This window comes from Armatimonadota bacterium (assembly GCA_016125185.1).
In the GTDB taxonomy this organism is placed as follows: Bacteria; Armatimonadota; Fimbriimonadia; order Fimbriimonadales; family Fimbriimonadaceae; genus Fimbriimonas.
Window position 1 is genome coordinate 1,826,471 of the sequence record WGMG01000006.1, and the last position, 115,343, is coordinate 1,941,813.

Sequence of the window (115,343 nt, forward strand, 5' to 3'; positions counted from 1 at the left end):
TCCCACATGTTCTCGCTTCCCCTCCGCACTCCCCAGATGGTCCTTATCCCGATGGCTCTCGGGTCGCTGACCTTGCTTACGTCCGGGCTCTTCCTCACCACGGCAACCAAGGTCGGTGGCATGAACGTCGCCATCTGGTGGCCCCCCTGCCTCGCCGTGGCCGTCCTTGCCGTCCTTCAAACCATCTTCTGGTACCCAATCGGAATCCCCTACGCCAAGTTCGTACTCACCTTGGTCTTGCTTCCCGGAATCTGCATCGCCTGCGGCTCGATGCTAACCAACGGAACCTCCGAAGCCACTATCGCGGGAAGTCTCATTGCCGTCACGGCCCTCTGCTATGCCATCACCTGCATCGGTGTTGGTCAGGCGCGTCGGGGCGACATCATCATCTGGAACCCCGACCGCCCTCGCACCGCAACCCCGGCGAAGAAACAAAAGCCCCCATTTGCCAGCCCCCAGGCCGCCCAGCGATGGTATGAATGGCGACAGCACGGCATCATCCTTCCCGCCCTCGTCCTCTTCGTCTTCATTGCGTTCTGCATTCCCCTGGCTTGGAACGACACCTTCACGCCAATCGGACTCGCCCTCGACCAGTCTAGATCGACCTTCATGATGGTTCCGACCTACATCGAGGTCTATCTGCCCGTCGCTGTTGGCCTCATCCTCATCGTGGCCGTCTTGGTGGGCTACGGCGTGCGCCGGTCAGACATGAATCGTGGTGACCGCACCTTTCACCTCTTCTTCGGCGTCCGCCCCCTCACCGACTCCGACCTGGTCGCCCAAAAGCTTTGGAGCGCTCTCAAGAGCACGCTCTGGGCGTGGGGCCTATTCTTGGCCTGCGGCGCTTACCTGCTGACGATGCCCGCCCGAACCTTCCAGATGTCCTCGCAGTTCATCGACAACACGCCGCACACCATCTTCGAGCTCCTGCTTTTGGGGCTATCGGGCGAGACCATTCGGTTCATTTGCGCCGGATTGTTCCTTCTTGCTGGACTCACGTACCGAAACTACATCGTTGGCTTTTGGGCCGAGATGAGCGACCGACTTTGGGTTCGCCACGGTTGCCCCGTCGCTCTCGGGCTCATCGCCACCAATCTCTACGTCTTTGCCCTCACCCACCCTCAAAGCGTCGACAGCCTGTCCAATATCCCCAATATCTGCGCCATCGTGTGGACCCTCGTCATCGTCAAACTCGTCCTGAGCGGGCTCCTCGCCTCGCGCCATTTCGAAAACGGTTTGCTGACATCTCGCACTATCTGGCGTTCGCTCGCCACCTACGCCGTCATCGGCGCTGTCTTCACCTGGGTCGCCTTGTTCTTCACTGCGCCGTGGCGAAACGCCTTCGTCGAGCAAAAAAGGGCATCCCCCGAAATGGCCACCGCCCTCGTGGTCGGATTAACCCTCCTCTGGATTCCGATCACGCGAGTCCTGCTGGCCATCTCGATGTTGAACCGGAACCGCCACCGCGCGAAATAAGAAGTCAGAGAGCACAGATTGCTCTGAAAGGAGATTCCTCGCTCTGTGCTCTGTGCTCTGTGCTCTGTGCTCTGTGCTCTGTGCTCTGTGCTCTGTGCTCTGTGCTCTGTGCTCTGTGCTCTGCACTCTGTGCTCTGTGCTCTGCACTTAGCACTTGGCACTTGGCACTCCGCAAACAAAGATATCCCTTGGCGAAAGAGGGCATCCCAACGCAAGCGAAGCGCAACTAATTCAGCGTCATATCGTACGTGTTGGTCGCACCAATAACTCCGTTATGCGAAATGGTCACATTTCCACCCAGATGCCCATTGTTGATCGCCCAATTGCCATTTAGGGTGCCCGTCGCGCCTCCTTCGGAGATCGTACCGGTCACCACGCCGCTCGACGTGATCGCCCCCTGCACCGTGTAGTTCAGTTGAGTGGTGTTGTCGAATCCGCTTCCCGTGTACGATCCGGACGAGTTGATGGTGACATTGGCAGTTCCCGATTCGCCAGTCGACGCATAGGTACCCGACCAACTGCCCAAAAACGGCGAAGCGGTGACGGCCGTTCCGCTCCCTCCACAACCGGCAAGCCCGAAAAGAACGAGAGCCGCCGTTGCGATCGACCTGGCGTGACTCGACGACGAACGGATAGAGCGAAGATTTGTTTTGCAAAGGGAGAATCGTGACTTTTTCATGGTGAACACTCACGGACCGCTCATTGCGATCCAGCTCTGTTCATAGTGAAGGTAGGGCGTCAAACGCCGTCAATTCTCGGCTCCCGCTCGGTCGAACAAAGACTCGAAACACAACTCCCAACGCTGGAAGAAAAGGAGAGCCCCGATCTATCGAGGCCGACTCCAAACTCAAAACTTCAAACTCCAAGCTAAATCAAACCTGCCCCAATCCTCCATCCACAAACAGCTCAACACCGTTCACATAACTGCTGTCGCCCGAGGCAAGAAACACCGCCGCACGACCAATCTCGACCGGCTCGCCAACGCGACCCAACGGAACCATCGTCGTCACCTGCTCCTTGAACTGGTCGGCACCTTCCTTGCTGCCCGTGATGCCCTCGATGATCGGAGTATCGATCGGGCCGGGGCTGATCGAATTCACGCGAATCTTTCGATCCTTCAGATCGTTCGCCCAGCTTCGCGCAAAGGATCGAACCGCCGCCTTCGTCGCACTGTAAACGCTGAACGCCGGCATGCCCTTGATGCTCGCCACCGATGCGTTCAAGATGATCGATCCGCCATCGTTGAAGATCGGAAGCGCCTTCTGTACGCTGAACAGCAAGCCCTTGACGTTGATGTCGAACATCTTGTCGAACTGCTCTTCCGTAATCGATCCCAGCGGGGCCAATTCGCCGCCGCCCGCATTCGCAAACAGGACATCGATCTTGTGGCCGTCCTGAGCAATCGTCTCGTAGAGCGAATCGAGGTCGCCAAGGTTAGAAACGTCGCTCCGAACTGCCTTCACGTTGCCGCCGATGAGCTTGACCGCTTCATCCAGTTGATTCTGGCGTCGTCCCGTGATGTAGACGGTCGCACCCTCGTTGACGAACTCCTGGGCCGTAGCCAAACCGATGCCTGTGCTTCCGCCGGTGACGACTGCGACTTTTCCTTCAAGTTTCTTTGACATTGTGTTTTTCCTTGATGAGACAGTTTTGTACTGATCGGTAAATAATGTATCTCGCCTTGAAATTCGATGTCAAGGGCTTTTATACTAATTGGTATGAAAAGTGAAAAAACTTTGGGGGTGACGGGTCGACCGCGCTGTTTTTGCGTTCATGACGCTCTCGACAAAGCCCTTGAGGTTTTTTGGGAAAAGGGCTACGAGGGCGCATCCCTGACCGATCTGACCGAAGCGATGGGCATCAATCGCCCCAGTCTTTACGCCGCCTACGGCAACAAGGAACAGCTATTTGCTAAGGTTCTTGACCGCTATGCCGAGCTCTACGGTTCGTTCATTTCCGAAGCTCTGGCGCGTGAGTCGATCGACGACGCTGTTCACCGTCTCCTGTACGGAAGCGCCCACACGCTCACCCAACCCGACAAGCCGCATGGTTGCTTGGGCGTTCAAGGTGCCCTCTCGTGTGGCGAGGCGGGCGACTTCGCCAAACAAGAACTGATTCGGCGTCGAGAATTAGTGCAAGGCATGGTCCTTAACCGCTTGCGCCGCGCCGTCATCGAAGGTGAAATCCCCGAAGGCGTCGACCTCGAATCGATTACTGGTTTCCTCATGGCCACCAACAACGGAATGTCTGTCCAGGCAACCGGCGGCGCGACCCGCGAAGACCTGGAGAAGATTGCCGAAATCGCCCACCAAGCGTTCCGAACCGTAGCCCGGTTACAAGTCACCCAATCCTAGTCCGAACCCGTTTGGGAGTTGTGAGCGTCCCGCTCACAAAAAGGGCGTACTTTCTTCGGGTGCAAAAGCCCCATGGATGTTACTGATCCCTGTGAGGGTGGGCTTTACGAAGTTCCCGCCAAAGGGAAATGAGCAAAGCGAATCGGGACAGCCCATCAAGCATTGGTTGAAGGTGAGGCCGTGTAGGAGTTGTAAGCATCCCGCTCACAAAATGCGTTCCTCTTTCGAGAACGAAAGCCCGATGGATGTTACTGATCCCTGGGAGGGTGGGCTTCACGAAGTTCCCGCCAAAGGGAAATGAGCAAAGCGAATCGGGACAGCCCACCAAAGCTCCCAAGTAGGGTGAACGCAAATGGGGGCACAGGCGTCCCGCCTGTGAAGGAAGTCGAAAACTTCCAGTAAGACGTTTAAGCGACAAAAGTACGCGAACCGATTGGCTGATCCCAATGAATTCCCCACTTCCCAAAACCCCGGACTCCCGCATAATAAAGTCATGGTTGGAAAGGCGACGATCGCCTTCGGATTGGCTTGCGTCACGACATCGGCTTTCGCCCAAAACGTCGTCAAATTTGAACCATTCCCCTTGCGAAGCGTCACATTGCGATCTGGGTGCGTCGCCGACGTTCAGAACTCCGCCATCGAATTGCTCAAGTCAATCGACCCCAATCGACTCCTTAATGGATTCTATGCTGCCGCCGGGCTCAAGCCAAAAGCCGCCCCCTATCAAGCTCTACAAGACAACGACCTCGAAGCCGCCATGCTCGGCACCTACCTCACCGCTGCCAGCCAAGTCGTTGCTACCAACGGCGATCCAAAACTGAAAGCCAACATCGAGACCGTCATCGCTGGTCTGGCCGATTGCCAGAAGAACCTGTCCAGCGGCTACCTAGGAACGACACCCGACGCCGACAAAGCCTGGACCGAAATCCGAAGCGGAGACATCGACGCCTCTCCCCAAGCCCTCAACGGGATGTATGTGCCCTGGAAGGTCAACGCCAAAATCCTCTCTGGCCTCATCGATTGCTACAATCTGGCCGACAATGACAAAGCCTTAGCTGTCGCTACTAAGTTCGGCGATTGGACACTGGAGCAAACTCGTCGCCTAACCGACGATCTTTGGCAATCCATGCTCGTCTGCGACTACGGCAACATGGCCGAAGCCCTCGAAAACCTCACAAAGACTGTTAGGAATACGAAGTATCGAGACTTAGCCAAGAAGTTCTACGACCGAACATCTTTCGATCCTCTCGCGAACGCGACGGACCGTCTAGACGGTCTCGACGTCTATGCCATGACCCAAAAAGCGACGGCTCTCTCCGTTCTTTTCGAGTCGACCTCCAACCCCCAAAACGCCAAGACCGCCAAATACTATTGGTACTCAGTCGTCAAGCACCACGCTTACGCAACTGGAGGCTTCGGATACGAAGGACTCTTCAGCGCACCCGACCAGCTCTCCAATCACCTCTCCACCGAAACCTGCGATCTCGCCGCCGCATCCGAGATGTTTCGCCTCACCAGCCACCTGTTCCAATGGGACTCCCGCTCGGAATTCATCGACTACGAAGAGCGCCTTCTCTTCAACCAATTCCTGCCCAGTTGGAACACGCAAAACAGTTCGGTATCCGACCTAATACCCATGCGAAGCGGCCACTATCGCTCTTACCAATCGATCCTCGATCAGCCGTCCTGGGGACGCCTCGCCGCCCTCGAAACCGCCACCAATCTGGCCAGCAACATCTACTACCACCTCGCCAATCAACGCCTCTACGTGTGCCATTTTGTGCCAAATGATCTCACGTGGCTCGGGCAAACCGTCCGCCTAGACACCAATTTCCCTAAGGACGAGAAAGCAACTTTAACCATCGCAAAAGGCCTCCCCCACACCTACGAAATAGCCTTTCGGAAACCCAAATGGCTCGCGGCACCAATGACGATCTTGGTCAATGGCAAGGCCGTCACCACGACCTCATCCAACGGCTTTGCGATCGTCAAACGGCAATGGCGGACCGGCGATAAAGTTCAAATCACGATGCCAATAGGCATCGCACCTCTCCCAACTCCCGGTGATCCCAATCGCATCGCATACACCTATGGTCCTCTCGTCCTTGCAGGCGATCTTGGACCAATAACGAGCCCGCGCCCGCGTACTCCCGTCATGCTCGATGGAGACCCGCCCATCGTAAAAGCCGACAGTCTCCTAACCTTCAAAACCAACGGAGCCCAACCTCAAGACGTCACTCTGCACCCCCTGATAGACCTCGGGGATCGCCGCGTCGCGACCTACTTCGAGCACCTAACCGCTCAAGAGTGGGCTCAGGCCGACCAAGCCTATCAAACGGATGCGAACCAGCAGAAGGAACTCGACTCACGCACCCTCGACCGAGTCACACTAGGCGACGAAAAGTCCGAGCAAGCCCACAAGGTGGGTGGTCAGCAAACCGACACCGCCACCATCAACGAACGATCATTTCGCCGCGTTCTCACCGAAGGTTTCCTCGACCTTGAACTCAAATCGGACCCCAAGCTGCCCCTCCAAATCGTCGTAACCTACTGGGGCGACGAACGCGCTCATCCCGATTTCACGGTCATTGCCAACGGTCAGCAACTCGCCGTCGAACGCCTCGCCGGATATCCCCTCAACCGCTACTACCAGGTCACCTACAAGGTCCCCGAGGAAACCTCGGCCACCACGCAGATCATCAAAGTCCAGTTCCTCGCCGCCCCAACCAAGATCGGCCCCTGCGTTGCCGAGGTTCGTTCCGTCTACGCCCGCGGCTAAGACGGCGCCCGACCATATCGCCACAGCAAGATCACTCCAGAAATAAATAGCGTAAGAACGGCAAAGGACATCGGATAGTTGAAACTCACGTTAAACCCGATGCTGGAAGGGCCCTTGAAGAGGACATAGATTCCAAAACCGACCATCAAAACGCAGCTCACGGCGAAGGGTGCCATCATCAGGACTGCGACCGCGAAGATGGCCGTTCGCTTCATTTCAATGTCGACGTGAACTGATATCGGCCCGATCCAACCTCGAACACGCCGTCGCTCCCGACATGAACTCCAGTTTGGTCACTGGTCTTCGCATCCTGGCCCGGCATGATCACCGTCGCAACCGTATTCCCCGGAACATCCACGTCTAGCGTCAAGGCACTTCCCTTTCGATGCCACGAGACCGCAATTCGTCCATAAGGGCAGTCGTGATGCCCTTTTGCATAGGTCAGATCGCCGACAACCGAAGGCCGGATCAGAATCTTCTTGAAGCCCGGCGCCGCTGGACGGATTCCAAGAAGCGAACGGTAGAACCATTCGCTGACCGAGCCAAACATCGGATGGTTGTGAGAAAACGTGTTGTCGCTGTAGTCCCAATGCTCCCAAAGCGTGGTCGCGCCTTTCTCCAACATATAGCCCCAGCCGGGAAACGTTTTTTGGTTGGCGATGCGGTAAGCAACGTCGTCGTGGCCGTTGTCGCTCAGCGCTTCGAACAAGTACTTGGTGCCGAAAATACCCGTGGTGAGGTGATCATCGTGGGCTTTGATGTCCTTGAGGAGGACGTCGAGCACCTTAGACTTCATATCCTCGGGAACGAGGCCAAGGGCCAGCGGCATGGCTTGGCAACATTGCGTACCGATGTCGTATTTGCCTCTCTCGCTGTCGAGAAAGTGGTTGTTGAAGATGCGCTTCATCCTGTCGCGGCCGTTGATATCAGGACTTGGGTATCCGGTTCTAAAGGTGTCGAAGTCAAGCCATGCAATATTTGCGTTTAAAAAGGCGGTTCCAGTCAAGGCTCGCGATTTCGGTGCAATACTTTCGTGATCACCAATTCCATTGTCGAGAATCCCATTTTGGGACTTACCTCCAAGAAAATTCATCCACTCCACGATCAGAGATTGAGCTTCATCACTACTTTTGCCTGAGCTGTAATATCGATTCAATTCATGAATTAGGTAAACGTAGGCCGATCCCCACCCTACTGGGCCACTCTGTCCACCCAGCCCTTCGTCGGCGATACCGACATACGGAGCAGTTTCGGTGAATCCACCATTATCTCGCCGAGATTCGGCCAGGAGTCCGATCGTATTCGCGTAAAAGCGCGCCATATCGAACGTGTACATCGCCGTCTCACTGACCGCAACCTGGTCTCCGCCGTAGCCAAACTTCTCGCGATGCGGACAATCCGACTCGACACTAAAAATGTTGCTCAAAAGCGTCCATTCCACCATCGTCTGAATTCGGTTGAACATCGGGTTCGAGCATTCGAACGAGCCGATCTTCTCCACATCCGAATTCAGTCGTTCGCCTTCAAAGTCGGCCAATGCCGGCTTGCCTGGGTAGCCAGTGACCTCGACATAGCGAAAGCCGTGGAAGGTAAATCGAGGTTGAAAAGTCTCGACCCCCTCGCCTCTGCAAACATATTCGTCGATCTGAAAAGCAGTCTTAGGCTCGCCCTTCCCGGGATAGACATAATCTTTCCCGCCGCCCTTCGCCTGACCGGCCACGCTGGTCATTCCGTTCAGCGTTCCATCGTCGTAAAGCAGTTCGCCGCTCCGCAACCGAATTCGCGTCCCCGCCGGACCTTTCACCCTCATCTTCGTCCACCCAGCGAAGTTCTGACCAAAGTCGACAATGTAGGTTCCCGGCTTCGGCTCGGTGATTCGCACAGGTTTGAGCGTCTTCGTGATCCGGATTGGAGGCGTCTGCTGCAAGCTCAAAATCGTTTTGTTAGCGTCGGCCACAACCTTTGCGTGCCCCCAGGACGAATCGTCGAATCCCGGCCCATCCCATCCATCCTGCTCGGCGCGAGCATCATAAACCTCGCCGAGATAGACGCTGTTGCGAATGATCGGCCCATCGCTCGCTCGCCAAGAACCATTGCTCGCCACCGTCTCGGTCGAGCCGTCCTTGTATCGAATCTCAAGCTGAGCGATCAAGCGCGGATTGCCAATCGTGAGGTGCTCACGCAGATTCAAATGCCCCCACATCTTCAGCGGCAACGGGTTGAACCACCCGTTTCCCAGCATCGCTCCAAGGACATTTTCACCTTGCCGCAACTGCTTCGAAACATCGAACATCGAGTAAGAAACCCGCTTCGAAAAGTCCGTCCAGCCCGGATCTAACTGGTGATCGCCAACCTTTTCCCCGTTCAGACGGGGCTCGAAGTACCCTAGCCCACTAATAAACAGCATAGCCGATGCAACCGGCCTCTCAATCCGAAACGATTTTCGCAATAGCGGAGCCGGATCGTCGTCGAAGGGATCGACCGGCGCAAAGGTCTGCTTTACGGGACGCTCGATCCAGTCCGCCTTCCAAGAAGTCAAGCCGGTTCGCCATTCAGCGGGCGAGCTCCAATCGCTCGAAGACCCATTCTGATCCCAAACGCGAACTTTCCAAAAAGCTGACTTGTTGTCCCCGACTGACGCCCCTGCATAAGGAACCTGAATCGACTCGTCCGACTTAACCTTTCCGCTGTCCCACAGATCGCCTTTGCCCTTCTTCAGAGCCTCTGCCGATGAAGCAACCAAGATCTGATAGGCGGTCTGCCGAAGTCCTCGCTCGGCCGACTGCAACTGCCAGGCAAGGCGAGGACGAGCAACATCGACCAAGCTTGGGCTCGTTTGGTACTCGCATCGCAGGTTGAGGACGGAGACGGACTTCATGAGCATCGACGAGACAACGACGGTGAGTAACATAGTCGGCTTGCCTACAGCATGCCACACTCGCGCCGCAATCTACAATTGCGCCAACTCGGCGACTTCCAGCGTGGACTCCAGGGCGAGCGTCTTTTTCACGATCCCCTCCGGGTCCAAACCCGGTCGATGGATCGGCCAACGGGCCGCACTCCGAATCGCCTTCGGAGTCTCCGTTCGGAAATGGTCGAGTTCAACATCGGTCGGCTTTCGAAAGGTCCAATCCATCTTCAAGACCTCATCTACGCCGACAATTTGGGCTCTCCGCTTCAGATCACCCAGAAACTGCCCAAGATTCTCCAGGCCACGACGGTAGGTGTCGTCGTCCACGGGCTCAGACTCTTCTGGCGTTCCGGTCATCCGGCCGTTTGCGAAAGGCACATCCCAAAACTGAACGTGGCAAAAACGGGTTGGATGACCAACAAAGATTCCCAGCCAAGGAGCCTGTAGAATCTGGACCGTCTGTAGAACCGACTCACTTCGAAGTTCAGCTCGCTCATCGTCCAGCCAATCCGCTTCGGAAACGCTGATCGCCTGCGGTAACCCAAGCACACCGTTATAGCGATGGGGCGTGAACCCCGAAACCGCCGTTAGGGCATAGGAATACGCTGGGATTCTCAATTCCCCCAAGGCGTAGGTGATCTCCGGTGCCCAAGTGTTGCCCGCCCCGCCCCAAAAGTCGGGCGTTCGATGAAACGCGGTTCGAAAGGCGTCCAATCCTCGCCCTTCGCTCGCTAATGCTAGCCGACACCCATCCTCGTACGAGACGTCGGCCAGCATCTCCATCGTCGTGGGATGCACCGAGTGCGTGTCCGTGTGTAACCCCAAACTATGAGAGTGAAAAGCTTCAATTAAGTCCTTACGTCCTCGTTGAACCAGCGATCGACATTTCTCGCCGGTCAAACAAAACGAACCCCGAATTCCCAGTTGGGAAAATAGATTGACTAAATCGAGCGCTGCGTCGTCCGATCGAGGATTGATCGGGTCCTCGACATCCATGAAAACCGAGACTTTGCCCATAAACCCGATGGCAAGTATATCGAGAAAAAAACGCCCGCGTCCATGATGACGCGGGCAAGTGTATGGGGTTTTACTCGTGAGTTAAACTTTCTCTTGATCTCTTCATTACCGACGACCAGCCGGCGACAGAGTCGCCGGAAGGCGCGTCGACCGATCGGTCGCAGCTCCTGGGGCTTTCGCCCAAGAATTCCTCTAATCCCCCCACTCTGGAATCCTCCAAGGGTTCAAGCAAAGGACTTCTGCAAGCGCAGAAAAAGGTCTACGCTCACCCGCGACCCAATCAGATGGATCGAAACGTATTCTACACGAGAACGTTCTTGCCCGCAAGAATTGGTACTAGTTTTTCTTGACAACGGTGGAAAAATTCCCCTTAACCAGATGACCTTTCGACTAATTCCATGGGGAAACGAGCCAAACGGGTTTCGATTAACGGGTTTTCAATTCGACTCAACAGCCATTCCCAAGACTGGTCCACCAGGTCTTGAATAGGAATTCGGATCGAGGAGATCGGAACGTTCCAATCTTGCCCTTCCGGCAGATCGCCATATCCCCAAATTCGGCAGTCATCCGGCACTTTCGCGCCTTTCGCCTGAATCGCCTGGATCGCGCCGATCGCAAGGCGGTCGCTAAAGCAGATGATCGCATCGGGAACGGGATTTTCAGCCAAGTACTCGCTCATGGTGATATAGGCCGCATGCCCATCCTCACCCCTAGCTGCTAGGTAGGTTGTTTCCAGTCCGGCGTCGTCCATCGCTTCGGTGTAGCCACGGCGACGCTGTTCGCGCGGATAATCTTGCAGCACCCAGTCGAGGGTTAGATGAGCGATCCGCTTGCAACCCTTCTCGATCAGATTGTTGGTCAAAAGGCGCGAAGCAACGGCCACTTCCCAGCCGATAGAGTCGGAATTTCTAAACTCTTCAAAGCCCAGGACCGAAACCGGAATCGTGTCGTTTCGAGGATCTTCGCGAAACGAAATGATCGACTTACCGGCATCGACAGCGATCACGCCGTCGACCGGCCAAACCTTGGGAGACTCGCCTTGTCCAGCATAGGCGAACTGGGAGTCGAGACCGGAAACCAAAAGCCCATGGTCCGTACAGCGAGCCTTTTCGGAGATCGCCCGAAGAAAGAGGAACATGTTCGGGTTGAACCGCTCCATCGGAATCCAAACCGAGATCAAATCCGTCTTGCCAGACTGAATCGCCTGGGCAAAACGGTTCGCTCGGTAACCCACCTGCGCGGCAGCATCGCGAACTCGCTGTCGCGTCGTGTCTGGCAGGCGAACGGTTGGATTGCCCGATAACACGTGCGAAACCGTCTTGATGGAAACGCCCGCAATTTCGGCAACGTCGGCGAGTGTGACCCGCCGCCGCTTAACATCGTTTTCTGGAGGCATGACTAGTGCCGCCCCCTTGGCCTCTCTACTTTCCAATTTTGTCCCCTTAACATAACTCCCAATGCTGGATTATTACCAATAGTCTATGCGTACATAGTGATTTCCCAACGGAAATCGCGCAACTTGGTACTTTCGCCGCAATGGGTCGCACCCTCTTCGGGGCGCTTCTACAATGAGTATCGGTTTGGTTCTAAATTTCTGTACAGTTAGGCCATTTGAAATTCGGGAATCGCCACCATTAGCTTCATCACATCTCCTAGCATTTTGCTGGCCGAGTCCTTGTCTTTGAGCGCACTCGCTCCACCAAGCTTTGTGCAAGATTCGACCAAAAGCCTTCGCTTTTCGGATGGAATCTGACCATCGAAAATCTCTAGGAGACTATCAACGATCTTGTCTGGCGTATCGGCGTGAAAGTCGGTCGTCAGTTTAGCGGCAAGATACGTTGCGATTGGATGGTTTTTGTCCTCGTTTTGCAGCAGAATCGCCGGTAGCTGGATACGAGCCGTCATGTTGTTGGCCGTGATCCACGAGTTGCCCCACTCCCAACCGCCCACATTTGGCGGGTAAGTCAGCAGAAACCCCTCCCGGCTCATCAAATAGAAGACTCCTCCGGCGGTCCCGGCAACCTCGGGACGCATGGGCTTAAATTTGTCCGTGACCGTCCCACGCAACTGCAGAAGAATGTCTTGCAGGGCTAGCTGACGATAAGTTGCTACGTAGTAGTCCGGCGGACTCTTCGGGCGTCGATAAACCTGCTTTTCGTCCCAGAACTCGTTCGACGTCGCGATCTGTCGCAAAACCGGCTTGATCTCAAAGTTGCTCGACGAAAACGTCGCGGCAAGTTGGTTGACGAGCGAATCCGAAACCTCACCCTCGATGAACCATTGTGCAAGCTTCTTGGTGATGTACTTGGCGCAGGCGGGATGATCGCACAGCAGGTTCAAAACCTGATCGCCGTCGAAACGGCCGGTTTGGTTGAGAATCGTTTTGTCACCCCCGTCGTGCAGAGACGGCACGATGCAGAACGAAAGCGGCGATCTCCCCTTGCGCGCTTCCTCCTGCACGACCTTATCGAACGGACGGTTTCCCCCAATGTCGATGTAGTGCAGGCTCCAACCGGTGAACGCCCGAGCACCCTCTTTAACGTCCTTTTCGGTGTAGCTTCCGATGCCGAGCGTGAAGAGCTCCATCACCTCGCGCGCAAAGTTTTCGTTCGGATGCTCGTTCGTGCTCTGCTGGGTATCCAGATAGAAGATCATCGCTGGCGTCTTGCTAACCTCCTTCAGAAGCGTTCGGAAATTGCCGTTAGCATGTTGTCGAAGTGTCTGCTGATAAAGAAGCATGTTCGGCCCATCGGCCACTTTCTCAGCGCTGACTGCGAAGTGGTCATGCCAGAACAGCGTGAGACGTTCCTGCAGAGGTCTTCGGGTCATCACCATGCGCAATGCCCACCAAGCCCCAAATTTGGTTGGGTCGAATTGGATGAGCCCCTCATCGCCGTACCCGGTCATCTCCCAGGGATCGACGGGAAACTTCTCGTCGACCTTGTCGTAGTCGATCAGTCGATCGATGGTCCCATCCACCCCAAAAGGCATGTATTGGTCCACCTCATACTTGCCCGCTCCCAGCCCAAACCGGCGGAGCAAGTGGGAAATCTTCTCGCGCTCGTTCATATTTGGATTATAAGGCGAGCCGGGTGATTGGTTGCAGCCTGGGCCAAAAGCTAACGAATGGCGGTCTCAAGAAATTTCGGCGCCTTTCGGTGTCCAGTGGCGCGTTCAAACGCGTAGGCGTACGAAAGCAGTTTGCCTTCGCTCCACGCGCGGCCAAAGAACGTGATGCCTACGGGCAATCCTCGAACGTTGCCCGCTGAGAGAGTCACCGCAGGATATCCTGCCACTGCCGACGGGGTCGAACTGCCGCCCGTAAAGTGGTCGCCGTTCAGCAAGTCGGTAGTCCAGGCCGGACCACCCGTGGGAGCGATGATCGCATCCAGCTTAAGCTTATCCATGATGCCGTCGATGCCCTCATCCCGAGAAAGCCGATGGTTTCGCTCCAACGCTTTGATGTACTTCTTGTCCGTCAGCGGCCCTTTTGCCTGAGCTTGATGGAATATCTCCTGACCGAAGAACGGCATTTCGCGATCCTTCATTTCGTCATTCATCTTGATCAGGTCCGCCAGCGTTTTCGCCTTCAGATTTCTCGCCCGCAAGTACGCCTCGATGTCGTGCTTGAAGTCGTACAGCAACACCTCAAGCTCCGTATCGTCGTATTTTCCGTGGCTCGGCAGGTCCGCCGGATCGACCATCACCGCGCCAAGCTCTTTGAGGACGAGGATGGCCTCGTGCATGATATAGTCGACCTTATCGTTGAAACCGAAGAACTTCCGCGCAATGCCGATGCGAGCGCCCTTCAGAGCTCCTGGCTTTAAGAACTTCAGGTAGTCGCTCGCCCCTTTGTAGCCCTTCGAAGCAGAGTCATTCGGGTCTTTGCCCGCCAGAACGCCGAGCAACAGAGCCGCATCGGTCACGGTGCGAGCCATCGGTCCGGCCGTATCTTGGCTGTGCGACAGAGGGATAATGCCCGTTCTCGACACCAAGCCGACGGTCGGCTTCACGCCGACCAACCCATTGTTCGTAGAGGGGCACACAATCGAGCCATCGGTCTCGGTTCCAACCGCGATTGCACAGAAGTTCGCCGACGCCGCCACCCCCGAACCAGAGCTGCTTCCGCAAGGATTGCGGTCCAATGCGTAGGGATTCTTGGTTTGCCCACCGCGGCCGCTCCAGCCGCTCGTCGAGTGAGTCGATCGAAAGTTGGCCCATTCGCTCAAGTTCGTCTTGCCCAAAATGATCGCGCCCGCTGCGACCATCCGCTTCACGATGAACGCATCTTCCTTGGCGACGTTCCCGTCCAAAACCAGCGAACCTGCAGTCGTCATCATCTTGTCGCCGGTCTCGATGTTGTCTTTGATCAAAATCGGAATGCCATGCAAAGGTCCGCGGACCTTGCCCGCCGACCGTTCCTCGTCGAGGCGTTGCGCGATCTCCATCGCGTCTGGGTTCAACTCGATCACCGAGTTAGTTTTGGGCCCGCTCTGGTCGACGGCATGAATGCGCTCTAAATACTGTTGAGTGATGCTCGCGGACGTCTCCGAGCCTTCCTTCATCGCCTTCTGCAGGTCGGCGGTCGTCTTTTCCTCAAGGTCGAAGTCGGGCACGGAATAGGGGTGCCCGTTCTCATTCGCCAATAAATTGCCTGCCATCGCCGAGACACCGGTCGCGAGGCCGGCTTTGAGAAAATCGCGTCGCTTCATGAGCCTTTCCCTATCTTTGCACAAACCGACCTTCGACCCATTCTTTTCGGAGTTCATCGCTCGGTCACGTCGCATTCAGCCTTCATTCAGATTCGCCACGTTTCATGGGGATTGTAGTGCCTTTCCACCAGTCAAAGGCGGAGAACCATCCATGAAGAAATCGTTTGTCCCTATTCTCGCCGTGCTCGGTCTCGTGACCGCTGCGGGCGTGTTGGGCGTTCGCCAGGCTATCGCCTCGGACCACGCCGACACGCCGCAGATCGCTCAGTCGCCTGGCACCGACCTTACCGACGTCTACATCTTTCCTAGCCCAAACAACCCGAACAACGTGGTCCTCGTGATGAACGTCAACCCGCTCATCACCCCAAGCACAAAGAACAGCACGTTCCTGGACCCGAACGTCCTCTACCAGTTCAAAATCGACAACAACCTCGACGGCCGCGAAGATCGCGTCATTCAGGTCTGGGCCGAAGGAACTGGATCTGGACAGAAGATTCGGGTGGCCGGACCGTCCGTTCCCGCCAGCGTGGGCACGAACAACGGCAAGCTGAAGCCCTACGACGTCGCAGGGGACTTCAACAACGCCTTTAGCCCAACGAACGGCATGCAGGTGTTTGCCGGAGTGCGCGAAGACCCGTTCTTCTTCGACCTGGAGCAGTTCTTTACGATCTTCCCAGACCGAGCAACTCCAATCACCGGAGTTCCCGTCGATAACCCCAATGACCCGCAAGCGACCACTTGGCGAGCCCCTGGCACCGCGGTCGACTTCCTTTCTAACGGCAACTACAGCGTCATCTCGATCGTTGTCGAACTGCCCAAAACCATGGTGACCAACTAATGAAATCGATTCGAAATCTTGCTTTTCTGTCGCTAGCCGCCGTTCTCGGACTTGCTGGTTGCGCCGGCTCGAACACGACTCCCGTCACTGGAAACGTGATCGGCCTCTGGGCCACGACCGGCGTCAAGAGCGGGAACGTGTACGCTCAGCGCGACCGCCTCGCCAATCCGGTCGTCAACGAGGTCTTCGCCACCGTCGCCAACGATCGCCATAAGATCAACGACGAAGCTGAGCCCGACCAGGACTTCCACGAACTCAAGAATGACATCAACACATTCATGACTCAGGTCGCGGGACGATCGCAAGCGACCGCCAACGTGGTCACTTCGGTTCTCGTTCCCGACACCATGAAGGCCGACCTCTCGCAAAGCGGCCCGGCTTCGTACCTCGGCCACGAAACCGGTGGCGCGACCGGCGGCACCTTTGGCGGACGAGCGCTGACCGACGATGTCGTCGACATTTCGCTTGGCATCGTGTTTGGCAACACCGTTTCTGCCCTCGGCCTCGCGCCCGATGACGGAAAGGAGATTCCGACTCTCACCAGCGACAACGTGGACGCGAGCGGAAAGCACTTCATCTCGACATTCCCCTACCTTGGCGCACCGCAGTAGAGCTTCACACCCGGACACTCCCTGATCCCACGGGGTCCCGCTAGTCGGGGCCCCACCCAACCGCTATGAAATCTTTTGCTTATCTTGCCCTGATCGCCGTCGGAGTCGGGTCCGTCATCATCGTCTGGCCCCGCCGAACCGAAGCTGCCTCCCCTGCCGCCGTCCCCCATCGACCTTACGATTCCGCCCTCGCCGCTCATGAGGTCGACTTCAACCTCGCGCGGGTTCGCCGCGATCCAGGAGGGGCAATCGGTTGGCGTCAGCTTGCCTCGGCTTACCTAACCGAGGCCCGACAGAAGGAAGATCCAAAGCTGGCCATCAAGGCTCAGCAAGCTGCCGAACGTTCGCTCTCCATCCGTAAAGCGCGGAATGCCGGAGCTGCCATTCTCATCGCCGATGCGTTGCTGGAACAGCACCGCTTTGAAGAAGCCCGCCAAGCCTGTGAAACGGCCCTTGCAATCGAACCCGGTGCCGATGCCGCCGAGCGGACGATGACCGACATCGACTTTGAACTGGGGCGGTACGACGAAGCCGGGCAACGCATCGCCGCTCACCCGGATTGGCGCAAGGACCCAGCGGGCATGGCGCTCATGGCGAGGCAAGCAGAAACGTATGGCCATCCCGATCAGGCCGAAATGTGGCTGACTCGGGCCGTACAGACTGCCGATGCCGACTACGAACTGCCCGCTACAACCGTTAGTTGGTTTCACGTGAAACTTGGCGAATTGCAAACCCGATATGGCCACTACGACCAGGCCGACAAGCAACTCAAGCAGGCCCTCGCCCTCTACCCCGAGAGTTGGAAAGCCCTCGCCGCGATGGCTCGCCTCTGTGCCAAGACACGAGATAAAGACGGTGTCCTGTGGTACGGAAAACAGCTCGACGAAGTCGCTCCCATGACCGATGTGGTCGGCTTGATGGAGGACGCCGCTCGGACCAAAGGAGATGAGTCTGACGCCGATTTATACGCGAAATATGTCTTAAAGCTAAACCAATCGACCATCGATCTTGGCGTCAAGCCCCACACTCCAGCCCAACTGAAGAATGGCCATACCCATGACCGAATGTTCTGCCTCTACCTAGCCGAACACGGCAAAATGCTCGACCTCGCCCAGCACGCCGCCACCCACGAACTGGCCAGCCGAAAGGACATCTACTCGTACGACACGTACGCCTGGGTCACCTTCCTCTGGGGCAAAGCCAAAGGCTCTCGAATCGATGTCGTCGAAGCAAAACAGTCGATCGACAAAGCCCTCGCCACCGGCACCAAAGATCCGCAAATCTTGGCCCACGCCAAAGCCATTGACGACTATTTGCAAAACAATTAACGACATTTGTCGTTTTTAGTGATACAATGCCTTTGCCGACAAATGTCGGTAAAGGCTTATGAGAAAGAAACCGAGCATCGGCCGATCCGAAAGCGAGGTCCTGCGGTTCATCGCCGAACAGGGCACCGCGACCGTGACCGAGGTGGGCGACCACCTCGCCACGACCAAGGGGCAGACCCGCAACACCGCCCTCAACATGATGGAGCGGCTTCGGCAAAAGGGTTTTCTACAGCGGACGAAGGTTGATGGCGTGTTCCGCTACCGCCCCGCCGACCAAGATTCGAACTTGTTCGAAGGCTTTGTGGAGGATTTTGTCGACGGAATCTTGGGCGGTTCGGTGACGCCGCTCGTGGCATACCTGGGCCGCCGGGCCGAGGTCGATGACGAACAGCTTGCGAAGCTGAAAGAACTGGTCCGGCAGTTGGACGAGAGGCGAAATGAACCCTGAATTCCTTCTCTCCGCCGCGTTGCAGACCAGCGTCGTCTTCCTGTTGGTCTGGTTGGTCTTTCGCCTTGTCCCGGCGATTCCGGCTAACACCAAAGCGTGGATCTGGCGTTTGGCATTCCTCAAGCCGCTCATCGTTCTGCTTCCCTTCGCGGTCGTAACGTTGGCCGTGCTTCCCGCAAAAGCTGTGGAACCAACGACGGTCATCACCATCCCAACACAGGAGACAACCTCGATCGTCGCCGCCACAACTACCACTTACCCAGCGCCTAAAAGAACCGTCGATCCGTGGCTGACCACGTGGCTGGTTGGTATTGGAGTTCTGAGCCTCGTGGCCCTTACGGGAGCCTTTCGAGTTCGTCGCTTGATTCATAAGGCCGAACTAGTTCCGGCGAGCATCCAAGCCCTCGCCGAAGAATTCCTCGGCCCCAGAAACCGAATTCCGATCCTCCAGTCGGGAGACATCGCATCTCCACTGCTCGTCGGGCTTCGTCGTCCGACCGTGATCCTGCCCACCAGCCTTTTGGAGTCTGAGGGACTCGCCGATGTCCGCCTGATGCTCGCCCACGAGTTTGCCCACTTGGGACGTCGAGACGCCGTGTGGTTCGTCTACTTTTGGCTGGTCCAAACCCTGCTCTTTTTCAATCCGGTCGTCTGGCTCGCCGCACGGTGCGCCCGTCTCGACCATGAATCGGCAACCGACGAGTACGCCGCGAAGCTGGCGGCCGTACCTGTCCCGACCTACGCAGAAATGCTCTTGCGGGCGACGGTGGTTACGCGCGGCCCCCTCGCACCCGGAGCCCTAACGATGAGCGAATCCTATCGCTCCATCCATCGAAGACTCGAAGCCATGAAGCACTTCAAATCTCAATCGACACCCCTGCGCAAGACGGCGACCGTCGCCCTTGCCCTCGCCGTCGTGGGGCTCCTCCCACTCTATCAACTTGCCCAAGCGACGCCGCAGAGCAAAAACAAGTCTAAATCGACTCCCAAAGTCGTGACCGGAAAGGCTTCCGGCAGCCTCAAACCTGTGGTGGTCCAGGGCAAGCCATCCGGTAAGTCGTCGACCAAACCGGTCCTGGCCAAAGGCAAACGGCTCAAGCCAGTGGTCGTGAAGGGTAAGGCGATTCCACCGGCTCCGGCCGTCGTTCCCGTTAAAGGCGTTCCCGCTCCAGCTCAAGCGCCAAATGCACCCGCTCTCGCCCCGGCCCGCGGAGTCCCTGCCGCCGCCGCACCCAAAGGTGTCCCCGGAATGCCAGGGGAACCTGCGACTCAGCCTGCTCCCGCCGCGCCGAAATCGGTTCCCGGTTTCATCATTCCTGGTGGTGCCACGCCGACTCCGCCCCAAGCAAAGCCTGGAGCGACGGCTCCCGCAATGGCGCCCACTCCCAAGCCCGCGGGTGACCCGATTCGAGGGAAAGCCGCGCCTGCGACCAAGCCAGGAGACAGCGACCCGTTCCATCAGCCCGGCACTCCTGTTTCGACGCCAACACCGAAAGGAAGCGACCCGTTTATTCCCGGTAAGACCGCTCCAACGCCGACCGCAAAACCCGGTTCAGAACCGCCGAAGCCGGTTGGTGGAAAGGGTTGGGCTCACGCCACGCCGGGCTCCGACGCTCCGACGTTGCCGGGCCTCGCTGCACCTGCCGGTTCGAATAATGGTGTTCGCACCTTGGTCTATTTCGACAAAGTCGGATCCTTGGCCCCCAACTCGAAAGCACCTATCAACTCGGTTGTAGTGTCGGATGCCTTGGTTTCCATCGATCTGCACGATGTGGACGTTCGCGAAGCCCTCCGCGTGATCTTTCGGGATACAAAACACCAGTTGAAACTCGAAGACAAGGTCAATGGCCACGTCACCACCAAGTTGGACCGAGTCCCCTTTGATGAATGCCTCACGAACCTCCTCAAAGCCGTCGGAGCGAGCTACGTCATCGAGAACGGCGTCTACAAAATTACTCCGATTAAGGAGTAACCGTATTCAAAATGATCGTCCGCTCGAATAGTTAGCGGGCGATCATCGGTCCAAGCCCAAGAGCAAAGGAGCAAACCTAGCCAGCCACTAGCGCCTCGCGCTCCTCCCCCCGTTCCTTCCACGTCCAGATCAGCACGAATGCCACCATCACCATCATCGACCAACTCACGATCTTGGTCGCGCCCACAAGCTCCCAGCCATCCATCTGATGCGGATAGAGCCACGCCCCGAGGTAAGTACACAGGTTTTCGCCAACCCACACGAAGAATCCGATGAGCCCAAAGGCGACAGGCATCGGCATTCGGAAGCGCCCCTCTCGACACGTAAAGTGTGCTTGGCTGGGCAGAAACATCGCCAATAGCGCGAGGATGATCCAAATGCGATTGTCGCCAAACGTCTTTGCCGTGAAGAAGTTGATGTAGATCAGCCCGACTCCCAGCAACGCCCAAGCCTTGCGCGGCATCCGCGTAAACTCAAGCCCGAACACCCGATACGCCTGGAAGACGTAGCTCGCTACGCTGGCGTACATAAACCCCGAGTAGAGCGGCACGCCCGAAAACTTAGTGTAGGCAAATTCAGGATAAGTCCATGATCCATGCCTTACTTTGTACAGTTCGAGGGCTAGACCAACGCCATGAAAGGCCGTCACCGCCACCAACTCCTTCTTGGTCTCCAGCTTGCTCCACACCATGTAGACCTGCATGGCCAGGCACGCGGCGAGCATGAAGTCGTACCGGGGCATCACGTGTTGCCAATGCGACACCGCGAGCATGCTGAAGATGAATAGCGCGAAAATCGACGCCTGCAATTGTTTGACGAAGAAGGTCAGGAACTCGCGCATTTGATAAGACCTTACCGACTCGAAAGTGCGTCGGTTCCTATAACTTTCGCATCCGCCCGAGACTAGGCTTGCCAAAACTGTTGCTTCGGTTTAGAGTTGTGCCGATGATTGCTCTTTTCGCCGCCGCCTTAGTGTTTTCAAGTGGCGACCGACTTAATACGTTGATCTGGAGAGCTGACAATTTTCACCAGTCTGACGCCAAGGAAATTGCGAAGTACGGCAAAACTGCCTTTAACCGGCTTTACGCTCTCCTGAGCAAGCCGGCTGCTTCGGTCAGTCACGAAGAGTCTTTGCACCGAATCTGGTGGTCCCACTATCTTTGCGAGATGGCAAAACCAAGCGACGGCAAGAAAGTGGTTCAATTGCTGCAAATCTCGCGGAAGGACATCAACTCGCGCTACGAGGCCCATACCTATCTCGACTGGATGGCCCAGCAAAAGAGTCCAAACCAGTTCCGGTCATGCTTCGAGTCATCCATCCTCACGGAACCTGTTCCGTCCGCAAATGGCTTGGTAAAGATTGGCGACGATAAAGCGGTTGAAGCTCTCGTAAAAGCAATCAAAGAGTGCAAAAGTCGTGAACCAGTGATCCAACTCTTTTCGGGTCTCGTATCGATCCGTCGAAAAAGCGTGAAGAGAGCAATCGACGCTTTCTCGTCCGGTAAGCGCGTTCTCTCTCCTATTGCGGGTCGGTCCGCATTGAAATCCGATAACGGTCGGGGTTTTCATATCCTCGATCGAGTTTTGCCTGACGATGGAGAGAAGCTTGCGCTTGTGGCGTGGGACGGCCTTGGTTCACCAGAAGACCTTTGGGTTGTGAGATGGGACGGGAAGCAGTGGAGCGATCCAGTGTTCACCGGAATGACGAACGCGGTGACGCAACGCTACCCAATCAACCCAACGGACGACGAAGAGAAGCGAGCGGCGGAGATCAAGGCGTATGCCAAGGCTCGCGATTGGACTCAGGCATACGGACCCGATTCAAAGCTAAAGAAAGATTCCGATAGCGACGGTTTGACTGACATCGTGGAACAGTGGATTGGCACCGACCCTAACAACCCTGATACGGACGGAGACGGAATTCCAGATGGCATCGACAAAAGCCCGATGGCCAAACCGGCCACGGGCGACAATCTCGCACTTCAGGCAGCCCTCATACCATTTGCCATTTATCGCAGTATGGCAATTCAAAACCTCTGCTTTACCTACCCACCGCTCGTGACTCCCGTGGAACTCAACGCCGCGGCAGGTCCCGTCTACTGGTTCCCAGATGATGACAAGAGGACCTGGCACGCAGAATTCTTGTACGGCCACTGGCTACATATTGAGAGTTCTCAGAAGTTTGGTCTGAATCAGGTTGTATTTGTACTCAATGAGAGTTACGGATACTATGACTTGATCCACACGATTACCGTTAAATGTGTAGAGGGCGACTGGCAGATTGTCAAAATTGACACGAGGTCGGGAGGGATTGCCTAGTCTCGATTGCGTGTCGCTCAGTGACCCAAGTCAGGCTGACCTTCGAAGAACGGTTGGTTCAGTGGAGTGAAACCGAGAATTGACGACGCAATACTGGGATTCTCCCCCGAAGTCTCCACTAGTCCGCTTCGCTACTCGTGAACGGCGACGAATAGTTCGGCGGTTCCTTCGTGATCTGGACATCATGCGGATGGCTCTCGCGCAGACCCGCGCCGGTGATCTTCATAAACTCCGCGTGCTCGTGCAGTTCGGCCAGCGAACCGGCGCCGACATAGCCAAAGCCGCTTCGCATTCCGCCGACGAGCTGAGCCATCGTATCCTTCAGCGCACCTTTGAACGGCACGCGTCCCTCGACGCCTTCCGGCACGATCACCGCGCCCGACTCCTTGATCTGCATGTATCGGTCGCTGGAGCCCGACTTCATCGCGCCCACCGAGCCCATGCCCCGGTAAACCTTGTACGCTCGGTTGCGGTAGATTTCGATCTCGCCTGGGCTTTCTTCGCACCCGGCAAACATGTTGCCCATCATAACCGCGTCGGCCCCGGCGGCCAAGCACTTCACTACATCGCCCGACGAGCGAATTCCACCGTCAGCAATGGTCGGGATGCCCAGCTTCTGAGCCTCCTCGGCGCAGTCTCGCACCGCCGTAAATTGAGGAACGCCAACACCCGCCACCACGCGAGTGGTACAGATCGAACCCGCGCCGATACCGACTCGGAGGGCATCCGCCCCTAGCTCGTGCAGGGCTCGCACACCCGCCGCCGTCGCCACATTTCCTGCGATCACCATGAGGTCGGGCAGTTTTGTTTTCAGCATCTTCAGGCAGTTCATGACGCCCTTCGAATGGCCATGCGCCGCATCGATCACCACGAAGTCCACACCTGCGTCATGTAGAGCCTTCGCTCGCTCATACGGCTCGCGAAGCGCGCCAATCGCGGCTCCGACCACCAGCCGCCCCTTGGCGTCCTTGGTCGAATACGGATGCTGTTGCACCTTCAAAATGTCCTTGATCGTGATCAGTCCTTTCAGGAATCCGCCGGAATCCACGATCGGCAGTTTTTCGATTCGGTTCTCGGCGAGAATCTGCTGAGCCTGGTCCAAGGTCGTGCCCTCAGCGGCCGTAATCAAATCCTGCGAGGTCATGCGAAGGCGGATGGCTTGCGTATAGTCCGTCTCAAATCGGATGTCGCGGTTGGTGAGAATTCCTACCAGCTTTCCTTCGGCGTCGACGATGGGCACGCCGGAGATATGGTAGCGCTCCATCAAGTTGACGGCGTCCTGCAGAGTCTCTTCGGCGGTGAGTTTGAACGGCTTGGTGATAACGCCGCTCTCGGATCGTTTCACGCGGTCGACGGCGGCGGCCTGCTCGTCGATGCTCATGGTGCGGTGAAGCACGCCAACGCCGCCTTCTCGGGCAATGCCGATGGCCAACCGGGCGTCGGTAACGGTGTCCATCGGGGCGGAAATGATCGGCACATTGAGCCGAATTCCAGGTAGTAATTGGGATCCTAAGTCAACTTCGCTGGGCAGAACTTCGGTTTTGGCGGGAATCAAAAGAACGTCGTCAAAACTGAGACCTTCGCGGTATGAAGCCATATAAGAGTATGACATAAGTCAGGGCTTTTCGGCTTCGCTTTGCAGGCTTCAGAAACCGCCAATTTTCAGTCGGCAAACCAAGAAAAAGGTTGCCTCCCCGCGCACAAGGATAAGTCGACAGACCAAGCTACCCCTTTGTTGACAGAGGGGTCGATGACCGAGGAACGAGGGAATCGGGGGAGTACGGCGGGTCCCAGTTGACCCATGCTTCCATTTCTTCGGTCCTACATGTCGTCGCGAAGCTGAAAGTCGGCCACTTCTCCAGCTTCCAGCGAACCCATCAGCCCGTGATCGCCGTTCACCTCGGCCCCCGCCACCGTGTAGCCAAGAATCGCCTCTTCCAACGTGCAGTTCTCCGCCGGATCGAAGCCATCGAGGCGAGACGAAGCCGTCCGAATCCCATCCATCGGATCGCCCGGTACGATCGGGCGATCCGAGTTCAAGCTTAGCTTGAGACCCGCATCCAAAACCGATCGCGTCCGCTCCAGCTTCGACGCGACTGCGTCACCGAGCTGACGTCGGTAAACATGGCCGAATCGTAAAAGAAACTCAGGTTGAAATGTTACAAAACAGTCGAGGCGAGCCAGTCGCTCAATCTGCTCGTCACTCAGAATCATGGCGTGCTCGATGCGGTGTCGAGACGGATCGCCGGTCGCCTCGAAGGCATCCATCACCAGGTCGGACGCATAGTCGCCAATGGCGTGAATCGCCACCTGATACCCGGCGTCCGAAGCCGTCCGCGTCATCGCCGTCAGCTTTTCGGGTGAATAGATCAGTTGTCCGCTGGTCCCCGAGACCTTGGTATCCACCGCATTCCGTGAGATCACCGGGCCCTTGGCGGGTTGCCCTGAATACGAACCGTAGATAGCCGCCGTAGCCGAGCCGATGGCTCCATCGGCGAAGAGCTTGATCCCCGCCACCCTCGTTTGGTCCGGCGATGAGAAGCCCGCCGCCAGTTCGCGGAATCGCTCTAATCCGATGCCCTTCGGCCCGAACACGTCGCGCCACTGAACATATAGCCGCGTCCTCACCCTGCACCCGCGAGAAGCCGCGATTTGATAAGCTTTCAGTTCATTTAGTAGATCAAAACGCCCCGTCATCATATCCGACGCGCAGGTGATGCCGAGGTCGGCCATCTTGTTGCCGGCCTCCAAAATCGCCTCGACCATCTCGTCCAAGTTCGGCTTTGGCGTTGCCGCCCAAACCACCTCATGAGCATCCTCCAGAAGCACCCCGTTCAGCCGCCCCGAATCGTCTCGAACAAATTCGCCACCCGACGGATTGGGCACGTCTTCCGCCACGCCCGCCAGGCGCAGGGCTTCCGAATTGGCGATACTACAGTGCCCGTTATAGTGCCGCAACAGGATCGGCCGAGACGGAGAAATCGCATCCAGGTCGTCCCGGGTTAGGTGCGCACCGTCGAGAAACTTGTTGTTGTCGTATTGCACGGCCAAGAGCCAACCGTCGGGTTGCTCGCGGTGCCGGTCGCGGACGGCGTCGAGAATACTTTCCCGAGTCGAATGGGCGACCAAATCTAATTTCATCAGATCGAGCCCGGTCGGCAAGATGTGGCAGTGCGCATCGATGAATCCGGGCAATAGAATCTTGCCCCCGCAGTCCACTACCTCATCGTCCGGGTGCATGACCTCGTCGATCGTCGGAGCGATCACCACCCGACCGTCTTCGACCACCATTTGGCTTGGCAGCTTGGTCCGCCACCACTCAAAGTTCATGTACCTTGTTCGCATGTTTTAACCTCCGCTACGACGCGCTCCGCGCTCTCTAGCGCACCCTCGATAAAACCTACCCACGTGGCCGTATGCTCGCCCGCGAAGTGGACCCGGTCAAACGGAACGATCATGTTTTGTGAATGTTCGAGCACATATCCTGGTCGATAATGACTGAAAGCTCCACGCGAATAAGGGTCATGAATCCAGTCGTGGAGCCACCCTCCGTCAAAGAAGTCCTTGGCTTCTGGGAAGTACTGGCCCAACTCGTACGCCGCCGCCGAAATCGGGTCAGGAAGCGAGGTCCACTCGACCGCTCGCTCACCGCAAATATAGGCAGTCAACACCGGTGAGCCACCCCTGGTACCATCCCACATCTGCTGTAGCGCGCCGTCGCAATGGAAGCGACCGCAAAATCCTCGCTCTGTCCACCAGGGCTTTTTGAACTGAAGGGCGATTTTGATCGCGCGGCTCATCCCACACGCCTCGACGGCGCATCGCTTAGCCGATGGCAAGGGCGGATCGAACACGACATGCTCCAGGCACGGTGGTGGCAAGGTCAGAACGACGCGATCGAACTCCTCCGACGACTCATCGTCGAACTGAAGGGTGACCTTGCCGTCGCTCTGAGCGACGCGCTGCAAAACGCGACCTAACCGAACCTCGCCCGCCAAAGCCGCTTTCATCGACTCCAATAGAGACGAAAAGCCCAAAGGGGTCCGATAAGCGCTCATTTCGCTCTCGCCCCGATTAAGATTCTCGCGGTCGATATAGTGGACGTAGCCGCTCAACCACCCGAGGAGCCCGATTCGCTCCAGATCCTCGCCTTCGTCGCTCCGAAGGTTTGCGTTCATCCACCAGAAGCCGCGCTCGCTTTGGCAGTTTTGGCGAAGGAACGACGCAAGGTCGAGGTTATCGTACTTTGCGAACTTAGAATTCTTCCAGGCTGGAAGCTCCAGTTCTCGGGCCAAGGCTCGAGCCGACAGTTCGACCGCGGTTTCGTCTTCCACCAAATCTTGCCAGAGGTCGTCCGTTCGCCGCACCTCGCCCTTATAAATAGCGAGCGCCGGTTCGCGAACCGCCTCATCCAACCGACCCTGCAAGGCATTGACCAATCCATGCAGACGCGGCTGATCGGCATCGATCCATTCTCCGCCTGCCTCATAGATGGCTTCCCCCTCTTGCACGGTCTCCAAGCGACCACCGATCCGATCCCTGGCCTCGAAAACCGTGACGTCGCAACCCATCGCTTCCAACAGACGGGCGGATTGCATGCCGGAAATTCCGGCCCCGACCACCGCGACCTTCATCGCTTAAGCTTCCCGGAAAACAGCAGGAAGAGCGAAGTGAGGATCACGCCCGCCGCCACGAGTTTGAACACTCCGCGCGTGTAACCGTAGGCAAGCACGCCAAGCGCCAGGGCAAAGATGATCGATGTCGCCTTCAGGTTGAACGGCTTGGTCATCGCGACAAACCCACCGCCGAAGCAGATGATCAGCACGAGCGGAACCACCATCGCCTTGAAGATCATGCCGGGGCTCCCAAAAACTCGCCCAGGGCCGAAACCTGAGCCTGCGTACTCACGGTAGCGAGGCAGGTTTCTTCGCCGCCCGGGAGGTCGGCGTCTCGCGCCAGCAAGGAAACGACCCCGACGCGCCGCTCGCTCGCCATCGTCCGGAGCGACGACTGATCTTCCGGCAAAAGGACCACCTCAAAGGCGTCGTGGAACTGCCACAGGCTCTGAACCGCCAGCGCCGAGCCCTCGGCAAACAATCCGAGGTGACGGATATGCCCTTCCTGCTTCGCAAACTCCAACGCCGCCAACGCGCCGTTGATCTGAAACTCCTCGACCACCCGCCGCACGCGCAGAAAATAAAAGTCGACCATCTCTCGCCCGACCGCTGACAAAACCTCGATCAGGTGCGCCTGAATCAGGTCCGTGGCGTGGTCCTGGCTGGTCGCCCGCTCGTACTGCGAGGTGCTTCGCTGAACCAAAACGTCAGTCCCGCCGCGCAGAAATCCGCCCCACAGGGCCGGTTGCGACGAGATGTCCATCGGCACGCCCAGATCGCGAGCCGCCACAGCTAAATCCCCTGGCGACGTCTCCGGCGAGACGGCCAACGAGGCCCAAACCCTCGGATAACTGGCATTGGTGCGACCTAATAACATAGCGAAATTTATCGAATCAGTCGGTCGATGAGAACGAAGACAAAGACGCCGACCGAAATGCACCCGTTCAGGGTGAAGAAGGCAAAGTTTACACGCGAAAGGTCGTTCGGCTTCACCAAGGACTGCTCATAAGTCAGCATTACGCCCGCAAAAATCACCCCAAGCCAACCGACCCAGGTGATCGGCTCCATGGCGAACGCCTGGACCAAAAACACGACTGCGAACAAGTGCGACAGTCGGCTGACGATCAGGGCCGTCTTCCGACCGAACCGAGCCGGAATCGACCGCAAGCCATTCTCGCGGTCAAACTCCTCGTCCTGAAGGGCATAAATGATGTCGAATCCGGCCGTCCAGAGCAGCACCGCCAACGTCAGGAAGATCGGCGGCCAACTGAGATCGCCCTTCACGGCGATCCAAGCGGCGGACGGTGCGATGCCCAACGAAAGGCCGAGCCAGTAGTGGCAAAGCCATGTGAACCGCTTCGTCCTTGAATAGAAAATCGTGACGAACAAGGCAATGGGCGAAAGAATAAGCGTGAGCGAGTTCAGCATCGCTGCCGCGCCTAGAAACAAGATGATCGACGCGTAAAAGTATAGGTTTACGGTTCTTAAACTTAATAAACCAGACGGAATCGCCCGCATCTTCGTCCGGTCGTTCTTCGCGTCGATGTCACGATCAGCGATCCGATTGTAGGTCATCGCCGCCGTGCGACAGCTCACCATTGCCACCAGAATCAATAGGAAAACGCGCAAACCGGGCCACCCGCTCGGCGACGCCCAAATCATCGCGATCATGGCGTACGGCAAGGCGAAAATCGAGTGCTCGAATTTGATCATCTCGAGGAAGGCTCGAAACGCCTTCCAACCCGATGCCTGCCCGGAAACCTGCGCCATCACCTTTATTCTACGAGATGCCTCAAAACTCGTAGGCCGCGGGCCCGAACTCGATCTTCCCGCTTGTCGCCCGGCTCTTGTCGGCAGCCTCGACAAACAAGAAATGGTCCCATGTCAGCTTGCCCTGCGGCGCGCCACCACCCGAGATCGACGCTTGCGCGGTCAGGTCCGCCAGCGAAGCGATGTACACCCGCCAGCCGTTCCGGTCGGTTTCGCTTCCCAGCGTGCCTAACGGAATCTGGAAAATCCCCCCCGACGCGTCCTTCACCCGAACAAAGAGAGGATTGTTCGACCCATCCGGCTTCACCCAAATCACAAAGCGCTTCGCTCCGTCGGGAATCTCCATCTCTTTACTGGCCATGAATCCGCAGCCCGCCGACCCCGCTTCCAGGGAGTAGCTCGCTGCCGCTCCGGTCACGCCTGCGGTCATCATGCCCTTCTCAAATTCCGTCCCATTATAGGTTCGAAACTCTAGATCGTCGGTCACCATCTTCACAAGCTGAACCGAATAATCGCCGACCTTTTGACCGCCCACCAATGCGGTAATCATCGTCTGAGCATCGGAGTCGGCCAAGGGTTCCACCGTCCGATCCGCATTCGCCGTGGCAAAACACGTCACCTTGGCGCCGCTGGTCTTGCGGTCATATCGAAACTCCACCTTCGAAGGCGTCGTTCCCGCCGGTTTGGTGATGACGGCACACCAACCTTCGTCGTCGATCGGCGGCGCAAAAGCCAAACTCAATTGCGTCACGGCACTGCCAGGGACGCTCTTCGGAGGATTGGTCGCAAGGCTCGAGTCGCCTCCGCTTCCCGTCTTTGGCGGCGCGACCGTATCATTCGAGGCGATCGACGTCGAATCCTCGATGATCTGGTTATACAGGACCCGGTTGGACTTATCTGCCATGTCGTACGCTTCAAATTTCGGCAAGCCACCCAGCTTCTGATACCAGCGGGCCCGTACCATCTTGCCGTCCCCCGCTCCGACCACGACCCAACTCAGCGGGTCCTTCTTCTCCATGCGTCGAAACACTGAACAGCCCTTGAACGCTTTCAGAACCAATCGAGCCGCATCAAACGCCGGCTTCGGCTTCAGGTTGGAACGCACGATTCCGAACCGATGCTCGGAGTTCCGCGCGTCGTCGCCATCGTCCTTCCAATCGTAGTAAATCGAAACCGGACTGCCCGCCGCCGCACTCAACAGCCACAGTTTGGCCAGGTACATCGCCTGCCGGTCCTCGTTTACATTGCCGCCCTTATAGGTCGAATAGCCCCACTCCGAGCAGACCACCGGCATGTCTTCGCGCCCCTTGGGAGCCACCGAGTGAATCAGGTCCTGAACCTTCTCGTAGTCCTTCACCACCGTTTCGGGTCCGCCGCTGCGATACGGGTGGACCGATACTCCATCGATCAGCCCCAACAGTTCGGGCGTCAAAACCGCCTTCAAGAATGGCATGTCGATGGTCGAAACCCCAGGACCGATGATCCGGCAGTTGGCATCGGCGGTTCGCATCGCTTTTGCCGCCTTCAGCGCCAGCATCGCATAGCTCGACGGGTCCGGTTGCGGTTTCCAAAACTGGCTGATGTTGGGCTCGTTCCAGATTTCCCACACAATCTCCTCGCCCTTGTAATGGGCGATGGCCGCCGCCGCCCAAGCTGCATAGGCATCCTGCGCCTTCACCGTTTTCGGCGCGCCCTGTTCGTAGATCGAATTCCCGTAGTCGAGAATGAAAAGCGGGCGGATGTGGGCGGGCTTTAGCCGCGCCAAGAGTCGGTCATAAGCCGAAAAATCGTATTGACCCGCCGCCTTCTCCGTCGCTTCCCAGGTGAAGTCGGTCCGCACGTAATTGATGCCGGCCGCCTGCATGAGCTCTATCTCTCCAGGGTGGGGCTCGGTGAAGTGAATATTGACGCCGAATCCCTGCCAGATCTTCTGCGGGGCCGCCGATTGCCGAGCAACCGCTAGTCCGCACAGAGCCGCCGTGACGAAACTCATTCCAACAATTATATCGAAATTGACTCTTTCGGGGTTCCAAGTGAACCTGAAGCCGCCGTGCAAATGGCGTACCACATTTGCCAAAAGTGGGACAAATGGTTGAAATTCGGCTAGAAATGCGGGGGTACAAAAGCTGGTCGCGCGGAAAGCGACTTTCAGATGAAGCGACCGTACCTACCACTTTTGACGCGGATAGTCTTATTCGTCGCCTTCATCGCGACCCTGATTGGTTGCGGTGGCGGCGGAGCAGGATCGAGCCTATCAAACTCATTCAATTTGTTCATCACCGACGACGCCTCGACCAACTATTCGGGCGTCTGGGTCAAGCTCTACAAAGCCGAGCTGAAGGGCGATGGCGACACTGGCGTCACCCTCTTCGAAAGCGCCGAAGGGTTGACTGTCAACCTTCGCCAGCTCAACGACGGCGCGAGCAAGTTTCTGCTCCTCGCCCCAGGCCAAGTTCCGGCCGGCACCTACACCAAGATTCAGTTCGAAGTCGACAAGACCGTGAATCTCGTCGCCACCGGATCAGGAGCGCCTTCCACCGCCACCTTCCCCGACTCGCTGGATAACGGCGCGGGCCATTCGAACCTCGCCCTCAACCTTTCACCGGTCGTGACTATGCCAGGTTCGACTAAGGTGGTCGTCGACTTTGACCTCAAAAATTGGGATGTCGTCAATGGAGTCATCACCCCAGTCCTTCGCAACCACGACGGCACCGGCCTGGAAGATAGCTCGCGACACGAGCGATTTGAGTTCAATGGTGTCATCGGCAACCTCGCCGGGACGGCTCCAAACCAAACGTTCGACCTGACTCTCCGAACCGGTGGCACCATCAAGGTCTCCACGGACGACACGACCGACATCGTGGGTGAAGGCGATTCCGCTGGTCTCACAAGCGGCCGAGCCGCGTCCATCTTCGGCGCATTCGACCCTACAACCAACACTCTCAAAGCCAATATCGTTCATTTCATCAGTTCCAACCAGGAGCAGCAGATGGCCAAGGCGATCGGTCTTGCCTCGAACGTGAACGCCGACGCCGGTAGTTTCGACCTCGCGCCGAAGTACACCAAGGGCTTTGCGCCGAAGGGCGATACCGTTTCGGTCACGACCGACGGCACCACCGTCTTCCGCGGTAAGAACGGCATCACGCTGACTAAAGACCAATTCTTCAGCGCTCTTGCCGCCGCCGGATCGCACGCCAACGTTGACCTCGAAGGAACGTACGACGACGGTTCGAACACCATCGCCGCCAAGTCCGCCCACGTGGAGAACGAGGCCGAGTTTGGCTCCGCCGAGGCTGCTGGACGAACGTCCAACCCGAACGCCGACACACAGACCTTCGACCTGGCTATGACTGAAAACGAAGGCATGCACGACCTCACCGGAACCGTACAGGTTCAACTCTCTCCGGATGTTGCGATCAAGGGTCCGAACGGAGTCGTGACCACCGTCGACCAGTTCTTCTCGCTCCTAACTGAGAAAGCCCGAACCGTCACCGTGAAGGGTGCCTTCAACCAGGATACGAACGTCCTCGTCGCTTCCCGAATCGAGTACAAGGTCGATGCTGCGGTGAACTTCACCGCTAAAGGCACCACCTCGAATCCTGATTCGACCGGCGGAGCGTTTGACTTCCTGGCCAGCCAGGTGTCGGGACTCGACCTCTCCAAGAGCACGGCCGTCCACCTGACCGTAACCGCGAACACCGTGTTCCGCGACGAGAACGAGCAAACCATCAGCTACGATGACTTCTTCGCCCTGATCGATCAGAAGTCGAAGACCCTCAACATCGCCGGTAAGGCCAGCCTTCCCGGCCCCGAGTTCACCATCACATCCATCACCGTGATGCCTGATCCCGTGGTTCTCGAAGTCGCCCGCGGCTCGTCGTCCAACCCGAACGCCGAAGCCGGAACCTTCGATATCGCGGTCGCCGAATCCAATGGATTCGATGCTCCTGACACGCTCCACGTTCAACTCGGCGATGGAGCAGCGCTGAAGGGGCCGCAAGGCATCTCGATCAATCGGACGCAACTCTACTCATATCTGAATGAAATGAGCCGAAACGTCCGTGTCACCGGCGATTACCACGACGGCACTTTTGTGGCCAGCAAGGTCGAACTGATCTTCCAGTAACCGACTGCCGGACAAATCACCACTGGCGGCGGGTCGTATTCTTCGGAATCGACCCGCCGCTATCTTTGTGTCAGGCGAAGCGCGGGGACCTATGTCCTAAATTTCCGGTAGAGCACGGCATTCTTGCTGGCATTCGTCTCTACAATGGTATGGGCTCAGGAGCTAGCTATGAAAAATCGAATATGGCGAATTGCATTCGCCTTTTTGTCACTGCTGATCTTAACCGTGTCGCTTGTTAGCTGTGGAGGTTCGAGCGATGGCACGGGATCGGGAAGCGCATTCAATCTTTTCGCGACCGATGACCTCAACGCCGACTACACCGGAGTATGGGTCAAGGTCTATCACGCAGATATGGTCGATTCGACGGGAGCAAAAGTCGACCTCTTAACCAGCACGGATGGGGTGACCGTCAATCTTCGCGCCCTTAACGACGGTGCGGCGAAATTCCTCCTTCTTTGTCCTGGCAAGTTGCCGGCGGGAACGTATACCAAAGTTGAATTTGAACTCGACAAATCGGTAACCCTCGTGGCGACCGGGTCGGGAACCGTATCCACTGCCGACTTTCCAGACTCTTATGATGCAACCGTCGCCGGACATTCTCTGCTCTCGGCCGACATCACACCGAACCTGACAGTGCCGGGTTCATCCAAACTCATCATCGACTTCGACCTGAAGAATTGGACGGTTTCGAGCGGCGTCATTACGCCGGTCCTTACTGTCAGCTCAGGCACCGGCTTCGACGACGGATCTCGACACGAGCCATTCGAGTTCCGCGGAACGGTAGGCGATCTCGCCGGAACGGCGCCGACGCAGACCTTCACCCTTAATCTCAAGAACGGAGGCACCATCTCCGTCACGACGTCCGACACCACCGCGATCGTCGGTGATGGCGGTGTGACCTCGCTGTCGAACGGGATGAACGTCCACGTCTACGGGACGTTCGATCCGACCACCAACACCATCACAGCGACCAGCATTCGCGCCGACTCCGAGTTCTCCTCATTTGCGGCCGCCGTCGGTGCCGCCAGCAACGGCGACGCACTGGCCCAGACCTTCACGCTGACACCGAAGTGCGTGCATGGGTTCGTTCCCCAAGGTGACAGCCTCACCGTCTCGACCTCCGATACGACGAAGTACCGGGGCCACCACGGCTCGATGCTCACCGAGGCTCAGTTCTATGAGGCGCTCGCGGCAGCTGGCGATAACGCCGTCGTTGATGCGGAGGGAACCTACGATTCCGGCTCGAATACGCTGACCGCAAAGAGCGTTCACATCGAGAACGAGACGGAAGTCGATCACGCCGAAGCCCAAGGCACCGTGACGGCCGCAGACCTCACGACGGGAACGTTCACGCTCACCGTGTCGGAGTCCGATGGCTTTGCCAATAACTCGGACACGCTCTCGGTCGTCGTTTCGGTCGATGCGCTGTTCACGAACAACGAAGGTCACATCATGACGGAAGCGGACTTTTTTGCCGCTCTCGCGTCCCCAACCCAACGCATAAAGATCAAGGGATCGTTCGCAAACGGCGTGTTTACCGCAACCCGTCTGCAACTGAAGCACTAAGAACATATCCAACGCCAGGTGGGCACCCACCTGGCGTTTTCATTCATAATCAACGAACGATGGCGTTCAAAATTGCGGTTCTTCCTGGCGACGGGATCGGTCCCGAAGTAATCGCGGAAGCGGTCAAAGTCGTCAAGGCGACTTCCGACAAGTACGAATTCGAAGAGGCGATCATCGGCGGTATCGCCTACGACCAAACCGGTCATCCGCTCCCGCCCGCCACTCTTCAGCTTTGCCGCGACGCCGACGCCGTCCTTATGGGCGCGGTGGGCGGCCCTCAGTGGGAGAACATTCAGCCAGCTTCCCTTCGCCCCGAAATTGGCGCGCTTCTGGCGATTCGTTCCGAATTGAGTCTCTATGCCAACGTCCGCCCGGCGAAGACCCTGAAGGCACTCCTAAACGCGTCTCCGCTGAAAGGCGACCATGGCATGATCGACGTGGTCGTCGTGCGCGAACTCACTGGTGGAATCTATTTCGGCCAGCCGCGCGAGCGACGCGATGGCGGCAACACCGCAGTGGACACCTGCGTCTACACCAAAGCCGAGGTTCGCCGCATCGCTGAGCAAGCGTTTGCCATCGCCCGAACCCGCCGACGCGAAATCGTCAGCGTGGACAAAGCAAATGTCCTCGAAACGTCGCGCCTGTGGCGCGAGGTCGTCACCGAGATGGCCGCCGAGAACACCGACGTCAAGGTCACCCACATGCTCATCGACAACTGCGCCATGCAGTTGATCCGCCACCCGGGCCAGTTCGATGTCATCCTCACCGAGAATATGTTTGGTGACATCCTCAGCGATGAAGCCTCGATGATCACCGGCTCTCTTGGGCTTTTGCCGTCGGCCTCCATCGGCCCGTCCAAGAACGGCCGCGACTTCGGCTTGTACGAGCCCGTGCACGGCAGCGCCCCGGACATCGCGGGTCAGGGCCGCGCGAACCCGATCGCGGCGATTCTCAGCGCGGGCATGATGCTTCGCTACACGTTCGGCGACCTCGAAAGCGCCGACCGTATCGAAACGGCTTGCGAAAAGGTTCTGGAGTCTGGCCTGCGCACGCCGGATATCTTCGAAAAGGATTGCCAACTGGTCAGCACATCCAAGCTTGGCGACGCAATCGCCGAAGCAGTGTCTGGTTAGGAGTTTGTAGTCTGGAGTTAGCAGTCGGCAGTTGGCAGTCGGCAAGAAACATACAACGCAGGGCACCGCGGTTTTTTGGCTACTCTAACCTTAGACAAATCAGCCCCAACGGAGCAGCAATATCTTAGCCAGGGTTGAAGCGAGCTTGCGAGCGCGGTTTCTGGTTAGCAGTCGGCAGTTGGCAGTCGGCAAGAGACATACAGTGTGTGGCACCGAAGTTCTTTGGCTAACTCTGACCTTAGACGAATCAGCCCCAACGGGGCGGCAATATCTTAGCCAGGGTTGAAGCGAGCTTGCGAGCGCAGGCCCTGGAATAGGGTTATTTCGTCCCAAGTCCGAGGAGTCCCGAGAAACGGGACGACCCGGCGATTATCGCCGCGCCGGTTCCGAGGGCCGCGCCAAAATCTCCCAATCAAAAACGCAAAAAGCCTCCCAATCACTTGGGAGGCCCTCAGTGCGCGGAAAGATAACCTTATCGCATTCGATCCGCGATAGAGCGTCGGATCATCGTGTCGACGATTTCTTCCGCCGAAGGATTGTACTCACCGCTCTCGATTCGAGCCTTCAGAGAAGCGATCATGTCTTCTCGGTCCGGCATGTCGAGAACCTGCTTGGTGAGGTCTTTGACAAGTTGGGCATCTCGTTCGGATGCATCTTCTTCGGTCTCAACTCCAAGCACCAGCTTGAGGTTTTCGTCCTGAGTGTCGATGTCGGGAGCGGTGAAACCGCTCAGTGCTTTCTTTACTTCCGCGTCTGAAATCCGCATGTTCTTTTCCTTGCTCGATTCCAGACAGGCAACTCGGCTTTCTTATTTTCGGCTGTCTCCAACCGAATCAAGACCCATAAGCTTTGCGTGATCGAGGTCACCCTCGTCGTGCCATTTTCTGTCAGTGGCTTTCGCCTTACAAGGTTTATCGGCTGCCTTTCCAAAAACCTTTAGAGCAAACCTCACAGAATTCTAGAGAATTTTTCCCCAGAAACCTAGAGTAGCTTCAAAACCCGGCACAAAATCCGGGCTCTGACAAACCTAATGATAGCGGATTTGACAACTTTTTTTGTACTTTCGGCCTATTTGGGCAGTCAAAGTAAAAATGGGAAGTTCCCTTGTAAAATGCAGTCATGACGTTCCCTGAATGGATGACCATGGTCGAACAGGCGGGAGCGTCGATGAACGGCGTGGATATGAACTGGCTTCAGCACCAGTATCAGACCAACCAACAGCCGTCCCTCATCGCCCAAATGATCAACGCCGGGCATGCGCCGCGGCCGATGATGGGCCAACCCATGATGCAGCCGATGTATCAGCCCATGTACCAGCCGGGGTATCAACAGCCGGCCAAGCCCAAAGGAGGTGGCTTCAGCACGTTCATGAACATCTTCATGGGCACTCTCGGCTTTGCCGCCATCGTTGGCATGATCCTTTACGGGCTCATGCTCCTTTCCAAACAGGCCAATCCCGAAACCAAAGGGCGCAAGCTCACCATCGAAGGTGGCGGAACCTCGACCTACGATCCGCCGCCCTACGAAACCCTCAAAGCCAAGGGACTCGATCCCACCGTCGCCTACCCCTACTGGCCGGTGGTCTACGATACGCCGTCGATGAAGGCTGCCCCCGACATCATCATGGGTAAGGTCACCAACTACGGCGACAGCGCCGTCAAAAACGTCACCGTCCACTTCGGCCTCTATCTTCAGAACGGTGACAAGGTCGGCACCGCCGAAGACATGATCGCCGTGCTCGAACCCAACGCCACCTGGGACTACCGCGCCAAGGTGAACCACAACTACGACAAGTGCAGTCTCGACGACATCACGTTCTCGAAATAACATTATAACTGGTCATTAAGACCGGTCATAATGTAAATATGATCGTTATTACCGCAACTGAATTCAAAGCCAAGTGCCTTGAGCTGTTGGATCGCGTTAATCGAACCGGTGAGGTACTCAAAATCACCAAGCGAGGAAAGATCGTCGCTGAGCTTCGAGCGCCGGAACCAGACCTGCCTGCACCTTCAGGGCCTGGCTTCGCGAAAGGCGAATTCAGCATCGTAGGGGACATCATGTCACCGATCGACGTGGAATGGGAAGCTATGAAATGATGGTTTTGGATACCCATTCATTTCTCTGGTATTGCCTGGACGACCCAGCTTTACCTCCAGCCACGAAGCTCCACCTCTCCCAAAACGCCGAAGCTGTCTTTGTGCCCTCCATCGTCATCTGGGAAATTGTGATGCTGGCCCAAAAGGGCCGGCTAAACATTGGAAGCACATCCCCCGACCAATTTGCTCGGGGACTGCTCTCTCGTTCGAGGTTCAAGGAAGTACCCCTCAACTCCGAGATAGCAATCCTCAGCCGGATTCTTCCATTCCATCACGAAGATCCGGCCGACAGATTCATTGCGGCGACGGCACACTTTCTAAGAATGCCCTTAGTAACCGAGGACAAATCCCTGACTGGTCTTTCCTGGCTAAATACGATCTAGTCCTCAAGCCGAATCGTGACTCGCTTCCCTTCGATCACAACCTTCCCCTTGACGTCTTTCAGACTTACTCCCGGCAACTTCAGCTCCTTCGCATTGACCGTTCCGTCCGCTCCAATCCCGTCCATCGTCGGCTGACCGGTCAACTGGATATGGACCGCCTTCACCTTTGTATCGTGCAGAATCGCTCGCGGCGCGTCTTCCGAAAAGTTCAGAGCCCCGACGATCCCTCGAATGGGAATCAGGCGGTAGATCGTTTGGTCCGGATTCACGCTCAGAATGCCGAACGGCGTAAACGCAAAGCCAACCTTCGGCGACTTTAGCTGCGAGTAGTCCAGCACCAATTCGCCCGGCCCATCCGTAAACTTTGCAACCTGCTCCCGCACGTAAACCGCTCCGTCTTCGGCCAACTTTGTCTTCTGCGCCCAGAGCTCCTTGAACCTTGCCGACGCCCGAATCTCGTCGGTCGCTTGCGAAAGCTCGTCAGAGTGTGGCGCCAGTGCCTCGGTTGCCAACGAGGTCAATGTGTCGTCTGTTTTCAAGACTCTGTCGTGCCACTTCATGCCTAACCTGTCCAGCAACGCCCCAATTGCCATGCCCGAATAGTACAGGCGGAACCGCACCGGCGACGCGCCATACAGGTCGTTGTTGACCGTGTTCGTGCCGTCCATAAAGTGTTGCATCGCCGAAATCAGCTTCCCGCGCTCCTTCGTCAAATCGCCGTAACCCGCAAATCCCTGCACCAACCACATGTCCTTGCCGGGCGTCTTCCCTTGCAGGCACTGCAGAGTCCGGTACTCCACATACATCGCCAAACCCTCGCTAAATTCGGTGCCGTCCTCGTACGCGGCTGATTCCTTGCTCAGCAGCTTTCGCCGCGCTTGCCTCGCCGCCAGCCAGCGGACGCCTGCTTTGCGAGCCTCGCCCAGGTTCGGAGCTTCCAACGCCGCCTTCAACGAATCAGCCTCGATTGCGAGCCAAGTATTGTTGTCCACCGATAGCGTTGGGTATCGAGCCAGCGCCATCTCGTTGCCACCCTTCTTCGGTGCCATCTTGCGCTGGTACACGTGAAATGCCTCGTGGGCAAACATCGTCATTGAACTCATCGGGTCGGAAAAGATTCCGCCTTCGACGATCTTGTCCGCCTCGCTCGGCTCCTGGACGATCGAATCGGCGATGCTCTCGATCCACTGACGCTTTGTCGACTGCGTGTCCGCCACCACCAACGTCTCCACCCCGTTCACTTCGGTCGATGTGTTCTGTCCGTCCAAATCGAAGGTGGTTTTGCCAGTCCTCAGGAAGATCGAGCCGATCGGAGAGGTAAACGCCCCGCGATAGCGTTCAAACCCTTCCGGCGGCTTGGGATGGTTGACCAAAACCTCTTGCCGACCGGGAAAGTACACCATGACCGGCGTTTTGCTGGCGTCCCAGCCCGGCCAAACCGGATTGCGGGCGTTGCCAATCACCGACCATATCTCGGCCGCCTCGACGAGTTTGAGAGGGTCGATCAGCAGGGTCTGAGGCTTGGCCTGCGACATCAAGACGAGAGATGCGAAAGTTCCGATCATTTACGAATCGTAAATTACCATTTTTACGATTCGTAAAGTTCCCGTCATAATGAAAAAGAAATATGTCGCTCGACCGCCCGCTTTCAACCTTAGAGCTAACTGCGCTCGGGATCATCCTCAAGCGCGGCCCCTGCCTAGCCCACGCCGTGGTCAACGAATTCGCAGGCTCGCAGACTTTCGCCTATCGAAGCGGGGCCGGTTCAATCTATCCGCTTCTGAAGCGATTGCACGAAGCTGGACTCCTGGAGTGCGACAAGAAACACTACACCATCTCCGAGGCCGGAATCCAAGCCCTTCGCACCTGGATTTTGCCGCCCTTCAATAGCATGGACGTCTCCACCAACCTGGACGCCCTCCGCTCCCGAACCTACTTCCTCCGGCTCCTCGAGCCCTCGGAGATCGATCTCTTCACCTCGACCGCCATCGCCGAACTCGAACAGGTTCTCCTCAGTTGCCAAACTGATCTGGAAACCTACCGAAAGACCGGCGACCGATTCAGCGAATTCGCCATGCTCGGGGCCGTTCGCGAAACCGAAGCGCGGATCGCTTGGATGCGCGAAGTGCAATCCGCCCTCGGCAGGAAGTTATAGGGCGCCCCAAGGCAGAAGGTCGCCTATTCAGGGCCAATATTGACCAGAAACTCTTGGCCGAAAACAATTAAGTTTTTCGGGGTGGCGGCTCGCGCCGCCACCTCGAAGTTCAGTCCTTCTTTCGCCGACGAAGCAATGCCACCACGCCGATGCCAAGAACCGCCAACGCGGTCGGTTCGGGAACCGGAGACGTCGCCACCACGGCTTTCAGCGGCAGATGCCCCCATCCGCCGATGTCGATCGTGTTGTTCACATCGTCGTAACAGGTCAGGCACCAGCGAGACGCGTTCTCCATTGCCTGAGCATTGGTCGTGTCCGCACCTTTCTGATATTTGTCGTCGCGGTAGACCAGATACTTGTTGCTGCCGATCGTCACGAAACCGGCCCCAACCACCCAGTGCTTATCGGTCATGAACATCAGGTCCTGCCCTTTGTTCATCTCCGAAGTGATCCAATTCCAGGTGATTCGCCCGTCGTTCCGGGCTGTTCCATCACCGGTCGTATAGTTTCCGTTCGTCGGCAGGTTGCGCCCGCCAACATAGTGGACCTCGAGCGGAAGGTTATTCTCCTTGATATATTTCAGCTTGGCCTTCACCTGGTCGTCGTCCCAATTACCGTCATGGTTGTTCCCCATATAGCCGGCCAGCTTGGTCTGAAGTGCGGGCAACGTGTCCGGCAACGTAAAGCCGTTCTGCTGAGCCAGCCAAGCCAGGCTGTTCGTCGCCGAGCCTGGACCACAGTAATTCTTCTCCTGAGTGATGTTCGGCATGGTCGGACGGAAGTTGGCCGAAAATCCAGCGCCAGGAATGTAGACCGACGGGTTGCCATACAAGAAGTTGTCGCCCGACGGAACACCGCCGTTCGAGTACCGCCATGTTTGGCCGACACCGACGCCGAAGAACGTTCCAAAATCGGTCTGCCCAAGTGGACTTCCGGTGACGAGCGCGCTGGCGTTCATCCCCGTGACCGGAGTCTCAAACCCGCTTCCGAGATCCCAATAGCTGGAAAACTTCAGCGGCGAACCCGACCCTGCGTCGCTGAGCGAGAGGAGCGGCATGTTTTGTACCGCCCATTCCACTCCATGCGGGGTGTCCACGTAAAGGTTGTAGTACTGGGTACTCGAGGACGGCGCATATTCGACATCGAACTGAAACCGGCTCGAAATGACTTGAGTTTCAGAGGCGTCGCCTGGATCGACGTAGCTCATCTGATTGAATTCAAAGGTCTGCCCCCAACAGGTGACCGCAAATGCGGTGAATGCAGTAAGGAGGGTCGACCGCAAGAGATGTTGTTTCTTCATCTTGGGTTCTCCCACCGCCACCATAGTCCTTTCCCCGTAAAAATGCAAGGAACCGTCATGGATCTTAACGGCTGGCTCTCGAAGGATTGGGTGCCCTTTTGAGCCAACTACGGGACGATTCCAGATCAGGGGTAAGCCGACAAAACTAACTTCACCGTCGCCCTCGCCCATTCCCTGCCGTAGTAAACTTCAGTCAATAACTCGACGGAGAGAATGATGCGATACGTTGCCCTGGGACAACTCCCCAAAAAACACCACATTCAGTTTCGAAAGCCCGACGGCGGACTCTACACCGAACAGCTTTTCAGCACGCATGGATTCAGCAGTACCATGTCCACGCTGTACCATATCCACCAACCCACCGAGGTCCTCGGCTGGGAGGATTACGGCTCCTGCGCACCCCAATATCTCGAAGAACAGCCGCTGCGCCACCTCCACCTCAAAACCAAGAAAATGGAGCCGTTCGGCGATGCCGTCAGCGGCCGAAAATGCCTGATGGGCAACGGCGACCTCGAATGGAACCAGGTGTTCGTCGCCGAGCAAATGTCGACCTATTTCAAGAACACCGACGGCGACGAGTGCCTCTTCATCCACGACGGAAGCGGCACCATGGAGTCCCTTTTTGGAACCATCCACTTCACGCCCGGCGACTACCTCGTCATCCCGCGCGGCACCATTTACAAGCTTCATTTCGACAAGTTGCCCGTCAACATGCTCGCCATTGTTTCGTACGGCAAGATCGAAGTCCCCAAGCGCTACCGCAACGAATACGGCCAGTTGATGGAGCACGCCCCGTTCAAGGAGCGCGACTTCCGACCACCCACCGAGCTTCCCGTCCACGACGAAGAAGGCGAGTTCAAGGTCCTCATCCGAAGCCGCAACCACCTCACGATGTACACCTATCCCCACCACCCGCTCGACGTAGTTGGTTGGGACGGTTACGACTTCCCTTACGCCTTCAACATCAACGATTTTCAGCCGATCACCGGCAAGCTCCACATGCCGCCGCCCATCCACCAGACCTTCCAGGGCAATGGCTTCGTGGTCTGCTCGTTCTGCCCGCGCATGCTCGACTACCATCCCGACGCCATCGTCGTGCCGTACGTCCACAGCAACGTCGACAGCGACGAAGTGCTGTACTACTGCAACGACAAATTCGGCTCTCGTAAGGGCATCGAGGAAGGTTCGATCACCATCCACCCGCTCGGCATTCCCCACGGCCCGCAACCCGGAGCCGTCGAGGCATCGCTGGGTGCGAAGCAGACCGAGGAGCTGGCCGTCATGGTCGATACCCACCGTCCCTTCAAGCTGACCAAAGCCGCCCTCGAGATCGAAGACCCCGATTATTGGAAGAGCTGGCAGGTTCGCAAATAGACTTCGCTGAGCATTTTCGCGACCACATCTTTTCGCGGTGGATTCCGCGCGCCATCGACCCTGTCCACGGCGGATTCCACCAAAACTACAGTGAGGATTGGACCGAGTTGCCGGACCGCACCCGGAGCCTCGTCTACCTCTGTCGGATGATCTGGCTCGCTGCCGTCGGAGGGCATCATGAAGCCGTGGAGCATGGCTGTCAGACGCTTTGGGAACAGTTTTGGGACAACGACTACGGCGGCTTTGTCTGGGAAATCGGGTTGGATGACACAGTGGTTGAATCCGAAAAGCACCTTTACGGACAGGCCTTCGCCGTCTTTGCTCTGGCTCGTGCTGGCAAGCTCGCCGACGCCAATTGGGCCTTCCAATGGTTCGACCTCCATGCCCGCGACCCGCTCTACGGTGGCTATGTCGAAACCCTCTGGTCAAACGGCGACCAAAAGGTCACCGGTGAAGGGACCGACGCACTCGGCACGCCCTACGGACTCAAGTCGATGAACGCCCACCTGCACCTGCTGGAAGCCCTTACGGAGCTTGGACATGCCCTTCCCGACCAACGAGTCATTGGCGCGCTGAACGAGGTCTTCGACGTTTTCCGCAAATGGCTTGTCTTCCCAGACGGGCGGCTCCTCTACTATGCGACCCAAGACTATCGCTCGGCGAGCGAAGTCGACTCCTACGGCCACGCGATGGAAGCCGCGTTTCTTCTTGTCGAAGCCGCCGAGGTCCTGGATCTAGCCGTCGAAGAAACCTGGGCTCAGGCAAAAACGATTGTAGACCGAACCCTCTCGGTCGCGTGGGATCACGACCATGGCGGTCTGTTTTACGAAGGCGAATTCGGCAAACCGCCGCATAACTGCGACAAGATTTGGTGGGCTCAAGCCGAATCTTTCAACGTTCTTCGGCTGATGGCCGAAAGGTTTGGCTCGCCCTACACCGACTTCTGTGATCGCCAGTGGCGCTTCATCAGCGATCATATAATCGACCACGAACACAAAGGCTGGCGTCCGATCGTCCTCGCCGACGGCTCCCCCATCCCTGGCTCTATCAAAAGCGACGCCTGGACCGAAGGGTATCACCAGGGTCGAGCCGTCTCCTTAGCTGGGCCACCGAGTTAAGAAGGAAACCCTGTATAAATACTGGGATTACTCTATGTTTCAGAATACTTTTCCTCGTACCGGTAATATCATCTGAACCCAAACGGAAGCGCCATGAAAGTCAAACTTCTTACTCTCAGCATCTTCACAGTGTGCGCATCGTACGCATGTGCGGATGTAATCATCGATACTTATACTGGCCCCAATGGAGGAGTAGGAGATATTGGTTGGATTCAGTTTCCTAATACCCCGCCTGAGTATTTTGATCGCGCTTTCTCAATCACGTCTTCTTTCACGTTGGACGACATTACCATAAACATGTTTGGAACCGAGGGACTTGGTTTCAAAATGCTCTTAAGAGCAGATAATTCAGGTCACCTTGGCGACACAATCTGCTCGTTCAGCGGAACATTGGTAGGGAACCAGCACGACTTTACATTTTCCACGCCTAGTCACCCCCTAATCATCCCCGGAACCTACCATCTATTGGTCGGTGGGGTCCCGTATGATTCGCATAGTCAGTTATCGGCGTGGACTATTGCATCAGATAACCACATGGCGGATTTCTACTTTGCGGATGATACCGACATCACTGGCGGACCATCGAATATATTAGATACAACTCTGCGGATCACTGGTTCTCCTGTTCCCGAGACTTCTGCAGCTTTTGCGATAACATTTGGGTCCTTAGCATTGGCAATCTCAAAACGCAAGAAGCAGTCTAGGGTGTGACAAATTTTCAGAAACTCCAATTCAGCATGCCTGAAAGCAACGTGTACGGACGGTCAATCGTCCTCGCCGACGGCTCCCCATCTCGGGCTCTATCAAAAGCGACGCCTGGACCGAAGGGTAGCGCCAGGGGCACGCGGTCATGCTAGCTACGCAACATTAGGAGCGCGAGACAAAGATGCCACGCTAGGGCTCCGGTGGTGACGCCTTGCCGACATTCAGCTACAGTCTTTCGCACTTTGGATTAGAATACAAACGTGCAAAAGACGAAGAAAGCCCTCGCTGTAACGGCGATATCCGTTGGGGCAATATTCTTTGTCAAAGTCGTTGGTTATAAAGTAACTCCTGGAAATATCTTGGGCCTACGAGTTGGGCAAGTCATGTTGGCAGACCGCAACACGAACAAGGCATACGATGAATTCGGGAAACCCACCTCCGTTCCCTCTCAACTGATTGAACGGAGCCGCGCGATGCAGTGGGGCAGCGGTAACTCCGACCGCTTACTCGTCTTTCGAGCCCCCTTGGCAAAGGACGTTCAGGTTGTGTTCGACGAAGGTCCGCCCATTCAACCACGTCAGGACGCAGGCTACTACTACGTGCCTTTTCCCGAGTCGACGGGGGACCTCACTCAGCATTACAAGATCTTTGAGACCGCAGATAATTGGCAGACGGTCGGCACCTGGGATTCAAAGCACTCTAACCCAAATGTTCAGGTTCAGGTCACTACTAACGAGAATCAGGCCGAGGTACTCATGAAGTCGTTGCCTTATCTCTCAACTGACAGAGTTCTTGAAGAGTACGAAATCGAGTCGTCGCCAAAACGCGAATACCCATCCGAACAAGTCCACATACCCTATCCAAGTAACCCCACCATCCTGGAGTACATTTGGCCACTGAAAGAACCCATTGAGGCGCTCACAACTCTTCACCGAAGCTTACGAGTTGCCAAGGAAGGCTATATCGCCTTTGGTAAGGCTCCAAATATGAATGATCGGCCAAAGGCTGACAACTCGGTTTCGCTCCAAGCACTCTATGAATTCCCGAAACCGAGCACTAGTGAAGTGCAAAAGTGGAGTCCGGCCGGAAAAGCACTGACAGCTTTGCGGAACGAGGTTACACGAGTTGACATAAATGATCAACGTGAAAAGCGAACACTGTTACTTCAGTTTCTAGTTGGGGCCGAGTCTGTATCGTTTAATCTGCCACCTAAAGAGAACTCAATTTTCCATCTGATCATGGGAGAGGGCGGCACCGTGCGTTCAGAGGGGAAGTACTTTCGAACTTTGGCCGTTCTTGTGAATCCCAATATCCATATTGCCGATTTGGACGTCGAATTGGCGGCCGGTCCATTTATTGAAGTCGCCCGAACGACTAAGATTTTCCAAGGAACAACTGGACTGGTGCCAGAGGGTTCGGCTGTAATCGAGGATGGCCTCGCCGTAAAAAACAAGGAAAGACCGTTCAACTGCCTCATAAAAGTATCAGATCGGTATAACGGCTGGGACTATCAGGCAAGTTACATCGACGCGTCGGGAAAAGAGCGTCCATACTTCTCGACAACAAGAAAAATAGGTGGATACGTCGGAATACCTTCAGACAATTTCCGTCTCAAAAAGTCTGAAATCCATGGCCTTGTACTTCGGGCTCGACCATACGTTCAGACTACGATCAAGGGCGTGCACCTGTACCCACAAAGCTCTACTCCGTAGAACGAAATGGAGTGGCATGTTTAGCGACATCTTCCCGCTCCAAACACATCACCAACCAAACTACCTCTTTGGACAGAGAGGTCGGTGAGCGAGGAACGAGCGAACCGGGTGAGTGCGAACCTCACGACACCTGACCGACAACTAAACTTGCCGTCTACACAATCGTCCGAAAATACTCGACCGTCTGCGCCAGACCATCCGCCAGCGACGTCGTCGGCTCCCAACCCAAAAGGTCCCGCGCCCGAGTCGTGTCGGGTCGACGTTGCTTAGGATCGTCCACCGCCGCCTCCAGATGCACGATCGGTGAGAAGGACCCCGTCACCTGCAGAACCGCCTTCGCAAACTCCAGCATCGTCCGCTCCTCCTGAGACCCGATGTTCACCGGCTCGTGCACATCGCTCATCATCAGCCGGTACACGCAGTCAATGGCGTCCGCGTAGAACCCAAATGACCGCGTATTCGACCCGTCGCCATAAACCGTCAGCGGCTCGCCCCGCAACGCCTGCGACACGAAGTTCGGCACCACACGCCCATCGTCCAGCCGCATCCGCGGTCCGTACGTGTTGAAGAATCGAATGATGCGCGTGTCGACGCCCTTAAAACGATGATAGGCCATGGTCGCCGCTTCGCCGTACCGTTTAGCCTCGTCATAAACCGAGCGCGGACCAATTGGGTTGACATTCCCCCAATACGTTTCGGGCTGAGGCGAAAAAGCCGGATCGCCGTAAACTTCGCTCGTCGAAGCGAAAATGAACTTCGCCCCTTTCTCAACACAAAGCTCTAGACAATTCTCCGTCCCCCGCGAACCAACTCGCAACACGTCGAACGGAATCCGCTTAAAGTCGTCGGGCGACGCCGGAGAAGCAAAGTGCGCCACGAAGTCAACCGGACCATCGACCGAAAACGGCTCGATGCAGTCGATCTCCATCACCGACACCTTGGGATTGCCCGCCAAATGCGCTATATTTCGCGGCGATCCGGTGATGTAATTATCGACGATGACGACCTCGTGCCCTTCGGCTAACAAACGATCGGCGAGGTGGGACCCGAGAAATCCGGCACCACCGGTTAAGACAACCCGCATTATTTCTATTGTGGAACAAAAATGCCGCGCGGTAAATTCTAAGGAATGCAATTGGCGGAAGGCGTGGTGATCAAAAGTCTGAAGTCCTTCAAGGACTCTCGGGGCTACCTCACCGAACTGTTCCGATCCGACGAACTGCCCGAGGGGTTCCTCCCCGAGATGGCATACATCAGCGTCACCCATCCGGGAATCTCCCGCGGGCCGCACGAGCACGTCTACCAAACCGATTTATTCGGTTTTGTGGACGGAACTTATGAACTTCGACTCTGGGAAAACCGCGAAGGCTACGAACCCTGGGAACTCAAGATCGAAATCGGAAAGGACAACCCAACCGCCGTCATCGTGCCCCCCGGCGTGGTGCATGGGTACAAAAACATCGGAGACAAAGACGCCTTCGTTCTGAACTTCCCCAACAAGCTCTATGCGGGCAAAAACCGCGCGGAGATTGTTGACGAGATTCGCCACGAGAACACCGACTCCGTGTTTACAATGGATTAAAAGACCCGCCGACTGAGCACGGGCGAACCTCAAACCGTTAATATTAACCTGGGTCTCTCGAAAAATCTATGAAAGTTGCAGTTGTAGGAACGGGCTATGTCGGCCTCGTAACCGGTCTTGTGTTGGCAGACCTGGGGAATGAAGTCATTTGCGTCGATAAGGACCAGAACAAGCTGGCGATGATCCGAAGTGGGATTCCTCCCATCTACGAACCGGGTCTCGAGGAGATGCTCAAGCGCACGCTGAAGAGCGGCCACTTCAAAGCCTCTGACTCCATTAAAGATGCAGTTAAGGTCAGCGAAGTTGTATTTATCGCCGTCGGGACTCCGCCCGGACCCGATGGTACTCCTGACCTCTCCGCCGTCCGCGCCGTGGCTACGGAGATAGGCAAGAGCATCGACAAGCACACGGTCGTGGTCAACAAATCTACGGTTCCCGTCGGCTCCGGCGACATGGTCGAAATGATCATCCGCGAGCAGGGTGTTGTGCCTACTCTCTACGACGTGGTCAGCAACCCCGAATTCCTGCGCGAAGGATCGGCGATCCAGGACACGCTCCGGCCAGACCGCATCGTCATTGGCTCCAAGCGCCGCGAGGCCGCCCTTAAGCTGATGGACCTCTACGCGCCCCTTCAGTCGCAGATCATCGTCACCGATCTCAACTCCGCCGAGCTCATCAAGTACGGCGCGAACAGCTTCCTGGCGATGAAGATCTCCTTCATCAACGCGCTCAGCCGCGTCTGCGAGATGTGCGACGCCAACATTGTGGACGTCGCCCAAGGCATCGGCTCCGACTCGCGCATCGGCAAGCAGTTCCTCAACGCGGGCCTCGGCTGGGGTGGCTCCTGCTTCCCCAAGGACGTTCAAGGTATGGTCAAAACCGCCGAAGGGCTCGGTTACGATTTCGACCTTCTCAACGAGGTCATTAAGATCAACGACGAGCAGACCATCAACTTCCTCAACCGAATCGAGAGCCACCTGGACGGCTTTAAGGGCAAGACGATCGGCCTCCTCGGCCTGGCGTTCAAGCCGAACACCGACGATATCCGCGACGCCAAGTCGCTCATCATCATCGAAGAGATCGCCAAGCGCGGCGGCACCGTTCGCGCCTACGACCCCGTCGCGACCGACAACGTGCGCGAGCTCTACCCGAACGTCGCCTACTGCGAGTCGGCCTACGACGTCAGCGAAGGTGCCGACGCCGTTGTCGTCGTCACCGAGTGGAACGAGTTCAAAAACCTCGATTTCGACCGCCTCGGAAGCCACACCAAGGGCAAAGTCCTCTACGATGGCCGCCGAATCTACAATCGGCGCCAGGTCGAGGGCGCAGGCTGGACCTACCACACAATCGGAAGCCGATGATCCGCAACGTCGTCACCATCTGCGATGGCGCCGGTATGACCGGCGGCACGGAGAAGGTGGCGATAACCTCCGCCATCGAACTCGCCAAGCGCGACATCCGTAGTCTCTACTTCGCCGGAGAAGGCGAACTCTTTTCCGGCCTTTCCGAGCATGGCGTCGAGACCAGCAACCTCGGCCTCAAGGACGCCTACAATACGGAAAGCAAACGCGAACTGCTTTCGCGATTCTTCTGGAACAAGCCAGCGGGCGAAGCCTTTGCCAAGCTGATCCAAACCGCGAAGCTCGACCCCAAAGAGACCGTCATCCATGTCCATGGCTTCCGGCGCGTTCTCTCCGGTTCGGTCGTCGATATCGCCGCCAGGGCGGGATTCAAGCTCGTCTTCACCCTTCACGACTTCGGCATCGCCTGCCCCAACACCAGCTTCTTCAACTACCCGGAAGAGAAAATCTGCACACTCCAGCCACTCTCGGCCAAGTGCTGTGCCACCCAATGCACCCATAGTGGTTGGCCGATGAAAATGATGCAGACCGGCCGTGCCTACAAGCTCAAACAGGCTCACATCGCCGACCGCTTTCACCACTTCATCTACGTCTCCGAGTTCAGCCGTAAGATTCTCGAACCTCTCGTCCCCGCCAAAACGCCCAAAACGGTGCTCTACAACCCCGTGGGCGACGAAAAGGAAGAGGTGGCCGAGCCTGGCCTTTACGATACGTTTTCGACCATCGGCCGACTCTCGCCCGAGAAAGGCGGAGTCTTGTTCGCCAAGGCCGCTCAAAGGGCCGGTGCCAAGTGCCAGTTCATTGGCAAAGGACCCGAGGAAGAAAAGATTCGTGAGGCCAACCCTAATGCGATCTTCACCGGCTGGCTGTCGCCCGAAGGTGTCATCGAAAAGATTCGCGCCAGTCGCGCCATCGTCATGTCCTCGCTATGGTACGAAACCGCCGGTCTCAGTGTGCTGGAAGCCGTCTCGCGCGGCGTTCCCGTCATCGTGGCCGACACCTGCGCTTCCACCGAGTACGTGCGCCACGAGAGGAGCGGACTGACTTTCTCTGGCGGCAGCATCGATGCCCTCGCCAAGGCCCTCACAGCGATGACCGCCGACCGGGCTAAGGAGTACGGCATCAACGCCTATCAAGATTATTGGAAAAGCCCACTCACGACCGAAAGGTACATGAACGGGCTCTTAAACATTTACGAAAGAACGCTTAGTTCTTGACCGGCGAGTCGGTCGCGCGGTCGTTGTCCGCCTTCGCCATGGCGTCAACCAGGCCTTCGAAGCTCATCTGGCGCTTCCATCCCAGCTTGCTCTGCGCCTTCTCCGGGTTGCCGATCAAGAGATCGACTTCCGCCGGGCGATAGAACTGCGGGTTGATCTTCACGACCTGCTTGCCTGTCTTCATGTCGGTTCCGATTTCGTCGACTTCCGAACCGCTCCACTCGATCGACATTCCGAGCGCCGCGCCGGCGAGTTCCACAAACTTTCGAACCGAGTGCGTCTCGTTCGTGCCCAATACATAGTCACCCGGCGTATCCTGCTGAAGCATACGCCACATGCCTTCGACGAAGTCTCCGGCAAAGCCCCAGTCGCGCTTGGCGTCCATATTGCCCAGCTCGATGTGGGATTGGTGGCCGTGCTTCACGTTCGCCAGTCCAGCCGTGATCTTTCGCGTCACGAACTCGAGACCGCGAAGCGGCGACTCATGGTTGAAGAGAATGCCCGACGAGGTGTGCAGTCCGAACGACTCTCGGTAATTAACCGTGATCCAGTGGCCATAAAGCTTGGCCACACCGTACGGCGATCGCGGATAGAACGGCGTCGTCTCAACCTGGGGTACGGCTTGAACCTTTCCGAACATCTCCGAGGTCGAGGCCTGGTAGAAGCGGGTTTCCGGGCTGAACTGCCGAATTGCTTCCAAAATTCGCGTCACTGCGATCGCGTCGGCATCAGCCGTGTACAGCGGCATCTCGAACGAGGCCGCCACAAAGCTCTGTGCCGCTAAGTTGTAGAACTCGTCCGGCTTATGTTCTTGGATCGTCCGACAGATGTTGGTGAACTCCAGGAGTTCCATCGGAATGAGCTTGACCTTGTCACGGATGCCGTGAAAGTCGAGTCTCCAAAGGTTGACGGAAGCACTTCTGCGGGCTGCGCCTAATACGTTGTATCCCTTTTCGAGGAGAAGTTTTGCGAGGTAAGAGCCATCCTGACCGGTGACCCCCGTGATGATTGCCGTTTTCGCCATAGGAAGTGAGACCGGTTCTAATTTACGGCAAAATTAAGGCCAATCTCCAGCTTCTTAACCGATTCATCCCAAGAAAACTGCTTCGCGCGCTCAAGTCCGCCCTCTACTAGGCTCTTAGCCTTAGTGCCGTCTGACAGGATCGCGTGCAGGGCTTCGCAGATCGATTCTGGGCTCGAAGGGTCACAATAGCTGGCATATTCTCCGCACACTTCTGGCAGCGAACTCGTGTTGCTCGTCATGACCGGAGTACCGACCGTCATCGCCTCCAGCGCGGGAATCCCGAACCCTTCCACGTACGAGGGAAATGCAAAAAGCTGTGCCTTCTGCATCAGAGCGTTGAGCTCTAGATCAGATACATAACCCAGAAATTCAATATCCTCTTTGGCCGACGATTCCTCGTAAACCTGGGCAATCGACGAATCCAACCACCCCTTCGCTCCCGCGATCAACAGCCTCAGGTCCCCCAAGTCATACTTCTCTTTCAAGAGCGAGAAACCCCGAATCAAGCCGTCCATATTTTTCCGTGGCTCAATCGTACTGACAGAAAAAACATAGTTACTGGCACCATACTTACTCAAATCAACGCCCTCCATTTCTTCTTCAGAAAGCATTCGGACATTATTTCCTGGACCGTTCGGAGCGACGAAAACCTTATCCTTAGAAATCCCGTACGCCCGACAAAGTTCGTTTCGTGAGTATTCGCTGACCGTAACCACCGCCTTCGATTTCCGGCAGGCGTAGCTCGTCATCTGGTCCAAAATGACCCGTTTTCTCGGTGGATACCAGTCAGGATTCGTCCTTGGAAACGCATCGTGGGCGATCGAAACCATAGGCACACGGCATCCCAGAGGAAGCGGCACAAACAAAGAGAGCAGTACGTCGGCATTGAGCTTCTTGGCCTCAACCCCAACACGAAAATGCTCCCACCAAATCCTCTGGCGCGAATTCTTAACCGGAATGCGATGCCAAGTGATCCAAGGGCAAGCGAGCCACTCCGGCGGCATGTCCACATCATCTTTCAGGAAGACGTCGTAGTGGTGCCCCAGATCGGTGATCGTAAGCTGATTCAGGGTCGACAACATATGTCGTCCAACCCCAGCGAGCTTCATCCCAGGGGTCGTCGTAACCAAGAACGCCGAAACGCAAACTCGCATCGTCGGCTAATAGTTTACTGAAGGGTGGCTTTCTTCGCTTCGACGGCTTCCGGGGTCAGCTCAATTCCGGCCATGCTGGATAGCTTGGCCTCTACCTCGTCGATCACCCGGTCCTGCGTAAATTTCTCGCGAATTCGGTTCATGCCCTCGACCTGCATCGTGCGTCGAAGCTCGGGATTCGCCAGCACCAACTGCATGTGGTGCGCCAACTCGTCGGCGTTATCGCGCTCGTAAATCAAGCCCGACTTGCCGTGCTCGACAATCTCCTCGATGGCCCCCGACCGGCTCGCGATAAGCGGCGTGCCGCTCGCCAGAGCCTCGATATTGGTGTTCCCGAACGGTTCGTCGAACACGCTCGGGCTGATAACCGCTGTTGCTCTCTGCATGTGGGCAAATGTCGATTCGCGCGAATGCTTGCCGATGAACTGAACGCGATGCTCAACGCCAAGCTCCGTCACCATGTTGCGGAAAAACTCCATGGTCCCCGCATCACCATGACCGGCGATCCACAGTTGCCAAGGCGTCTTGGAATCCTTCTTATCCAGAATGCTGGCCGCCTTGATCGCAAAATGAATGCCCTTATAGAGGGTTAAGCGAGACGCAACCAAAAACACCGGAGGATCGAACCGCTCTCGGTCAAAATCCTCACGAAGGGGAAACTCGACCCCGCGATAAATGACACCCAGTTGCTCTTCCCGAAAACCGGCATCCATAAACCGCCGCTTCATGAAGTTGGAAACCAAATACACGTTGCGCAGGTCGATCTGCCGCTCGCGATAGTAAGTGATCGGGCTGGCAAGATTCAACATCAGCCGCTTCAGCTTGCCTGGATATAGGTAGAACGCCAGCCACTCATCGCCGTGGTGGTACAGGACCGGAATATTCTTCTTCACCAAACTTCGAATCACCGAAGTGCCGATCATATGCAAGCCAAACACATAGGCTGCGTCGTAGTCGTTCTCGGCCAGAAAGCGATCCATCGCCCCTTCGTTCTTCGGTGCGACGTCCAACATGCCAGTCAGCACCCGCATGTTCGCAAGCCGCAAACCAATCTGCTTGGCAATGTTGCCAATCTTGAATCGTAAGTCGGAGGTACCGCCGAGGAACATTTCGGCCGTGGACCAGCCGTCTTTTGCCTCGCTCACCTTGAAAATTCGGTGAACCCAATCGGGGTCGACCCGGTCACCCTGATAGGAGGGCCGATACTCGCTCGTCACGATATCGACCTCATGGCCCCTCGCCCGTAGGCTCGTTGCATTCCGTAGCGCACTGAGCTCAAACCCACCGTCGTAATCCGGTGGGCACAGGTTGGTGATTACAAGAATTCTCATCGTTTCAAGCCATACACCCCACACGGGGCGAAAAACAATTCATCGGCGATCTCCCAAATTGGAGACCGACTCTCATAACTTACTCGAACTTTTGCAAATCCGTATGGCCAGGATTTTGGCATATCTGTCAGGTTTGGGCGTCGCGCCGACCAATCCCAGTACAATCACTATGAACCCCAGAGGTTAAGAACGCCACCTTTTAGGCTGGAAGTCCCGACTCAAACCGCCAAAAATGTCTATCAATAGGTCTGCTGAATGAATATCGTGATGGTTTGTGAATCAGCGACCGTATCGGGCGGGGCCGAAAAAGTCGCGATCCAAGAAGCCGTTGAGTTGCGAAGACGGGGACACCGGGTTGGCTACATTGCCGCTAACGATCAGGCAGCCCAGGAACTTATCCAAGCCCAAGTCGAAACCCTTCTCCTCGACACCAAGAGCTTTTTCGAGGAGACTAGGCGACGAGAAAAGCTCCAAAAGATGTTTGGCAACCAAGAGATTAGCGACCGTATTCGACAGTTTCTCTCCGGCTTTCCGAAAGAGGAAACCGTCGTCCACCTGCACACCTTCCGGCTTAAGCTCTCTGGCATTGTGCCCCACATCGCTCAAGAGATGGGCTTTGCCACCGTAGTCCATGGCCACGACTACTCGCCGGTCTGCCCGACGTCCCTCTTGTATGACCACCGAGCCCAAGCAAACTGCGAGCGCAAGCCGATGTCCCTTTCTTGCATCGCATGTGAGTGCCAAAACCAGCCCTGGAGGTACAAGCTTCCTAAGCTCACCAGCTTCTACATGAACCAGTCGGTTTGGCGAATCAATCGTCGCTCGAATGGCATCCTCCACATCTCGGACCTTGAACTGGCCACGATGGAGTCAAGAATGCAGGGACTCGTGAAAGCTCTTCGCGTCACTCCGATCTCCGATTCTATGCCAGCCCAACGGGTTCCTGCCGAAACCAACCAAAACTACCTCTTCATTGGTCGAGTCACCGCCGAAAAGGGGGTCCGACAGTTCTTGGAGAGCGCAACAAGGGCCGGCGTTTCGGCCGTAGTGGCAGGCGATGGCCCGCTCGCATCCGAGCTAAAGGCCAAATTTCCCAATGCTCGCTTCACTGGCTGGATCGACAAGGATCAGATCGCCCAAGAACTCGTCCAGGCTCGCGCTGTCGTCGTTCCCTCAGTATGGCGAGAGACCCTTTGCCTCAGCGTCATCGACGCCATGCAAGTCGGCGTCCCATGTATCGTCAGCCCCACGGTCGGAGCTAAGGAATATATCGTCCACGGCGAAAACGGACTCGTTTCCGATGACCTTGGTGAGGCATTCGATCAAATGAAGAACGATTTCTTCGTTCAAAAGCTGAGCGAAAGTGCCTTTGCAAAATTCCAAGCCAATCCTTTGAGCATCGAACGCCACGTCGATGGTCTGCTAGAAATCTACGCTGCGTGCCTCAAGGAGGGCCGATGAGGCCCGACAGAGTGCTCGTAGCCGTCGAGAGCGGCGGGCCAACCGGCGGTGCCGAACGGGTCGCTTTTGATACGGTTCGCGTCCTTTCCGAAGCCGGAATCCCCGTCGTCATCATTTCATCGGCATCGAAGGTTGATGAGGCGTTCGCTTCGCTGCCAAATGTCACCACCGAAGCCCTCAACCTAGAAATCCAGCACAACCGCTTTTTCCACGGCGGCAAGAAGCATATGCTCCTCAACCTCATGGAGGACCGAGCGATGAAGGAGCGATTCGAGCAGGTATTGGGCAAGTACGACTCGCCCAACACGATCTATCACGCTCACGGCTTCCACAACTTCCTCACCCAGGCTTCGCTCCATGTGGCGACGAGCCTCGCCATGAAGACCCTCGCAACCGCTCACGATTTCGGCATCGCGTGTCCGAACGCCATGCAGTTCAACTACGAAACGTCCGAAATCTGTCCGATTCAGCCGCTTTCGATCGCCTGCGCCCGAACCGCCTGCATGGGCGGCCCTGCCAATCGCCTCAAGCAACTCCGCTTCGCCCGAAACTGGGCCAGTCACAAGCTTCACCACGTACCCCAGAAGCTCGACCGCCTGCTCGCCGTCTCCGAATACGAAAAGTCGATTCTGGCCAAGCAACTCGGCCCAAAAGTTCGGCTCGGTCTTCTCAACAACCCGGTCGATCCCGCCTCCGATTCCCGTCAGAATCCGGCCGCCTCCAAAAACCATATCTGGATCGGACGCATGACCGACGAGAAGGACGGCCTCACCCCCGCTCAAGCCTGCGCCGATCTCGACCTTCCGATCACTTTCGTGGGTGACGGTCCGAATCGCCATGAGATCGAATCAGCACATCCCAAAGCCGTTATCGCCGGTTGGCAAGAGCCGGAGGAAGTCAAAGAATTCCAGCGCAAAGCCCGGGTCATGATCCTCGCGTCTCGTTGCTACGAAACCGCCTCGCTGGTCGTCCTCGAATGCCTCGCCGCTGGCATCCCCTGCATCGTGCCGGAAGTCTCGGCCGCTACCAGTTGGGTCGAAAACGGATTCAATGGTCTTTACTTCAAAGCGGGTGACAAAGAATCTCTCAAAGCAGCCCTGACCAAGCTCCAAGACGACGACCTGGTGGAAACCATGAGCCAGCACGCCTTCGACCGCTATTGGTCCGCCCCTTTCACAATTGGCCGCTATCGCAACGAGCTTCTCCAGATCTACAGCGAGGTCCTTTCTCAATGAAGTTGGGCCTCCAGGCGACAAATATCTTCTTTGAAGGCCCCAAGCATGCCGGCGTTTCGCGCACGTCTCTTCGCCTGCTGGAAGCCATCCTAGAGGTCAAGGATCACCAATACGTGATCTTCGTCCGCCACGATTCCCCGATCCCCGGCCACTGGCTCGATCTCGATCACGTCGAGGTTGTTCGAGCCTGGGCCAAGACGCGCTCCTGGCACTATCTTGGTCGGGATCTCGAACCGATCAAGCATCGCCTCAAAGCGTGGTTTTCGGTCAGCGGCTACGTCCCCCGCACCCCGGGCGTGACCAAAGGGAGCCTCGTACACGACACCTTCTGGCGCAAGTACCCCGAGACCTACACCGCCGCCGACATCGAGATTCACGAAAAGATGGCGCAGAACATCGCTCGCCACTCAAACTTCATCGCCGCCAACAGCGACACGACCGCCAACGACTTTGCCCAAACCTTCGGAGTCCCCATCGAGCGGTTCGTCACCCTGCCGTTCGGCGTTGGACAGGCGACCGCACCGCCAAACGGGCCACTTCCCCGTCCGGCCTGCTTGCCCGACGACCGCGACTATCTCTTCACCATCAGCACCCTTGAGCCTCGCAAAAACCTGCCTCGGCTTTTCGAGGCGTTCGCAAAACTGATCCAAGACCCGGAATTCGCGCACCTCAACCTGATCATCGCCGGCGCGAAGGGTTGGAAGACGGAAGGGATCGCCGAACGGGTCGCCGCGCTCGGTATCACCGACCACGTGCACTTCCTTGGCTTCGTCCCCGACGAAGAGGTCCCCGCCCTCTTCCAGCACGCCGTCCTTGCCATCACGCCTAGCCTCGACGAGGGCTTCGGTGTTCCGGTCCTCGAAGCCATGACTTACGGAGCCGTGATTGCCTCTAGCGACACGCCCGCTCTCCGCGAAATTGGCGGGCCTGTGCCCTACTACTTCGATCCCAAAGACGAAGATTCCATGACGCAAACCCTCAAGCAGGCTCTCCAGGCGGACGACCGCTCTAAGCGAATCGAGATGGCAAAAGATCGAGCATCCGGCTTTTCATGGAGCCGTTCCGCCGACATCCTTCTGAAGAAGATTCAGTCCCAGCTCAAATAGGCGCGGCCGCTTCTTCTTCGCGCCGCGGAATCCCAAACAACTGAGGCATGAACGGCAGTCTACGGAGCATCTTGCGGACTCCGATGGGGAACTCAACCAAGCCAACACGCTTGTAAAGAGCCGCCAAAACCATGCACATCAGCGGCAGGCAGACTACGACCGCAAAGCACCATCTCCCAGGCTGGAATTGCGAGGTCACCAATAGTGCGACCAGAGCAAAGAACAATCCTGGCATCAGGACCATAAACGTGGTCCGCAACATCTCGCCGAACGAAACCTCACGCACACCGTATCGAGAGCAATAGTAGTGGATCGGCAAGATCTGAGCGACGTCGATGAAGCAATTCATCCCGGCCACCCCGACCAACCCGAACTTCTTTGCCAAAATCCACGTGCAGGAGAGCGTGATGAACGAATTCCACAGCGTGAACGGGAGCATCAGGTGCGGCTTCCCTTGGGCAAAGAACACGCGCGTAATCGTCGAATGGTGCAGTTCTAGGCCGTAGTAAACACCCATCAGGAGGACCAGGATTCCGAACCCTGGTTCAATACGACCCATCCAAGCCCGAAGAATGACGTTCCCGAAACCAGAAATGAAGATGATTCCAATCGCGGCCACAAACCCGAGAAACTTGAAGTTCCGGCGGAAGATCCCGGCTAAACGGTGCGGCTCGTTGGACGCGACGTGCGTCATCTCTGGCGTCACCGATTCGGTGATCTTTCCGAACGCCTCCAGCAGAATCTGCGGAATGCGACAAGCGATGTTATAGACGCCCAGAACATCGGAACCCAGAGCGTAGCCAACGATGATCTTGTCTACGATCCCAGCAATACGCGTCGAGAGGCCCGCCACGTAGCTCTTGAGGCCCATGTGGATGATGTCGCGGCAACACTCCCGATCGTACTTTGGCAGAATTGGGAAGTCCTTCTCCTTCCGCACAATGTACGTCACCTTGATCACGAACTGAAGGATTGAATCGGTCAGAGTGCCGATCAAAACTCCGACCGGCGACCGGAAGATCATCACGAGCACCGTCTGAAGCAAAATGGTAAAGACCGGGACGCCAGCCGTCAGCGCGGCAACCTTTGAAAACTGTTCACGCGCATTGAAAGGTGAGTTGTAGGTCGAACCATAGGCGTCAAAGAAGAACTGAGCCCCAGCCAAGGCACACAAAGCAACCAATTCTGAATGACTGCGAAAGTCCTTATTACTCCCCAAATACAGTGGACCAAGCAGCATGCCCGCCATGCCGACCAGACCGACGATCGCCTGCAAAAACAAGCCCGCTTGGAAGGTTCGCCAGGCCTTCGCTTCATCGACCCGGAACGTTCGCGAGAGAATCTGAATCAGGCCCTGCGGAATATCGAGGTCAACAAACTGCCAAAGGGCGCGCACACTCGCGATGAGGACTGCGATGCCGTAAACCTCGAAACCAAGGTAGTGGACGACGACTTTGAGGTTGATGATCTGGAGCCCGATGATGATGAACCGAAGTCCAACGAGCCACATCACGCCTTTCGAGCGACTTTTTTCTTCAGGCATTGACGCCCAGCATCCTCAACGGTCGGCGCAAGACTTTTCGGATGGCAACCACTAGTCCCGTCACTCGGTTCGACTCAAGTTCTTCCAGCCAAGTCGGGGCGCCAAGCCCCAAGACGAGCGCGAAGAAGAAGCCCACCGGCGGGTACACCAGGCTGTTCCCCGTCAGGCTCAAGACCAAGATGGAGAACGTCGTGACAATGCCGATAAAGGCAAACTCCTTGACGTACGGCGAGTCTCCCGCCGCACGAAGCACACACCCCCCGAGGATCGATAGGAACAGAATTCCAATCAGGACAAGGCCAAAATAGCCGAAACACGCGAAAGTCGTAATGTAGTAGTTATCCAGTGACGTAGACGACCATTTGTCGACTTTCATCAACTGCGAACTCAGCATCAGGTTAGGGTCAGGACCGATACCCGTCAGTGGACGAGCTTTGATGATCGGCTGTAGCTGTTTCCAGGACTCCTGGCGTGCCTGAAGCGCTGGGTCGTTGGTCGCCGGACGAAGCCCGTATTCGAACTTCTTTGGAAAAAGGATCAGTGGGATCGAAACGCAAGCCAGAATGACGGTCGTAAAGACCATGCCGAGGTTCTTGCTATGGCGGAACTGGAAGTACAGAATCGCTCCCAAGCCAACCACTAGGCCTGCGTAGTACATCGAGCGGTATTGAGCGGCCAAGATGACGAGCGCGAAGAACATGACGCCTCCCCACTCGAACCACCGAAGGTTTCGACGGATGATCGGCGCACCGCAGAGGATCATTCCCGCAAAGCCTTCGAATCCAAGCTGAGACGGGTAGTCCGTGGTGCCCGTGGGACGAAAGATGGACATCTCCAAATTCGTGGCAAACGTGTTGAGCGCCCAGCCGACGTTCGCGAGCTGCATCAATCCAATTAAGCCCGAAAAGCCGTAGAAAATGAGGATCGTCACCTTGACCCACTTCCGAATCTCGGGTCCACAGTAGACAGCCTGGATGATCGACAGTCCGAGCATCAGGTAGTCCACCAAGTGAGACGTCTGCCATCCCAGGGTCAAAATGAGGGTTCGACCGATGTCCTTATTGATCAGGATTCCATCGAAGATCGCGTAGGCATAGAACACCAGCACGCCGACCGCAACGAACGGCACCCGAACCGGAATCTTAAACAGCGCGAGGCCAGAGATCAGTTGCAGGAAGCATGACAGCGGAACGATGTAGTCCAGTAACCAGCCAAATCCGGCGAGTGCGTCGCGGAACTTCAACACCGTCATCATCATGCAGATGAGCGCGTTAACGTAGGCCCAGATCATGAATGATCGGCGATAGCCGAACATTTTCCTCTCGGGGTCTTTGGCGTTGCGGATAGCTTCGAAGACAGTGCGTTGATCCGCCGTCCCAGGCAGTTTTGCGGGTGCGAAAGACGTCCCTGTATTCGACTGCATATCCTATCTTCTTGCCGTTACACCGCTTCTGCCGCCGAATGGCTCTTCTGTCGCCGATCCGTTGGTCAGAACGATGCTCATTCCTTTTGCGCCAGACTTCTGCAGAATCTCCTGGGCGACCGGAATCGCTCGGTAGCCAGTCGTCTTTGCGCTGATGACCAAACACGTTTCGTCGACGTACTGGGCCAAACGCGAGGCGTCGGCAAAGACATCGACCGGCGGACAGTTGATGACGACCGTGTCGGCTTTCTCTCGCAGGTCTTCGATCAGGCCGCTCATGTGCGACGTGACGAAGTCGGAGAGGCCACTCGAAGAAGCAGCGCCAGCCGGCAAAATCATCAGGTTGTCGTGTTCCGTGCTAACAAATAGATCGGTCGATTCGCCCGGAAGTATAGTGCGTCCGAGGATTTCGGCCACGCCACTTCTGCCTTGCACACCAAACATTTCGCTCAGGCGAGGAAGTCGCAGGTCGCAGTCAACCAGCGCCGTCCTCGAACCGGTCTTCGACATCGCCACCGCAAACTCAGCCGCGGCTGCCGTCGAATCGACGTCTTCACCCACTGCGGTGAATAGCAGCACCTTCGGCCGGTTTTCCTTCGCCATCATCGAGAACGCCATATAACGGAAGCTCTCAATGGGTTTGAATCCACCTTCCTTGATTTCGCTGTAGTGGCGTCGAGCCAATGGCTTCGGCATCATCGGAATCGAGGCCGCGACCGGAAGGGCCGTCAGCTCTGCCAACTGCCAACTCGTGTGAACCGGCAGCTTGAACGACTCGATAGCGAACGAGTAAGCCAAACCGATCAGCGAGCCAACAATGCCGGCGAGAATGATGTACTTCTTAGAGTCGGGAGCAACCGGATCGGTGATCTTGCTCGCCTCGGCCATGCTCTGAATCTGGCTGGTCGAACCTTCGCTCGCCGCCTTCAGGTCCTCTGACCACTTCTTATTCTTCTGGTACTGTTCGTCGAAAACGCTTCGGTCGCGCTGGAGATCCAGGAACTTGGTTTCGATCGCCGGGATTTCCGCCGCGCGTCGCTCATAGTCGGCAACCGATGCGTTGAGCGGTGCCAAGCTCTTCTGGATACCATCGACATCGGCCTGAGCGCCGCTGACCTTCGCTTGGAGGTCAAGGTAGGTCGGGTTCGTGGTCGTACCCGTCGCGGACCGAACGGTTTTTGCGTTCTTCTCCGCATCAATTCGCTTTTTGTGGAGATTGTTGTATTTCTCCTGGGCGCGCTTCACCTGCGATGAATCGTCGGTATAAATCTGTCGAGCGTTGGCCAACTCCGTTTCGGCTTGAGCCTCCATCTGACGGTAGTTGTTGACAACCGGATCTTCCTGATTGGTAACGCTATCGCTCTTGGTCGAAGGGGTCTTGGAAAGATCAACCTTCAGTGAAGCCAATCGAGCATTCGCGCTGGCCAGGTCCGATTCGGCCAAAGCCTTCTTCGTTCGGAAGCTCTCCAGCGTATCCGTGATGTTTCGGATGTACTCCTGGATGTCCGCGATGTTGTTGTCCGACTTCAACTTGCGGTACTGAGCATCGATCGAGCTCAGCTTGCTTTGCGCCTTGCCTGCGGCATCGGTCACCATCGCAAGGCCATCTTTCACCGACTTTCGAGTCCGCTCGGCTCGGTAAGAAGCAAAAGCGAGCGCTACATGGTTGGCGATCGAAGCAGCATCGTCCGGCGAGTAGGCTCGAACGCGGAGTCGAACGACACGCTGCTGGTCAGGGTTGTACTGGTTCAGCGCGTTCGGAACGTCGAGATCGAACATCGGAAAGAGTTCGTTGAACGTCTTGGCTGTGGCCAAGCTGTCGTCCGCTCGATCCTTCGCCGCCTCAGTCAAACCATCTTGGAAGATGCGTTGGGACTTCAGCATGCCGATGTCCGAGTCGAGACTCGCCGATACACCAGGGCCAAGGACCTGCTTCAGGTCGACTGGCATGTTCTGGTCAATGGTGATGGGAGGGCTGCCAGCCATCAATTCGACCGTTGCCTCATACAGCTTGGGAGACCGAGCCGCCAGGAAGAAACCTAACAGGCCTGCAATTACGGCGGCAACAAGCGTTCTACGAATATGGACCTTCAGCATTCCAGACGTTTTCCTTCTAATGACCTTGGCATAAATTGAACCAACGGGCCCCTAGACCAATAACTCTTTAACATTATTGAATATAAATGCGCTCCCGTTCTAGGACGGAATCCCAATTGACCGCAAAAACCCAACAATACTACTGAGTATGCCAGATTCTAGTATGCGCCCTTTCCTCGGATTACCGCCATCGGCGTCTTCAGGACGATCATCAGGTCGACCATGAAGCTCATTTCGTTGATGTACTTGTTGTCCAGTTCCATCCACTCATCGAACGTCAGGTCGCTTCGTCCCATGATCTGCCAGTAGCAGGTGATGCCCGGCTTGACCGTCAGACGTCGCGCCGCCACTTCGTCGTACTGCTCGACTTCACGTCGGATCGGCGGACGAGGGCCAACAAGGCTCATCTCTCCGCGCAGGACGCTGATCAACTGGGGCAGTTCATCCAGGCTGAATTTGCGAAGAATTCGACCCACCGGAGTGATTCGCGGGTCGTTCTTCATCTTAAAAATCGGACCGTCCTTCTCGTTTGCCGCCAAAAGCTGCTGGAGCTTCTTATCCGATCCCATGTACATGGATCGGAACTTGGGGAACATAAACGGCTTTCCGCAGAGGCCAATGCGCTCGCTGCGGTAAATGATCGGGCCCGGGCTACTCAGGCGAACCAGGATCGCGATCAGAATGAAAACGGGGAGAAGAAGGAAGAGCAGGATCGCCGACGCGACGATATCAAACAGGCGCTTGACCACCGCATACCGACAAATCTTGGGGGACAACCGCATCTCTGTGAAATACGAAGGCCTCTCAATAAATTCGTTGACCTTCATATTTTTCTCCATAGCCTCTTTTCATATGCAAAAACCAAACCACAACGGTGGTCTCTCCTTAAAATTTCGGCAAACGGCGCCGCAGACAGTTACTCCACCGTAACAGACTTGGCAAGATTTCGGGGCTGATCGATCTCACAGCCTTTGATCTTCGCCAGATGATATGCAAACAATTGTAACGGGATTATTGCCAAGAGCGCATTAAGAAAGTCGAATTTCGTCTTTGGAATTTTGACGACGTGCTCAGCGACCTGCTCCATCAGCGTATCTTCCGCTGTGGTGATGGCAATAATCTTTCCTCCTCTTGCTTGAACCTCTTTAACATTAGACACCACTTTGTCCCTGATCGTGGGGTCGGTCGCCGCAAATATGGACACAACCTGGTCCGTAACTAGGGCTAAAGGTCCATGCTTCATCTCTCCCGCCGGATATTCCTGGGTCGGGACATACGCGATCTCCTTCAGTTTGAGCGCCCCTTCCATCGCCACAAACGCGTCCGCGCCTCGACCAAGGAAGAAGCAGAGCGGCATATCCTTGCACTCGTCGGCAAGCGCCTCCACCTTCTCTTCCAGCTTCAGGCACTCTTCCGCCAGTTCATCCATCCGCAGGATTTCGCTCACCCACTCATCCACCTTCACACCTGGCACTTCCTGCACCTGGGCGATGTAGAGCGCCAGCAAAGCAAAGACCATCACCTGAGCGGTGTATGCCTTCGTGCTGGCGACCGAAATCTCGGGACCAGCCTGCGTGTAAATCGTGCGGTCGCACTCGCGCGAGATCGCCGACCCAACCACGTTCACGATGCCTAACGTGCGGATTCGCCGCTGTTTGCACAGCCGAAGCGCCGCCAGCGAGTCGAGCGTTTCGCCACTCTGGCTGACGAAGATCGCCAGCGATTTAGGCGAGAGCACAGGGTCGCCGTACCGAAATTCAGAAGAAAAATAGACGTCGGTCGGCAACCGCAGGGCGCTTTCAAACAGATGCTTGCCCATCAGTCCGGCGTGATAGGCCGTGCCGCACGCAATGATATTGACGCGATCGATCTCTGTCCATACGTGGTCGCCAAAGATGCCCTCCAGTCGCACGCGGAGCTTTTCGTCGATGCGTCCTGCCGTCACCTGCCGCATCACCTGCGGCTGCTCATGAATCTCTTTGAGCATGAAGTGCTCGTACCCGCCGCGCTCGGCCGACGCCACATCCCAATCTACGTGCATGGGCTGGAGCGGAAGGTCCTTACCGTCCGAGTCGATCAGGCGAATCTTGTCTTTGGTGAGAACCGCGATCATGTTCTCCTCCATCACGATCACCTCACGGGTGTAAGGCAAAAGGGCCGGAATGTCGGAGGCCAGCATGTTCTCGCCTTCGCCGATACCCAAAACTAGCGGCGACGAGTTGCGCACGCAAACGATCTTTTCCGGCTCGCTCTGGCTCATCACGACCAGCGCATAGGCTCCTCGCAGTTTACGGATCGCCCGCCGCACCGCTTCTTCCAGCGGCACTCCATCGACATATTCACGCCCAATAACGTGGGCCGCAACCTCGGTGTCGGTCTGGGAATGGAACTTGTGCGCGTCGGCCAGCAGGTCCTGCTTCAATTCGAGGTAGTTCTCGATGATGCCGTTGTGGATGATCGCGATCCGCTCGAAGCGGTCGTAGTGCGGGTGCGCATTCTCGTCGGTCGGCCCGCCGTGGGTTGCCCAGCGGCTATGCGCGATGGCCAAATCGGCCTGTTTGGGCGTCTCAAAAAGCGCTTTTCCAAGCTCGGAGAGCTTCCCCGCCTTCTTGGTGACCTTGATGGCGTTACCCTCAAGGTAGGCGATTCCGGCGCTGTCGTAGCCTCGGTATTCGAGGCGCTTAAGTTGATCAAAAACAACGTCTACTGCGTTTTTCGGTCCGATGTATCCGGCAATTCCGCACACAAGAACCAGTGTACTAGGTTTCGGTCCCGCCCCCACCAGGGATTGCGGGACCATCCCAACCTACACCTTCCGAAGCCTGACGACGGCAATCGTCGAAAACAGCGCCGCGAACCCCACCAGCACCAGCGACGGAATCGCCACATCGAGAAGCCCCGCGCCCCGATACAGCGTCGCGTCCACCCCGTCGATTGCCCAGCGGACCGGAATCACCTTCGATATCTGCTGAATGAAGTTCGGCATCATCGACATCGGGAACCACGCGCCACCCAACATCACCATCATGATGACGGCAAACATCGAAAGTCCCCGACTCTGCTCCTCGGTCTTGCCCAGCGAGGCCACAAACAGACCGAACCCCGCCGTCATCAGGCTCGCGGTTAGGACCACCAAGCCCAGACCGAGCCAGCTTCCATACACTCGAAAGCCGAACGCCAGCATCCCAAACGCCAAGACACCCAGGAACACGAACGCCGAAATGATCCACGCTCCCAAGCCGTTGCCCAGAATCACCGACATCTGCGACACCGGCGCCGCCTTCATCCGGGTCCAGATGCCCGAGCGGCGGTCGCGCAATAGGTTCATCGCCGCGTTCACGGCAAAAAACATGATGCCCTGAACCGCCATGCCCGCAAAGATGTGCCCACGCATGGCATTCAGGTCGGCGTTGGCGTCCTTCGACGCCGTCATCGCCTTTGCCTCGATAGCAAACGGCTGACGCATTCCGCCTCCCCCACCGGTCGCACCAGTCATCGCGCCGGACTTATCCAGCGACTCCCAAGAGTCTAAGAATCCCTGCCAAGCCTGGCGCCGCTCAGGGTCCTTTTCCGTCTTGAGTGCCATCTCTAAGTTCGATTTCGCCCCACTGCCGGACATTCCCGCTTTTGAAATTTCTTCCATCAGGACCTGCATCAGCACGCCCTGAACCACTTGGCGATCCACCGCTTTCGAAGGGTCGTATAGTTCTTCCAGCTTCGCTGGTTCGCCCGCAAACAGTGCGCTCTTCGCCTCGCTGGCAAAGCCCTTTCCAAACACGACCGCCGCCGTCTTGTCGCCTTTCTGTACCGCGGCTTCGGCTTTGGCCCGGTCCACAACTTCGACCGAAATAGTATCGTTTGCCGACAGTTTCTGCACTAGCGAATCCGTCAGTGGATCGTGGTCCTCATTCACCACCAAAATCGGAATCTTCGATGCCTTCTGACCGCCTGCCGTGCCCGCCATCGCAAACGCAAAGAAGCTGGCGATCACGATGGGCACGAGGAAGGTGATGAGCATGCTCCTCCGGTCCGTGAAGAAGATTCGAAGGTCTTTCGTGGCGATAGCTGTAATGTGTCGAAACATGATCAGTCCCTCAGCGATCTCCCCGTCGATTGCAGGAACACCTCTTCCAGCGTCCCCCGTTCGACCTTCAGGTCCTGGAAGCTCAAATCAATCCGCTGGAGCAGATTCACCGAGTCCACGATAGCCTGCGCACCCTTGTCCGGCAGGATTTCGACCATCGATTCGGTCCGAGTCAACAGTCCCAAACTCCCCGTCCCGAAATGCTCCTCGGCTCTCACCGCCTCGGATTCGTCCGCAAACGTAAACCGGAGTCGGAACCGCGATTGCAAGGTTGCGAGCAGGTCATCGAGCGTCCCTTCCAAGATCAGCTTTCCGTGATCGACGATGGCGATCCGGTCGCACATCCGCTCGACCTCCTCCATATAGTGGCTGGTGTAGATCAGCGTCATACCCCGCGACTTCAGGCCCTCTAGCACCTCGAAGATGGCGTTTCGGCTCTGCGGATCCACGCCCACCGTCGGCTCATCGAGGATCAAAAGCTCAGGTCCGTGAAGCAAGGCGATGGCGATGTTGAGCCTTCGCTTCATGCCGCCCGAAAAATTTTTCACCGGCTCTCCAGCTCGGTCCGTCAGTCCGACGATCTGGAGCACCTCGGCCGATTTGGCCTCGATTTCGTTCTTGGGAAGACTGTACAGGGCGCCAAAGAAGGCCATGTTCTGGCGGCTGTTCAACTCCTCAAACAGCGCCAATTCTTGCGGCACATAGCCGATCTTCCGTCGAATCGGATCTGTCTCGCCCTTGATCCTCTGACCATCGAACAACACCTGTCCCGAATCGGGCTCCCTCGTCCCCACGATCATCGAAATCGTCGTTGACTTACCGGCCCCATTGGGTCCCAGTAGGCCGAAGCACGATCCCTTCTCAACCGTGAAGCTAACCCCGTCCACCGCCTTAAAATCCCCGAATGACTTGACCAACCCTTGTACGGCAATCATCGGAAAAGCGTACGAACGTAACGATTCGTCCGTTTCAGCCTCCTCTGGCACGAATGTCAGCACAAAGCCGAAAGGCCCAACCCTTTGACAAAGCCCCACCAAACGACGATAATGCGCGTGGCGCACTACGTGCGGCCTTCCTCATTGGGAGAAAAAAATGAATTACAAAAGGGCTATTTTGTTCGTGGGTACAGCTTGCCTTGCCAGCCAAGGCTTCGCGAACATCCTCGTCAATCCTGGGTTCGAAACCGGTGACATGACCGGTTGGACAACCACCAACTTCACGGCAACCAACAACGACTCGCACACCGGTAGCTGGTCGACAATCGACTTCGGCAATTTCTCTGTCGAACAAGACTTCGCTCCCGTTATGGGTTCGGACATCACCGAGATTTCCGTTTGGGCCAAGCAGCCAGACCTGACCTCGTTCTTCTTCGCTTTCGATATCATCTACAGCGACTCGACATTCAACACGTCCCTTGGGTCCGGTAGTCCATCTAATGTATGGACTAAATTGGACTTCACCTCTGCGGTCGATACTAGCAAGATGGTCACCGGCATCCGCGCATGGGGATATTCCTCTTCGAACGGCACCAACGACGTGACCTGGTACGACGATTTCGTGGTCAACACGAACTCGGTCCCCGAACCGGCCTCGATGGCCGCGCTCGGCTTCGGCGCGCTCGCCCTCCTGCGACGACGCAAGAAGTAAAGGCAACAAAAAAAGTCGGCCTCCTTAAGGAAGGCCGACTTTTTTACGCCTGGCTACTCCATCACAACGTGGATCGCATCGAGCACTCGCTCGACGTCCGGCAACGCTGCGTATTCGTAGATCGGGTTGTAGCCGATGTGCACGTCGTCGCGACAAACCAACTGCGGCGGCGACAGGAACAGGTTGAACCGCTCCGGCACGCTCACCATGTTGCTGATGACGCTCTCGCCGAAGCCGCAAGTCTTCGTGTCCTCATGCACCACGATCAGCCGCCCCGTCTTCTCGACCGACGCCGTGATCGTCTTGTAGTCGCACGGCACAATCGAGATCAGGTCGATAATCTCGCACGAAACGCCCGACTTCTTCGCCGCCTCTTCCACAACTTCGATCGTGTTTCCGTAGGTGACAATCGTCACGTCGGTTCCCTCCTGCAGAACCTTGGCCTTGCCAAAAGGCAACGGCTTCACGTCCTTCACGTCCTTCTGCATACGGAAAACGTGCTTCGGAATCAAGACGAACGACGGATCGTCGCCGTGGATACTGCTCCACAAAATCCCGGCGGCATCTTCCGGTGTGCTCGGAATTGCGACCTGCAATCCCGGCACGTGGGCCAAAGACGCCTCGTTCGATTGGCTATGCCACAACGATCCTCCCGGCAAGTACGCACCGTACGGCGCGTAAATCGTCATCGGGCACTTCCACTCGCCAAACGTTCGCCATCGGAGGGTCGACATATTCGCCACGATCTGGTTCCAGCCCGGCGAAATGAAGTCGATGAACTGCAGTTCGAACACCGGATGCCAGCCGTACGCCGACATGCCGATCGCCACGCCCATGATCGTCGCCTCTGCGAGCGGCGAATTGAAAACCTGCTTCGGGAAAGATTCGCTCAAGCCCTTCGTGATGCCAAAAACGCCGCCCTTCGGGTCCTCGATATCCTCGCCGAAGAACACAATCTTGGGGTCGTTCTCCAATGCCTTCTGGAACGTTGCGTTGATGCTGGACACCATCGTCATTCGGCCCGGCGAAATCGGCGGCGCCTCGGCCACGCATTCCGCACCCCAGCAGTCGGCCATCAACTCTTCGGCAAGCGGGTCGTCCAGCTTCTCCGCCTTGAGGTAGTCCTGGTCCACCTGCTCGACGATGCCCTCCTGAATCTTGGCAAACTCCTCTTCAGTCAGCTTCTTCTCTGCGATCAGCTCTTCCTTCAAAAGCCGAATCGGGTCGCGATGGGTCATCTCCTCGATGTCTTCCAGCGGTCGATACACGCGGTGGTCATCCGACGACGTATGCGAGGACAGTCGGTCGAGGTCCATCCACAGCATGGTCGGCCCCTCGCCCTTTCGCGCCTTGGCGATCGCCGCCTTGCCCGCTTCGTAAACTTCCTGCACGACTCGGCCGTTCACTGGAATGTACGCCTTCTCGTCGATGATTCCCAGGTGGAACGGCATGAACTTCTCGGTCGGAGTCGAGATGCCGTACTTGTTGTCCTCCACCACAAAGATGACCGGCAGGTTCTCCTGCTTGGCAAAGGCCCACGCTTCGTAAAACTCGCCTTGTCGCGACGCCGCGTCGCCAACTGTGACCACGACCACACTGTCGCCGCCCTCTAGCTTCATCGCCCAAGCCGCGCCGCAAGCCGGCAAAAGTCCGCCGCCCGTCGGAGTGCAGACGCTAAAAATGTTATGCTTGCGACTGCTGTAGTGGCCGGGCATCTGCCGCCCGCCGCTGCTGCTCTCGCGCTTGGCGAAATACGCCACCGCCAGCTCATAGTTCGACAGCCCTCGCGCCAAGACCAAACCTCGGTCCCGATAGTAGGGGAAGACATAGTCGTCTTCGCGCAGGCCCAGCGCCAGCGCGCCCAATGCCTCGTGACCCATGCCGGATACCTGGAACCAGCCTTTGCTTTGTCGAAGTAGGATGCCTTCGCGACGGTCACCCTCGCGGCTTAGCATCATGAGCTTTAGAAAATCGAGCTTGTTCAGCACGGTGGATGCCTGTAGTGTTGACATAGAATGCCTGTCCATTTCGTCGTTGAAAGGAGCGGTCGAACGAGCCGCCGCCTCCTCATTGTACCGCTCTCGGCGGTGGCGGGGGACTCTGGCGCTTGGTCGTTTTCTCGACCTCGATCATCAGCAGAGCCCGTTCCTTGATGTCGTCCCGCAGTGCCGCGGGCAGTGTTTTGAACGTCCTTTTTCCAAGGGACGTACGAGGGAAGAAGTACGTTGCAAGAAGCATCCTTCCTCTGGTGGTTTGGAAGGTCACCGACACCGCATCGCCGTCCAAAAGCTCCATTGGCTCCGCATTCAGCCTTGGCTCAATCGTTTCCCACTCCTTGCCAAACGCATGAATATTCTCCGAGAGACTCCCGGCATCGAAAGGAAGCGGCCCCAGCCTCGGGATACTTAGCCACTGGTCCGACCGAACGTCGAATGAAACGCTTTCTAGTTGATTCGCGGCCCCGGCGCCCCAAAAACACCCAAGCGTCTGCTCCGCAGGTCCTCGTTCCCCAAAGCTGAAACCGTCTCCGATGCGATCGTGTATCAGATTCTCGCCGAGGTGCCCGTTGGTACTTCCAAAGAGTCTAAAAGTCTGTGCATCGGGGCTCTGAGCCTGCAGGGGCAGGTCCTTGAGGATGGGCAAGAGGGGATAAATCTGCTCGGACAGCATAGGAATCCGCCGCTGTCGAGCGACGGCCCCCTCGATATAGTTGAGCAGGTTGAGCGACGAGCCGAGGTTGCTCTCGGACGCCCAGCGTGCCACCTTCCGAAGAGTCTTGGCCCAGTCGTCTTTGGACGAGAAATCGGCCAGCAAATCCTCTCGAATGCGAATCCGTTCGGCCTCGTCGAAGAACTCGGGCACCACCACGCGAACATTGCCCGCCTCGATCTCTCGATATCCTTGGTTGGCTAGAAAGCCCTCAAACGTTCCGCCGTCCCGAAGAAAGACGATGAGGTCGGCATCGTTCGCGAGCATGGCCACCGGCTTGCGCCGTACAGGGTCAGAAACCCTTTCGCCGACCCACGACAAAAAGCCCTTCTTGGCGACCTGGCCAAGGTCAAAGTCCTCGCTAGGAACTGCCTCAAACTTCTTCCCGTTCGTGAGAAGCGGAGCCTCGACCGACTGCGAGCTTCCAAATATACTGTTCGCGACTCCGTATTCCTCCGGGCCGCCCATCGCCGTCGAAACCCGAATCGACTCAAAGTTCAACATCTTCCCGTCGAACGACATCGTCGCGACGTAAACATACATCGAGCCCGCGATTCGTCGCAAAAGCAGATAGACATGGACTTCCGGGTCGCTGTACTGGGTCGCCAAGTGGTCCATCAGGTCCTTGACGGCTCCATCTGCGCGACGATCCAAGTCGGGAATGCCATGCTGGTCGATCTTTAGCCACTTTCCGCATGGCTCGTCCTGCAGCGGAAACAGTCGTGTCGGCAACGCCTGAACGATCTCGCGGAGGTCCCGCGCCAAACCCGGCGTCTTGGGCGGCTCCAACTGCCGCTTCCAATTCGCCAGCATCGCTTTTTGCGACTCGCTTCCTGCGTTCGGCGATTCCAAGCCCTTGTCGATCTGCCGCCACCGAGCCAATTTCTCGGCGGCATCGGCTAAGTCGTTCCGGTCGCTCGCTGTCCAATCCCCGAAAAGAATCCAGCGGTGTTTCGCCCCGATGAGCCGCACCTTCTCTGGTAAGGAACGCCCACGCAAAAGGTCGGCCGAGGTCACCACCTTCGGCTCGATACTTCCCTTGATCAGCGCGAGCGCAAGGGAGACCGCGATCATGCCTACTCCAAGTTAACGATCTCGCCGCCGATCGTGATGCCTTTGCCGCCGGCAAGACCGTCTGTCTTGGGATCGCCCGAAGCGTTCTTCTTCGTGTCCTTTGACTCAAAAATCAGGATCGTCTTTGGGTCCTTGATGTCGCCCTTGTACTTGCCCGCCGCCGCCGTATTGATGGCAAAGCCGTACTCGCCGTCCTTATCCTGCAGGTCGGGCCGCATGATCTTCTTCTCCGCCTCGCCCTTCTTGAGGTTCTGAGTTTTCAGGCGCGTCAGCAGTTCGTCCATCCACTTATCCGCCTCCGGGTATGCGTCCTCCGAGGTCTGGTACAGCTCCGCCGCCGTGTACATCGCCTTCAGTCGGTCCTCAAGATCGCCCTTAAACGCCTCGGTCCCGCTGATATCCTTCTTGAAGAAGATCGGAACTAAGTCGCGAATCGCCTTGCCCGCTGGCGAAAACCAGGTGATCCCTAAAGCAATCACAACGAGGAGACACCCAACTCTCAAGACCTTCTTCTTTACCGACATACCGTTCAATTGTATCGGACGTGTGAGGCATCTGTCAGAATTCACTTTGTGGCTGACTTTCCCAAAATCGACCTGATTCTGTCGCCCACGCCCCTCCATCGCCTGCCCCGCCTCTCCGATCAACTCGGCCTCGATCTCTGGATCAAGCGCGATGACCTCACCGGCTTTGCGTTCGGCGGCAACAAGGGCCGCAAGCTGGAATATCTCATCGGCGAGGCCGTAGCTCAACGGGCTGAAGTCGTCGTCACCTGCGGCTCCGCCCAGTCCAACTTCGTCCGCCAACTCGCCGCCGCCTGCTCGCTCGTGGGCATACGCTTTGCCGCCGCGGTCATGCCGCTCCCATACGAATTCGAAGAAGCCTCTGGTGGATTAGCCGCCGAGGGTGGCAATCTCCTGCTCGACCGAATCCTCGGCGCAGATATCCGGCTCCTGCCCAACGACACCTGGGAAAGCCTTTACGACTCAGCCGCCAAGCTTGCCGATGAATACAGGAAAAGCGGCAAAAATATGTACGAAATCCCCATTGGTGGGAGCACACCGCAAGGCGCTTATGCTTTCTACCAAGCCGGAAAAGAACTGCAATCGCAAGCCGATCCGTTCAACATGATCGTCGTCGCCAGCTCGTCGGGATCGACCCAAACCGGCCTCACCGCCGCCTACAAAGGAACCTCGACCGTCGTCCAAGGCATCGCCTGCGACCCCGAGCCGGACATGCCGGACGAGTTCGTCGCTCTCGCCGCCAAGCTCGATGAGCTGACCGACCTTAACTTGAACCTCAAGCGCGACGACTTCGCCTTCAACCTTGACTACGTCGGCCCGGGATACGGCGTCCCTAGCGAGGGCGGCATGGCGGCAATTCGAACCCTCGCCCAAGCCGAGGGTATCTTCCTCGATCCGATCTACTCCGGCAAGGCGTTCCACGGCCTACTAGACTTGGCCGCCAACGGAAAGCTGCCGAAGCGAGTGTGCTTCTGGCACACCGGCGGCACGCCCGCGCTCTTCGCGATGCAAGGCTGATGCCATCTCAATACTCGTCGGTGGAAGGCTCGGTCCTTCCCAAAGCTTGGGAAGGTGGCACGCCGCCAATTAGCTGATGATCCGCTTGCCACCTGGGCGGCGTGACGGAAGGGATGATAGGAACTTCCTGACAGCAAGTCGCCGTCATACGTCACGAGGCTTTGAGAGGGCTCTCAGTAGTCGCGCAGGTTCTTCGCCCACTTGAACAGGGCGATGATCGCTACCGACACCACTAAGTTCAAAAAGAGGCTCCAGAAAGAGAACATATCTGGGTTCTTCCAACTTTCAGAGGGATTCATCCCAGCAAAAACCCAAGGTCAGTCGTCTCGGCCCGGCAAAGTGGGAAATGGCTTTGGGAGCGGAATCGACTTCTCGACCGTCTTTCCATCCGTCGAAACCTGCTCGACCGCCTGCGAATCGGACGGCTTATCCAGCCTCCAGAGCTTGCCGTCGAACGCAACCAGATAAGTCGAATCAGACGGCCAAGGCTCCCGTCGCCCCGTCAAGAGGTCGAGGACTTGGTTGTCGCCCTTCAGCAGGGCCCGCGTGGAATCCAGCAGGATAACGTCGAGAGACGTCACCCTCGTCCCAAATCGTCGGACCACATGCGAGGTCAGGTCGAAGGTTGCGATCTGCCACTGGGAATCGGATCCCGAGTTGACGACCGCCACCAAGCAAGTGCCATCGAGAGATTCAGATAGCCCAACGATGGGCCGTTTCAAGTCCTGCAGACTGGTAAACCCCTTCCCTTGCTGCCACTCCCACAGGCAGGTCGATTCCTTCGGCTGATCGGGGTTATCCTCGCTTGGGCTAGCGGCAAAGTACACCGCGTTTCGAGGTTCTGACCAAAACGCGCAGCTTTCCTGGCCGATGAGGTGCCAAGCCGTCCGATCGCCGGAATCAATCGAGAGCCGCAACCGCTTCCCATCTGCAACTTCGGTGAAGTGAACCGGCTTTGCCGGACCCGCCACAACATCGAAGCGGTCGCCTCTCTGGTTCGCGACGTAAAGATGCCCGCCGTCGGCGACGAGGCTGAAGACGATTGGCTGCTTCGCCCATCCCTTCACCAGCACGACAAAAAGTAGGCCGACCGCGATCGCGCCAGCCATCACCAGACCGATGACTCTCAACCAGCCAAGATTCTGCTTCTGTGTCGTCACCATCGTGGCCCTTAGTGCAATCTAACACAAAAAAAGCCCCGGAAGATAACTCCCGAGGCTTATTCGATGTCGCACTCGCTTAGTGCGCGACTTCTTCGACCGGATCGGTGGGTGGTTCGTCCGGCTCTTCTGTCGGAGCGCCCGGCTGGAATCCACCCGGACCACCGAACGGCAATGGCTTTCGCATCCACTTCGCAAACAGGTTCGACAGGTCGTCGAAGATCGTGTACGAACAAGGGATGACCACCAGCGTCAGCAACGTCGACAAGATGATGCCGCCGATGATGATGATGAAGATGCTCTGCCGGAACTCCGAGCCCCGACCCAAGCCGATGGCGACCGGCAACGATCCGCAGATCAGCGCCAGCGTCGTCATCATGATCGGGCGCAGTCGCGTCGGACCCGCTTCCGCAATCGCGTCGTGCCGGTTCCTCCCACGTTCCCGCAAGGTATTCGTGTAGTCCACCAGCAGGATCGCGTTCTTGCCGACCAGGCCCACCAGGGCGATAACCCCGAGGAAGCCGATGACGCTGAACGATTGGTCGAGCAGGATCAGGGCCAGCAACGCGCCGACCATCGCCTGCGGCTGAGCCAACTGAATGATCATCGGATACAGCCAGTTGTTGTACAGCGCGGCCAGAACCGCGTACACCGCGAAGATTCCAATGAAGAACGCCGTCATCAAGAACACCGACTCGCGGGCCTGAGCGTCCTGCTCGCCGAGCATCTTGAACCGAACAGTGGACGGAACCAGATGGTTGTCTTGGATCCACTTGGAAATGTTTCCAACCACGACACCGTTCGAGTAGCCCGGCAGAATGTCGGCCGTAACCTGAATCTCTTCCGATCGGTCGCGGCGGTTGATCGCCGTCAGACCCGGCTCTTCGTCCACCTTGGCCAACTGGCCAATATAGACCGGTCGTCCCTGGTTGAACTTCAGCGGAACGGTGTTGATCGTCGCCGGATTGTCTCGATCCGTATAGTCCAGCATGACCCGCACCGTGTACTCACGGCCATTGACGCGCATCTTGTTGTCGTCGTTGCCTTGATACAAGGTTCGGAGCGCACCACCGATGGTCGTTGCATCCATGCCCAAGTCGGCCGACTTGCGGAAGTCTGGGTGGACCTGAAGCTCAGGCTTACCGTTCTTCACGCTGACCTCGGGGTTCAAAACGCCCGCGATGGCACCACTTGCCAGCTTGTCGCGGATGTCCGCCGCCGTCTTCGTCAGCGCCTCTCGATCGTCGGACTGCAGAGCGATCTGAACCGCTCGTCCGAAGTTGAAGTTCGAAACGCCGGCGATATGGATCGAAGCCCCCGGGATCGCGCCAACCTCGCGGGTCAACTGAGCGACGATGGTCGGAGCCTTGTCGTCGCGAAGCTTCTCGGGGTTTCGCGTGACCTTATCCAGGATCGACCGTCGGTCGTACAGACGACCAGTGACCTCGGCGAAGTTCGACGACGAAGTGTCGCCGCCAAACGCCGAACCCGACTGCTTGCCGACTTCCGAAAGCGTGAACTCCACGTCCGGGTTCTTGATGAACGCCGCTTCGACTTGGCGTGCAACCAAATCCGTCTCGTGCAGGCTCGCACCGGTCGGAAGTTCGATCGTCGCCCGGACCTGCGTCGGGTCGGTCGGCGGCAAGAAGCCGAACTTAAAGACAGACTCCTGCTTCCAATGGCCGAAGAACATACCGATGATCGCGACCACCGGGAAGGTCAGACCGAACAGGGCGCCACCCCAAAGCGGACGAAGCGTAAACCGTCGGTAGAACAAGAGGTTGAAGACGACCGCGAGCGCACCAACGATGATGTACATCATCATCGGACCCATGCCAGCTTGAATGGCTGCTCCCGGGTTCAGTTTCGGCCCCAGGCCGATACCACCACCCGCGATCAACATGAAGACCGAGATCAGCACTGTGTTACCCGCAATGAACGTGAACCAACGATGATTCAACGCCCATTCGAGGATGCTACGATACCGCTTCTCCAGATTCGAGAATCGCTTTTCGAATCCGATGGCGAACCGCCCCTGAGCGTGCTCCATATCCTCGCCGCGCTTGAACCATCGCGCCGCCAACAGCGGTGTCAACGTAAACGAAACGAAGAGCGAGGTCAGAACCGCGAACACGTACGTGATCGCCAGCGGCTTGAAGAACTGGCCCGCGATACCACCTGCAAAGCCGATCGGCAGGAAGACGACGACGTCCGCGAGCGTAATTGCCAGCGCCGCCGTACCAATCTCCATTCGACCGTTCACCGCCGCATCGCGCGGGTCCTCACCCAGCTTCAAGTGCCGGAAGATGTTTTCCAAGACGACGATGGCGTCGTCCACCAACACGCCGACCGCGAGCGACATACCCAGCATCGAGAGCGAGTTGACGGTAAAGCCCACCGCCTTCATCGCAATGAAGGCGACAAACAAACACGTTGGAATCGCGAGCGCAACCACCAACGTGCCCCTGAAGTTATGCAGGAACAAGTACACGATGATCGCAACGAGGATGATGCCGAACACCAGCGAGAACGTGACGTCGTTCAACGATTCTTCGACCAGCGTCGACTCGTCGTACTGGGTCTTGAAGTGGATGTTGTACTCTTTCTCGATCTGCGGAATCATCGCCTTGATGGCCGTATTGACCTCAAGCGTGTTGCCTTCCTTCGTCTTCTGAACCGAAAGCGCGACCGTGTCCACGCCGTTCAGACGCGCGATACGGGTTCGCTCCTTGACCGTGTCCACCACGTCAGCGAGGTCCGTAATCGGAACCTGCTTCGCCTTGGCCTGCGGGTTGTCCGGGTCGGAAACCTTAACCACGACCTGCTTGATCAGATCGATGTTGGTGAAGTCGCTCTTCACACGAACCGAGATATCGCGTCCGCCCGAAACGAACTTACCGCCCGGGATGTTCGCGTTCGCCGCCGAAACCGCGTTCAGCACGTCCGTGACGCCGATACCGTACTGTAGAAGCTTTTCCTTCTTCAGCCGAATCTGAATCTCGCGCACGTCGCCGCCGCTGACGTTGACCGTCGCGACGCCGTTGACCTGGCTGAACTTATCGACGATCTTATCTTCGATCAAGTCGCGAAGCTCCTTACTGGAGCGTCCTTCGCTACTCACTGCTAGGTTCAAGATCGGCTGGGCCGAGTTGTCGAACTTGGAAACCGTCGGCTTCAGCGCGTCTTTCGGCAGGCTGTTGACGATCGAGTCGACCTTCGTTCGCACGTCGTTCAGCGCAACGTCCGTATTCACGCCCAATTCGAGCGAAATGATGACGGCCGAAATGCCTTCCTGCGACTGCCCCTGAATCTCGCGAATGCCGCTGACGCCGGAAACGGCTTCCTCGACCTTACGCGTGATGAGCTGGTTGATGTCGTCGGGACCAGCTCCGGGGTAACTCGTGGTGACCGTGATGGTTCCAAAGTTGACCTCCGGATTGTTTTCCTTCCGCATGCTCTTGAACGAGATGGTTCCGATCAGAATCGCCGAAACGACGAGAATGAAGATCAGAACCGGTCTCGAAAGAGCGAGTCTCGTAATGTTCATTAGGCACCCTTGTTATCGGCTTCGACCTTGATCTTCGATCCATCGACCAACCCGTCCTGGCCACGCGAGATGACCTTGGCCGTGTTGGTGAGTCCGTGGACCTCGACCTTCGAATCCTGACGAATTCCCGTCGTGATGTTGACCTTCTTGGCCTTGTCGCCCTCGGCGACCATCACATATTTCTGACCCTCACGAGTGAGGATCGATCCCTGGTCGATCAGCATCGCGCCCTTGACCTCGCCCAACTGAACCTGCCCTTTGGCAAACATGCCCGGCTTGATCAGATTGCTGGCGTTGTCGAACTGAATGCGGATATTGAAAAGTCGTCCGACGTTGTCGCCTTGCGGGCTAACCGCAACGACATGGCCGGTGAAAGTCTTTCCTGCGAGCGCATCCACGCTGATCGAAACCAACGTGCCAACTTCGACGCGAGCCATCTTGTCCGACGGCACTTGGCCGTCGAAGTAAACGCCCGAACCGCCGACCACTCGCGCAATCGGAGTGCCGGGGCTGACGACCACGCCCGCCTGAAGCGGCTTGCCGTACACACGACCGGAAAACGGAGATCGAACCGATGCCTCGCGGAGGTTCTTCTCCGCCACCGCAACCTGCGCCCGGGCCGATTGGACCTGAGCCTGAGCCGCCGAAACCTGGTCGCCCAGCGTCACGTCGAGCTTCTTGCTCGCCTTTGCAGATTCGACGCCCTGCTCGGCCTGTCGCACCTGCTCGCGTGCCGCCTCGATGTCTTCTTGTCGAACCGAGTTCTGCACCAGCTTCAAAGCCTCGACCGAGTTCTCATATTGCGTCGCCGCCGTATCGAACGAAGTCTGCGCCGTATCGAGCTGAGATTCGGCCAACGCACCCTCTTTCACGAGCTTGCGGGTTCGGTCCAAATTCTTCCTCGCGGTCTCGTAGTTGCTCTTCGCCGACGCAACGTTGTTCTCCGCCTGCTGTCGCTCTTCGGTTCGCGAGCCGTTCAGCGCTTTCTGCAAGCCGGCCTTCGCCCCTCGAAGGGCGGCTTCCGCCTGCTTCACCGCCGCCTCTGACCGCGATGGTGTCAGCGCTGCGTTGCTCTTGGCTTGGCTCAGTTGCGCAAGAGCGCTCGATAAACCGGCTCGCGCCTGGCTCACCTGGTTCTGCAGATTCTCCGAATCCAGCGTCGCCACGACCTGACCGGTCGAAACCACGTCGCCTTCTTTCACGAAAACTGCCGAAATCTTGCCCGACGACTGCGCGCTGATCTGCGCGTCCTCGCTGGTTGCGATTTCACCGTTGATCTCGATCAGGTCTTGAATGTCCTGAACCAAGACCGGCGTCACGGCGACTTCGCGAACCGGATCGTTGACGATCGTCGCTGTTTCCTTCGCCGCCGCCTGGGCCTTCCGGTCCACACAGCCGGACGCCCCGAGTCCGACTGCAATTACTAAGGCAAAAATGCCAAATTTCCTCACTTCTTCCCTCTTTGCTCTTCCTGGTATTGCTTGATGGTTGTTTCGACGTCGTCCGTTCCGACTGCTCGTTGCAGATCGGCGAACGCCGACAGATAGTCGTAGGTCGAGTTGATCAGATTGTTCTGCGCGCTCACCCAGGTGGTTTCGGCGTCGATGATCTCAAGCACCGTTCCTTCCCCTGCGTCGCGGCGAATCCGAGCGATTCTCACGACCTCTTTTGCCAAGTCGTTCTGCTCTTCGGCCGCCTTTTTGCGCGCCAGAGCATTGGTCATATTCGTCAGAGCCGTGCGAACCTCTTGCGAGATCGACAGCTTCAAAGCGTCGAGATTGTTCTCCGTCTGATGGATCGTCGAGTCGGTTTGCTTCATCCTCGCCCGGGCCACACCCGAGTCGTAAATCGGCACCGACAACTGCAGTACGGTAGTGTTGGATTCGCGTTGCGGGTTGAGTCCAACGGGGTCCAAGTTCTGTTGGTTCGTGATCGACAGGTTCAACGAGGGAGACAGGCTCTGTCCCGCATAAGCCCGCGCCGCGTGGAGCGCTTTGATCGTGTTTCCGAGCGACAGCGCCTCCGGACGATTTTCGATCCCGTAAGCAATCAGTTTGTCCTGGGCCACGTCGATCATCGGAGTCGAATCCAACTCTGAGACGTCGAATTCGGTTTCGATCGGTCGAGAAAGAGCAAGGTTCAGCGCTTGCTTGGAAACCTGAAGCGAGTTCTCCGCCGTGATCACGTCGGAATCCGCCGAAACCTTTTGAGCCTGCAACCGGGTCAGGTCGATCTTGGCGATCGTGCCTTGGTCGTACTGCTTCTGAGCCTGATCGACGCGAGCGACGATGTTCACCACGGCTTGCTTGGCCACATCCACCAGCCCCTTGGCTCGCAGCACGGCGAGATATGCCTTGCGCACGTTCTGCTTCAAGTCGTTGATCGAAGCCGTCTTCGTGTTTCGCGACGCCTCGACGCCGGCTTGGGCCGACTTCAGGTTCGACTTCCAAACCCCCGCAATGTCGATTGGCATCGTCAGTGAGTTGGTCCAAGTATTCATGTCGAGCGGCGTGAAAACGATCGTGTTACCGCCGATCATGCCGCTGGACTCGTGGCCATTGCGAAGATATTGGTAGCTGGTGGAAAGTTTAGGTCCAAAGCTCCCCCTCGCTTCTCGCACTTTTTGTTCGTTGTCTTCAACAGTCTCCTGCGCGTTCTTCACCGCATAGGAGTTTTGAATTGCAATCTGGACCGCTTGGTTGACGGTGAGGGCGTCGCTACCCCCATGAAGCAGTGACAGAGCAATGGATAGAGCTTTAAACGTAATCATTCTTGTTCGGCGGCAAGTTTTGCCTCTAACTTCTGGACACTCGCAGTGAATTCATCCAAAAAATCCTTCACCGCGTCGATCTTGAAAATCATGAGTCCCTCATGGATTGGGTGATGCATAAAGAGAATCTTGTCTCCGGGTTCGATCCCCAATTCCTGGCGGGCCTCCGCCGGAATAACGACCTGGCCTCGGTCCCCGACCGTCGCCGACCCGTAGAATGCTTCGTCAAATTTCACGCACTTTTTCCCCATGGTTGATTTGTATGAAATGTATGATATCACAACAAATCTGACAAATGCTACAAACGTCTACGAGAACTGCGTCGCGAAGTTGCAAACAAAAATCGTTTGCGAACGAAATACCTAGTCAACAACGACGATTCAGCGCTATGACCTGTGGGGCGATATCCGTCAAAATTGAAGAAAGTGAGAGGGCCTCATGTACCCCGTCCAGCTTAGGGCTGTAAGCCCGTTTCAGATTAGCCCAGCCCGAAGGGCTGGGTAGTAGTCCGTAGCCAAAAAAGTCCAAGGAGCGAAGTCGAAGACCCCGAGCAGCGTAGCGAATCGGGGCGACCCAGGCGAAGCCCATTCGCAGGCTTAGTCATAACGCTGACTTGCCCGTGCCGCCGAGCCATACGAGAATAGAGGCTCCTAAATCTTTTGCCTCATTTTCACGATCGCTTCGTACTCTTTCCAATCGGGTTGGTAGCGATATTCGATTTTTGGCTTGTAAGCCTGCAGAGCCTTTGCCAACGAGACTGCGTCCTTCGGCTTCTTTTCGTATAAGAGCCAATCTCGGCGACCGCCCAAGGTAATGCATGCGGCGAGAAAAAGGTTCCCTTGCTTCTCGGCCTTCTCCATTTGGTCCTCCAATTTGCCGTAGAAGTCCAGTTCCTCCTTGGTGGGCAACGCCCCCTTGTACTTCAGGCTGACCATCACGAGCCACGGGTAGTCCTTCTTCTTCCGAGACGGATTCTGCAGAAATCGGACGAAGCCCCTTCCGATCTTGGAGTCGATTGTTGCGATCGCCCACAAATCCTTTTGCTGTGCCTTTTTCGGCAGAAATGAGCTTTGCGCCCTTGCCTGAAAGAAGATGGTAGCAACCATCAATGCCCCAATGAATCCTCGCATCCAACGCAACACAGGCACATTATGATCAGTAAGCACAAAAAAAACGCCCCGCTCAAATCGAGCGGGGCGTTTTCACAAATCCCTTACTGGTGGGCGTAAACCGCGACTCGTCGCTTGTTCTTCGGACCTTCGAACTTCACCTGACCGTCGATCAGTGCATAAATCGTGTAGTCGCGACCAAGACCGACGTTCGGACCTGGGTGAAACTGCGTACCGCGCTGTCGAACGATGATCGAACCGGCTTTGACGACTTCGCCGCCGTACTTCTTGATACCAAGCCGCTGCGAATTGCTATCGCGACCGTTTCGAGTTGAACCTTGACCTTTTTTATGTGCCATTCTTAGCTCCCAGCCACCACGTCGGTGACCTTAACGTGAGTCTGAGGCTGGCGATGTCCCCATCGCTTGCGCTCATTCTTCTTCGGCTTGTAGTTAAAAGCGTTGATCTTCTTGGCCTTGCCCTGGCGAACGATTTCGCCAACGACCTTCGCGCCCTTTACGAACGGGCTGCCAACCTTCGTCTTGTCGCCATCGACGACCGCAACCACTTCCGTCAGTTCAACCTTGGTCCCGGCTTCGCCCTCAAGCTTCTCGACGATCAAAACGTCGCCTTTCGAGGCGGTGTACTGCTTTCCACCAGTCTTTACGATAACTTGCATGTTCTCAATCTCCTGACACTTAGCGGCGACAAGGCGCAATTGGAAATTATGGCAAAAAACGCCAAGAAATTTCTATGCCTACAAGTAGACAGCCACAGAAGAACCCATATTCTACCCAAAACTTCTCCGATTCATATGTCGTCGGAACGACAACCTGAACTATTCTAGGTGAATATGTCCCGAGTCTCCGGCATCATGTTCTTCCTGCTGTGCCTCACCCTCTTTTCGTGTGGGGGCGGAGGAGGCTCTAGTTCGGCCGGATTACAATACACGACGGATTGGTCTCACCGGCTCACTTCCGGTCAAATCACCGGCCAATCTCAGCGCGTCAATGTTCTCGACTCGGCTGGACTCCCTGTCATTTCCGTCATTCTCCAGAACGTTGCGGCTCCGGTCGAGTCCACCACGTTCGACCTCGCAAACGGAGACTACACGCTTCAGGTCCAACTGTTCTCGGCACCAAACGCTGGCGGAGTTCAAACCGGAATCCTCGAAGTCCCCATCAGTATCACCAATGGCAGGGGCACGACTGTCAGCAGCGCAGTCGGCGATCCTATCGCCAATATCGGAGTCTCGCCCGATCAGGCAAGCATTCAAGTGGGCAAGGGCAAGCAGTTTCGGGCATTTGGTGTGAATAGCTCCTCCCAAAAGACCTTCATCGCTCCCGACTCGATCACTTGGTCGGTTCTCGGCGGAATTGGAACCGTTACCCAAGACGGAAACTTTACGGACAATGCGATCGGAACGGGGAGCATCCGCGCATCCTACACTACCGGCCCCATCGGATCGGCCGTTATCACCGGTACCCAGGCCGTCACGACACACTCGAAATGGACCGTGTTGGTCTACCTCAACAGCGCGAATAGTCTTCAGCAGTATTCGTTCCTCAACATGAATCAGATGGAACGGGTCGCCGACAATCCCGATGTCCGATTCGTCGTTCAGTGGAAGCAATTCCCGGCCCAGTACTCCGGCGGAACCTTCAACGGCACCCGCCGCTACTTGGTCGCTCCCGACCAAACCAGCAGCATCGCCTCCACCCTCATTCAAGACATGGGAACGTCCGTAGACATGGGATCGACCCAAACCCTGCACGACTTCATTACGTGGGGCAAGGCAAACTTCCCCGCCGATCACTATTGTCTCATTCTTTGGGATCACGGTAGCGGATGGCAGGGCCCACCCTCTAGTTCCCAAGCCATCCATCAGTCGATCTCGAACGATGACCAAGCCCAAAGCGAAATTGAGATTTGGAACTTGAGCCAAGCCCTTGGGTCAGAACATTTCGACATTCTCGCCTGCGACGCCTGCGACATGCAGATGCTCGAAGTAGCCTACGAAGTTAAGGACAACTGCGACTATTACGTCGGCAGCGAAGAGCTGACCCCCGCCGAAGGCTATCCCTATGACTTGGTCTTCGGACCTCTCCGCGACAATCCGGACATGACGCCGAGGGCCTTCTCCAAGTCGTTTGTCGATGGAATGCTGGCGGTTCCGCTCTACAACACCTCGAAAATCACGCAAGGTGTGGTCGATACCAGTCAGCTCAATTCCTTGGCAAGTGCTGTCAGCACGCTAGGGACCGAACTGAAGAACAATTCGTCGAGTCTAACGTCCGCCATCCAATTTGCTCGCGCGAACGCCGCAAGTTTTGATGTCTCTTCTTCTCGCTACTACCGCGATCTCTATGACCTCTGTCTAAAGCTGGAGGCGAATACATCGATACCCTCCGTGTTGTCGGCCACCGCAGGCGTCAAGTCCGCTGCCTCGAACGCGATCGTTTGGGCCGGCCACAATTCGCTTTCCCCGGCTAGCACCGGACTTGCGATTGACTTCTCGACGGCGTCTGCATTTTCCAGCCAAGCCGCGAATTATCGACTGCTGAAACTCGGTCAGGCGACCCAATGGAATGAATTCCTTGAGGGAGCTCCTTAGGACCAATCGTAAATACAGCACAATTGGCGGCCCACTTGCAATATCCTAATTGGTAATGTCGCGTCGGCTTCCTGTTCTATTCGCGTTTCTTTGCCTGCTGATGACCCTGCTGTCGTGTGGCGGCTCCGGTGGAGGAATCCGCGGTCTGGTCTACACGACGAACTGGACCAACTATCAAGCGCTCGGCCAGATCGACGGTGCCTCGCAGAAGGTCAACATTTACGATAGCGCCGGCCTCCCCGTCACCACCGTCATCATTCAAAACGTGACGGCGCCCATCGAGTCGACCAGTATCGAACTCGCCAACGGAAACTATCTTCTTGAGTCCCAGCTCTTTTCCGGCGCGAACGCGGGCGGAACCCAAACCGGCGAACTCGTCGTCCCCTTCACGATCAGCGGCGGTCAAGTCGAGATCAAGAGCGCCGTTGGCAACTCAGTCGATTCCATCGCCGTTTCACCCAGCCAAGCCAGCGTCGAGGTCGGCCGAGGACAGCAGTTTCGAGCCTACGGCCAAGACCCCAACGGCGTCAAAACCTTCATCACGCCCGATTCCATCACCTGGTCCGTCCTAGGGGGCATCGGCAGTATCACGACCGACGGCAACTACACCGCAAATGCCGAAGCCACCGGCAGCGTCCGCGCCACCTACACCAATGGCCGCCTGGGTTCCGCCATCGTCACCAATACCGCGCCGAACGTCACGCACGGCAAGTGGACCATCCTCGTCTATATGAATGCGGCCAACGATTTGCAGCAGTATTCGGTACTAAACATGAACCAAATCGAAAAGGTCGCCAGCAATCCTGACGTCCGTTTCGTGGTCCAGTGGAAGCAGTACCCGGCCCAGTTCACCGGCGGAACCTTTAACGGAACCCGCCGCTATTTGGCTGCCTCCGACTTCTCTAACAACATCAATTCGACGCTCCTGCAGGACATGGGCACGACTGTCGACATGGGTTCCGCCCAAACCCTCCACGACTTCATCACGTGGGGCAAAGCCAACTTCCCCGCCGACCATTATTGCCTCATCATCTGGAACCACGGCAACGGCTGGCGAAGGTCGCTTGGCAACCTCGACCTCACCCGCGCCGTCTCTTACGACGACGAAATGGGCACGTCGATTCAGATCTGGGAACTCAGCCAAGCCCTTGGCTCCGAACATTTCGACATCATCTCTTGGGACGCCAGCCTCATGCAGATGGCCGAAATTGCCTACGAGATCAAGGACAACACCGATTACGTTGTGGGTAGCGAGGAGAGCCCGCCCGCCGAAGGTCTTCCTTATGACCTCGTCTTCGCGCCCTTCCGCGACACGCCCGACGAAAGCGCCCGCAATCTCTCGAAGTCCTTCGTGGATGGCATGCTCGCGGTGTCCTCGTACGCCAGCAAGAAGATCACGCAGAGCGTCATTGATACCAGCCAGTTGCCCGCCCTCGCGTCCGCGGTTAGCAGCCTCGGCATCGAATTAACCAACAATGCGAGCAGTCTCACGACCGCGATCCAAACCACGAGGAGCACAGCGCAAAGTTACAGCCCGACCTCCGCTCGCGTCTATCGCGACCTGAAGGATGTTTGTCTGAACCTAGAAGCCAATACGACCATTCCGTCGGTACTCACCGCCACTGCCAACGTGAAGACCGCGCTGGCTAACGCTGTAGTTTGGGAGGGTCATAACAGTAATTCACCCAACAGCGCCGGAATCTCCATTGATTTTTCGGCCGGCTCGACATTTGCGTCTAGTGCGTCGGACTATCAGCTCATGAAGTTCGCCCAGGCGACGCAGTGGGACGAATACCTCAGCATAGCTCCGTAAGTGGGGAAAAGTCTTTATTGACAACCTTTTACCGTGGTCATTATTATCACTTTATCACCTGTATAGGTGACAGGCTAAGATATGAATCACAGTCGAACACTTTTGATCGCAACATGTTGCGTGTTTCCTTCGTGGGTAATGGCTCAGGAAGCCGACCTCGGCGCGAGTTTTAGTCGGGTCTGGTTTGCTCGGGGCAAGCCAGTCTCGTCCAAATCCGAAGTCAATTCTTTCGGCATTGATCAGACACAGTCAAGTAGTAGCTCAGTAACTTTGAGAACAGTGCCTACCGAGCCTCTCGTTGGCATCGAAATTAAGATTTCAGCACTTTCTCTAGCGATCCATGAGAACATGAAGAAGAACTTTCTCAAAGTTTCCGAGATCTCGAAATTATTGACCGATATTGTCAAGAACGGGACTCTTGGTGGTGTCGACAGTCGAGGACTTTTTACTATCAGGAGAACCGACTATGAAATGGCTTACACGACGCCGATCCGACCTTTCCTTTCAAAGGACAAAAAGTCTATCGTTTTGGTTTTGCCATCCACCAAGGGAACGAATCAAGATGAGGCCCTATCCAACAGCATAAACGCTTCCTACGAAGTTACTTTCGAGCTCAAATACTTTATGAGCCCCAAAAAATACGTTAAGGTTGAACTTGCTGGCGATACGATTAAGCACAAGGACCCCCTTTCGCTCACCGGGCGCGGAGCGGTTTCTGCGAGTACCGACTTTGCAAAACAGGATACAAAACTTATTGATACCGGTAGCCCCGCCGCAACCGGTCAAAGAACCAAGTTCGCTATCACCTATAAGGGAGTCGCCAATTCATTCCAAACGGCTATTTTCAGGGGAGAACGAAGCTATTACGATTTCAGTCTGGACGGAGTGCTGACCGAACTCAGCCACGACAAACAGTCGCGAATTTCTCTCGGGTTCGCGGGCGTAACAAACGTTTGGAGCATACCTGGCACCATTTCTACTCGAGCCGTCAATATTGACACGTCTCAACACGCTCGCCAACAATCAGTCCTTTACGATATCGGCTACAAATGGGGAGACCGACGAGTTGATGGAAAGGGTTTTATACCCGGAGACGAAGTCGATGACACAATGACCATCAACCTCGGCATCCAACTCGGCGGCATCTTCTTCAAGCGCATCGAAGGTGTACCCGATCCAGACAAGCTGCGAAGATGGGTGGTGCGCCCACGCTTGACCATTGCATTTAAAGATTTATTGAAAGGGGACGGAGGCTTGCTCTCCCTTTCTGGTAGCGGAACATTATACGCAGTCAGCGCTGACCTTGGCGGGGCAGATACCTTTAACGGATACGGAGAGGAATTTAACGTTTCTCTTAAGTTCGGTCCCGATAACCAGCAAATTGCCTTTACTATCTCCGGAGGCCGAAATCGCGCTCAAGACTTTGTGAAAGTTGCGCCAACTTACTCGCTAGGACTTGCCTACAAGTTCTAAAAAAAATGGGCCCGCAACTAAACGGGCCCGATGGGCTTGGAGGGTTTATGGTCACCGGACTCATGTTTGGGGGGTTAGGATCGGTCCGGTTCTTGTTTTCGTCGGGGGTCATGCTTGGGTGACCGCTCGACACTAACGGTTTTCCGCGAATTCTGTGCCAAATACCCTGTGCGGATACCAGGATAAATTTTGTAGGTTCAAATACAGCGGGAATACCTGGACATATCTGAAGGGTGCTCAGTGCTCAGTGCACTCCGCACTCTGCACTCCCCATTCTGTGCTCAGTGCTCTCTGCCCTCCGTTCTCAGTTCCTTGCACTCCCCACTTCGGACTCCCAACCATCGCGAAGCTAGCCCTATGCTCTAAGCTCTATGGCCTCTGAATCTCCAAGACTGGATTCTCCACAAAACTAAGTTATCCCTTAGAAAAGGGATCGGTAAGTGAGGAACGAACCGAGGGATTGACCACAAACTCCCACCTATAGTAGCGACGCGAAAGGGGCAACAGTCAACTAAGGAAGATACTTTTCCAGGCCGGGTCTGTCGGCAAGGACCCAATCAAGATTCTTCTCTGAATAGGGTCCGCCAGAAGGGCGCCACCAAGATACTTCTCCGGATGGAGAAGTCGGTGAGGTGTCGAAGGCACCGAACCGGATGAGCGGAACAAAACTCTCGCTGCAAAGCGAAGACCCCGATCCATCGGGGCCAACTCCCAACTCCCAACTCCCAACTCCCAACTCCCAACTCCCAACTAAAAGCTTGAGGCTCAAAAAAGAATAAACCCCACCATAAAGGTGGGGCTTGGTCTTTGTCTATTCGATCAGAAATTAGCCTTTGAGGAGCGAAAGGACGGACTGTCCAGCTTGGTTCGCCTGGCCGAGCATTGCCATGCCGGCTTGCTGCATCACCTGAAGCTTGGTGTAGTTCGTCATTTCGGACGCGACGTCAAGGTCTCGGATCGCGCTCTCAGAGTTCGAGAGGTTCTCCTTCATGCTCGCCAGAGATCGGTTGTTGGACTCCAGAACGTTGCGCTGGAAGTTACCGATTCGGCCTCGCATCTGGCTGACCTCGTCGATCGCCTTGTCGATGACCGCAATAGCCGAGTTGGCGCCAGCCGAGGTGGTGACGTCCACGTTTGCCAGAGTCGTACCGGAAGCGACGCCCGAACCGAGTTGGTTGGCGCTCATGTTTCGCAGAGCGAGGTTGGTGGTGGTGTTCGCAAGGAATCCGATCTGGAAGGACGAATCCGCCGCGATGACCTGGCCCATGAGCGAGGTACCCGTCGCGTTGCCACCCTGAGTGATCTGCAACTTGTTACCGTTCGCGTCGGTCAAGGTCAGACCATCGGCTCCGGCTCGACCGCCGGTGAAGAGGACGTTCTGGCCACCAACCGTGACCGTAGCCGCGGCGTCAGAGCCAACCACGCTTGCCGAGGTATTCGCCGAAGAAGAAACGACGCCGGACGTATCGACGAAGTTGATCGATCGGTTGGTACCCGTCTGAGTCTGCGTGAAGATCAGCTGGTTCGAGGAGTTGAACGAAGCGGTAACGCCCGTCTGGCCCGAAGCCGCGTTGATCATCGAAGCGATGCTGGCACCCGAGGTACCGGCCGAGATCGAGAAGCTGACGCCGTTGACGCTGATGGAGCCTGCAGCCGCCGCACCGGTGGTCAACAGAGCCGTAGCCGTGTACAGAGCCGAAGCCGCTGCAGCCGTCTGGTTGATCGTGATCAGACCAGTCTGCGTAACCGTCGTGCTGTTGGCCGTACCGCCGAAGCTGAAGCCAGCAACCTTCGAAGTGTTCGAAATCTGGGTCGTGACACCGGCAGAACCATCGAGAAGCTTTCGACCCGAATAGGTAACGGACGAAGCGATTCGGTCGATCGAGCTGATGATCGAGTTGACCTGGTCCTGGTTCGCAGCGAGCTGCGTAGCCGTCAAAGTAGCCGAGTTGCCCGAGGCAACCGCGAGACTTCGCGCATCGTCCAGAAGCTGGTTCATTTCACCAAGCGCGTTCTCCGCGGTCTTGGCATAGTTCATGGCTTCCGTGTTGTTGCGGGTCGCAGCATCCATCGAAGCGATCTGCGAGCGGAAAAGTTCAGAGCTGATGAGACCAGCAGGATCGTCAGACGCATCCGAAATGCGAAGACCCTTAGAAAGTCGATTCATCGACTTGCTCATCATGCTGGAGACGTTAGCGACGCTATTGTAGGCGCCGAGCGCCTCTACGTTGGTGTTGATTCGAAATGACATGTTAGACCTCCGTGTTGTCCTTTGAGTCGTTGCCGTTGCCTTCCTGACTTGGCTTTGGCGATCCCTTCACAGTTTCGCGTTAGTGGATCGCCGACTCAAACGACCCTCGTTCATTTACCTGTTTCCACACCCAGCAACATTACCAACCTAGTAAAATTACCAGTATTCAAAAAACCCTGTGAAAACTACTTGGGGACATCTCTTGGCACGGTCCCGACCTTATAGGACATTCATTCAAAACCGGCCCGCCGCAGAGATACACTATTGCCCGTGACCACACTTCTCGTGACCTGGAAAGAGCCGGGTCAAGTCGGCGTCAACGCCGCATGGGACGCCCGAAAGAACGGCGCCGATCTGATCACCACCATTGAAAAGGGCCTCGCCGCCTGCGAACTCGATCCCTCTCTTCTCGCGATCGGCCTCGGGTCGCTTCCCAACGCCGACGGCGAACTCGAGCTGGACGCCTCCATCATGGACGGCAGCGACATGAATTGCGGCGCCGTCTGCTCGGTCCGCGGCATCGTCCCGGTCATTTCCGTTGCAAGAATGGTCATGGAAGACACTCCTCATGTGATGCTGGCTGGCGATCAAGCCCGCCGCTTCGCCATCGAAAAAGGCATGCGACCGCAAAACCTGCTCACCGCCGAATGCATTGAGAAGTACGACGAGTGGGTCCGCGGCGAAGCCGAGAAGTTTTACGTCCACACCGCCCAAGAGTCGCACGACACCGTCACCATCCTTGGCCTCGAAACCCGCGCAGACGGCACGCCCCACCTCGTGGCCGCCTCCTCCACCAGCGGCCTGGCCTGGAAGCTTCCCGGACGAGTGGGCGACTCGCCCATCGTGGGCGCTGGTATCTACGCCGACGATGAAATCGGCGCGGCGGGCGCAACGGGCCTCGGCGAAGAGCTTTGGAAAGCCGTCGCTTCTTTCCGCACCGTACGCAACATGGAAACCGGCATGACCGCCCAAGAGGCTTGCGAAGAAACGATTCAACACATGACCCGCCGCCAAAAGCACGCCACCGACCTCCCCTGCGTGGTCATGGCCCTTCGAAAAGACGGAGATTTTGGCGCGGCCACGACGAAAGGCGAGTTCCCGTATTGGGTTTGTCGCGACGGTGATATAGAATTCAGAGAACAAAAGTCTCTGAACTAAGATGGCCTGCCTTATCGGAACCGCCGGGCACGTTGACCACGGCAAAAGCTCTCTGATCCGGGCACTAACCGGCATCGATCCTGATCGCCTGCCCGAAGAGAAGGAACGAGGCATGACCATCGACCTTGGATTTGCCTGCGTCGATCTGCCGACTGCGGGCCGAGTCTCCATCATCGACGTGCCCGGCCACGAGCGTTACGCCACTAACATGCTCGCGGGCACCATGAACATCGACATCGCCCTCCTCTGCATCGCTGCGGACGAGGGCATCATGCCCCAGACCGAGGAGCATCTTAAGATTCTCGATCTTCTGCCCGTCCAAACCCTGATCGTCGCCGTCACCAAAGCCGACGTCGTGGACACCGACTTCCTGGTCATGCAGATCGAGCATATCGAGGAAGACCTTTCTCGAACCCGCTTCCGAGGCGCGGCCATCATTCCCGTCTCGTCGCAGACTGGCGAGGGCCTGCCCGTCCTGATCGCCTCGCTGGATCATGCTGTCGCCGCATTTAAGCCAACTCCCGACCCCAACGACCGCTGGTACATGCCCATCGACCGCGCATTCCTTGTCAAGGGTCACGGGCTCGTGGTAACCGGCTCCGTCGCCCGAGGTCACGTCGAAACCGGGACCGACGCCGAAATCTATCCCGAAGGTCATAAGGTCAAGATCCGCTCCATCCACGTTCACGATGCCACCGTCGACACTGCCGAACGTGGCATGAGAACCGCCCTCAATATCTCCGGGGTTAGCTCGGACGACGTCCATCGCGGAATGGTGATTTCCGCTCCCAAAGCCGTCGTCGAAACCTTCCAATCCGATTTCAAGGTCCGCTGGGTCGATGAACCCAAGCACGGTATGGAGGTTCGCGTCGCCGTCGGCTCCGCCGATGTCCTCGGCAAGCTCTATCTCAACGACCAGGATTCGTCCATCGCCTTCGTCCGGTTCACCGAGAAGATCGCGGTGGCCAAAGGCGAGCCGGCCATCCTGCGCCGCCACAGCCCGCCTACGCTATTAGCCGGGGGCGTCGTTATCACGCCCGAAGCCGAATCCCGACGCAAGAAGGACTCGATCCGCTACATCGATCTGGTCAATATCGACGAAGGCATCATCGCCGCCATCCACGAAGCCCCTAACGGCGTAACGACCCAAGAGATTTGCCGCCTCATCGGCGTCAGCGAGCAGCAGTTGGGTGACCACTTCGAACAGCTCATCCGCGAACGCCGCGTCATCGGCTTTGCCGGTCTCTGGTACCAGCCGCCGGTCTTCCTCGCCCAGGCCAACCTGTTCCTCAAAGCCCTTCGCGAAATTCACGCCGAGAATCCGCTCTCCCTCAACCATCCGCGCGAGGTCGTGCTCAAGCGCTCCGGCCATACCTGGTTCGGCAAACCCTTCGAACGCATCCTCACCAAGCTCGCCGAGCTCAAAAAGATCGAAATCGACGGCACCCGCATCAAACTCGCTGAATTCAAAATCGCGATGAATCCGAAGCAGGAGGCCTTCCTTCAGCGGGTCGAAGCCGAACTCGACAAGATCGTCATCAACGTCCCTTACGCCAGCGAAATCGCCTCCAAGCTTGGCGTGCCGGTGCAAGCCGTCGAAGAAATCCTCAGCACCGCCGCCAACGCGGACCGGATCGTCAAAGTGGGTCAGACGCTGTACTACACGTCGGCACAGATTGAGCGGGTCAAGTCCATATTGAAAGAGGGCACCAAAGGTCAGCCGTTCACGGCACCGGAAGCCAAGGAAGCCCTGCAGACCTCACGAAAGTTCCTCATCCCGATGCTGGAATACCTTGACTCGGTCGGTTTCACCACGCGAATCGACGATAAGCGGGTCATTCGAAACCGCTAGGATTCAGCAAGTTGGATGCGAATATGCCCGTAGGAAGCGTACAAAACACGATGCCTCTCCGGATGGAGAGGCCGGTGAGTGAAAACGAACCGGGTGAAGCGAAAACCTAAACCCGAACGCGCTCGCCGCGTGGCACCGCCACCCCGACCGGTCCGACTTCTTGCGCCAACAATTCGCTTCGGCTCGCCTTAACGTGCCCCGAAACCTTGTCGATCGTCGTCTCCAGTCGAGACAGAACGTCGTTCGCGTATTGGTCCGCTCCGCGTCGTGTCTGAGCCGCTTCGCGCTCGGCCGCGTTACGAATTTCTTCGGCCTGAGCCTTGCTCAGCTTCAGAACTTCGCTCTGGGAAACCAAAAGCTCCTGCTGAGCCTTCGCGCCTTCCAAGAATTCGGCCGCTTGCCCTCGGGCCTGCTCAATCAGACGCTGACCCTCTTCCTGCGCCTTTCGAAGAATATTCTCGGCGTCCAAACTCGCCTGTTCCTTGATCTTCTCGGATTCCTTCACGTTGTTCGACGCGTTCTTCATCTCGCCGGGCAAGCCCGCCTTGATCTTTCCGATGATCAGGTTAATTTCCTGCTTATCGAGTCCGTACGTGAGCCGCCCAACGATGGTGCGGGGATCTTCGGTAGCTAGGAGCTGCAGTTCTTCGAGGAGGGCAAAGACGTCTTCCATAGACCTATCCCATCATTTTACACAGTTCATTAAGATTCGGTTCCGAATGGGGAAAGTAGGTGGATTATTTTCTTGACATAGTAGACATAAGTCTGTATAATTTGTCTACCATGAAATTGAAGTGGGACTATGTCGGCGTTATTTCCGCCGACCTCAAACGATCCGTCGAATTCTATCGTCTTCTTGGCTTTCCCTTCCCCGATCCCGACAGCGATCACGTCGAAGCCGAGCTTGAAAATGGCATGCGTTTCGCGCTCGATTCCCTCGAACTCATGAAAAGCCTCGGCCCGTGGGAAGAACCAAAGGGCCATCGCATGGGCATCGCCGTCAACGCCGAAACCCCCGCGGGAGTGGACGAAACCTTCAAGACGATCGTCGATGCAGGCTTCGAAGGCATGACCGAGCCGTTCGACGCTTTCTGGGGCCAACGCTATGCCCAGGTCAAAGACCCCGACGGCAACCCGGTCGATATTTACGCACCATTGGAATAGGGGTACAAGCTGACCTCTCTCTCCGGTTTCTCGCAGAGCGAAAATGGGAGGGAGAGCAGTTGGAACTGCCTTTGTAAGAGGAGACAATCAGGGCAAGGGCGACTTTAGCCTTCTGTCAACTGCCAACCGCCGACTCCAAACTCTCGTAGCGGAGCCGGGACGACCCACAGGAGACTCGTTCGATTTAGGTAACCAGCTTTCGGCTTTGCCAGATGTAGGGCTGTAAGCCCGTTTCATCTTAGCCCAGTCCGCAAAGCCGGGAATCGGCTCGAAGGGCTGGGTAAGGGACCGAAATAGCCCGAGTCCAAGGAGTCCCGAGCATCGGGACGACCCGGCGATTATCGCCGACTAGCCAACAACGGCTAGCGCTGAAAACTTGCCGTGCTCGCCGTCGGTGCTGGCGTCGATTGGCTCATACCCGTATCAAGAGGCTTGTTGATGAGGAATCCGGCCAATGCCGCCCAACCCATTAATGTCAGCGCCACCATGACGACCGCCGAGAACTTCTGAACCGCAAGCTGAGCCTTATCGCTCACGGTAATGCCCCAGCGAACGCAGAAGTTCCAAAGGCCATACCCAAGGTGGTAAGAGGCTCCCAACACGCCAAAAATGTAGATCAGTAGGATGATCGGATTGTGGAGCATGTCGTGCCACTGGTTGAACTTGATCAACTTGGCGTCGCCCGTCACATACTTGGTCGCTGTCGTGGCGCTCACGTGGTACATCAAAAACGCGAAGACCAGCACGCCGCTGATGCGCTGCATCATGAACATTCGGCTCTGCGACCATTTGTACTTGGTCGTCAAGAAACTCTCGGCTCGCGAAATGATGAACAAGCCGTAAATTGCATGGAACAGGAGCGGAATCCAGATCATCAGGATTTCCGTCGCCAGCAAGAAGTGCTTGGGCATGCCCTCAAAGAACTCGATGACCGCGTTGAACTTCTCTGGCCCCGCCAGAGAGAAGGTGTTCAGCGTCAGGTGCTGCGCCATGTAGTATCCGACGGGCATCACACCGGTGATCGAATGGATGCGGTGCAGAACGTAGTTTTCTCGCGCCAATGAGACAGCCATAATTCTTGTCTACGAGGTTACCCGTCTGGCGGTAATCTTTAGGGCGATGCCGTATATCTCCAATATCCTAGCCCGCGAAATTATCGACAGCCGAGGCAACCCGACCATCGAAGTGGACGTCGTCCTCGAGTCCGGAGCGATGGGTCGAGCCGCCGTTCCAAGCGGAGCCAGCACCGGTCAGTTCGAAGCGGTCGAACTCCGAGATGGAGATGCCAAGCGATATGGCGGCAAGGGCGTTCTCGACGCCGTCCACAATGTAAACGAGGTCATCGCCCCCGCTCTCATCGACCATGATTCGTCCGACCAGGAAGGCATCGACAGCCTCATGATCGAGCTTGATGGCACGCCGAACAAAGCCAAGCTCGGCGCAAACGCCATCCTCGGCGTCTCGATGGCGGTCGCCAAAGCCGCCGCCGACTACTCTAAGCTTCCCCTTTACCGATACGCCGGTGGAACCACCGCCAAGGTCCTCCCGGTTCCGATGATGAACATCCTCAACGGCGGCGCTCACGCGGACAGCAACGTCGATTTCCAAGAGTTCATGGTCCTACCCGTCGGTGCACCTTCCTTCTCGGAAGCCATGCGCTGGGGATGCGAAATCTTCCACAACCTCAAGAAGGTCCTCAAGAGCAAGGGCCTCGGCACCGGCTACGGCGACGAAGGCGGCTTCGCCCCCAACCTCGAGTCGCAGGAAATGGCGTTCGACTACATCATCGACGCCATCGAAAAGTCTGGCTACACGGCTGGCAAGGACGTCTGGCTCGGCATCGACGCCGCCGCGACCGAGTTTTACGAGGGCGGAGTCTACAAGTATAAGAATGGCAAGTCGCTGAGCGGCGACGACCAAGTTCAGTACCTCGTCGACCTCTGCAACAAGTATCCGATCATCTCAATCGAAGACGGCTGTAGCGAAGAGGACTGGGATAGCTGGAAGAAAGTCACCGACGCCCTCGGAACCAAGATTCAACTCGTCGGCGACGACCTCTTCGTCACCAACGTCGAGCGACTTTCGCGCGGAATCTCGACCGGCACGGCCAACTCGATCCTCATCAAGGTGAATCAGATCGGCTCCCTCAGCGAGACGTTTGCCGCCGTCGAAATGGCTAAGCGCGCGGGTTACACCAGCGTGATGAGCCACCGAAGCGGTGAGACCGAAGACGCCACCATCGCTGACCTCGCCGTCGCGACTAACTGTGGCCAGATCAAGACCGGCGCACCGAACCGAACCGACCGCGTCGCCAAATACAACCAGCTTCTTCGCATCGAAGAGCAGCTTGGCGACAACGCCGTCTACGCGGGCAAGAACGCCTTCGGCAAAATCGCTTCACGCTTCAGCTAGGTAACGTTGAAAACTCGAAGGTCCTGGTCCAGCAAGACTGGGCCAGGACCTTCTTACGTTTGATGAACTGAAAGTTCAGTTCTTTTGGTCGGGGACCGCTGGCGCTTGAGCCCTGGCGTGGGCCATCAGAGATCGGTAGGCCATCTCTTTCGATGTCCCCGAGAACCCCGGCTCCAAAGCCATTCGAATGCCGCCGAACACAAAGAACACGACGACAAAGGAGACGAAGGCCGTATTCGCCTTTGGCGAGTCGATCAGCAGCCGCTTGCCCTTAAAGTTCCCGTACAGCGAAGCCAACGCCACAAACGTGAACGCCAGATACATTGGCACACCTAGTGGGTGGCACTTAAACGCTTCGATGACATGGCCATGCAAGAAGTTCGTCCACGAAGTCGTCAGTCCACAACCCGGACAAGGTCGGTCGAACAACAAAACGCTGGGGCAAGGCGGCAAACCGAGTTGTTGGTGAGTACCATGGCCATGGATGTCCGGCTTGAGATACAGCCCGATGCCTGTGCAGGCCGCCCACATCGCCGTCCAGAGCAGTTGCGCACGGACAAAGATTGGTTTCGCGGGTTCAAAGAGATGCATGGAGAGCCTCAGTAGGAATAACGCATTCAGGCTTCAATTCGTTGCCCATAACCGCGGCGACGGAGATCACTGCCCCATTCGGCTCGGCCAAGGCGACGAACCCCTCCTTCGCGTCGATCAGATTCGGCACACTTCCGCCGTTCCGAACACGCATCGTCTCGAAGTCAGAGAGCGACCGTACCGGCATCGGACGCAACGCTGTCCGCAAAGAAATCATATCATCCATTGTAACGCCATCGAGCGTACTTGCTGCCTCCAGTTTGAACTGACCGACCTGCGTCCGCACTAACGACTGCAGGAAGGCCCCACAGCCGATTCTCTCGCCCAAATCGTTGGCGATCGTCCGCACATAGGTCCCACCAGAACACTCAATTTCAAGCTCGACCGTCGTCTCGCCAATCGCCAGGACGTCCATACGCTCAATATGAATTGTCCGGGCCTTGCGCTCGATCTCGATCCCTTCGCGGGCATATTTATACAGTGGCTGGCCCTTCACTTTGACCGCGCTAAACATCGGTGGCATCTGCTCCTGCAATCCCAAAAATCCTGGAACCACATCTCGAATCTGCGCCGCCAAATCCATCGGCACCGGCCCTTCCCGAACGATCTCGCCCTCCGAGTCGTAGCTATCAGTCGCGATACCAAACCGCACCGTAGCCCGATACACCTTCGGCTCCAATGGCAAGTACTGAAGAAAACGCGTCGCGGGTCCGACCGCCACGACGAGCAAGCCCGTCGCCATTGGGTCCAGCGTTCCCGCGTGGCCGATGCGCTTGGTGTTGAACTTACGACGGAGCTTGGCCACCACGTCGTGCGACGAATATTCCAGCGGTTTGTCGATTAAGACGATGCCAAACAACGGCGCATTCCCTCGATCAGTTGATGTTCGGCGTCCGATAGATCGCCTTCGAAATTGCACCCTGCCGCATTGCGGTGCCCACCGCCGCCGAATTCTCGGGCCACCTCGGCGACGTCGTAGCCTCGACGACTTCGGATCGAGCACCGAATCTTGCCCGGCTTGACTTCACGAATCAAGGCCGCAATCTGCACCGTTTCGATGCTCAAAAGCTCGTTGACGAACCCTTCTGTGTCCTCGTCGGTCGCCTTCGCCCACTCGAAGTCTCGATTGCTCAGGCAACTCCACGCCAATCGGTCGTCCATGTCCAGCTTCATGGTCTCCAGCGCATGGCCAAGAAGCCGCGCCGAGGACAGAGGTCGATTTTGAAAAATCTCTTCCGAGACCAACTCAAGGTTCGCCCCGTTCTCAAGAAGCAGAGCAGAGGCCATCAGGGCGTCCGGCGAAGTATTGCGGAATCGGAACGATCCCGTATCGGTCGAGATTCCCGTATAAAGGCAGGTCGCCATGTCGGGTGTGATTTCCGCATCGACCGCTTGCAGGATATTCGTAATGATCAGTGCCGTCGCCGCCGAACCGATCTCGATGATCCGCAAATCGCCTGGAGCCTCGTGCGGCACGTGATGGTCGATCACAATCAGCCGCTTCAAAGATTCGAAAAATGGCGCCGTGCTTCCCAACCGCTCGAACGCGTCTAGATCGACAACAATCCCCAAATCGTAATCGCTCTCGGCGGGAGCTTGCCGAACGCGTTTGACCGTCGGCAGGAAGCGCAAATTTCGAGGAGCGTCATGGTGGCACAGCACTTCCACCTTCTTACCCATGGCCTCTAGGTAGAGAGCAAGCCCCAGCGCCGAACCCAAGGCGTCCCCATCGGGATTGAGATGGGTCCCGATCAGGATTTTCGAGGCTCTTTCGATTTCGGTCTGAAATGCCTGTACAAGCGTGCTATCAATCTTCATCAGGCATGACTCCGCACAAGGGGTATACCTTAACTACGGCAAATATCGCCGCTCTGGACCGCGTTCAATCGCAAGTTCGAGGTATTCGACAAACTCTCGTTGAAATCGCTCGACACTAAACGCCTGGGCATGTTCCTTCAGCTTTTCGGGATCGAACGACCGCTGCTCCAACCTTTGAACCGCTTCCCACAGTTGCTCGGGCGTCTGCTCCGAAATATGCTCGCCAAACTCGGCCGTCACGGTTTCCGCCGCCCCGCCTTGGTTGTAGACGACGACCGGCAATCCCGCCGCCATCGCCTCGACCGGGACGATCCCAAAATCCTCATAAGCCGGGAAAAGCACACCTCGCGAGCGACTGAGCAACTGCTTTAGGTCGGCGTCAGACAACCGGCCATGGAAGACAATGTTCGACGCCCCCGCTGCCATCTCTTTGAGCTTTGCCTCATACGGCCCCGATCCCACGATGTTCAGCTTGAATCCGCCAAGCCTCGCCGCCTCGATAGCCAGGTCGAACTTCTTGTAGGGAATCAGACGACTCCACATTGTGTAGCCTTCTGAATCCGATTCGCGCGGCGTGTCACGCCACTTTTCGACGTTCACGCCGGGATAGATCACTTTCTCTACAGGTCGGCGATAAACCTTCTCCAACCGTCCCGCCGTGGTCGAGGAATTCGCCACCGTATACGTTGGGTTCTTGGCCCCTTCAAGGTCAAGTTTTTTGAGGCGCTTCACGATTGCCTGCCGAACCTTCCCGCTTCCCGCCCGCTTATCGATCTCGGGAAACCACAGAGCACGAGCAGGGGAATGGTAGTAGCAATAGTCGATGGCATCGGGACGCGGACGTGCGTTGTGTGCAAAAGTGTGGGACGACGTAATAACGACGTCATACTCGCTCAAATCAAACGATCGGTAACAGTCTGCAAGTACCGGGGCATAAACAAAATGCTTCGTTTTCGAAAGCGGCAAGCCAGAAACCCAATGCGACCTTACGTCCTTCCCGTCGAGCCAAGAAAATTTTTCGGAGTTGTACTGCGCCGCATGGATCACGGCTTCAGGAAGAATCTCGTGAATCGAACGCAACACTTCCTCGGCCCCGCCCATGACCGTCAGCCAGTCATGCACAATCGCGATCTTATGGGCAGAGGCAATCGCCTTCGCACGGTCTTGAACGGTCATAAGTCTAAAGCGTCGTGAATTTCCACGCCTTGCTATGAGTATTGCCCTTGTTGTCTCGAAGCTTCAAGCTCACCGAGTAAGTCGTATGGGCCTTCAGCGGCTCCTTCGGAATCAAAATCACCGAGGTCTGCAAATGCTCGTCGTTATGCGGCGTCAACTCAAATCGCGGAACATCGTCCCCGTAAGCCTCCTTCAGACTCGACGAAATCAACTCGACATCCTCAATTCCGTCGCCATAAACGTTCATCACGATCGGATACCCAAGGGTCGTCTCAGCTTCAGGATAATTCCGCATCGGGTCCGGCACTTCCTGGTTGTGCCAAGACGGTGGCACGTTCTGACCGTTACTCGGTGGCGAAACGTAGTCGCCATCTTCGATCGACGTGTCGCCGTCCATCGTGAAGTAGCGATCAGAAAAGCTAGCGCCGACAATGCCTGGTCCTGGTCGCATCATGTGGATGCGGTGGTACGGAGCGTCCCAAAGCCCGCGGATGCCATCGGCAGGGCTCGTCCCACCCATTGAGACGACCTCCCAACTGGACCCAACATGACCAAATAGGTTCACCCGGTCCTTAGGCTCAGCACCGGTAAATCCAGGCTTGGAGGGCTCCTCGGCGTGCCCGCCTTCCTGATTCAACGCCAAATACTTGGTGTGAGCGGTAGCCGCCAGGTTCAGGGCCGCGTCAAAACGGCAAGGGGCAAACCCGTGGGCAACCCGAATCCGGTTAAATTCGTCGATTGCCTGCCGGGAATTCGACGTCAGGTTTGCAGTCGTCTCGACTGCGTCGGACCGAATCGTCACCGTCCAATTCTTATCAAAATTGGCCCAGTTATCGACCTTGACCTTGGCGTGGACCTCGTAAGTCCCTACCGCGAGATCCGACGGAGGCTCAAAAGCCAGTTCACGCTTGGTCGAATCGTACTTTGCGTCAACCTTTTTGCCGTTGATCACCATCGTGCCGTCGGTGATCTTCGCCGACCCATCCGCCCAAACCTGCCAAACGAATCGCGGATTGCGGATTCGCACGTCGCTCGTAGGTCCAAAGCCCGCCGTCCAAATCTGGACTGCCTTGCGATTCCCCTGGAAAGGAAGCGCAAAAGCACAAGTGCCGAGGGCCGCGAGAGTTAAAAGGTGTCGAAACTTGGTCACTTCTCTACTCTTGAGTCGTCAAAAATAAATGACGGTTGGGTTCGGTCGAAAACTTACTGGAAAAGTAGGGCCGTCCGATATTTTCTTTCCATGTTCGGGTTGAATTCTCACGTGGAACCTGAACATATGAAATTCGAGTCTTTGTAAACTGGGAAATAACCCTAAAATAGGTATTAGTCGGTTCGCGCATGAGCAGTCCTCCACAAACGCTTGGTCAGTATCAGATCATCCGCGAAATTGCGCGTTCGAACGACATTGTTTACGAAGCCTACGATCCCCTGATGAATCGCCGCGTAGCGGTGAAGGAGCTGTCCATGCCGTCCGGTTCAACACCGCAACAGTTGGAAGACCGGATCAACCGTTTCCGCCGCGAGGCCCAAGCTGTTGGGAGCCTGAATCATCCCAACATCATGACAGTCTACTCCTTCAGTGAAGATAGCGGAAGATACTTTATGGCGATGGAGTATCTGGACGGAGTCACGCTTCGAAAAGAGATCGACAACTCGGGATTTTTGGCCCAGGACCAGGCCATCGACATCATCTCCCAAGTGCTCGAAGGTCTCCACCACGCGCACCAAGAAGGCGTCGTCCACCGTGACATCAAACCCGACAATATCCAGATCACCACCGCCAACGGCGTCAAAATCACCGACTTCGGCATTGCCCGCCTCACCTTTCAGCCCAACCTCACAATGGACGGCCAAGTGTTCGGCACCCCCAGCTACATGTCGCCGGAGCAAGTCGTCGGCAAAGAGATCGACCAGCGAACCGACCTCTTCAGCGTCGGCGTCATGCTTTACGAAATGCTGACCGGCAACAAGCCGTTCCAAGGCGACAACGTCATCGCCATTACCCACGCCATCGTCAACGGCTCCATTCCGCCCACCACCCAAATCCCCAGCCCCATCTATCAGGTCATCACCAAGGCGCTGGAAAAGGCGCCCCAGATGCGCTACACCAACGCGGCCGAAATGAAAGTAGCGCTCGAAGACGCCGCCCAACCGGCCCAAAACCAGCACTACCAAAACCCCGTCGCGGGCTTCGATCCCTATTCCCAGCCGCCGCAGAGCCTCATCCAACCGAATCCCTATCAACAGGCGAACCCCTACCAACAGCCGGACCCCTACGCGTTACCAATCCAAACACCGTACGGCGGCGTTGTCCCCAGCTACAATCCCTACGGCCAGCAGCCAATGATGGCTCCGCCGCCCGTCATCGCCAATACGCCAAGCTACGGTTCCTACAATCCGTATCAACAACCAATGCTTGGCCCAACTCCGATGCAACAGCCGTACAATGCATACTATCCGCCGCCTCCCGGACCACCGCTGATCAGTTACGAGGCCAAGGAGCGAATGCGACAATTCATCTTCGCCATCATCCTCTTTGCCGTCATCGCGGCCATCCTCATCGTCGCCTTCGTGACCCTCTCGTCTTCGATCAAGCAGCAGCAAGCATCCCAAGGTGGATCGCCGTCGAGTTCATCTAGTGGGCCATCCATCGCGAACGGTGGGTCAGACAATCCTTCGGCCACGAATGATGCCAAGCCGCCTCCCGGCCGTAGTGGAGCCGAGCTAAGCGCCAACGCCGACAAAGCGCTCACTTACATTGCTCAAAGTAGTGGCCACGTTGCCGCCGGCGACGCCTACCAGCAGGCGGGAGACAACGCCAACGCTTACGACGAGTACGGCAAAGCGTTCAACATCCTATTGGCAAACAATGCCAGCCGAACCGACCTCCGTCAAGTCCTCTACAAAATGGAGGAAGTCGCCGCGCCCGGTTCTCCCGAGCGCGACAAAGTCGACGAAGAAATGGCCAAGCTGAACTAGCGCCGATCCTGGGTGATCATCGGCCACTTGTCCGTTCGGAATGGCATCGCCGGGAGCCCGTCGCTGTTCACCAGGTTCACCAGCGGGTTGTCCTGCCACCCATAGCGAACCGCTACCGGGTTCGGCACGTCCGCGCTCGTCAGCACCACCGTGCTGCCATCGATCGTCGCCGTCGCCCAGTGCCACTTCTTGTCCTCGCCCGCAACCGCAAACGCCCTCGGCGCTTGCCCATCGGTCGTCTTCAGACCGCCCGCGTGGCTCAAAGTCACCGTCACTTTCGATCCCGAAAACGACATCGAATCGAATCGCGGCCCCTGCCACTCGACGTCTCGGTGATAGTCCTTGCGCATCGCGATTCTCGCCAGCCGCTCGCCCACGTCCTTCTTATCGCGCGGATGAATGTCGTTCGGATTGCCGATGTCGATGATCGTGGCCGTCCCGCAGTTCGGCATCTGGCCAACATAGTCCTGAGCATCCCGCAACTCTGCCCAAGCCGAGTCGAACTGGTTCTCGTCCGCCTTCATGAAGTTGGCTAACTGGACGATATAGAACGGAAAATCGCCTTGCTTAAAGATGCCACGCCAGTCGCGAATCATGTCCGGCAACAGCGAACGGTATTGGTACGCCCGGTCCGCGTTCGACTCGCCCTGGTACCAAATCGCCCCGCGAATGCTATACGGCGCAAGCGGATACAGCATTGCGTTGTAAAGGTTCGACGGGAAGTTCGGATCGCTGGTCGTCTGCGGAGCCTGGGGCTCGGGACCCGCGTCGGGAAGCGGCGGCTTGCGTGCTCCCTCCACCTTCATCTTCCATCCGTCGCCAATCGGCAAGTCGCCCAGCTTCAAGGCATCCTTACCCGAGGTAAATCCGCCCGGCCCCTGTCCGTCGTACGCCCGAACGGCAATCACGTTCTTACCCGCCTTCATCAGACCTGGCTGAATCGAATACTTGCGAAACGCGCTGTACCAAAACGGGACGGTCATGTCCGTCCGCCCGACCTCTTGGCCGTTCACGAACGTCATGTCATAGTCGTCGATCGCGCCGAGGCTCAGCGTAGTAGCCGCCTTCGCCTGCTCGGCGGTCAAGTCCACTGTCTTTCGGAACCAAATCGTCCCGTCAAAGTCTGCCGGAAAACTGTACGGCATCTCCGCCGCCTGCCAACTGCTGTCGTCGTATTCCTTGCCCGCCTCCACCATCGCCCGCGGGCCAAAAAAGTCTGGCGAAGCCTTCGTTTGCCACACCTTCACCGCCGCGTGGTACTCGTCCAGGCCCGTCGGCGCGCTCTGCAGGGCCGTTTTCGCCCGGTTATAGATGTTTGTCGTCATCGGGTCGGTGGATAGCATGTCCATCCCCGTCCACGCCTCGGCCACCGTGCCACCCCACGACGTGTGGATCATCCCGATCGGAACCTTCAACTCGGAGTACAGCTTTCGCCCAAACGCATATCCCACCGCCGAGAACGAGCCAATGGTGTCCGGCGAAGCCGCCGCCCAACTCCCCGTCACATCGTCCAGCGGTTTGTTCGACGTATTCTTTGTCACCGTAAACATCCGCACATGCGGGTCGGTGTTCTGCTTCGCCTCGTTCAGGTCCAGTGCGTTCGACTCGGTGAATTCCATGTTCGACTGGCCCGAGCAGATCCAAACTTCACCCACATAGACGTCCGAAATCGTCTTCTTGCCCGTTCCCTCGACGGTGACCGTGTAAGGTCCGCCCGCTTCCATCGCCGGCAAAAACACTCGAAACTTGCCCGTCGGCATCGTGATGCCAACCGCAAACTCGCTCCCACAGGTCACCTTCACAACCTTCCCCGGCTGGTCCCACCCCCAAACCGCGATCGGCTTTTCGCGCTGGAGGACCATGTGGTCGGAAAAGAGGGAGGCGACGCCGAAGCTAGATGTCTGGGCGAGAGCGACGGTGCATGCAAGGATCATCGTAAAGTCATTTTATGTCGGTGGCAAGGCTGGAAACAACCCAGGGCCTGGTGACGAATCCGAAACGACTTGCGTATCATCTTCGAAAAGTAGGGTTTTGGGGGAAGAAAAAAGTGGGAAGAGAAAGAATTTGGCCAACGATGGCGTTGGCGTTCACGGCCGCGATGGCCGTGCCGCAATCGCCGCTGACGGCGACAAAGCTCGATAAGCCGCCGACCATCGACGGCAAAATCAACGACTCGGAATGGCATTCAGTCACTCCTCTCACCGGTCTAAAAGACCCCAACACCGGCGCGCCCTATCCCGACTCCGCCAAGTTCTGGATCGCTTACGACAAAAACTACGTCTACTTCGCCGCCAAAATGACCGAGAGCGAGCCGGGCAAGATCCGTGCGAACGAGTACCGCACCAACGTCGATCTCTCCGGCGATGACTACGTCGAACTTGATCTCGACCTTTCGGGTTCACTCAGCGCCTTCAACACATTCCAAATCAACCCGCTTGGCGCGACTCATATCTCCATCGCCGGTGGCCGCGCCGCCAAGCGCGAATGGCTTGGTGAGTTCCTCGCCAAGGGCCGTGTCACGCCCGACGGGTGGGAAGCCGAGGCCAGAATCCCCTGGCGGGCTATGAATATCCCACGAGGTGGCCGCCACGATATCCGCTTCAATATCCTCCGCTTCATCGCCAAAAATCAGCGCACACTGGCCCAAACTTTCGTCCCACCGCTCCAAACCGCCCTCACGCCAACCTGGCAGTCCGTCGACCTCCCCAAGCCCGAGGTCGATCACAGCATCAAGCTGTTGCCCTACCTTTACACTGGCTACGACCCCTCCACCGGCGGCGTCTACAACGGCGGGCTCGACATGAAGACCAATCTCACCGACCAGGTCACCATGGTCGGCTCCATCAACCCCGACTTCCGCAACATCGAAAACTCGATCCTTTCTCTGGATTTCAGCCGTTTCGAGCGCATCGCCGATGAGACTCGCCCCTTTTTCCAGGAAGGTCACCAGTACAGCAACTCTCAGCTCTTCATCAGCCAGCGCATCCACCAATTCGATGCGGGCATCAACACCTACGGACGCCTCAACGACAAAACCAGCTTCTCCACCATCGCCACCGCCCAGTTCGGCAACGAGTCCGACACCGTCATCAACGTCTCCCACGACCCGACGCCGGACACTTCCCTCCGCGTCACCACCACCGACCTCGAACAACCCGGCCTGAGTAACCGGAGCAACCTTTTCAGGTATTCGCAAAACTTCGGGGCCTTCAACCTCTTTGCCCGTCACATGGACAGCCAGGACACCACCCTCGGCGAAGGCGTTCAGAACGACGCATACCTCACCTATTCGCGGTCGGGCTTCACCTCCACCACTGGCTGGGCCTTCGCTAGCAAGAATTTCAAGCCCCGCCTCGGCTTCGTCTCCGAGGTCGATCTCAAAGGCTTCGGCTCCTTCAACGACTTCACTCGCAACTTCGACCACGGACCGCTCAGCGATATGGACGTCCAGGCCAGCATCACCGCCTACGACCACGCCGATGGCAGCTTCTACCGCAACGAACAGTTCTATCAAGCCAGCGCCACCCTCCGTGGCGGACTCAATTTATCGCTCGGCATCGACCAAGCGAACTTCGAAGGAAGCAAAGACAGCCTCTACACCTACGCCGCCACCTACCCGCGCGGCAATCCCTACAACAACGTCCGCATCCAATACGACCAAGGCATGCAGGCTGGCCTCCCCTATCACAGCATCACCGGCACCACCTCATACCGGCCCAACAAGAAGCTCCAATTCACGCTCCGCGAGCAGCACGTGGACTACGATGTCGCCAGCGATCAAACCATCTTCACCACCGCTTGGGACCTCGGGAAGGACCGCTCCATCGCCAGCCGATTCGTCCGCCAAGACAACAACTTCAACGCCTACCTTGCCTACCAGCGAAGCGGAAACCAAGGTACCGAGTACTACTTCATCCTCGGCGATCCCAACGCCTTGACCTATCGAAATGCCCTCACGCTCAAATTGGTCGTCCCTGTTTCTCTCGGAAAGCCACGAAAATAACAGGAATCTAAGAAAATTTCCCCAACAAAAGGAAGGTCGATTAGATTCAAATTTGAACGAATTCCTAACCTTTTCCTAGAGGAAAGTGTAATTTTGTCTCCTAAAAGTGGAGTCATAATGAATGTGCGATCAACGATGCTCGTACATTTTGGAGTTACAAATATGCGTGCATTCGAGCCTTGGCAATTAGATCAATTAGGGCGAATAGGAGAGGTTCACCCTGCACGGCTCGAGGAACTCCTACAAGCACTCTGGAACCGATACCCGTTCCTTTACGAAGAACTCGCAATCGGCGCAGTCGAACGTGGCACATTGTCCCTCGATGAAGCGGCAGTGCAACTGGGAATTTCTTCGGACCTGTTGCAAGAAAAAGTCACTCACTACAAAAGCACCGGCGACCACCGAATCACCGTCAATGGCGGTGTGGCTCGGTTGGCCTCTAGCCATGTAGCCGTCTGGGAAGTCTATCGCGACTTCGAAAAATCCGGCAATCTCGACCATCTCATGTCGACTTTCCCCGGAATTCCGATCAGCGAACTCAAGGCTGCCCTACGCTATGCCGAAGCTCATCCCGAAGAAATTCGCGAGCTGATCGACCGATATGAATCAACCTATCGGAACCGCTTTGTCGTCTAGGCTGTAAACTCTACTACAAGAGTCTATGTATCCAACGATTTTCCAAATCGGAAGCTTCAAGTTGGCTAGCTTCGGGCTCATGATGGTCATCGCCTTCTTGGCGTCCCTCATGCTCGCCCGAAAGCGCGCTCCGAAATTTGGAATCAGCGCCGACAGCCTATCCGACGTCGCCTTCTGGGCCATCCTGTCTGGAATTCTCGGTGCCCGAGTTTTCTTCATCATTCAGGACATCCCCTACTATTCCAAGCATGTCGGCGAACTGCTCAGCATCCAATTCCAAGGTCTGACCAGCTTCGGCGGATTCATCGTCGGTGGTCTCGTCGCCGCCTACGTCTGCAAAAAGAAGGGCATCCCCATCCTCGCTTGCATGGATCTCGTCGCCCCAGCCTTCATCCTTGGCCACGCAATTGGCCGGATCGGCTGTCTGCTAAACGGATGCTGCCACGGCGCACCCGCCAAGAGCGCTTTCCCGTTCCTGGCCTACAGCAGTGAGATCAACGCCTACTGCGTGCCCGCCCAACTCTACGATTCGGCGATGAACATCGGCGTTCTCTTCCTGCTGCTCTCGCTCGAAAAACGATCTCACCGCCGAGCAGGATATACGTTGGGCATGGCCCTCATCCTCCACGGCCTCACGAGGTTTATTTACGAATTCTTCCGTGCGGGAACATCCAGCACGACCATCGGTCTCGGCAATCTCCCCATCACCGATGGGCACATAATGGCAGTTGTGATCATGATCGTCGGTGGTTTCTTCGTCCTCCGCTCCAAGCCAGTCGAGGTTCCAGCCGTACAATGAGGGTCCCCGAATATCTCGCCGGCTTTCCCAACAAGTCGTCGCTCGTCGTGGGTGACTTGATGTTGGACGAGTACATTTTTGGCTCTGCCAACCGCATCAGCCAGGAAGCTCCCGTCATCGTCGTCAAGCAGAACCGCATCTCATCCGTCCCCGGTGGCGCGGCCAACGTCGCCATGAACCTCATGGCCCTCGGCGCGAAGACCGGCGTGGTGGGCGTCGTCGGTGACGACAAAGCCGCCGACGACCTCGAAGCTTCGCTGAAGCTGAGCGGCGTCGGCCCCATCCAGATTCTGCGCGATCCCGATCGCCCTACGACTCGCAAGACCCGCGTCGTCGCCAACCACTCTCACCAGGTCCTGCGTATCGACGTTGAAGAAGAAGTTCCGATTGGCCCCGCGCTGGAGAAAGATCTGATTCAAAGCGTTCGGTCCTCCGCCAACGGATGCGATGTCCTCCTCCTCAGCGACTACCAGAAGGGCGCAATTCCTGGACCCGTGATCGAGAAGATCGTCGCCCTTGGCAAAGAACTCGGCATTCCCGTCGTCGCCAACGCCAAGCCCGGCACCGCTCACCACTACCACGGAGCCGACGTTGTCAGCCTCAACCGCTTCGAAGCCTCGTCCGCCCTCGGCTACCTCAAGCCGATCACCGACGACATGGCGATCGATGCGGCTAAACAACTGCGCCGCGAACTCGAGATTCAAACGCTTGTCATCACCCTCGGCGCTAGCGGAATGGTCTTCGCCAACGACTCCGAAGCCCAAAGCGTCCCTGCTATCCGCGTAGAGGTCTACGACGAAGCTGGTGCCGGTGACACGGTCATCGCCACTCTCGCCCTCTGCGCCACCTGCGGTCCCCTTGATGCCGAAGCTCTTCGCCTGGCGACCCACACCGCCGCCAGCGTTGTGCGCAAGATCGGCGTCGCCGTCCCCACCGCCGAGGACCTCCAGCAAATCGCCCAAGTCTTCCGATAAGGTTGGAGGGCGGGCGTCTCGTTCACAAAGAAGATAGGGTGGCATGCTCAGCCGAGCTTGCGAGTCTGAGCATGGTTACAAGTTCCCTTCCTTCCTTCGAGGAGGAAGGGCGCAGGGATGGCGGGGACCAAACCCAAATCCCCTTCCATTATGACGAACGAAGTGACCGACCACGAAGTGGTCGCAGACCTTAGCCGGGGTGCCGGAGCGACGAAGGAGCGCAGACCCCCGGATAGCACCCGCTACATCGAAAGTCCGAGGAGTCCCGAGCATCGGGACGACCCCGCCATTATGGCGGCCAACAACTAAGGATCAACCCGAACCAACCCTCTACCAGTTTTGAACCCACTCCAACACCAAATCGCCCGATCAAGGTATCTTTTATGGTTACGGAACAAACATGAGAGTCAGAAACAAAGAAATTCGCGCCAAGCGACATCGAAAAGAACAAATTATTAAAGACGCGATCCGCACCGCCAAGGCCGAAGCCGCCGGTGGATCCAAGAAGGAAAAGAAGGCCGCTAAGCCAGCTTCCAAGCCCGCCGCCAAGAAGGCCGCGCCGAAGAAGACCGAAGAAGCTCCGGCCGCCGAGTAATCTCCGTAATCCACGTATTGAATGCCCCCTCAAAGAAGGGGGCATTTTCATTTCAGAAGCCCAACCTGTCAGATTTGCTGGATTGATTTATCGAGGTGGGGTGACTAGACTAAATGCTGGGTTCCCCACCTTTGGCGGTGCCTACGTTGGTTTAATCATGAAAATTAGAGCCTGCACTCTAGCTATTTCTTCGCTATTCATCGGTTTTTCGGTCACCGCACAGGCCGATGTTATCCTCGACACCTTTGGTTCCACTGGTGGAGGGTTTGACCAAGTTCTCAGCTATACCATTAGTACGAACGACGTGGTGGATCGGCCATTCTCCGTGAACGGCACCTACTCGTTGGACTCCATCGATGTCGCCCTCATCGGCTTTGGCAGCGATCTTGTGCAACTCGATTTGTGTTCCGACGACGCGGGAAACCCAGGTTCCATTATTGAATCGTTTTCCATTCTCACGAACCCGGGCACGACGATGATCTACTCCGTCACATCCGTGCTGCAGCCAGTTTTGTCGACCGGCAACTACCACCTCAAGATGAGTATGGATTCAAACTCGGCGGGCTGGTGTTGGACCACCAATCCGGGAGTCAAACCCATCGACTTTAGTTTTGATCAGGGAGCTACTTGGCATCTGCAAAACACGGTCGACATTACCACTAGAATAACCGCGACGGCAGTTGTCCCAGAGCCTGCCTCTTTCGCAGTTCTCGGCCTTGGTGCCTTCGCGCTCATTCGCCGCCGTAGAACAGCCTAACTTCGAACCCCCAAAAAGATGTCCCCCTTCTTGAAAGGGGGACTCGGTAAAGACGCCGTTGAGGGTTGGGGTGGGATGATTTGGCTACCGGCGTCGAAACTGTTGCCATCATAATGCCGCCGATTTGTTTGGAAATCATTTGCATTCCGACTCCGAAAAACACCTTCATTTCACCTTCATCAAACCGCCAAGATGAGCCACAATGACCCCGTGCAAATGTCCGGCAATCCGGTTTTCCCTGGCTGGTACGCCGACCCCGAACTCCACCTCTTCGCGGGCCGCTACTACATCTATCCGACCTACTCCGCCCTTTACGAAGACCAAACCTTCTTCGAGGTCTTCTCGTCCGACGACCTAACCAACTGGACCAACGAAGGCCGAGGCCTCGATTTCGCCGACGTTCCTTGGAGCACCAACCGCGCCGCTTGGGCACCGTCCGTCGCCGAAAAAGACGGCCGTTACTACATGTACTTTTCTGCCGGTGATGGCGCAGGAATCGGTGTCGCCGTCGCCGACAACCCCCAAGGCCCGTTCGTCGACGCCCTCGGACACCCACTCATCAAGGAATATCACCACGGTGCGCAGCCAATCGACGCCCATGCTTACGTCGATGACGACGGTCAGGCCTACCTCTACTATGGCGGTTGGAAGCATGCGGTAGTCGTCCAGCTCGGCGAGGACATGATCTCCACCGTAGGCGACTTCCAAGAGATCACGCCCGAGCTCTACGTCGAAGGCCCCTTCATGATCAAACGCAAGGGCCTCTACTATTTCATGTGGTCCGAAGGCTCCTGGGGCGACGCCTCCTACTCGGTGGCCTACGCCAAGTCCAAATCGCCCTACGGCCCGTTCGTCCGCCACGGAAAAGTCCTCCAAAGCGACCCGAACATCGGAAACAGCGCCGGACATCACTCCGTCCTCCAAATCCCGAACACTGACGAATGGTACATCTGCTACCACCGGCGTCCCATCGAGGAAACCGCCCGCGACCACCGCGTTACGTGCATCGAGCGAATGTTCTTCGACGAGAACGACGACATCGTCCCCGTCGTGCTGACGCATGAAGGCGTTCCCGCCCGGCCGATCGATCAAACCTAAGCCGTCGTAGGCTCAAGCTTATTCAAAAGGTCGCTCAGGTCGCCTTGCGACATCAGGTCCTCGCCCTCGGCGCACGCTTCTTCGTACGCTAGCCGAATCGCGTCCTGGTAGCACTTCAGCGCGTCCATGGTCGCCTTACAGTTGCCGCACTTTTCCGCGTGCTTCTTCACGTACCACTTAAAAAGTCCTCCCTTCGAGTTCTCGAAGACGAGCCTTTCCAAAGTCGAGGCGAACATGCCGCACGGTTTCAACGCATCGTGAGATTTCATAAGGTGCACTCCAACGAGTTCAGACGGGAAGCAAGTTTCATCCTTGCCCGAGAGAGACGAGATCGAACGGTACCCACCGCGATTTGGAGGATCGCCGCAGTTTCCTCATAATCGAATTGGTGGATGTCGACCAGCACGACACATTCTCGCTGGTCGTCGGGTAATTCGTCAATAGCCCGCGTCAAGACGTCCCGCAGACCGACGTTCTCAAATTCGCGCCGACCGTCGATCCCAGGGGTCTGTTCGTCCGGCGGTCCCGCGATCCGCTTGTTCTTCCGCTTGTGCATCAAGAACTCGTTGCGGATCACCGTCGCGAACCACGCCTTGGCTTGGTTATCCAGGCAAAGGGTGCGGTTCATATAGGCTTGATAACCCTTGATCACGGCCTCTTGGACAATGTCCTTGGCGAGTTCGTGGTCGGGCCGCGTATAGCTGAAGGCCAGAGAATTCAGGCGAGGAAGATGACTGGCGAGAAAACGCTCGTAGTCCGACCTCGTCTGCTGTCCTGGCGCGGCGCAGCCGGGTTGTGCGACGGCAATTTGAAGCATGTTGATTGCAGAATGCGGCAGCCCTGAGAACAGTTCCCAAAAATAAGCTAGAATCTCTTCCGTTGCAAAGCGCAGAGTATGCCCGCATGTACGAGTTGGAAGACCGCTATTGGTGGTTCGTGGCTCGACGGGAACTTGCCCTCCAGTTCCTCGCCCAAGTCGCTCCTGCCAACGCCACCATCCTTGATGTAGGTTGCGGCACCGGCAAGGGTCAGGACGCCTTTGGCTCGCTTGGAACCGTGTACGGCGTTGACTTTAGCCAAGATGCTCTCGAATTCTGTCATCAGCGTGGCCTTACACGCATTGCCCGCGCCGATGCCCAAGCCCTCCCTCTCCAATCGAATTCGTTCGACGTCGTTGTCACTCTCGACACGATCGAGCACGTTCCCGACGATCAAAAGGCCATCGCCGAGATCGCCCGCGTCCTCAAACCTGGTGGCCACATCCTCATCAACGTTCCCGCCTACCAATGGCTTTGGGGGCCTCACGATGTCGCCCTCATGCACCACCGGCGCTACAGCCGAACCCAAGTGCGCAAGCTCCTCGAAGCCAACGGCTTCGAAATCGAGCGGCTGACCTATCACATCTTTTTCCTTTTCCCCCTCGTCGCCATCTCCCGCTTCCTCAGCAAGTTCAAAAAAGGCGACCCCGACGCCAAGCTCCCCAACCTTCCGCGCTTTGTCGAAAGCATTTTCTCCCTGTTCCAACGCGCCGAAGCCGCGATCATCGTCCGGTCCAATCTTCCGTGGGGCAGCAGTATCGTCGCCGTGGCCAAGAAAAAATGACCGCCCCCGGCTACTCCGGCAAACCACTAGCCGAAAAGCTCGGCCTCAAGCCTGGCATGGTCGCCATTTCCATCGACGCTCCTGACGACTATGAGCAATTCCTCAGCAGTCCCGTGGAGATCGCCCAGCAAATAGGCGACAAAGCGCCAAATTTTGTCCATATTTTCGTCATCGAGCGCGCTCGCATGGACGCCCTCCTGTCCGACCTCTTCAGCCGCATCGACCGCGACGGCATGGTCTGGGTATCGTGGCCCAAGAAAAGCTCGAAGGTCCCTACCGATATCGACGAAAATATCATCCGCGATGTCTGCCTCCCAATGGGCTGGGTCGACGTCAAGGTGTGCGCCGTCACCGACGTTTGGAGTGGTCTCAAGCTCGTCATCCGCAAAGAGCTTCGCCGCTGAATTCGTGTTACACTCAAATTCACCATGCGCGGAATCGTTGTGACGCTCGCTCTCTCGCTCGTTCTCGGATGCGGGCCATCGGCCCCCGAGACCAACAATAGTCCCGCCGCCAACACCGCTTCTGCCCCGCCCGCCGACACCGATTACGGACGAAAGATTCTCGCCGAACTCGACAAG

At 56.9% G+C, this 115,343-nt stretch carries 98 protein-coding genes and 1 riboswitch (2 of these 99 running past the window's edge); of the genes, 46 read left to right on the forward strand and 52 right to left on the reverse strand.

Going from position 1 to position 115,343, the window contains the following annotated elements; genetic code table 11:
• Window positions 1-1,476, forward strand: partial view of a hypothetical protein gene (locus GC165_16685; GenBank protein ID MBI1334506.1) — the 3' portion only. The gene continues 237 nt to the left of window position 1, outside the view; 1,476 of the gene's 1,713 nt are visible here — the last part of the coding sequence; its start codon lies beyond the left edge, outside the window; it ends in the stop codon at window positions 1,474-1,476.
• A 226-nt stretch (window positions 1,477-1,702) separates the two neighbouring features.
• On the opposite strand, the gene GC165_16690 is transcribed toward GC165_16685, so the two are convergent.
• Both GC165_16690 and GC165_16695 read right to left on the reverse strand, forming a co-directional pair.
• Window positions 1,703-2,155 carry a hypothetical protein gene (locus tag GC165_16690; protein MBI1334507.1) on the reverse strand — a complete coding sequence of 151 codons (453 nt, stop codon included), beginning with the start codon at window positions 2,153-2,155 and terminating at the stop codon, window positions 1,703-1,705.
• A 193-nt stretch (window positions 2,156-2,348) separates the two neighbouring features.
• Complete coding sequence (locus tag GC165_16695; GenBank protein MBI1334508.1) at window positions 2,349-3,101, reverse strand: glucose 1-dehydrogenase; 753 nt, start codon at window positions 3,099-3,101, stop codon at window positions 2,349-2,351.
• A gap of 93 nt (window positions 3,102-3,194) precedes the next feature.
• Between GC165_16695 and GC165_16700 the strand changes: the two genes are divergently transcribed.
• The gene (locus GC165_16700) at window positions 3,195-3,830 is read left to right on the forward strand and encodes a TetR family transcriptional regulator (protein MBI1334509.1); all 636 of its coding nucleotides are present in this window, start codon (window positions 3,195-3,197) and stop codon (window positions 3,828-3,830) included.
• A gap of 493 nt (window positions 3,831-4,323) precedes the next feature.
• A complete protein-coding gene (locus GC165_16705; protein MBI1334510.1) occupies window positions 4,324-6,609 on the forward strand; it encodes a hypothetical protein in 2,286 nt (761 codons plus the stop codon).
• On the opposite strand, the gene GC165_16710 is transcribed toward GC165_16705, so the two are convergent.
• The 6 genes from GC165_16710 to GC165_16735 form a co-directional block, all read right to left on the reverse strand.
• A complete protein-coding gene (locus GC165_16710; protein MBI1334511.1) occupies window positions 6,606-6,824 on the reverse strand; it encodes a hypothetical protein in 219 nt (72 codons plus the stop codon). The two genes, GC165_16705 and GC165_16710, sit on opposite strands and share 4 nt — an antisense overlap.
• Window positions 6,821-9,520 (reverse strand): Bacterial alpha-L-rhamnosidase, encoded by a 2,700-nt coding sequence (locus GC165_16715; protein MBI1334512.1) that lies wholly within the window; start codon window positions 9,518-9,520, stop codon window positions 6,821-6,823. Before GC165_16715 ends, GC165_16710 begins: the two co-directional genes overlap by 4 nt.
• A 39-nt stretch (window positions 9,521-9,559) precedes the next feature.
• Complete coding sequence (locus GC165_16720; GenBank protein ID MBI1334513.1) at window positions 9,560-10,345, reverse strand: hypothetical protein; 786 nt, start codon at window positions 10,343-10,345, stop codon at window positions 9,560-9,562.
• Between the two features lie 562 nt (window positions 10,346-10,907).
• Window positions 10,908-11,933 carry a LacI family DNA-binding transcriptional regulator gene (locus GC165_16725; GenBank protein MBI1334514.1) on the reverse strand — a complete coding sequence of 342 codons (1,026 nt, stop codon included), beginning with the start codon at window positions 11,931-11,933 and terminating at the stop codon, window positions 10,908-10,910.
• Between the two features lie 206 nt (window positions 11,934-12,139).
• Window positions 12,140-13,606, reverse strand: coding sequence for a DUF1800 family protein (locus GC165_16730; GenBank protein MBI1334515.1), 1,467 nt, complete (start codon window positions 13,604-13,606; stop codon window positions 12,140-12,142).
• 50 nt (window positions 13,607-13,656) lie between these two features.
• Window positions 13,657-15,249, reverse strand: coding sequence for an amidase (locus GC165_16735; GenBank protein ID MBI1334516.1), 1,593 nt, complete (start codon window positions 15,247-15,249; stop codon window positions 13,657-13,659).
• On the opposite strand from GC165_16735, the gene GC165_16740 reads away from it, so the two are divergent.
• From GC165_16740 to GC165_16760, 5 genes are all read left to right on the forward strand, one after another.
• A complete protein-coding gene (locus GC165_16740) occupies window positions 15,248-16,087 on the forward strand; it encodes a DUF4331 domain-containing protein (protein MBI1334517.1) in 840 nt (279 codons plus the stop codon). The genes GC165_16735 and GC165_16740 overlap by 2 nt on opposite strands.
• A complete protein-coding gene (locus GC165_16745; GenBank protein ID MBI1334518.1) occupies window positions 16,087-16,698 on the forward strand; it encodes a DUF4331 domain-containing protein in 612 nt (203 codons plus the stop codon). The genes GC165_16740 and GC165_16745 overlap by 1 nt, the downstream gene beginning before the upstream one ends.
• Before the next feature lie 65 nt (window positions 16,699-16,763).
• Window positions 16,764-18,026, forward strand: a complete 1,263-nt coding sequence (locus GC165_16750) for a tetratricopeptide repeat protein (protein MBI1334519.1) — start codon at window positions 16,764-16,766, stop codon at window positions 18,024-18,026.
• A 58-nt stretch (window positions 18,027-18,084) separates the two neighbouring features.
• Window positions 18,085-18,474 carry a BlaI/MecI/CopY family transcriptional regulator gene (locus GC165_16755; GenBank protein MBI1334520.1) on the forward strand — a complete coding sequence of 130 codons (390 nt, stop codon included), beginning with the start codon at window positions 18,085-18,087 and terminating at the stop codon, window positions 18,472-18,474.
• Window positions 18,464-20,446, forward strand: a complete 1,983-nt coding sequence (locus tag GC165_16760; protein ID MBI1334521.1) for a hypothetical protein — start codon at window positions 18,464-18,466, stop codon at window positions 20,444-20,446. Before GC165_16755 ends, GC165_16760 begins: the two co-directional genes overlap by 11 nt.
• Before the next feature lie 76 nt (window positions 20,447-20,522).
• Here GC165_16760 and GC165_16765 read toward each other — a convergent pair whose 3' ends face one another.
• A complete protein-coding gene (locus GC165_16765; protein MBI1334522.1) occupies window positions 20,523-21,287 on the reverse strand; it encodes a DUF817 family protein in 765 nt (254 codons plus the stop codon).
• Window positions 21,288-21,391: 104 nt separating this feature from the next.
• Here GC165_16765 and GC165_16770 point away from each other — a divergent pair, with 104 nt between their 5' ends.
• Entirely contained in the window at window positions 21,392-22,765 is a 1,374-nt protein-coding gene (locus tag GC165_16770; GenBank protein ID MBI1334523.1) for a hypothetical protein, read from the forward strand.
• A gap of 118 nt (window positions 22,766-22,883) precedes the next feature.
• On the opposite strand, the gene guaB is transcribed toward GC165_16770, so the two are convergent.
• The 7 genes from guaB to GC165_16805 form a co-directional block, all read right to left on the reverse strand.
• On the reverse strand, window positions 22,884-24,362 hold the full coding sequence (gene guaB / locus GC165_16775; GenBank protein ID MBI1334524.1) for an IMP dehydrogenase: 1,479 nt from the start codon (window positions 24,360-24,362) through the stop codon (window positions 22,884-22,886).
• 224 nt (window positions 24,363-24,586) lie between these two features.
• Window positions 24,587-26,110, reverse strand: a complete 1,524-nt coding sequence (locus GC165_16780; protein MBI1334525.1) for an amidohydrolase family protein — start codon at window positions 26,108-26,110, stop codon at window positions 24,587-24,589.
• Window positions 26,092-27,399, reverse strand: a complete 1,308-nt coding sequence (locus GC165_16785; GenBank protein ID MBI1334526.1) for an NAD(P)-binding protein — start codon at window positions 27,397-27,399, stop codon at window positions 26,092-26,094. The genes GC165_16780 and GC165_16785 overlap by 19 nt, the downstream gene beginning before the upstream one ends.
• Window positions 27,396-27,620 (reverse strand): hypothetical protein, encoded by a 225-nt coding sequence (locus tag GC165_16790; protein ID MBI1334527.1) that lies wholly within the window; start codon window positions 27,618-27,620, stop codon window positions 27,396-27,398. The genes GC165_16785 and GC165_16790 overlap by 4 nt, the downstream gene beginning before the upstream one ends.
• Window positions 27,617-28,258 (reverse strand): hypothetical protein, encoded by a 642-nt coding sequence (locus tag GC165_16795; protein ID MBI1334528.1) that lies wholly within the window; start codon window positions 28,256-28,258, stop codon window positions 27,617-27,619. The genes GC165_16790 and GC165_16795 overlap by 4 nt, the downstream gene beginning before the upstream one ends.
• Window positions 28,259-28,266: 8 nt before the next feature.
• On the reverse strand, window positions 28,267-29,151 hold the full coding sequence (locus GC165_16800) for a 4-hydroxybenzoate octaprenyltransferase (protein ID MBI1334529.1): 885 nt from the start codon (window positions 29,149-29,151) through the stop codon (window positions 28,267-28,269).
• Between the two features lie 22 nt (window positions 29,152-29,173).
• Window positions 29,174-31,144, reverse strand: a complete 1,971-nt coding sequence (locus tag GC165_16805) for a cellulase family glycosylhydrolase (GenBank protein MBI1334530.1) — start codon at window positions 31,142-31,144, stop codon at window positions 29,174-29,176.
• A gap of 159 nt (window positions 31,145-31,303) precedes the next feature.
• Between GC165_16805 and GC165_16810 the strand changes: the two genes are divergently transcribed.
• The 3 genes from GC165_16810 (at window position 31,304) to leuB (ending at window position 35,976) form a co-directional block, all read left to right on the forward strand.
• Window positions 31,304-33,277, forward strand: a complete 1,974-nt coding sequence (locus GC165_16810) for a DUF4382 domain-containing protein (protein ID MBI1334531.1) — start codon at window positions 31,304-31,306, stop codon at window positions 33,275-33,277.
• Window positions 33,278-33,421: 144 nt separating this feature from the next.
• The gene (locus tag GC165_16815) at window positions 33,422-34,843 is read left to right on the forward strand and encodes a DUF4382 domain-containing protein (protein ID MBI1334532.1); all 1,422 of its coding nucleotides are present in this window, start codon (window positions 33,422-33,424) and stop codon (window positions 34,841-34,843) included.
• Window positions 34,844-34,902: 59 nt separating this feature from the next.
• Complete coding sequence (leuB, locus tag GC165_16820) at window positions 34,903-35,976, forward strand: 3-isopropylmalate dehydrogenase (protein MBI1334533.1); 1,074 nt, start codon at window positions 34,903-34,905, stop codon at window positions 35,974-35,976.
• A gap of 472 nt (window positions 35,977-36,448) precedes the next feature.
• Here leuB and GC165_16825 read toward each other — a convergent pair whose 3' ends face one another.
• The gene (locus GC165_16825) at window positions 36,449-36,742 is read right to left on the reverse strand and encodes a hypothetical protein (GenBank protein ID MBI1334534.1); all 294 of its coding nucleotides are present in this window, start codon (window positions 36,740-36,742) and stop codon (window positions 36,449-36,451) included.
• Window positions 36,743-36,766: 24 nt separating this feature from the next.
• Window positions 36,767-36,865, reverse strand: a riboswitch (cyclic di-GMP riboswitch).
• Window positions 36,866-37,095: 230 nt separating this feature from the next.
• Here GC165_16825 and GC165_16830 point away from each other — a divergent pair.
• The 3 genes from GC165_16830 to GC165_16840 are packed head-to-tail and all read left to right on the forward strand — an operon-like array spanning window position 37,096 to window position 38,458.
• Window positions 37,096-37,803 (forward strand): hypothetical protein, encoded by a 708-nt coding sequence (locus tag GC165_16830; protein ID MBI1334535.1) that lies wholly within the window; start codon window positions 37,096-37,098, stop codon window positions 37,801-37,803.
• Window positions 37,804-37,841: 38 nt separating this feature from the next.
• Window positions 37,842-38,075 (forward strand): type II toxin-antitoxin system prevent-host-death family antitoxin, encoded by a 234-nt coding sequence (locus tag GC165_16835; GenBank protein MBI1334536.1) that lies wholly within the window; start codon window positions 37,842-37,844, stop codon window positions 38,073-38,075.
• Complete coding sequence (locus GC165_16840; GenBank protein ID MBI1334537.1) at window positions 38,057-38,458, forward strand: PIN domain-containing protein; 402 nt, start codon at window positions 38,057-38,059, stop codon at window positions 38,456-38,458. Before GC165_16835 ends, GC165_16840 begins: the two co-directional genes overlap by 19 nt.
• On the opposite strand, the gene GC165_16845 is transcribed toward GC165_16840, so the two are convergent.
• The gene (locus GC165_16845; GenBank protein ID MBI1334538.1) at window positions 38,455-40,023 is read right to left on the reverse strand and encodes a hypothetical protein; all 1,569 of its coding nucleotides are present in this window, start codon (window positions 40,021-40,023) and stop codon (window positions 38,455-38,457) included. The genes GC165_16840 and GC165_16845 overlap by 4 nt on opposite strands.
• A gap of 62 nt (window positions 40,024-40,085) precedes the next feature.
• Between GC165_16845 and GC165_16850 the strand changes: the two genes are divergently transcribed.
• The gene (locus GC165_16850; GenBank protein MBI1334539.1) at window positions 40,086-40,613 is read left to right on the forward strand and encodes a hypothetical protein; all 528 of its coding nucleotides are present in this window, start codon (window positions 40,086-40,088) and stop codon (window positions 40,611-40,613) included.
• A gap of 109 nt (window positions 40,614-40,722) precedes the next feature.
• Here the strand turns inward: GC165_16850 and GC165_16855 are convergent, their stop codons facing one another.
• The gene (locus GC165_16855) at window positions 40,723-42,084 is read right to left on the reverse strand and encodes a PEP-CTERM sorting domain-containing protein (protein ID MBI1334540.1); all 1,362 of its coding nucleotides are present in this window, start codon (window positions 42,082-42,084) and stop codon (window positions 40,723-40,725) included.
• 45 nt (window positions 42,085-42,129) lie between these two features.
• Here GC165_16855 and GC165_16860 point away from each other — a divergent pair, with 45 nt between their 5' ends.
• From GC165_16860 to GC165_16875, 4 genes are all read left to right on the forward strand, one after another.
• On the forward strand, window positions 42,130-43,287 hold the full coding sequence (locus tag GC165_16860) for a homogentisate 1,2-dioxygenase (GenBank protein ID MBI1334541.1): 1,158 nt from the start codon (window positions 42,130-42,132) through the stop codon (window positions 43,285-43,287).
• Window positions 43,260-44,405, forward strand: a complete 1,146-nt coding sequence (locus GC165_16865) for a hypothetical protein (protein ID MBI1334542.1) — start codon at window positions 43,260-43,262, stop codon at window positions 44,403-44,405. Before GC165_16860 ends, GC165_16865 begins: the two co-directional genes overlap by 28 nt.
• 93 nt (window positions 44,406-44,498) lie before the next feature.
• Window positions 44,499-45,116 carry a hypothetical protein gene (locus GC165_16870; GenBank protein ID MBI1334543.1) on the forward strand — a complete coding sequence of 206 codons (618 nt, stop codon included), beginning with the start codon at window positions 44,499-44,501 and terminating at the stop codon, window positions 45,114-45,116.
• A 254-nt stretch (window positions 45,117-45,370) separates the two neighbouring features.
• Entirely contained in the window at window positions 45,371-46,822 is a 1,452-nt protein-coding gene (locus GC165_16875; GenBank protein ID MBI1334544.1) for a hypothetical protein, read from the forward strand.
• A gap of 154 nt (window positions 46,823-46,976) precedes the next feature.
• Here GC165_16875 and GC165_16880 read toward each other — a convergent pair whose 3' ends face one another.
• The gene (locus tag GC165_16880) at window positions 46,977-47,906 is read right to left on the reverse strand and encodes an NAD-dependent epimerase/dehydratase family protein (GenBank protein MBI1334545.1); all 930 of its coding nucleotides are present in this window, start codon (window positions 47,904-47,906) and stop codon (window positions 46,977-46,979) included.
• Window positions 47,907-47,951: 45 nt separating this feature from the next.
• On the opposite strand from GC165_16880, the gene GC165_16885 reads away from it, so the two are divergent.
• From GC165_16885 to GC165_16895, 3 genes are all read left to right on the forward strand, one after another.
• Window positions 47,952-48,404 carry a dTDP-4-dehydrorhamnose 3,5-epimerase gene (locus GC165_16885; GenBank protein MBI1334546.1) on the forward strand — a complete coding sequence of 151 codons (453 nt, stop codon included), beginning with the start codon at window positions 47,952-47,954 and terminating at the stop codon, window positions 48,402-48,404.
• A 68-nt stretch (window positions 48,405-48,472) separates the two neighbouring features.
• On the forward strand, window positions 48,473-49,765 hold the full coding sequence (locus GC165_16890) for a nucleotide sugar dehydrogenase (protein MBI1334547.1): 1,293 nt from the start codon (window positions 48,473-48,475) through the stop codon (window positions 49,763-49,765).
• Window positions 49,762-50,982 carry a glycosyltransferase gene (locus GC165_16895; protein ID MBI1334548.1) on the forward strand — a complete coding sequence of 407 codons (1,221 nt, stop codon included), beginning with the start codon at window positions 49,762-49,764 and terminating at the stop codon, window positions 50,980-50,982. Before GC165_16890 ends, GC165_16895 begins: the two co-directional genes overlap by 4 nt.
• Here GC165_16895 and gmd read toward each other — a convergent pair.
• From gmd to GC165_16910, 3 genes are read right to left on the reverse strand one after another with little or no spacing between them, the layout of a single operon-like run.
• Entirely contained in the window at window positions 50,972-52,006 is a 1,035-nt protein-coding gene (gene gmd / locus GC165_16900) for a GDP-mannose 4,6-dehydratase (protein MBI1334549.1), read from the reverse strand. The genes GC165_16895 and gmd overlap by 11 nt on opposite strands.
• Window positions 52,007-52,023: 17 nt before the next feature.
• A complete protein-coding gene (locus tag GC165_16905) occupies window positions 52,024-53,160 on the reverse strand; it encodes a glycosyltransferase (protein ID MBI1334550.1) in 1,137 nt (378 codons plus the stop codon).
• A gap of 14 nt (window positions 53,161-53,174) precedes the next feature.
• Entirely contained in the window at window positions 53,175-54,491 is a 1,317-nt protein-coding gene (locus GC165_16910; GenBank protein MBI1334551.1) for a glycosyltransferase, read from the reverse strand.
• Window positions 54,492-54,746: 255 nt separating this feature from the next.
• Here GC165_16910 and GC165_16915 point away from each other — a divergent pair, with 255 nt between their 5' ends.
• The 3 genes from GC165_16915 to GC165_16925 are packed head-to-tail and all read left to right on the forward strand — an operon-like array spanning window position 54,747 to window position 58,293.
• On the forward strand, window positions 54,747-55,952 hold the full coding sequence (locus tag GC165_16915) for a glycosyltransferase (GenBank protein ID MBI1334552.1): 1,206 nt from the start codon (window positions 54,747-54,749) through the stop codon (window positions 55,950-55,952).
• On the forward strand, window positions 55,949-57,187 hold the full coding sequence (locus GC165_16920; protein MBI1334553.1) for a glycosyltransferase: 1,239 nt from the start codon (window positions 55,949-55,951) through the stop codon (window positions 57,185-57,187). Before GC165_16915 ends, GC165_16920 begins: the two co-directional genes overlap by 4 nt.
• Window positions 57,184-58,293: a glycosyltransferase gene (locus GC165_16925; protein MBI1334554.1), complete on the forward strand. Its 1,110-nt coding sequence runs from the start codon at window positions 57,184-57,186 to the stop codon at window positions 58,291-58,293. The genes GC165_16920 and GC165_16925 overlap by 4 nt, the downstream gene beginning before the upstream one ends.
• On the opposite strand, the gene GC165_16930 is transcribed toward GC165_16925, so the two are convergent.
• The 7 genes from GC165_16930 to GC165_16960 all read right to left on the reverse strand — a co-directional run bounded on the left by GC165_16930 (window position 58,286) and on the right by GC165_16960 (window position 68,375).
• Window positions 58,286-59,836, reverse strand: coding sequence for an oligosaccharide flippase family protein (locus GC165_16930; protein MBI1334555.1), 1,551 nt, complete (start codon window positions 59,834-59,836; stop codon window positions 58,286-58,288). The genes GC165_16925 and GC165_16930 overlap by 8 nt on opposite strands.
• Complete coding sequence (locus GC165_16935) at window positions 59,829-61,259, reverse strand: hypothetical protein (protein ID MBI1334556.1); 1,431 nt, start codon at window positions 61,257-61,259, stop codon at window positions 59,829-59,831. Before GC165_16935 ends, GC165_16930 begins: the two co-directional genes overlap by 8 nt.
• Before the next feature lie 3 nt (window positions 61,260-61,262).
• Entirely contained in the window at window positions 61,263-63,356 is a 2,094-nt protein-coding gene (locus tag GC165_16940) for a hypothetical protein (GenBank protein MBI1334557.1), read from the reverse strand.
• 158 nt (window positions 63,357-63,514) lie between these two features.
• Entirely contained in the window at window positions 63,515-64,195 is a 681-nt protein-coding gene (locus tag GC165_16945) for a sugar transferase (GenBank protein ID MBI1334558.1), read from the reverse strand.
• Between the two features lie 77 nt (window positions 64,196-64,272).
• The gene (gene glmS, locus GC165_16950) at window positions 64,273-66,102 is read right to left on the reverse strand and encodes a glutamine--fructose-6-phosphate transaminase (isomerizing) (GenBank protein MBI1334559.1); all 1,830 of its coding nucleotides are present in this window, start codon (window positions 66,100-66,102) and stop codon (window positions 64,273-64,275) included.
• Window positions 66,103-66,162: 60 nt separating this feature from the next.
• Window positions 66,163-67,440 (reverse strand): ABC transporter permease subunit, encoded by a 1,278-nt coding sequence (locus GC165_16955; GenBank protein MBI1334560.1) that lies wholly within the window; start codon window positions 67,438-67,440, stop codon window positions 66,163-66,165.
• Window positions 67,441-67,442: 2 nt separating this feature from the next.
• Window positions 67,443-68,375 carry an ATP-binding cassette domain-containing protein gene (locus GC165_16960; GenBank protein ID MBI1334561.1) on the reverse strand — a complete coding sequence of 311 codons (933 nt, stop codon included), beginning with the start codon at window positions 68,373-68,375 and terminating at the stop codon, window positions 67,443-67,445.
• 157 nt (window positions 68,376-68,532) lie between these two features.
• Here GC165_16960 and GC165_16965 point away from each other — a divergent pair, with 157 nt between their 5' ends.
• Window positions 68,533-69,087 (forward strand): PEP-CTERM sorting domain-containing protein, encoded by a 555-nt coding sequence (locus GC165_16965; protein MBI1334562.1) that lies wholly within the window; start codon window positions 68,533-68,535, stop codon window positions 69,085-69,087.
• Window positions 69,088-69,140: 53 nt separating this feature from the next.
• On the opposite strand, the gene GC165_16970 is transcribed toward GC165_16965, so the two are convergent.
• From GC165_16970 to GC165_16980, 3 genes are read right to left on the reverse strand one after another with little or no spacing between them, the layout of a single operon-like run.
• Window positions 69,141-71,099 carry a 2-oxoisovalerate dehydrogenase gene (locus GC165_16970; protein MBI1334563.1) on the reverse strand — a complete coding sequence of 653 codons (1,959 nt, stop codon included), beginning with the start codon at window positions 71,097-71,099 and terminating at the stop codon, window positions 69,141-69,143.
• 55 nt (window positions 71,100-71,154) lie between these two features.
• Window positions 71,155-72,870, reverse strand: coding sequence for a hypothetical protein (locus GC165_16975; GenBank protein MBI1334564.1), 1,716 nt, complete (start codon window positions 72,868-72,870; stop codon window positions 71,155-71,157).
• Window positions 72,871-72,872: 2 nt separating this feature from the next.
• Window positions 72,873-73,394 carry a hypothetical protein gene (locus GC165_16980; protein ID MBI1334565.1) on the reverse strand — a complete coding sequence of 174 codons (522 nt, stop codon included), beginning with the start codon at window positions 73,392-73,394 and terminating at the stop codon, window positions 72,873-72,875.
• Window positions 73,395-73,403: 9 nt separating this feature from the next.
• On the opposite strand from GC165_16980, the gene GC165_16985 reads away from it, so the two are divergent.
• Complete coding sequence (locus GC165_16985; GenBank protein MBI1334566.1) at window positions 73,404-74,411, forward strand: pyridoxal-phosphate dependent enzyme; 1,008 nt, start codon at window positions 73,404-73,406, stop codon at window positions 74,409-74,411.
• Between the two features lie 317 nt (window positions 74,412-74,728).
• On the opposite strand, the gene GC165_16990 is transcribed toward GC165_16985, so the two are convergent.
• The 8 genes from GC165_16990 to rplU form a co-directional block, all read right to left on the reverse strand.
• On the reverse strand, window positions 74,729-75,574 hold the full coding sequence (locus GC165_16990) for a hypothetical protein (GenBank protein ID MBI1334567.1): 846 nt from the start codon (window positions 75,572-75,574) through the stop codon (window positions 74,729-74,731).
• Between the two features lie 76 nt (window positions 75,575-75,650).
• A complete protein-coding gene (locus tag GC165_16995) occupies window positions 75,651-79,118 on the reverse strand; it encodes a hypothetical protein (protein ID MBI1334568.1) in 3,468 nt (1,155 codons plus the stop codon).
• A complete protein-coding gene (locus GC165_17000; GenBank protein MBI1334569.1) occupies window positions 79,118-80,707 on the reverse strand; it encodes an efflux RND transporter periplasmic adaptor subunit in 1,590 nt (529 codons plus the stop codon). Before GC165_17000 ends, GC165_16995 begins: the two co-directional genes overlap by 1 nt.
• A complete protein-coding gene (locus GC165_17005; GenBank protein ID MBI1334570.1) occupies window positions 80,566-81,888 on the reverse strand; it encodes a hypothetical protein in 1,323 nt (440 codons plus the stop codon). Before GC165_17005 ends, GC165_17000 begins: the two co-directional genes overlap by 142 nt.
• Window positions 81,885-82,139, reverse strand: a complete 255-nt coding sequence (locus tag GC165_17010) for an AbrB/MazE/SpoVT family DNA-binding domain-containing protein (GenBank protein ID MBI1334571.1) — start codon at window positions 82,137-82,139, stop codon at window positions 81,885-81,887. The genes GC165_17005 and GC165_17010 overlap by 4 nt, the downstream gene beginning before the upstream one ends.
• A gap of 399 nt (window positions 82,140-82,538) precedes the next feature.
• Window positions 82,539-83,030 (reverse strand): DUF695 domain-containing protein, encoded by a 492-nt coding sequence (locus GC165_17015; GenBank protein ID MBI1334572.1) that lies wholly within the window; start codon window positions 83,028-83,030, stop codon window positions 82,539-82,541.
• Window positions 83,031-83,101: 71 nt separating this feature from the next.
• Window positions 83,102-83,356: a 50S ribosomal protein L27 gene (locus tag GC165_17020; protein MBI1334573.1), complete on the reverse strand. Its 255-nt coding sequence runs from the start codon at window positions 83,354-83,356 to the stop codon at window positions 83,102-83,104.
• A 2-nt stretch (window positions 83,357-83,358) separates the two neighbouring features.
• Window positions 83,359-83,676 carry a 50S ribosomal protein L21 gene (gene rplU, locus GC165_17025; protein ID MBI1334574.1) on the reverse strand — a complete coding sequence of 106 codons (318 nt, stop codon included), beginning with the start codon at window positions 83,674-83,676 and terminating at the stop codon, window positions 83,359-83,361.
• A gap of 174 nt (window positions 83,677-83,850) precedes the next feature.
• On the opposite strand from rplU, the gene GC165_17030 reads away from it, so the two are divergent.
• The 3 genes from GC165_17030 (at window position 83,851) to GC165_17040 (ending at window position 88,897) form a co-directional block, all read left to right on the forward strand.
• Window positions 83,851-85,611, forward strand: a complete 1,761-nt coding sequence (locus tag GC165_17030) for a hypothetical protein (protein MBI1334575.1) — start codon at window positions 83,851-83,853, stop codon at window positions 85,609-85,611.
• A 55-nt stretch (window positions 85,612-85,666) separates the two neighbouring features.
• Window positions 85,667-87,424 carry a hypothetical protein gene (locus GC165_17035; protein MBI1334576.1) on the forward strand — a complete coding sequence of 586 codons (1,758 nt, stop codon included), beginning with the start codon at window positions 85,667-85,669 and terminating at the stop codon, window positions 87,422-87,424.
• 138 nt (window positions 87,425-87,562) lie between these two features.
• Window positions 87,563-88,897: a hypothetical protein gene (locus GC165_17040; protein ID MBI1334577.1), complete on the forward strand. Its 1,335-nt coding sequence runs from the start codon at window positions 87,563-87,565 to the stop codon at window positions 88,895-88,897.
• An 826-nt stretch (window positions 88,898-89,723) separates the two neighbouring features.
• Here the strand turns inward: GC165_17040 and GC165_17045 are convergent.
• Window positions 89,724-91,148 carry a hypothetical protein gene (locus GC165_17045; protein MBI1334578.1) on the reverse strand — a complete coding sequence of 475 codons (1,425 nt, stop codon included), beginning with the start codon at window positions 91,146-91,148 and terminating at the stop codon, window positions 89,724-89,726.
• Between the two features lie 228 nt (window positions 91,149-91,376).
• On the opposite strand from GC165_17045, the gene GC165_17050 reads away from it, so the two are divergent.
• Together GC165_17050 and selB are read left to right on the forward strand one after the other, a co-directional pair.
• Window positions 91,377-92,306, forward strand: coding sequence for a hypothetical protein (locus tag GC165_17050; protein ID MBI1334579.1), 930 nt, complete (start codon window positions 91,377-91,379; stop codon window positions 92,304-92,306).
• Window position 92,307: 1 nt separating this feature from the next.
• Window positions 92,308-94,158, forward strand: a complete 1,851-nt coding sequence (selB, locus tag GC165_17055; GenBank protein ID MBI1334580.1) for a selenocysteine-specific translation elongation factor — start codon at window positions 92,308-92,310, stop codon at window positions 94,156-94,158.
• Between the two features lie 106 nt (window positions 94,159-94,264).
• On the opposite strand, the gene GC165_17060 is transcribed toward selB, so the two are convergent.
• Window positions 94,265-94,831, reverse strand: a complete 567-nt coding sequence (locus GC165_17060; protein MBI1334581.1) for a hypothetical protein — start codon at window positions 94,829-94,831, stop codon at window positions 94,265-94,267.
• Window positions 94,832-94,941: 110 nt separating this feature from the next.
• Between GC165_17060 and GC165_17065 the strand changes: the two genes are divergently transcribed.
• Entirely contained in the window at window positions 94,942-95,322 is a 381-nt protein-coding gene (locus GC165_17065; protein MBI1334582.1) for a glyoxalase, read from the forward strand.
• Window positions 95,323-95,684: 362 nt separating this feature from the next.
• Here the strand turns inward: GC165_17065 and GC165_17070 are convergent, their stop codons facing one another.
• Window positions 95,685-96,395 carry a succinate dehydrogenase gene (locus tag GC165_17070; GenBank protein ID MBI1334583.1) on the reverse strand — a complete coding sequence of 237 codons (711 nt, stop codon included), beginning with the start codon at window positions 96,393-96,395 and terminating at the stop codon, window positions 95,685-95,687.
• Between the two features lie 46 nt (window positions 96,396-96,441).
• On the opposite strand from GC165_17070, the gene GC165_17075 reads away from it, so the two are divergent.
• Complete coding sequence (locus GC165_17075) at window positions 96,442-97,734, forward strand: phosphopyruvate hydratase (protein MBI1334584.1); 1,293 nt, start codon at window positions 96,442-96,444, stop codon at window positions 97,732-97,734.
• Window positions 97,735-97,809: 75 nt separating this feature from the next.
• Here the strand turns inward: GC165_17075 and GC165_17080 are convergent, their stop codons facing one another.
• Genes GC165_17080 through GC165_17100 form a run of 5 tightly spaced genes read right to left on the reverse strand, consistent with a single transcriptional unit; the run spans window position 97,810 to window position 102,469 of the window.
• Window positions 97,810-98,325 (reverse strand): DUF2752 domain-containing protein, encoded by a 516-nt coding sequence (locus tag GC165_17080; protein MBI1334585.1) that lies wholly within the window; start codon window positions 98,323-98,325, stop codon window positions 97,810-97,812.
• Window positions 98,312-99,328, reverse strand: coding sequence for a tRNA pseudouridine(55) synthase TruB (truB, locus tag GC165_17085; protein ID MBI1334586.1), 1,017 nt, complete (start codon window positions 99,326-99,328; stop codon window positions 98,312-98,314). Before truB ends, GC165_17080 begins: the two co-directional genes overlap by 14 nt.
• On the reverse strand, window positions 99,166-100,143 hold the full coding sequence (locus GC165_17090) for a bifunctional oligoribonuclease/PAP phosphatase NrnA (protein ID MBI1334587.1): 978 nt from the start codon (window positions 100,141-100,143) through the stop codon (window positions 99,166-99,168). Before GC165_17090 ends, truB begins: the two co-directional genes overlap by 163 nt.
• Before the next feature lie 33 nt (window positions 100,144-100,176).
• Complete coding sequence (locus GC165_17095) at window positions 100,177-101,319, reverse strand: glycosyltransferase (GenBank protein MBI1334588.1); 1,143 nt, start codon at window positions 101,317-101,319, stop codon at window positions 100,177-100,179.
• Window positions 101,320-101,323: 4 nt separating this feature from the next.
• The gene (locus GC165_17100) at window positions 101,324-102,469 is read right to left on the reverse strand and encodes a hypothetical protein (GenBank protein ID MBI1334589.1); all 1,146 of its coding nucleotides are present in this window, start codon (window positions 102,467-102,469) and stop codon (window positions 101,324-101,326) included.
• A 188-nt stretch (window positions 102,470-102,657) separates the two neighbouring features.
• Here GC165_17100 and GC165_17105 point away from each other — a divergent pair, with 188 nt between their 5' ends.
• Complete coding sequence (locus GC165_17105) at window positions 102,658-104,298, forward strand: protein kinase (protein ID MBI1334590.1); 1,641 nt, start codon at window positions 102,658-102,660, stop codon at window positions 104,296-104,298.
• Here GC165_17105 and GC165_17110 read toward each other — a convergent pair.
• Window positions 104,295-106,232 carry a 9-O-acetylesterase gene (locus GC165_17110; protein ID MBI1334591.1) on the reverse strand — a complete coding sequence of 646 codons (1,938 nt, stop codon included), beginning with the start codon at window positions 106,230-106,232 and terminating at the stop codon, window positions 104,295-104,297. The genes GC165_17105 and GC165_17110 overlap by 4 nt on opposite strands.
• Before the next feature lie 140 nt (window positions 106,233-106,372).
• On the opposite strand from GC165_17110, the gene GC165_17115 reads away from it, so the two are divergent.
• The 7 genes from GC165_17115 to GC165_17145 all read left to right on the forward strand — a co-directional run bounded on the left by GC165_17115 (window position 106,373) and on the right by GC165_17145 (window position 113,160).
• Window positions 106,373-108,301 (forward strand): hypothetical protein, encoded by a 1,929-nt coding sequence (locus GC165_17115; protein MBI1334592.1) that lies wholly within the window; start codon window positions 106,373-106,375, stop codon window positions 108,299-108,301.
• Between the two features lie 162 nt (window positions 108,302-108,463).
• Window positions 108,464-108,937, forward strand: coding sequence for a hypothetical protein (locus GC165_17120; protein MBI1334593.1), 474 nt, complete (start codon window positions 108,464-108,466; stop codon window positions 108,935-108,937).
• A gap of 25 nt (window positions 108,938-108,962) precedes the next feature.
• Window positions 108,963-109,736 carry a prolipoprotein diacylglyceryl transferase gene (lgt, locus tag GC165_17125; protein ID MBI1334594.1) on the forward strand — a complete coding sequence of 258 codons (774 nt, stop codon included), beginning with the start codon at window positions 108,963-108,965 and terminating at the stop codon, window positions 109,734-109,736.
• On the forward strand, window positions 109,733-110,710 hold the full coding sequence (locus tag GC165_17130) for a hypothetical protein (protein ID MBI1334595.1): 978 nt from the start codon (window positions 109,733-109,735) through the stop codon (window positions 110,708-110,710). The genes lgt and GC165_17130 overlap by 4 nt, the downstream gene beginning before the upstream one ends.
• A gap of 400 nt (window positions 110,711-111,110) precedes the next feature.
• Complete coding sequence (locus GC165_17135) at window positions 111,111-111,305, forward strand: hypothetical protein (protein ID MBI1334596.1); 195 nt, start codon at window positions 111,111-111,113, stop codon at window positions 111,303-111,305.
• Between the two features lie 157 nt (window positions 111,306-111,462).
• Window positions 111,463-112,062, forward strand: coding sequence for a PEP-CTERM sorting domain-containing protein (locus GC165_17140; protein MBI1334597.1), 600 nt, complete (start codon window positions 111,463-111,465; stop codon window positions 112,060-112,062).
• A 192-nt stretch (window positions 112,063-112,254) separates the two neighbouring features.
• The gene (locus tag GC165_17145; protein MBI1334598.1) at window positions 112,255-113,160 is read left to right on the forward strand and encodes a family 43 glycosylhydrolase; all 906 of its coding nucleotides are present in this window, start codon (window positions 112,255-112,257) and stop codon (window positions 113,158-113,160) included.
• Here GC165_17145 and GC165_17150 read toward each other — a convergent pair.
• Together GC165_17150 and GC165_17155 are read right to left on the reverse strand one after the other, a co-directional pair.
• Window positions 113,157-113,429 carry a hypothetical protein gene (locus tag GC165_17150; GenBank protein MBI1334599.1) on the reverse strand — a complete coding sequence of 91 codons (273 nt, stop codon included), beginning with the start codon at window positions 113,427-113,429 and terminating at the stop codon, window positions 113,157-113,159. The two genes, GC165_17145 and GC165_17150, sit on opposite strands and share 4 nt — an antisense overlap.
• Window positions 113,426-113,977 (reverse strand): sigma-70 family RNA polymerase sigma factor, encoded by a 552-nt coding sequence (locus tag GC165_17155; GenBank protein MBI1334600.1) that lies wholly within the window; start codon window positions 113,975-113,977, stop codon window positions 113,426-113,428. Before GC165_17155 ends, GC165_17150 begins: the two co-directional genes overlap by 4 nt.
• Before the next feature lie 62 nt (window positions 113,978-114,039).
• On the opposite strand from GC165_17155, the gene GC165_17160 reads away from it, so the two are divergent.
• The 3 genes in view from GC165_17160 to GC165_17170 are tightly spaced (at most 24 nt apart) and all read left to right on the forward strand, a layout consistent with a single transcriptional unit that may run on beyond the window.
• On the forward strand, window positions 114,040-114,762 hold the full coding sequence (locus GC165_17160) for a methyltransferase domain-containing protein (protein MBI1334601.1): 723 nt from the start codon (window positions 114,040-114,042) through the stop codon (window positions 114,760-114,762).
• Window positions 114,759-115,166: a DUF3052 family protein gene (locus tag GC165_17165; protein MBI1334602.1), complete on the forward strand. Its 408-nt coding sequence runs from the start codon at window positions 114,759-114,761 to the stop codon at window positions 115,164-115,166. Before GC165_17160 ends, GC165_17165 begins: the two co-directional genes overlap by 4 nt.
• A gap of 24 nt (window positions 115,167-115,190) precedes the next feature.
• Window positions 115,191-115,343 carry the 5' portion of a hypothetical protein gene (locus tag GC165_17170; protein ID MBI1334603.1) on the forward strand. The gene runs 372 nt beyond the window's last position, so the window shows 153 of its 525 coding nt (coding positions 1-153); the start codon lies at window positions 115,191-115,193; its stop codon lies off the right edge, out of view.

What these genes read in the sequence shown, in the direction of transcription:
- GC165_16780 (MBI1334525.1), bottom strand. Translation starts at nt 26,110, where the DNA reads ATGCGAACAAGGTACATGAACTTTGAGTGGTGGCGGACCAAGCTGCCA.
- GC165_16975 (MBI1334564.1), bottom strand. Translation starts at nt 72,870, where the DNA reads ATGATCGCGGTCTCCCTTGCGCTCGCGCTGATCAAGGGAAGTATCGAG.
- GC165_17035 (MBI1334576.1), top strand. Translation starts at nt 85,667, where the DNA reads ATGTCGCGTCGGCTTCCTGTTCTATTCGCGTTTCTTTGCCTGCTGATG.
- GC165_16920 (MBI1334553.1), top strand. Translation starts at nt 55,949, where the DNA reads ATGAGGCCCGACAGAGTGCTCGTAGCCGTCGAGAGCGGCGGGCCAACC.
- lgt (MBI1334594.1), top strand. Translation starts at nt 108,963, where the DNA reads ATGTATCCAACGATTTTCCAAATCGGAAGCTTCAAGTTGGCTAGCTTC.
- GC165_17165 (MBI1334602.1), top strand. Translation starts at nt 114,759, where the DNA reads ATGACCGCCCCCGGCTACTCCGGCAAACCACTAGCCGAAAAGCTCGGC.
- GC165_16965 (MBI1334562.1), top strand. Translation starts at nt 68,533, where the DNA reads ATGAATTACAAAAGGGCTATTTTGTTCGTGGGTACAGCTTGCCTTGCC.
- GC165_17105 (MBI1334590.1), top strand. Translation starts at nt 102,658, where the DNA reads ATGAGCAGTCCTCCACAAACGCTTGGTCAGTATCAGATCATCCGCGAA.
- GC165_16805 (MBI1334530.1), bottom strand. Translation starts at nt 31,144, where the DNA reads ATGAGTTTCGTCACGGCGGCTCTGTGCGGACTAGCGGTTGCTCGGCAA.
- GC165_16895 (MBI1334548.1), top strand. Translation starts at nt 49,762, where the DNA reads ATGATCCGCAACGTCGTCACCATCTGCGATGGCGCCGGTATGACCGGC.
- GC165_16730 (MBI1334515.1), bottom strand. Translation starts at nt 13,606, where the DNA reads ATGAACGAGCGCGAGAAGATTTCCCACTTGCTCCGCCGGTTTGGGCTG.
- GC165_16915 (MBI1334552.1), top strand. Translation starts at nt 54,747, where the DNA reads ATGAATATCGTGATGGTTTGTGAATCAGCGACCGTATCGGGCGGGGCC.
- GC165_16750 (MBI1334519.1), top strand. Translation starts at nt 16,764, where the DNA reads ATGAAATCTTTTGCTTATCTTGCCCTGATCGCCGTCGGAGTCGGGTCC.
- GC165_16725 (MBI1334514.1), bottom strand. Translation starts at nt 11,933, where the DNA reads ATGCCTCCAGAAAACGATGTTAAGCGGCGGCGGGTCACACTCGCCGAC.
- GC165_16970 (MBI1334563.1), bottom strand. Translation starts at nt 71,099, where the DNA reads ATGTCAACACTACAGGCATCCACCGTGCTGAACAAGCTCGATTTTCTA.
- GC165_17020 (MBI1334573.1), bottom strand. Translation starts at nt 83,356, where the DNA reads ATGGCACATAAAAAAGGTCAAGGTTCAACTCGAAACGGTCGCGATAGC.
- GC165_16870 (MBI1334543.1), top strand. Translation starts at nt 44,499, where the DNA reads ATGAAAGTCAAACTTCTTACTCTCAGCATCTTCACAGTGTGCGCATCG.
- GC165_17145 (MBI1334598.1), top strand. Translation starts at nt 112,255, where the DNA reads ATGAGCCACAATGACCCCGTGCAAATGTCCGGCAATCCGGTTTTCCCT.
- GC165_17090 (MBI1334587.1), bottom strand. Translation starts at nt 100,143, where the DNA reads ATGAAGATTGATAGCACGCTTGTACAGGCATTTCAGACCGAAATCGAA.
- GC165_16790 (MBI1334527.1), bottom strand. Translation starts at nt 27,620, where the DNA reads ATGATCTTCAAGGCGATGGTGGTTCCGCTCGTGCTGATCATCTGCTTC.
- GC165_16735 (MBI1334516.1), bottom strand. Translation starts at nt 15,249, where the DNA reads ATGAAGCGACGCGATTTTCTCAAAGCCGGCCTCGCGACCGGTGTCTCG.
- GC165_16960 (MBI1334561.1), bottom strand. Translation starts at nt 68,375, where the DNA reads ATGATTGCCGTACAAGGGTTGGTCAAGTCATTCGGGGATTTTAAGGCG.
- GC165_16940 (MBI1334557.1), bottom strand. Translation starts at nt 63,356, where the DNA reads ATGCTGAAGGTCCATATTCGTAGAACGCTTGTTGCCGCCGTAATTGCA.
- GC165_16705 (MBI1334510.1), top strand. Translation starts at nt 4,324, where the DNA reads ATGGTTGGAAAGGCGACGATCGCCTTCGGATTGGCTTGCGTCACGACA.
- GC165_16945 (MBI1334558.1), bottom strand. Translation starts at nt 64,195, where the DNA reads ATGGAGAAAAATATGAAGGTCAACGAATTTATTGAGAGGCCTTCGTAT.
- GC165_16745 (MBI1334518.1), top strand. Translation starts at nt 16,087, where the DNA reads ATGAAATCGATTCGAAATCTTGCTTTTCTGTCGCTAGCCGCCGTTCTC.
- GC165_17110 (MBI1334591.1), bottom strand. Translation starts at nt 106,232, where the DNA reads ATGATCCTTGCATGCACCGTCGCTCTCGCCCAGACATCTAGCTTCGGC.
- guaB (MBI1334524.1), bottom strand. Translation starts at nt 24,362, where the DNA reads ATGGCTTCATACCGCGAAGGTCTCAGTTTTGACGACGTTCTTTTGATT.
- GC165_16935 (MBI1334556.1), bottom strand. Translation starts at nt 61,259, where the DNA reads ATGCAGTCGAATACAGGGACGTCTTTCGCACCCGCAAAACTGCCTGGG.
- GC165_17155 (MBI1334600.1), bottom strand. Translation starts at nt 113,977, where the DNA reads ATGCTTCAAATTGCCGTCGCACAACCCGGCTGCGCCGCGCCAGGACAG.
- GC165_16795 (MBI1334528.1), bottom strand. Translation starts at nt 28,258, where the DNA reads ATGTTATTAGGTCGCACCAATGCCAGTTATCCGAGGGTTTGGGCCTCG.
- GC165_16990 (MBI1334567.1), bottom strand. Translation starts at nt 75,574, where the DNA reads ATGGTGACGACACAGAAGCAGAATCTTGGCTGGTTGAGAGTCATCGGT.
- GC165_17115 (MBI1334592.1), top strand. Translation starts at nt 106,373, where the DNA reads ATGGCGTTGGCGTTCACGGCCGCGATGGCCGTGCCGCAATCGCCGCTG.
- GC165_16855 (MBI1334540.1), bottom strand. Translation starts at nt 42,084, where the DNA reads ATGGGCGAGGGCGACGGTGAAGTTAGTTTTGTCGGCTTACCCCTGATC.
- GC165_17060 (MBI1334581.1), bottom strand. Translation starts at nt 94,831, where the DNA reads ATGGAAGACGTCTTTGCCCTCCTCGAAGAACTGCAGCTCCTAGCTACC.
- GC165_16925 (MBI1334554.1), top strand. Translation starts at nt 57,184, where the DNA reads ATGAAGTTGGGCCTCCAGGCGACAAATATCTTCTTTGAAGGCCCCAAG.
- GC165_16860 (MBI1334541.1), top strand. Translation starts at nt 42,130, where the DNA reads ATGCGATACGTTGCCCTGGGACAACTCCCCAAAAAACACCACATTCAG.
- GC165_16715 (MBI1334512.1), bottom strand. Translation starts at nt 9,520, where the DNA reads ATGTTACTCACCGTCGTTGTCTCGTCGATGCTCATGAAGTCCGTCTCC.
- leuB (MBI1334533.1), top strand. Translation starts at nt 34,903, where the DNA reads ATGGCGTTCAAAATTGCGGTTCTTCCTGGCGACGGGATCGGTCCCGAA.
- GC165_17065 (MBI1334582.1), top strand. Translation starts at nt 94,942, where the DNA reads ATGAAATTGAAGTGGGACTATGTCGGCGTTATTTCCGCCGACCTCAAA.
- GC165_17130 (MBI1334595.1), top strand. Translation starts at nt 109,733, where the DNA reads ATGAGGGTCCCCGAATATCTCGCCGGCTTTCCCAACAAGTCGTCGCTC.
- GC165_16995 (MBI1334568.1), bottom strand. Translation starts at nt 79,118, where the DNA reads ATGAACATTACGAGACTCGCTCTTTCGAGACCGGTTCTGATCTTCATT.
- GC165_16755 (MBI1334520.1), top strand. Translation starts at nt 18,085, where the DNA reads ATGAGAAAGAAACCGAGCATCGGCCGATCCGAAAGCGAGGTCCTGCGG.
- GC165_16840 (MBI1334537.1), top strand. Translation starts at nt 38,057, where the DNA reads ATGGGAAGCTATGAAATGATGGTTTTGGATACCCATTCATTTCTCTGG.
- GC165_16800 (MBI1334529.1), bottom strand. Translation starts at nt 29,151, where the DNA reads ATGGCGCAGGTTTCCGGGCAGGCATCGGGTTGGAAGGCGTTTCGAGCC.
- GC165_16845 (MBI1334538.1), bottom strand. Translation starts at nt 40,023, where the DNA reads ATGATCGGAACTTTCGCATCTCTCGTCTTGATGTCGCAGGCCAAGCCT.
- GC165_17075 (MBI1334584.1), top strand. Translation starts at nt 96,442, where the DNA reads ATGCCGTATATCTCCAATATCCTAGCCCGCGAAATTATCGACAGCCGA.
- GC165_16910 (MBI1334551.1), bottom strand. Translation starts at nt 54,491, where the DNA reads ATGAGAATTCTTGTAATCACCAACCTGTGCCCACCGGATTACGACGGT.
- GC165_16885 (MBI1334546.1), top strand. Translation starts at nt 47,952, where the DNA reads ATGCAATTGGCGGAAGGCGTGGTGATCAAAAGTCTGAAGTCCTTCAAG.
- GC165_17150 (MBI1334599.1), bottom strand. Translation starts at nt 113,429, where the DNA reads ATGAAATCTCACGATGCGTTGAAACCGTGCGGCATGTTCGCCTCGACT.
- GC165_16815 (MBI1334532.1), top strand. Translation starts at nt 33,422, where the DNA reads ATGGTATGGGCTCAGGAGCTAGCTATGAAAAATCGAATATGGCGAATT.
- gmd (MBI1334549.1), bottom strand. Translation starts at nt 52,006, where the DNA reads ATGGCGAAAACGGCAATCATCACGGGGGTCACCGGTCAGGATGGCTCT.
- GC165_16690 (MBI1334507.1), bottom strand. Translation starts at nt 2,155, where the DNA reads ATGAAAAAGTCACGATTCTCCCTTTGCAAAACAAATCTTCGCTCTATC.
- GC165_16770 (MBI1334523.1), top strand. Translation starts at nt 21,392, where the DNA reads ATGATTGCTCTTTTCGCCGCCGCCTTAGTGTTTTCAAGTGGCGACCGA.
- GC165_16955 (MBI1334560.1), bottom strand. Translation starts at nt 67,440, where the DNA reads ATGTTTCGACACATTACAGCTATCGCCACGAAAGACCTTCGAATCTTC.
- GC165_16835 (MBI1334536.1), top strand. Translation starts at nt 37,842, where the DNA reads ATGATCGTTATTACCGCAACTGAATTCAAAGCCAAGTGCCTTGAGCTG.
- GC165_16740 (MBI1334517.1), top strand. Translation starts at nt 15,248, where the DNA reads ATGAGCCTTTCCCTATCTTTGCACAAACCGACCTTCGACCCATTCTTT.
- GC165_17095 (MBI1334588.1), bottom strand. Translation starts at nt 101,319, where the DNA reads ATGACCGTTCAAGACCGTGCGAAGGCGATTGCCTCTGCCCATAAGATC.
- GC165_16785 (MBI1334526.1), bottom strand. Translation starts at nt 27,399, where the DNA reads ATGAAGGTCGCGGTGGTCGGGGCCGGAATTTCCGGCATGCAATCCGCC.
- GC165_17010 (MBI1334571.1), bottom strand. Translation starts at nt 82,139, where the DNA reads ATGGGGAAAAAGTGCGTGAAATTTGACGAAGCATTCTACGGGTCGGCG.
- GC165_17070 (MBI1334583.1), bottom strand. Translation starts at nt 96,395, where the DNA reads ATGGCTGTCTCATTGGCGCGAGAAAACTACGTTCTGCACCGCATCCAT.
- GC165_17030 (MBI1334575.1), top strand. Translation starts at nt 83,851, where the DNA reads ATGTCCCGAGTCTCCGGCATCATGTTCTTCCTGCTGTGCCTCACCCTC.
- GC165_16765 (MBI1334522.1), bottom strand. Translation starts at nt 21,287, where the DNA reads ATGCGCGAGTTCCTGACCTTCTTCGTCAAACAATTGCAGGCGTCGATT.
- GC165_17040 (MBI1334577.1), top strand. Translation starts at nt 87,563, where the DNA reads ATGGCTCAGGAAGCCGACCTCGGCGCGAGTTTTAGTCGGGTCTGGTTT.
- GC165_16980 (MBI1334565.1), bottom strand. Translation starts at nt 73,394, where the DNA reads ATGTCGGTAAAGAAGAAGGTCTTGAGAGTTGGGTGTCTCCTCGTTGTG.
- GC165_17080 (MBI1334585.1), bottom strand. Translation starts at nt 98,325, where the DNA reads ATGCATCTCTTTGAACCCGCGAAACCAATCTTTGTCCGTGCGCAACTG.
- GC165_17135 (MBI1334596.1), top strand. Translation starts at nt 111,111, where the DNA reads ATGAGAGTCAGAAACAAAGAAATTCGCGCCAAGCGACATCGAAAAGAA.
- GC165_16695 (MBI1334508.1), bottom strand. Translation starts at nt 3,101, where the DNA reads ATGTCAAAGAAACTTGAAGGAAAAGTCGCAGTCGTCACCGGCGGAAGC.
- GC165_17140 (MBI1334597.1), top strand. Translation starts at nt 111,463, where the DNA reads ATGAAAATTAGAGCCTGCACTCTAGCTATTTCTTCGCTATTCATCGGT.
- rplU (MBI1334574.1), bottom strand. Translation starts at nt 83,676, where the DNA reads ATGCAAGTTATCGTAAAGACTGGTGGAAAGCAGTACACCGCCTCGAAA.
- GC165_16890 (MBI1334547.1), top strand. Translation starts at nt 48,473, where the DNA reads ATGAAAGTTGCAGTTGTAGGAACGGGCTATGTCGGCCTCGTAACCGGT.
- GC165_17120 (MBI1334593.1), top strand. Translation starts at nt 108,464, where the DNA reads ATGCGTGCATTCGAGCCTTGGCAATTAGATCAATTAGGGCGAATAGGA.
- selB (MBI1334580.1), top strand. Translation starts at nt 92,308, where the DNA reads ATGGCCTGCCTTATCGGAACCGCCGGGCACGTTGACCACGGCAAAAGC.
- GC165_17005 (MBI1334570.1), bottom strand. Translation starts at nt 81,888, where the DNA reads ATGATTACGTTTAAAGCTCTATCCATTGCTCTGTCACTGCTTCATGGG.
- GC165_16905 (MBI1334550.1), bottom strand. Translation starts at nt 53,160, where the DNA reads ATGCGAGTTTGCGTTTCGGCGTTCTTGGTTACGACGACCCCTGGGATG.
- GC165_16810 (MBI1334531.1), top strand. Translation starts at nt 31,304, where the DNA reads ATGAAGCGACCGTACCTACCACTTTTGACGCGGATAGTCTTATTCGTC.
- GC165_16930 (MBI1334555.1), bottom strand. Translation starts at nt 59,836, where the DNA reads ATGCCTGAAGAAAAAAGTCGCTCGAAAGGCGTGATGTGGCTCGTTGGA.
- GC165_16700 (MBI1334509.1), top strand. Translation starts at nt 3,195, where the DNA reads ATGAAAAGTGAAAAAACTTTGGGGGTGACGGGTCGACCGCGCTGTTTT.
- GC165_16850 (MBI1334539.1), top strand. Translation starts at nt 40,086, where the DNA reads ATGTCGCTCGACCGCCCGCTTTCAACCTTAGAGCTAACTGCGCTCGGG.
- GC165_16830 (MBI1334535.1), top strand. Translation starts at nt 37,096, where the DNA reads ATGACGTTCCCTGAATGGATGACCATGGTCGAACAGGCGGGAGCGTCG.
- GC165_16880 (MBI1334545.1), bottom strand. Translation starts at nt 47,906, where the DNA reads ATGCGGGTTGTCTTAACCGGTGGTGCCGGATTTCTCGGGTCCCACCTC.
- GC165_16710 (MBI1334511.1), bottom strand. Translation starts at nt 6,824, where the DNA reads ATGAAGCGAACGGCCATCTTCGCGGTCGCAGTCCTGATGATGGCACCC.
- GC165_16760 (MBI1334521.1), top strand. Translation starts at nt 18,464, where the DNA reads ATGAACCCTGAATTCCTTCTCTCCGCCGCGTTGCAGACCAGCGTCGTC.
- GC165_16825 (MBI1334534.1), bottom strand. Translation starts at nt 36,742, where the DNA reads ATGCGGATTTCAGACGCGGAAGTAAAGAAAGCACTGAGCGGTTTCACC.
- GC165_17045 (MBI1334578.1), bottom strand. Translation starts at nt 91,148, where the DNA reads ATGTCATTTCGAATCAACACCAACGTAGAGGCGCTCGGCGCCTACAAT.